Genomic DNA, 115,343 nt, shown 5'->3' with positions numbered 1-115,343 from the left:
AGCGCGGCTGTAGGCGCCATCAGGGCGGGCCTGCTTGCCGCCGATGTACAGCTTGGCCGTGCGGTCGATGGCGAACGCGCCACCCGCTGCGGCGGGCGCGGCCTTGGCTTTGGCCTTCGGCTCGATCACCGGCGCGGCGGGACGCGCGTCCTCCGCCTTGGCGGTCAGATATTCGTACATGCCTTCGCGGCCGCCTTCACGGCCGTAGCCGGATTCGCGGTAGCCGCCGAAGCCGCAAGCGGCGTCGAACTGGTTGGCGGTGTTGATCCACACCACGCCGGCCTTGATCGCCGGGGCGACGTCCAGCGCCAGCGAGATATTCTCGGTCCACACGCACGCGGCCAGGCCGTACACGGTATTGTTCGCCAGTTGCACGGCTTCCGGCGGGGTGCGGAAGCTCATCGCCACCAGCACCGGTCCGAAGATCTCGGCCTGCGCCACGGCGGCGGCGGTCGACGCGCCGGTGATCAGGGTTGGCGGGAACCACGAGCCGTCGGCCGGCAGTTCGCACGCTGGCTGGTACACGGTGCAGCCTTCGTCACGCGCCGATTGCACCAAGCCTTCGATGCGCTGCTTCTGCACCGGATCGACCAGCGCGCCGATGTCCATCGACTTGTCCAGCGGCGAGCCGAGGGTCAGCTTGTCCATGCGGGCGCGCAGCTTGGCCAGGAATTTCTCCTGCACCGATTCCTGCACCAGCAGGCGCGAACCAGCGCAACACACCTGCCCCTGGTTGAACCAGATCGAATCGACCAGGCCTTCGACGGCGGCGTCCAGGTCCGCATCTTCAAATACGATGAACGGCGATTTGCCGCCCAGTTCCAGCGACAACTTCTTGCCGCTGCCGGCGGTGGCTTCGCGAATCAGGCGGCCCACTTCGGTCGAACCGGTGAAGGCCAGCTTGTCGATGCCCTCATGCTTGACGATGGCTTCGCCCACGCGGCCATCGCCGGTGACGATGTTGACCACGCCCGCAGGCACACCAGCCTGCACGCAGATGTCGGCGAACAGCATCGCGCTCAGCGAGGTGAATTCGGCCGGTTTGAAGACGACGGTGTTACCGGCGGCCAGCGCCGGCGCGATTTTCCACGCCAACATCAGCAGCGGGAAGTTCCACGGCACGATCTGGCCGACCACGCCCACGGCGCGGTAATCGGCAAATTCTTCGGCTTGCAGTTGCGCCCAGCCGGCGTGGTAGTAGAAGTGACGCGCCACCAGCGGCAGGTCGACGTCGCGGGTTTCGCGGATGGTCTTGCCGTTGTCCAGCGTTTCCAGCACGGCGAACAGGCGCGCGTGTTTTTGCATCAGGCGCGCGATCGAATACAGCACCTTGGCGCGGCCATGGCCGCCCAGTGCCTGCCAGGCCGGTTGCGCGGCGCGCGCGGCGGCGACGGCGCGGTCGACGTCAGCGGCGGTGCCCTGGGTCAGGTCGGCCAGCTTGGCGCCATCGGCCGGATTGATGGAAGCGAACAGCTCACCGGCCTCGCTCCACTCGTTGTTGATGAACAGGCCGAACTGGCGGCCACGCTGCTCCAGCCACGCTTGCGCTTCTTTGGTGCTTTCCGGTGCTGGGCCGTATTCCATGGTGTTGAGGATCTCTTTGATGGTTGGCATGACGGTGTCCGTAATTAGGGTTGCGCGTGGCGGTGAGCGGCCGAGTAATTGCCGGTCACGTAGTGTTCCAGCTGGCGTTCGATGTCGGTCAGCAGGCTCGATGCGCCGATGCGGAACAGGTGCGGCTCCAGCCACTCGTTGCCCAGTTCTTCCTTCATCAGGGTCAGGTACTGCAGCGCGGCCTTGGCCGTGCCGACGCCACCGGCCGGCTTGTAGCCGATCTTGAAGCCGGTCTGCTCGTGGTAGTCGCGGATCGCGCGCACCATGGTCAGCGACACCGGAATGGTGGCGTTGACCGGTTCCTTGCCGGTCGAGGTCTTGATGAAGTCCGCGCCGGCCATCATGCACACCCACGATGCCTTGGCCACGTTTTCCAGCGTGACCAGTTCACCGGTGGCCAGAATCGCTTTCACGTGCGCTTCGCCGCACGCCTTGCGGTAGGCCAGCATCTCGTCGTACAGCGCTTGCCAGTTGCCGGTCAGGACGTGCTGGCGGGTGATGACGATGTCGATCTCGGTGGCGCCGGCTGCGACCGACAGTTCGATCTCGCGCACCTTGGTTTCCATGCTGGTCAGGCCGGCCGGGAAGCCGGTCGACACGGCGGCGATCGGCAGGCGGCCCTGCAGCACTTCCACCGCCGGCTTGATCATCTCGTGGTACACGCACACCGCGCCGGTGGCCAGCTTGTAGTCCTGCAGGCCCATGGCCTCCACCAGATCCGCGCGCAGCGGACGCAGCGCCTTGCGGCACAGGCGTTCCACGCGGCCCGGCGTGTCGTCGCCCGACAGCGTGGTCAGGTCGATCAGGCCGATGGCCTTGATCAGCCACGCGGCCTGGTACTCCTTCTTCACCGTGCGGCGGTTGGCCAGGCTGGCGGCGCGGCGGTCGGCGGCGGACTTGTTCACCTTGATGTGGTTGATCCAGCCCAGGTCCAGTGGGACCGCTTCGTTGCGTTTGAAGTCGCTCATAACAGATTGTTTCCGTTCGAAAGTGGCTTGACGCCAAGGTGATGGGCCAGGGTCTGGCCGATGTCGGAGAAGGTTTCGGAAATGCCCAGCGATTGCGCTTTCACCTTCGGCCCGAAGAAGATCATCGGGATATGTTCACGCGTGTGGTCGGAGCCCGGCCAGGTCGGATCGCAGCCATGGTCGGCGGTGATCACCACCAGATCGTCTTCCTTCAATTTGGCGATGAACTCCGGCAGGCGCGCATCCATCTCGTGCAGCGCGTTGGAGTAGCCATTGACGTCGCGGCGGTGGCCGAAGGCCTGGTCGAAGTCGACGAAATTCACGAAGGTCAGCGACTTGTCGCCGGCTTCGTCCTGCACTTTCAGCAGCGCGTCGAACAGCGCCATATTGTCCTTGCCCTTCACCACGCGCGACACGCCTTGCGCCGCGAAGATGTCGCTGATCTTGCCCAGCGCGATGACTTCGCCGCCATCGTTCTTGACGTGGTCCAGCAGCGTCGGCGCCGGCGGCGCGACCGCGTAGTCGTGGCGGTTGGTGGTGCGGGTGTAATTGCCGTTCGCGCCCAGGAAAGGACGGGCGATCACGCGGCCGATGTTGTAAGGCTCCACCAGCTTGAAGGCGATCTCGCACACTTCGTACAGGCGCTCAAGGCCGAACGATTCCTCGTGCGCGGCGATCTGCATTACCGAGTCGGCCGAGGTGTAGATAATCGGCTTGCCGCTGGCGACGTGTTCATCGCCAAAGCGGTTGATGATTTCCGTGCCCGATGCATGGCAGTCGCCCAGGAAGCCCGGCACGCCGGTCAGTTCCTGCAGCTTTTGCGTCAGCTCGGCCGGGAACGACGGCACGGTTTTCGGGAAGTAGCCCCAGTCGAATTCCACCGGCACGCCGGCGATTTCCCAGTGGCCGGACTGGGTGTCCTTGCCGGTCGAGCGTTCACGCGCGGCGCCGTAGGCGGCGGTGAAGCCTTCGCGCTGGGTGAAGCCGGCGGCCCATTCGCCGCTGGCCAGATGCGCGGCGGCGGTCAGGCCGAGTTTTTCCATGGTCGGCAGCGACATCGGCTTGCCGCTTTTGGCGACTTGCTCCGCGATGTGGCCGAAGGTGTTGGCGCCGGCGTCGTTGTACTTCGCCGCATCGGGCGTGGCGCCCAGGCCAAACGAATCGAGCAGCAGGATAAATGCGCGTTTCATAACGAGACTCCATTTCCGCCCCGCGCGTCATTCCGGCGAAAGCCGGAATCCATGCAACGCCTGCCAGCAAGCGAAGCATGGATCCCGGCGTACGCCGGGATGACGGGGGCTAACAAAAAAGGGCGGCATCGCCGCCCCTCGAACATATTACGCCTGCGGCGTTTTCGCCACGTTGCCCAGGAAGCCCAGAATCACTTCCACCAGCGAGGTCGCCGCCACGGCAGCGTACTTCAGGGTCTGCTCGTGCGACAGCGGGAACGGCGACAGGCCCTCGGCCAGGTTGGTGATGGCCGACACGCCCACCACCTTCAAACCGCAATGACGGGCCGACACCACCTCCGGCACCACAGACATGCCCACCACGTCCGCGCCCAGCGTCTTGAACGCGCGGATTTCCGCCGGCGTTTCAAAGTTAGGACCGGCGTAAGCGATATACACGCCCTCGTGCAGCGTCACGTTCTTTTCCTTGGCCGAGGTATGCAGCAGCGCGCGCAGCTCGGCGTCGTAAGCGTTGGCCATGCTGAAGAAACGCGGGCCGAAGCGCTCGTCGTTCGGGCCCATCATCGGGGTGCCCGGCAGGAAGTTGATATGGTCGGTCAGCGCCACCAGCGAACCGGCGTCCACTTCCGTGCGCAGCGAACCGGCAGCGTTGGTCACGAACAGCATCTCGCAGCCCAGCAGCTTCATGGTGCGTATGGCGCTGGTCATCACGCCCAGGCCGTAGCCTTCATAGACGTGGCCGCGGCCCTTCATGCACACCACCTGCACGCCCGCCAGCGTGCCGATCACCAGCTCGCCGGCGTGGCCGTGCACGGTGGAGATCGGGAAGCCCGGCAGCTGGTCGTAGCTGATGGTGACGGCGTCGGTCATTTGTTCCGCCAGCACGCCCAGGCCCGAACCGAGAATCATCGCCACGCGCGGCTTGAAATCGGCCGGCAGGCGGGAGCGAATAATGTCAGCGGCCTGGAATGGGGAATTATTAGACATGGAATCCTCTGATTTTTTGATGTGGCTGGGGAAGCTGACACTATGCATCATCGTTCATATGTATGGCAAATACCATTTTTCTTAGCCATTTATACTAAAGTAATATAAATCAGGAGTATTATAAATCAAGGCAAACTGAGCCGCCGCCGCGCCATTGACGCGCACCGAACAAAAGTCTACCATGAAGAACAATTGTTTAACGAGGCCACGAGCGTGACCGATTCCTCCAAAAAGGAACAGCTCTACCAGCTGATCCGCGCCAACCCCTTCATCTCCCAGCAGGACCTGGCGGTCGAGCTGCGCCTGTCGCGTTCGGCCGTGGCCGGCCACATCGCCGGCCTGATCCGCGAACGCCGCCTGCTCGGCCGCGCCTACGTGCTGCCGGACAAGCGCCCGGTGCTGTGCCTGGGCGCCGCCAACCTCGACCGCAAGCTGCGCACCATCGCCGCCATGCAGCTGGGCACCTCCAACCCGGCCACCGCCGAGGAGGTCTACGGCGGCGTGGCGCGCAACATCGCCGAGAACCTGGCCCGGCTGAACCTGCCCACCGCCCTGCTGACCGCGCTGGGCGACGACGCCGCCGGCCGCGGCCTGCAGGAGCACGCCGAGCGCGCCGGCATCGACACGCGCGGCAGCCTCAAGCTGCAGGACGCGGCCACCGGCACCTACACCGCCATCCTCGACGACAAGGGCGAGCTGGTGGTGGCGCTGGCGGACATGGCGCTGTACGACCGCATCACGCCCGACTTCCTGGCCAGCCGCCAGCCGCAGCGCGCGGCCGCCGCCATGACCGTGGCCGACCTCAACCTGCCGGCCGACAGCATCGCCGTGCTGCTGGACAGCGCGCGCCAGGACAACGTGCCGCTGGTGATCGTGGCCGTGTCGCAGCCCAAGATGGCGCGCCTGCCGCAGGACCTGCGCGGCCTGCGCCTGCTGATCCTCAACCGCGGCGAGCTGGAAACCCGCGCGGGCCGCGCCCTGCCCACCGAGGCCGACGTGCGCGCCGCCTGCCGCGAGGTGCAGGCGCAGGGCGCGCGCGACGTGATCGTCACCTGCGGCGGCCAGGGCGTGTACCACACGCGCGATGGCGAACTGGTGTGGCTGGCCGCGCACCAGGTCGAGGTGGTTGACGTGACCGGCGCCGGCGACGCCTTCTCGGCCGCCGTCTGCTGGTCGCTGTACCAGGGCAGCGCCGACCTGACGCTGGCCTGCCGCCGCGGCCTGAAGGTGGCGGCGATGACCCTGGAAAGCCCGGAAACGGTGTCGCCGCTGCTGGCCGCCGACGTGCTCGACGAGATACACGACTTTGACATGACGCAGCCATTCCATGTGCCGCTGTTCCCCAATAAAGGATAAAACCATGCACCAATACCTGCTGTTCTCGCCGGAAGTGGCCGCAGCCCGCGCCGCCGGCAAACCGATCGTCGCGCTGGAGTCGACCATCATCTCGCACGGCATGCCGTATCCGCAGAACGTGCGCATGGCGCGCGAGGTGGAACAAATCATCCGCGACGGCGGCGCCGTGCCGGCCACCATCGCCATCATCGGCGGCAAGATCTGCATAGGCCTGTCCGACGAGCAGCTGGAACTGCTGGGCACCTCGACCGACGCCATCAAGGTGAGCCGCCGCGACCTGCCTTATGTGCTGTCGCAGAACAAGCTGGGCGCGACCACCGTGGCAGCCACCATGATCTGCGCCGAGCTGGCCGGCATCCAGGTGTTCGTCACCGGCGGCATCGGCGGCGTGCACCGCGGCGCCGAGACCAGCTTCGACATCTCGGCCGACCTGCAGGAACTGGCGCAGACCTCGGTGGCGGTGGTGTGCGCCGGCGTGAAATCCATCCTCGATATCGGCCTGACGCTGGAATACCTGGAAACCCATGGCGTGCCGGTGGTGAGCGTCGGCCAGCGCGGCTTCCCGGCCTTCTTCACGCGCGAGAGCGGCTTCAACGCCGACTTCCAGCTGGACACGCCGGCCGAGCAGGCGGCCTTCATCCACACCAAGTGGCAGCTGGGCTTGAAAGGCGGCGTGGTGGTCAGCAATCCGGTGCCGGCCGCCGAGGCCATGCCGAAGGAGGAGATCGACCGCATCACCGAACAGGCATTGCGGGAAGCGGACCAGCAAGGCGTCACCGGCAAGGATGTCACGCCGTTCCTGCTGGCGCGCATCAAGGCGCTGACCGAGGGCCGCAGCCTGGCGACCAACATCGCGCTGGTGAAGAACAACGCCCGCTGCGGCGCCGCGCTGGCGGTGGCCATGCAACGCACCTGACCGTCATTCCGGCGAAAGCCGGAATGACGGGGCTCACTTTCGAGGCCTGTCATGTCCATCGACCTGAAACAACTCAAGTACTTCCTGGCCGTGGCCGAAGAAAAAAGTTTCAGCCGCGCCGCCGAGCGTCTGCATATTTCGCAGCCGCCGCTCAGCCAGCAAATCATGAAACTGGAGAGCGAGCTGGGCGTCAAACTGTTCGCGCGCACCACCCGCACCTTCGAGCTGACCGTGGCCGGCAAGGCGCTGATGAACGAGGCCTCCGACCTGCTGGCCAAGATGCGCATGACCATCGACACCATCCGCCAGATCGACCGCGGCGAGGTCGGCCGCCTGCGCGTGGGCATCGTCGGCTCGGCCATGTGGGGGCCGATTCCCAGCCTGCTGGAGGAATTCCAGACCAAGTTCCCGCGCGTGACCTGGACCATCCACGAACTCGGCCCAACCTTGCAGTATGAAGCCTTGCGCGCCAAGCAGATCGACGTCGGCTTCTGGCGCGAGCCCAAGCTCAACGAAGACGATCTCAAGAACGACAACCTGCGCCAGGAACTATGCTTCCGCGAAGACGTGTGCGTGGCCATCAACGAGCACCACCCGCTGGCCAAGCAGGACGCCATCGAGCTGATCGACATCGCCAACGAGCCGATGCTGACGCTGGCGCTCGACAAGTCCTCCTTCCCGCGCTACCTGATCCAGTGCTGCGTCAACGCCGGCTTCCAGCCGGCCATCTTCCAGGAAGCGTCCGAGCCGCAAACCCTGCTGGCGATGGTGGGCGCGGGCCTGGGCGTGACCCTGATCCCGGAAACCACCGGCCGCATCGGCTGGCCCGGCGTGGTGTTCCTGCCAATCCGCACCAACCCGCCGTCGGCCAACCTGTACATCAGCTACGCCACCACCGATGACGCGCCGGTGGTGCGGGCCTTCCTCAATATCCTCAACCCGAGCGGCTAGCAAAAAGTTAGCAAACTCAATAACTATTTTTTGCAATTTGAGTTTACGTGTGGCAACATGCTCCCATATTCTTAACCAGGAGTTTTTGCATGCCGTCGACCAGCACTCAGAACCGCTTGACCTTCACTGGCCAGTCCGAACCGAACGCATGGATCACCCTGTATGATGGTGATGACATGGTCGGCATGGCCATCACCGACGCCAACGGCAACTGGCGCGTCACCAGCGACAAGCTGGCCAACGGCTTGCATGCGTTCTCGGTCACAGCCACCGATGTGGCTGGCAATGTCTCCGATCGTTCGCCGAGCACCTACGTCAACGTCGCAGCGCCGGCCGACACCCCGCCCAAAACACAAACCAAGGCGCCGGCCGAAGTGCAACTGGATTTCGAAAGCGACAGTGGCGCCTCCAGCACCGACCACATCACCAACGTCACCCTGCCCGTGTATGTCGGCAAGGCCAAGCCAGGCTCGTTTGTGGAACTGGTCATCGACGGCGTCAAGGGCAAGTTCGCCGTACCGGTCGATGCCAACGGCAACTGGCAAGCGAGCGGTGAAACCTTGACCGATGGCGTGCACACCATCAGCGTGATCGAACACGACAGCAACGGCGATACCTCGACGCCCTCCTCGCCGCTCCAGCTCACCATCGACACCACCGCACCGATTTCCACCATGGCCCTGGTGCCGGAGGAGATCAACGGCGACCAGACCACCATCCATACTACCACCGCCAACTTCACCGGCACCGCCGAAGCCGGCACCCGCGTTGACATCTACGAGTCGGACTACTTCGGCGTCACCAAGATCGGCAGCGTGGTGGCCGGCCAGGACGGCACCTGGTCCTTCACCGCGGCGGCGCTGGTCGACGGCTGGCACACCATGCTGGCGCAGGTACAGGACCTTGCCGGCAATATCACGGATTCGGATGTGGTGGGATTTTTCGTCGACACCAACGCGCCGCTGCTGCAGTCGGATACCGGCATCTCCGGCGATCGAATGACCAACCTGTCCACCCCGATCATCGCCAACTTTGCCGATCCCGGCACCAGGGTGGTGCTGTACGAGGGGAACAAAATAATTGGCACCGGCGTAGCTGACACACAGGGTATCTGGCGCATCACCACCACACCGCTAGCCGACGGCAAGCACAGCCTGGTGGCCCACTCCACCGACAAGGATGGCAACGCCCTGCCCGTCTCCGGCACGCTGGTCCTGACGGTGGATACCCAGGGACCGCAGACGATCTCGACCAGGCCGCTGCTGGATTCACGCGATGACCACGGCAGCTCGTCCAGCGACCAGATTACCAATGTCAGTACCCTGGTGGTATACGGCACGACCGAGGCCGACAACCACGCCTCGGTCAGGGTATATGTGGACGGCGTTGAACAATACCTGAAGGCTGGGGTCTCCGATACCGGCGCATGGTATTCGGTGCTGTACGGGCTCAGCGACGGCGCGCACCGCATCCGCGTGACCACCACCGACCAGGCCGGCAATGTCGGCGCGCTCTCGACCGAGTCCGTCATCATCGTTGACACCAAGGCGCCCGATGCCCCGGACGTGCCGGTGCTGGCCTCGCTACCCACCAGCGCCACGCCGCGCCTGACCGGCGTCACCGAGGCCGGCGCCACCGTCACCCTGTACGACGGCGCCAAGCGCATCGGCAGCGCCGTGGCCGACGACCAGGGCGCGTGGAATATCACCGCCAGCACGCTGGCCGACGGCGCGCATAGCCTGACCATCACCGTCACCGACGTCGCCGGCAATACCTCGGCGGCCTCGGCCGCGCTCAGCGTGACCGTCGCCGCCGCGACAGCGCCCACCGCGCCTGATCTGCTGGCCGCCTCCGATAAAGGCGCGTCCAGCAGCGACAACCTCACCAGCCTGGCCACGCCGACCATCACCGGTAAGGCGGCGGCCGGCACTACCGTGCTGCTGTTCGACGGCGCCACGCAAATCGGTACGGCGGTGGCCAGTGCAAATGGCGTGTGGAGCGTCACCACCGGCAAGCTGGCGGAGGGCAAGCATTACCTGAGCGCCGTTACCCAGGACAGCGGCGGCCTGTTGTCGGCGCCATCTTCACAACTGCTGGTCACCATCGACACCGGGACCAGCGTCAGCGCTCCGGTGCTTGCAGCGCTATCCGATACTGGCCGCTCGCAAAGCGATGGCATTACCAATGTCACGACGCCGAAAGTCAGCGGCACCGCGGAAGCCGGTGCTACCGTGACCTTGTACGACGGCAGCACCGTGGTCGGTACCGCGGTGGCCGATGACAAGGGCGCGTGGAGCATCACCAGCAAAGCGCTGGCGGCCGGCGCGCACAGCCTCACCGCCAAGGCCACCGACACCGCCGGCAACGTGTCGACCGCGCCGGCAGCGCTGGCGGTGACGATCGACGTCAAAGCACCCTCCGCGCCGACCGCGCTGGATCTGGCCGTCAGTGCCGATAACGGCGCGTCGAATAGCGACAACCTCACCAGCATCACCGCGCCGGTCGTCTCCGGCAAGGCCGAGGCCAACGCCATCGTCGCGCTGTACGACGGCGACACCTTGCTGGGCACGGCCCTGGCCGACAAGAACGGCGCCTGGAGCATCACCTCCAGCGTCACGCTGGCCGACGGCGTGCACAGCCTGACCGCCAAGGCGACCGATGTGGCAGGTAATGTATCGCTGGCGTCGCCGGCGTTCAAGCTCACCGTTGATACGGCGACCGCCGCACCGACCTTGCTGGACCTGGCCACCGCGTCTGACAAGGGCGCGTCTACCAGCGACAACATCACCAACTTGACCACGCCGGTCATCACCGGCAAGGCTGAAGCCGGCGCCACCGTGGTGCTGTTCGACGGCGCAAAGCAAGTCGGCAAGGCCACCGCAGACAACAAAGGCGTATGGAGCATCACCAGCACCAAGCTGGCCGATGGCGAACACCACCTGACGGCTGCCGCGACCGACGCGGCGGGCAATGTATCGCTGGCGTCGGCGGAACTGGTACTCACGGTCGATACCAGGGCGGTGCTGGTAGCGAGCGCGCCGCTGCTCGATACGCTGTCCGACAGCGGCCGCTCGCAAAGCGATGGCATCACCAACGTCACCACGCCGAAAGTCAGCGGCGTGACCGAGGCCGGCGCCAGCGTGGCGCTGTACGACGGCAACACGCTGGTCGGCACCGCGCTGGCCGGCGACGACGGCAACTGGAGCATCACCTCCAAGGCGTTGCCGGGCGGAGCCCACAAGCTGACCATCAAGGTGACCGACATTGCGGGCAACGTCTCCAGCGCTTCGCCTGTCCTCGCGCTGACGCTCGACAACAAGGCGCCCGCTGTGCCGACCGCGCTGGACCTGCCGGCCATCTACGATAGCGGCGCCGCCGGCAGCGACAACAAGACCGCCATCAGCACGCCGGTCATCAGCGGCAAGGCCGAAGCCGACGCCATCGTCACCTTGTACGATGGCGACACGCTGCTGGGCAGCGCGCTGGCCGACCACAAGGGCGCCTGGAGCATCGCCACCACGGCGCCACTGGCCACCGGCGCGCACAGCCTGACGGCCAAGGCCACCGATATCGCCGGCAACGTATCAGCAGCATCGGCCAAGCTGAACCTGATCATCGATCCAGGCGCCACCGGCCTGACATTGGCCGGCACCAGCGCGGCCGACAGCTTTGTGCTGAACAGCGAGGCCGGCGCGATCAAGGTGAGCGGGTTCTCGGCCGCCGGCGGCGACCACCTGCTGCTGGGGCACGACTACAACGGCCTGCCGCTGAACAGCGCAGCCGACGTGCTGGCGCTTGGCCATGTCGATGGGAAGAACTTCGTGATCAACCTCGGCGCCGGTCACGAGGTAACGCTGGTGGGCGTCGCCTCGCTGGCCGAGTCGGCGATCCTGTTGACCTAGTGAGTCAGACCGCCCGCCTCGCGCATGTCGACGGTGTGGGCGAGCGTGGTGCGGACGGCGATGCGCAAGCCCTCCACCACGTCCGCCAGCTGCATGCTGGCGGCGCCGGGGTGCTTGGCCGCCTGCCGCGGCAGATAGGGGATGTGGATGAAGCCGGCGCGCATGGTGGTGCCCCACTCGTGCGCCTGGTGCATGAGGCCGTAGAACACGTGGTTGCACACGAAGGTGCCGGCCGTCTGCGACACCGAGGCCGGCAGCCCCGCCTCGCGCAGCTCGTGCACGATGGCCTTGATCGGCAAGGTGGAGAAGTAGGCGGCCGGGCCGCCGTTGACGATAGGCTGGTCCACCAGCTGGCGTTGCTGGTTGTCGGGGATGGGGGCGTCGTCTATGTTGATGGCCACGCGCTCGATCGACAGGTCGACCCGGCCGCCGGCTTGGCCCACCGCGATCACGATGCTGGGCTGCAGCTCCTCCACCGCCTGGTGCACCACCTTGAGCGCATGCCCGAACACGCACGGCAGCTGCCGCGCGTGGACCACGAATTCGCCCTCGTGCCAGCCATCGAGCTGGCGCACGGCTTCCCACGAGGGATTGATGGTCTCCTTGTTAAACGGTTCGAAGCCCGTTAACAATATTATCTTTTTCATCTCGACTGCTCCGCGGTGATGCTTTAGTGCGAAAGCGTCTCATAGATTCATTAAAAAATAAAGCAAAGTAATATTTACTAACAATAGCGGCAAGGCGGTTGGCACCTGCATTTTCACCACCGCGTTCTTGTCCGGCAGTTCCAGCAGCGCGGCCGGCACGATGTTGAAGTTGGCCGCCATCGGCGTCATCAGGGTGCCGCAGTAGGCGCTGAACATGCCGATGGCCGCCATCATCGCCGGGTTGGCGTGGTACACGCCCACCAGCACCGGGATGCCGACCCCGCCGGCCATCACCGGGAACGCGGCAAACCCGTTGCCCATGATGATGGTGAACAGCGCCATGCCGATGCAGTACACCGCCACCGCCACCAGCCGGATGTCCATGTTGATGTAGGAGGTGACCACGTGCGCCACCGCCTTGCCCATGCCGGCTTCGGTGAACAGCAGACCCAGTACCGCCAGCATGTGCGGCAGCACCACCGCCCAGCCCAGATGGTCGATCAGGCGGCGCGATTCGCGCATCGCTTGCGCCGGTGTCGAGCGCGTCAGCCAGCAGGCGGTGGCGACCGCGAACAGCGAGCCGCAACCGAGGCTGACCAGGGTGAGGTTTTTCGGATCGAGCAGGAACAGGCCATCCCACTTGACGTCCTTGAACAGGGTTGACCCGATCACGGTGGTGATGGGGATCATCAGCGCCGGGATCAGCAGTTTGTGGCCGAGGCGCTGCGCGCTGCCGCGCCGCTCGTCCGCCGTGCGGTCGCCGTAGCGGCCCAGCGCCACGCCGCCGAAGCCGGCGATCAGCGCCATCGCCACCATCAGCACGCCGGCCGCCACCGGCGGCAGCTGCTCGCCGGCCAGGTAGACCACGGCGTACAAGGCCCAGAACAAGGCGCTGCTGTAACGCTTGGGGTTGTGCCGGTCGCGCAGCGCCATCCACGCCACCATCAGCAGCATGGCGCCCAGCACGTAGTAGAAATAATCGAGCTTGAGGATCATTTCACGCTCCGGGCAATCTGCGCGTCAAGCCGGTACAGGCGCCAGGAGTGGATGATGAAGGCGCACACCGCGGTCGGTATGCCCCACAGCGCCATGTGCAGCGGATCGACGTCCAGCCCCTCGCCGTGCAAAATGGTTTGCATCAGCACGATGGCGCCGAAAGCCACGAAGATATCTTCGCCGAAGAACAGGCCGACGTTGTCGGTGGCGGCGGCCATGGCGCGGATGCGGTGGCGCATCTCCAGCGGCACGTTGGGGTAGCGCACCTCGGCCGCGCCCTCGGCCATCGGCGCGATCAGCGGCCGCACCATGTTCGGGTGGCCGCCGATGCTGGTCAGGCCGAAGGCGGCGCTCACTTCGCGGATGGCCAGATAGACGATCAGCAGGCGCCCGGTGGTGGCCGAGCGGATGCGCGCGATCGAGGCCTGCGCATGCTCCTTCAGGCCATGCCGCTCCAGCAAGCCGATGGCGGCGATCGGCAGCAGCAATATCAGCGGCAGGTTGCGGGTCTTGACGAAGGCCGCGCCCAGCGTGGCCAGCAGCTGCTCCATGGGCATGGCCGCGGTCAGGCCGGTGACCACGCAGGCGGCGATCACCACCAGCACGGGATGGGCCCGCAAGGCAAAACCAAGAATGATGACGGCCACGCCCAGCAGCGGCCAAAGGTTCACAACGGTCTGGTCCAAATCCGACTCCTGAAAGAAAAATCCCCGCACGTGGCGGGGATTTTAACCTTAGAAGTTGACCTTGAAGGTCGCGCCCCAGGTGCGTGGCTCGTTCAACATACCGGTCAGGTTGTCGAAGTCGATGGCGCCGATGATGACTTGCTTGTCGGTGATGTTGCGGCCGAAGGCGGCCACTTCATACTTGCCGTCGCCCCACTTGTAGCCCAGGCGCACGCCGCCTTCGGTGAGCGGCTTGGCCTTGTACTCAGGCGCTTCGTACAGGAAGAAGTTGTAGCTGCTGCGGTAGGTCCAGTCGGTGTAGGCGTAGAACTCGCCGTTGCCTACATCGGTGCTGTACTTGAGCGTGAAGTTGGCCTGCGACTTCGGCGCGCGCGGCAGCGGGTTGCCGTTGATCAGCGAGGTACCCGGCACGGCCGCGTTCATATTGGACGGGGTGCAACCGCTGGCGTGGGTCGGGTTGTTGCCGTAGTTGCCGCAGTACTGCACGAACAGGCTCGGGTCCTTGATCTCGGTGTCGTTGTAGCTGTAACCCAGCGAACCACTGAAGCCACCTCCCAGGTTGGCCTGGAAGTCCAGCTCGACGCCTTGGCCGGTCACCTTCTCGGCGTTGATCAGCTGGTTCATATTGATCGAACCGCTGCCGGCGGTCAGCTGCTTGTCCTTCACGCGGTACTGGAACACGGCCGCGCTCAGGCGTGCGCGCTTGTCGAACAGGTCTTGCTTGACGCCGGCTTCAAACGACAGCGCCTTTTCGGCATCGGCCTGCGATGGCTTGTCGCCCAAGCCGTTCAGGCGGCCCTGCATCGACGGCGCGCGGTAGCCGGTGGCCACGCGGGCGAACAGGTTGGTATTCTTGTCCAGCTCGTAGGTGCCGCTCAGGTCCCAGCTCAGGTTGTTCGACTTGCTGTGCAGTTCGTGCCCAACGGTGACCAGCTTGTTGGTGGCGTCATAGTCGGTGCGCGCGGCCGAGAAGTCCTTCTTGTCGTCCGTGTAGCGCAAGCCGGCACGCACCTTGAACTTGTCGTTGACGGTGTAGTTCAGGGAGCCGAAGGCCGCCCACGATTTCGACTTCTGGTACTGGATCGCGTACGGCACGTTTTGCGGATTGCCGGGCGCGAAGGAGTTGAAGCTGATACTGTCGATCTGAATATTCTCGTCGAAGAAGTACAGGCCGCCGATCCACTGCAGCGGGCCGGTGTAGTTGGACTCGGCGCGGAACTCCTGCGAGAACTGCTTGTGGTTAGGCAGCAGGTCGGCGGTCTCGACCGGGAACGGGATGTAGCCAGGGCCCGATGGCGGCGCGAACACGGCGCCGTAACCGCCGTCGACGTCGGCGCGGCTGTTGAACTTCAGGGTTTCGTAGCCGGTGATCGAGTGCAGCGTGATGTCGCTCAGGTTGTACTTCAGGCGGATGTTGCCGCCCTTGGTCTCCAGCTTCTGGTAGTTGACGCCGTCGGTCGGGTAGGAGCCGTAGTCGAAGCCGTCCACCAGGTCGTTGGTGCCCTTCTTGATGATGTTGGCGCGGAACAAGGTGGCCGAGCCGTGGTAGTCGCGCTCATGGTAGTTGAACAGCGCGCTGAAGTCCTTGTTCGGCTGCACCAGGGCCTGCAGGCGGAAGGCGTTGTCGCCGTAGCCCTCGAAGTCCTGGGTGGCGGTGTTCTTGTTCGGGTTGGTGTTGTGCACGCGGTCGTCGCGGTGCTGGCTGGTGCCCGAGAAGCGCAACGCCACGGTGTCGCTGACCGGAATGTTGAACATGCCTTCCACGGTCTTGGCCGAATAGTTGCCCACGCCCAGTTGCAGGTAGCCCTCGGTCTTGAACACCGGCTTGGCCGAGTCGAACTTGATCACGCCGGCCGGCGAGTTACGGCCGAACAGCGTGCCCTGCGGGCCGCGCAGCACCTCGACCTGGTCGACGTCAAATACAGGGAAGCCCTTCAGCATGGCGTTTTCCTGGACGATGTCGTCCATCACCAGGCCAACCGGCTGCGACGCGTTCAGGTCGAAGTCGGTGTTGCCCAGGCCGCGGATGTAGAAACGCGGGAAGGTACGGCCGTAGTCCGACTCCACGTTGACCGACGGCGAACGGCCGGCCAGGAAGCGGATGTCGGCGGCGCCCGAGGTCAGCACGTCCAGCTTGTCGCCCTTCAGGGTGGCGATGGACATCGGCACGTCCTTGATGTTTTCCGCGCGGCGCTGGGCCGTCACGATCACGGTTTCCAGCTGGTCCTTGCTGGCGGCCGGGGTGTCCTGTGCCTCCGCTTCGGCTGCCCATGCCGAATGCAGCGGGAAAGCGCTGGCGACGGCCAGGGCGATCAACGATCGCACTGCGTAACTACGTTGCTTGCTCATATGTCCTGCTCCCTTAGATTGTGTAGTCGGTGTTTTTTCTTATCAAATGTGTATCGAGCCTGAACGATTCCGCATATCGATATACAAATTACCAATCATGCTAGCACGGAAAAATTTGGCTTTGATTCATATCGATTTTATATAAATACCTAAGAAAAAACGAATTTGTCGTACATATCAGCGCTGGGGCATAGTGATGGATCGCCCGTGTGGCGGGGCATGGCGCGGCTTGCTCTATGAAACTGGAGCAAGGGCGGCAGAATGGCGGCAGCGGAATTTTGTCCAAACGGACAAAAAAGCAACATGAGAAAAATATTTAATTCGGCGCAAGCTGTTGTTGCGGTGCGACATGAGGGCCCCAAAACAGGAATTACATGTTACGGCCAATAAAAATATACAATATCGATCTTCCAGGAGCCTATTCATGAAACTTTCACAACTTAGTTTGACGGTTGCAGCGCTGTTTATCGCTGCCAGCGCGTCCGCGGCTGACCCTAAGCTGGGCATCGTGTATGACGCGGGCGGCAAGTTCGACAAGTCGTTTAACCAGTCCGCTTTTGAAGGCGCCACGCGCTTCAAGAAGGAAACCAACATCAATTTCATCGAGGTGCAAGCCTCCAGCGACACCCAGGCCGAACAGGTGCTGCGCGGCCTCGCCCGCAAAAACCTGGACCTGATCGCCTCCGTCGGCTTCGCCCAGCAGGCCGCCGTGCAGAAGGTCGCCAAGGAATTCCCGAAAGTCCGCTTCGTGCTGATCGACGGCGTGGCGCAAGGCGCCAACGTCAACTCCATCACCTTCAAGGAAGAGGAAGGCTCCTACCTGGTGGGTGTGGCCGCCGCCATGGCGTCCAAGTCCAAGAAGATCGGCTTCATCGGCGGTGTCGACATCCCGCTGATCCGCACCTTCGCCTGCGGCTACGCGCAGGGCGCGAAGGCGGTCAACCCGAAAGTGGAAGTGACCTCCAACATGGTCGGCACCACCTCCGACTCGTGGAACAACCCGGCCAAGGGCGGTGAGCTGGCGCGCTCGCAGTTCGACCGCGGCGTCGACGTGGTGTTTGCCGTGGCCGGCGGTTCGGGCCTGGGCACGCTGCAGACCGCCAAGGAAAAAGGCAAGCTGGCCATCGGCGTCGACTCCAACCAGAATCACCTGTACCCCGGCAGCGTGCTGACCTCGATGGTCAAGCGCGTCGACAACGCCGTGTACGACTCCTTCATGCAGATGAAGAACGGCACCTGGAAGGCCGGCGTCACCGCCAAGGGCCTGAAGGAAGGCGGCGTCGATTGGGCGCTGGACGAGAACAACCGCAAGCTGATCACGCCGGAAATCGAAAAGCGTGTGACCGGCGCGCGCAAGGACATTATCGACGGCAAGGTCAAGGTCATCGATATTCGCTCGGGCGCGGCCTGCCCGGTCTAAATCCTGCTTGAACACAGAGCGCGCCGCCCGGGTATTTCCCGTGCGGCGCGTTTTAGCATTTTAATTAACCGCATTCGAAAACGATCCTATGCAGCCAGCAGTAGAATTTCGCGGCATCTCCAAGCATTTCGGAGCTGTGAAAGCGAACACGGACGTCAGCTTCAGCATCGCCAAGGGGTCCATCCATGGCCTGGTGGGCGAGAACGGCGCCGGCAAGTCGACCCTGATGAGCATCCTGTACGGGTACTACCGCGCCGACGGCGGGGAAATCCTGCTCGATGGCCAGGCGCGCCGCATCCACAACAGCCAGGAGGCGATCGCGCTCGGCATCGGCATGGTGCACCAGCACTTCATGCTGGTCGAGAACATGACCGTGCTCGATAACGTCATGCTGGGCAGCGAGGGCGGCTTCAAGCTGAAGGCCAACCGCGCGCGCGTGGAGCAGGAGTTGCGCGAGATCTGCGCGCGCTACCGTCTGGAGGTCGATCCGCTGGCCACCATCCACGACCTGTCGGTGGGCGCGCAGCAGCGGGTGGAGATCCTCAAGCAGATCTACCGCAGCGCCAACATCCTGATCCTGGACGAGCCGACCGCCGTGCTGACCGCGCAGGAAACCGAATCGCTGTTCGAGATCCTGCGGCTGTTCAAGGAACAGGGCAAGACCATCATCCTGATCACCCACAAGCTGCAGGAGATCCTCGACATCACCGACACCGTCACCGTGATGCGCGGCGGCCGCGTGATCGGCGCTGTGCCGACCGCCGGCACCACCAAGGAGGAACTGGCCAACATGATGGTCGGCCGTCCGATCGAGAACAACCTGCCGCGCGCGCCCTACAATCCGGGCGCGCCGGTGCTGCAGGTCGAAGGGCTGCAACTGCTGGACGACCAGGGCGTCAAACTGCTGGCCGATATCGGCTTCACGCTGCGCGCCGGCGAGATCGTGGCGATCGCCGGCGTCTCCGGCAATGGCCAGAGCGAATTGATGGAGATTTTGTCGGGCATGCGCCTGCCGTCGTCCGGCAAGCTGGATTTCCTCGGCAAGGCGCTGCCGTTCGAGGGCCGCTCGGACGCCGACGGCCTGCCGCGCACCTTCCGCGAACTGGGCATCGGCCACGTGCCGGAAGACCGCCTGCGCGACGGCGTGATCAAGGCCTTCTCGGTCATGCACAACACCATCTTCGGCTACCAGGACAAGCTGAAAAACAAATGGGGCTTGCTGGACTTCAAGGCCATCGCCGCCCGCTGCGCGGACCTGATGCGCAATTTCGACGTGCGTCCGAACAATCACGATCTGCGTATCGGCCTGCTCTCGGGCGGCAACCAGCAGAAGGTGGTGATCGCGCGCGAAGTGCTGGCGCGGCCCAAGCTGATGCTGGTCGGCCAGCCGACGCGCGGGGTCGACATCGGCACCATCGAGAGCATCCACACCCAGCTGCTCAAGCTGCGCGATGAAGGCGTCGCGATCCTGCTGGTCTCCGTGGAGCTGGAAGAAGTGCGCGCGCTGGCGGACCGCATCCTGGTCATGTGCGGCGGCCGCATCACCGGCGAACTGAAAATTGAAGAATTCGACACCACCCGTATCGGCCTGCTGATGGGGGGCATGCATAAATCATGAATAAAGACTTGCCACGCTGGGCCACTGCGTTTGTCATGCCCGTACTGAACCTGCTGTCCGCCATGCTGGTGACGGCGCTGGTGATCCACCTGCTGGGCGAAAGCCCGACCGAATCGCTGGCCATCCTGGTCAACAGCGCGGTGGTCAATCCGGAAGGCCTGAGCTACACGCTGTTCTACGCCTCCACCTTCATCTTCACCGGGTTGGCGGTGTCGATCGCCATGCAGGCCGGCCTGTTCAACATCGGCGCCGAAGGCCAGATGTATGTGGGCGGCCTTGGCCTGACGCTGGTGATGCTGGGCTTCGACAGCTCGCTGCCTTCATGGCTGCTGATTCCTGCCGGCGTGATCGGCGCCGCCGTATTCGGAGCGCTGTGGTCCTTCCTGCCCGGCTACCTGCAGGCGAAACGCGGCAGCCATGTGGTGGTGACCACCATCATGTTCAACTTCATCGCCGCCTCGCTGATGAACTTCGTGATCGTGAAGTACATGATCCCGGCCGGCGAACAGAATCCGGCCAGCCGCGCGTTCGCCGCCGCCGCCGAGATGCCACGCCTGAACCAGTGGCTGCCGGTGCTGGGCGAGACGCCGCTCAACATCAGCTTCTTCCTGGCGCTGATCGCGCTGGTGATCTACGGCGTGGTCGTGTCGCGTTCGGCGTGGGGCTTCAAGCTGCGCGCCACCGGCTTGAACCAGCACGCGGCGCACTACGCCGGCATCCGCATCAGCAAGATGATCATCATCGTCATGCTGATCTCGGGCGCGCTGGCGGGCCTGGGTTCGGTCAACTCCATCATGGGCTCGACCCACTACCTGTCGCTCAACTTCGTCGGTGGCGCGGGCTTCATCGGCATCGCGATCGCGCTGATGGGCCGCCAGCATCCGGTCGGCATCTTCCTGTCCGCCGTGCTGTTTGGCGCGCTGACGCAAGGTGGTTTCGACCTGTCGCTGGAAAAGCAGAACATCCCGCCGGAGATGGTGATCCTGGTGCAGGGCCTGATCATCCTGTTCTGCGGCGCGATGGAAAACCTGTACGCGCCGGCCATCGCCAAAGCGCTCAAATTCAAGAAGTGAGAACGATATGACTTTTGACGATCTCCATATCGGCAGCATCCTGGTATCGACCGTGCGCAACGCGCCGGTGCTGATTTTCGCTGGCATGGCCGGCCTGTTCGCGGAACGCTCGGGCGTGATCGACATCGGCCTGGAAGGCAAGATCCTGGCCTCGGCGTTTGTGTCGGCGGCGGTGGCCTTCACCACCCAGAATCCGTGGTACGGCGTGATGGCGGGCATGCTGGTGTCGGTGCTGCTGGCCACCCTGCAGGCCTACGTCGCCATTTCGCAGAAAGGCAATCAGCTGGTGGCCGGCATCGCCATCAACATCGCCATGAGCGGCCTGACCTTCGTGGTGGCGCAATACATCTTCCAGCAGGGCGGCCGCACGCCGGACCTGGGCGCGGCGCGCCTGTTCGACGTGGTGCTGCCTGGCTCCGCCGCGGTTGAAAACATCCCCTTCATTGGCTGGCTGTACGCGCATTTGATCGGCGGCCATTCGGTGCTGGTGTACGTGGCCTTCCTGCTGGTGCCGCTGGTGCATTGGATCGTCTACCACAGCCGCTTCGGCCTGCGCCTGCGCGCCTGCGGCGAGAACCCGCACGCGGCCGACGCGGCCGGCGTCAACGTCGAGCGCCAGCGTTACTTCGCCATGCTGATCGCCGGCGCACTGTGCTCGCTGTCCGGCGCTTATCTGGCGATCGTGCAGAGCGGCTTCTTCCTGCGCGACATGTCGGCCGGCGCCGGCTACCTGGCGCTGACCGCCATGGTGTTCGGTAACTGGCGTCCGCTGCACACCTTCCTCGGCTGCCTGATGTTCGGCTTCTTCGCCGCCGTGCAGATCCAGATCGAAGGCGTCGAGCTGCCGGTGGTGGGCCGCCTGCCGGGCGCGCTGATCCAGATGGTGCCTTACGTGCTGACCGTGATCGTGCTGGCCGGCCTGATGGCCAAGTCGGTGGCGCCGAAAGCGCTCGGCACGCCGTTCGTGAAGTCGCGCTAAAACGTCTTCATATAGGACAGCAGGTCGGCGACCTGCTGTTCATCCTTGATCCCCCAGAAGCGCATGGTCGTACCGGGCACCACGTCATGTGGCGCGCGCAGGTAGGCCGCCAGCGTTTTCTCGTCCCACGTCAATCCCGATTTCTTCATCGCCTCGGAATACTTGTAGTCCCTGGTGGATGCCGCGCGCCGTCCGATGATGCCGTTCAGCTGCGGCCCGTAACCGGCGCTCGCATACGGCCCCACCGCGTGGCAGGAGGCGCAGCGGCGGAACAGCAAGGCGCCGTTCTTCGGATCGCCAACGGCGCCGGCCTGTCCGGCCAACAGCAGAAGTACCAGCAGACAATTTTTCATAGCAGGTGCAGCGCGGCGTATTGCAGCAGCATGATGGTCTTGCCGTCGGCGATGCGGCCGTCGGCCATCATCCGCATGGCCTCGTCGATGTGCAGCTCCAGCACTTCGATATCCTCGCCCTCCTCCGCCACGCCACCGCCGGCGCCAACGCGCGCGGCCGGATCATATTCCGCCACAAAGAAGTACAGGCGTTCCGTCACCGAGCCTGGGCTCATGAAGGCCTCGAACACCTTGCGCACCTCGCCCACGCGGTAGCCGGTTTCCTCCTCCACTTCGGCCTTGATGCGGTCCTCCGGCGAGGCCTGGTCCAGCAAACCGGCGGCGGTCTCGATCAGGAAGCCGTCATGACCGTTGCCGTAGGTCGGAAAGCGGAACTGCCGCACCAGCAGCACCGTGCGCAGGGCGCGGTTGTACAGCAGGATGGTGGCGCCGTTGCCGCGATCATAGGTTTCGCGGGTCTGGCGCTGCCAGGTGCCGTCGCCGCGGCGGTAATCAAAGGTGGTTTTCTGCAGCAAAAACCAGTCGTCGGATAACACTTCTACTTTGTGAATGCGGATACGGTCTTCGGGCATGGCGATCTCCTATTGCGTTTATCTACAATATCATGCAATATCGTGCAATATCAAGAAAATTCATGCATATGCTGACACGCCAACGCAAAGAACTGCTGCTGGCCCGCCTGCACCAGGACGGGCAAATCGTCGCCAGGTCCCTCAGCGAGGAACTGGGCCTGTCCGAGGACACCATCCGCCGCGACCTGCGCGAACTGGCCAGCGAAGGTTTGCTGAAGCGCGTCCATGGCGGCGCCCTGCCCACCTCGCCGGCGCTGGGCAACTTCGCCGAGCGCCAGCGGATTTCCAGCGACGCCAAGCCCGCCATCGCGCGCGCGGCCGCAGCCATGATCGCGCCGGGACAAGTGGTGTTCATCGACGGCGGCACCACCGCCGTGCAACTGGCGCGCGCCCTGCCGTCCGACTTGCGCTGCACGGTGGTCACGCACAGCCCTTCGGTGGCGGTGGAGCTGACGCAGCACGCGCACGTTGAGGTGATCCTGATCGGCGGCCGCCTGTTCAAGCACTCCATCGTGGCCATGGGTCCCGGCGCGCTGGAAGCCATCGCGCAGATCCGCACCGACATCTACTTCATGGGCGTGTGCAGCCTGCATCCGGAAACCGGCATCAGCACCGGCGACTTCGACGAGGCCGGCGTCAAGCGCGCCATCAGCAACATGGCACAGCGCACCGTGGTACTGGCCTCGCCCGAAAAACTCAACACCGCCTCGCCCTACCAGATCGCCCCATTGTCGCAGGTGAGCGCCATCGTGGTGAACGCGGATATTCCGGAATCGCTGATCGCGCCCTATCGCGACATGGGGATCGCCATCACTAGGGCTTAGGCGCTGGATGTGGCAAACTAGCCGGATGACGACATTGGATGTATTTAGCGCGCGCACCGCATGCCGCATGCTGCTGACCGCAATGTGCCTGGCGGCCGCCTGTTATGCCGGCGCGACCACGCGCGTGGTCTACCCGCTCACCAGCCTCGATGACGTGGACAGCCGCTACGAGTACGACTGGGCGGTGCTGCGCGTGGCGCTGCAGAAGACCGAGCCGCGTTACGGTCCGTTCGAGTTGCACCAGTCCACCCACCCCATGTCCTCGCAGCGCGTGGCGCAGGAATTGCTGATGCCGGGCGGCCGCATCAACGTGTTCGCCCGCGCCACCTCGGTGGAACTGGAGCGGCAATTCGTTCCGGTGCGCGTGCCGATCGACCGCGGCTTGCTGGGCTACCGCCTGTTCCTGGTGCGCGATGCCGACCTGCCGCGCTTTGCCGCCGTGCGCAAGCTCGATGACCTGCGCAAGCTGCGTGTCGGCCAAGGCAAGGACTGGATCGATGTGCCCATCCTGAACAATGCAGGCATCGAGGTCATCGAAGGCACCAGCTACCCTGGCCTGTTCGCGATGCTGGAGGCCGGACGCTTCGATTTCTTCTCGCGCGGGATCGACGAGGCGCAGCGCGAATTCCGCGAGCGCCGCAAAGCCTATCCGCACATGGTGATCGAACCGACCTTGCTGCTGCATTATCCGCTGCCGCTGTACTTCTTCACGCGGCGCGACCCGGAGGGCAAGCTGCTGGCGCGGCGCATCGCGGATGGCATGGAGATCATGATCAGGGACGGCTCGCTGAACGCCCTGTTCCAGCAGTACAAGGGCGAAAGCATCAAGGCCGGCGCGTTGCAGAACCGGCGCGTGCTGCGGATCGAGAATCCTCACCTGACGCCAGAGACGCCACTGTCGCGCAGCGAACTCTGGTTCAATCCTTTGACCGGGAAATAGCGCGGCGGGTTACGGCCAGATCGCCTGCAGCACCGCCGCCAGGCGATAGCCGCCGGTGGTCAGCTGCGCCTTGGCGGCGGCCGACGATGGCACCGGATAATCGTCCGGCACGGTGAGCGGCCACACGTTGTACAACTCGCCGGTGGTCTTGCTGGTCTGCTGCCCCATCTTGCCGGGCACCGCGTCGGCATAGGCCAGCTTGGCCACCGTCAGGGTCTGATCGGCCCACTGATACGGCCAGGTGAGCGGATCGCCGCTGCTGGCGGCCACGATCGGATGCTCCGCGATCACCATCTGCGCGAACTGCTCCGGCGTGCGCGCGCCGATGCGGCGGAAGGCGTAGTTCACCACCGTGGTGTCCCAGTACGAATGGAAGGCGCGCGTGGCTTGTGGCGTGGCTGGCTTGTCGTCGGCCGGGATCAGGCGCGAGCTGCTGGCCACCAGTTTGGCATCGTCCAGCAGCAGGTTGTTGCCGCCCTGCGTGGCAAAGGCTTCCTTGTCGTCCAGCTGCCGCTGCGTTGGCACCACAAAGCCACCACGCTTGCCGACGTAGCCTTCGCCCACGTGCAGCGGCTGTGCGATGTCGCCGCTCAGGTGCGTCAGTATCAACAACGCCTGGCGCGGCGTGAAGTTGTGCGGGTTGGTGCGCGCGTCGCCCTTCCCTTGCAGCACGGCGATGCATTGCTTGAGCGTCTGCACGATATCGTGATCGGTGGTGCCGACGCCGTGGTCTTCGTAATGCGGCAACTGGTACGGCACGTCGGTGTAGTGGTACTCGGCGTGCAGCGGATTGGCGGTGGTGTAGGCCACCATCTCCTCGGTTTGCGGACCGCAGTAAGTGCCTTTCACGCAGTCCGCCCAGGTGGCGATCCTGGCCAGGTTCTCGCCCGGCAGCAGCAAGGCTTGCACCTGCTTCTCGGCGTTGCTGCCCTTGATCAGTTGATCGGCGATCGCGCCCACCGCCCGGTGGCCGTCGTTGCCCCATGCGTGGGCGTTCAGCGATACGAAGGCGCTGCCCAGCGCCAGGATGCATGCGAGTTTCTTCATTCGGGACTGCCTTTCGACGGCTTGGGATATTGCTTGTTGATGTCGAGGACTTGCGCGTACGACGAGCGCCACGTCTGCTCCTGCAAGGCCGCGAGGCGCTGCGCCATTTTCTCGTTGCGCATCACCACTTCCAGGTTGCGCGACAGGTCGAAGTAGCCGCCGCTCCAGTTGCTGGTGCCGACCCACGCGATCTGGTTGTCGATCACCATGGTCTTGCTGTGGATGACGCGCGCGAACGGAATGAAGCCGCTCGAGGCCACCGGCAGCGTCACCACGCGGATCTCCACGTTGGGCAGCACGGCCAGGCTTTTCAGGTAGGCCTGCGCTGGTTGCTCAAGGTTCCAGTTGGAGACCATCAGCTTGATCTTCACGCCACGCTGGGCCGCCGCGCGCACCGCGTTGTCGATCACGGCGTAGTAAGGTCGGGTGCCTTTCGGCCCGTAGCTCAGCGGCGCGTAGTCGAGCAGCTGGATACGGACCTCGCTCCGGGCTTCCGCCAGCAGCGCCGGCAGGCCGGTTTCCGAATCGCCGACGCCGGCCGGGTTGTACTGGTTGGGGCTGGACAGCAGGAAGGCGTCTTGATGAATGTCCGCCAGCGCGGTGCGCGCGTTCAGCACCGGTGCGATCTGGCCCTGCGAGGTCAGGGCCTGCGCGCGCCAGTCCTGGTTGAAGATGGCCAGCACCTGCGCCACCACTTTCGGATCGGTGATGCGCAAGCCGGTTTCGTGGATGTGTTCAAACGAGCGCCAGTCGAAGTTCTGGCTGCCGACGTAGGCGGTCGCGCCATCCACCACCAGGTACTTGGCGTGGATGATGCCGTTGCCGGTCAGCTTGTTGAAATCCAAAACGCGCAATTCCAGATTCGGAATCGCCTTCAGGCGATCGAGGGTCGGCTGCTCCGACAGGCCCACGCCTTTCTGGTCGAGCAGGAAGCGGATCTTCACGCCACGCTTGCCGGCGGCCTCCAGCCGCTCCACCACCTTTTCAAACACGCTGCCCGGCTTGACCACGGCGTAGAACTGGCCGATGACGATTTCGCTTTTGGCGTTGTCGAACAACTCGGACCACACCTGCGCGGCGCTGCGCAGGTCATCGCTGTGCAGCGGCGTTTCGACCGGCGCGGTCTGCACCAGCTCATAGCCGGGAATCGAAAACTCGGCGCGCGCCGGCGCCGCCAGCACGGCCGCCGCGACCAGGGCGGAAAGTAATATCTTACGCATGAAGACTCCTTGGTTTATTCCACGCGCTGGTAACGCGTCCCAGGCGCGGCCGCGCCGGCGGGACGTTGTTCCTGTTCGCGCTTAATCAGGTAATTGGTCAGCGCGTCGATATCGCGCACGTTGGTCGGCGCGCGGCCGCTGCCCTTGGTGAAGGTCGGGAAGCCATCGCCGCCCTCGGCCAGGAAGTTGTTCGTGACCACGCGGTACGAGCTGTCCATTTGCAGCGGCGTGCCATTCAGCTTGACGCTGCCCGGCACGATCCTGCGGCCTTCGGGCCGGCTCGCGTCCCACGCGTAGCTGAAGCCCTCCGACACCTGCAGCAAGCCACGCTTGACATCGCGCCCGCCCAGCCATTGTTCTTCCAGCAGTTCGACGATCTGCGCGCCGCGCAGATTCATCACCACCAGCGCATTCCCGAACGGCAGAACGGCCATGGCGTGGCCCAGCGTGACGCGGTTGCCCGGGCCGGATTCCAGGTCCTGGCGGATGCCGCCCGCATTCTGCAGCGCGATCTGCGCTCCGTAGGCGCGGCCCGCGTACAGCATGGAATCGGCCACCAGATCGCCCAGCGCCGATTCGCGCGCGTGGTCCGCTTCGCGCTTCACGCTGGGCACGGCCAGCGCGGCGATCGGTTGCGCCAGCGCGGCGGTACTGCGCGCGCGCGCCTGCTTCAGATAGGCTTCCAGCGCAGGATCGGCCGGCCAGGCGCCGGGCATCATGACCTCCTGCCGCGCGGCGACGTCGCGCACGCTGTTGGTGTTGTTGTCGACCGTCAGGCGGATGCGGCTCATCACGTGGCCGCCCATGTCGGCCTGCGTGACCAGCCGCCCGTCGACCTTGCACAGATAGCCCTGGTGCGAGTGGCCGCTGATCACCAGTTTGATCGCCGGATCGAGGCGCTTGACCACGTCCACGATCGGGCCTTTGAGGTTGGCGCAATCCTGCTGGTCGAATTTATCGGTGGTGCGGCCGCCCTGGTGGATCAGCACCACGAACACGCCCACGCCCTGCTGGCGCAGTTCCGGCAGCTGGCGGTTGATGGCGTCCGCCTCATCGACAAATTCCAGGCCGGCGATGCCGGAGGCCAGCGCCGATTCGGCGGTCTCGCGCAGCACGGTGCCGATCAGGCCTACCTTCACGCCATGCGCGGTTTCGATCTTATACGCGGGCAGCACCGGCTTGCGCGTCACCATGTCAATCACGTTGGCGGCCAGGTACTGGAACTGCGCGCCTTCATAGGTGCCGGCGAACTTGCAGGCCTTGTCGGCGCGCGGCGAGACGCAGCCGCCCTTCTGCTGGCGCAGCAGTTCCATGCGGCCCTGGTCGAATTCATGATTGCCGACCGAGGTGGCGCGCAAGCCAAGCAGGTTCATGGCGCCGATGGTCGGTTCGTCGGCCCACATGGCCGAGATGGCGGGACTGGCGCCGATCAGATCACCGGCGCCGACCAGCAGCAGTTCCGGGTCCTGCTTGCGCCAGGCCTGCAGCGCCGCGCCCAACGTGTCGATGCCGCCGGCCCGGATCACGCGTTCGCCGCCGCCGGCGGCGCTGTCCAGCGTGTACTTGCTGGCCTCCAGATTGCCGTGGAAATCGTTCAACGCGACCAACTGGATTTCGGTCACGTCCTGTGGGGGCAAGGGTTGCCGCGATGCGCAGCCGGCCAGCGCCGCCACCACCACCAGGCTCAGGTATTTATTCATAGTCGCGTATTGTACAAATAAAAAAACGGCTGATGTTGCCACCAGCCGTTTTGAATCACTACGTTACAGACGCGCTTAGAATTCGTACTTGACGGTCGCCTGCACTGCCCACTGCGATTCGCCCTTGACCTGGCGCACATCCAGCGCTTCCACAGCATCGCGCACCTTGTAGATGTACTTGCCGCTAGCATCCAGACCAACGTAATCAACGAAGCTGCGTGCCTGGGCGCCAGCTGCCTGGAAGCCCACTTCGTTGATACGGCCCCACTTCTTGTTCAGCAGGTTGCCGAAGTTGAAGATATCCAGGGTGAACGAAGCCTTATGACCTTTGAAGATGCCAGGAATTTCCTGGGACAGGCGCAGGTCGAAGGTGTTGGTCCATGGCGAGAAGTCGGTGTTGCGACCCACCACGCCGCCAGCGGCTTTCTTCAGCGCTGGGTTGGCGTTGACGATGGACCAGAACTTGTCTTCGTTGGCGTGGTTGGTGGCGGTGTCGCCGGCGAACACCACCTGGCCCGAACCTGGCGCCGAAGGGATGTACATCAGGTCATTGCCGGACAGCGAGTCGCCGTTCAAGTCATTGTTGATGGTCCAGCTGTACGGCTTGCCGGTACGGCCTTCGTAGAACATGCCGAAGGTGGTTTTGTACGAACCGAAGAAACGCTTCTGGAAGTTCACCAGCGCGCTGACACGGTCTTTCACCAGGTAGCTCGAGTTGGCGCTCACTTCCTCGTTCGGGTTGAATACCGAACGGCCCGAGAAGTTCGAGCTCGAAGTCGACGAGGTCAGTGGCGACACTTCGCGCGCTTCGGTGTAGGTGTACGCCACCGACCATTGCAGGCCGTTGGTCATTGGACGGCTCAGCGAGGCGGTAAGCTGCTTGCTGCCGCCCAGCTTGGTGCCGGTAGCCACCAGCACGTTGTTGTAGGCGGCGTTGCTGCCGGCCTTGTTACGTGCAGGCGTGGTGCCGGTGCTGCCGCAGGTGGCGCCGGTGGTCACGAACGAGCCGGTCGACGACCAGCAAGCGGTGTTGTAGCCGCCCGAGGTGTAGTACAGCTCACGACCGTCGGAACCGATCTTGGTTGGCTTGCCCAGGTTCAGGTTGCGGTAGTAGATGCCGTCCTTGACGTCGGTCTTCAGCGCTTCCAGGCCCAGTACGATGCCGTACCATGGCAGTTCCGCGTCCAGCGCAATGTTCGACTTCCAGACCGATGGCTGCTTCAGGCCAGGGGCCAGGGCGTCGACGTTGATCTGCGCCGCGCTGGTGCCGCCGCTCAGCACGGTAGGCTGCTTGTTGATGTCAGGCGTGAAGGTGCCGCCAACCGATGGGCAGGCACGGGTCGACGAGTTGCAGCTGATGCTCGAAGTGGCCACGCCAGGGTTAGAGAACGGGTTGGACAGCCACACGGTCGCTGCCGCGCCCTGGAACAGGCCGGCGCCGCCGCGGATCTGGGTTGGCAGTGCGCGGTCCAGCTTGTAGTTGAAGCCGGCACGCGGCTGCCAGACGTTCTGGCCGTCGAAGGTGACGGTGTTGTCGATGCCGAAGCCGCCGGTCTGGCGGCCGTTGACGTCAGGACCCACCGGGTTGGCCACACCGGCGTTACGCAGCGGACGGTCGCCCATGCGGGTGGCGTCCAGGCGCACGCCATAGCTCACGGTCAGGTTGTTGTTGACGGTCCAGGTATCCTGCACGAAGGCGCCCAGATTCTTCATGCTGAAGGTCGATACCGCCTGGTCCAGCGAGTAGCCTGCATTCGGGATCTGCACGGTGTACGACGATGGACGGCCGATGCGGAAGTTTTCCAGCACGGCAGCCTGCATGTCGGCGTTGCTCAGCTTGCCGCAATCGGCCAGCGGGGCGTTATTCAGGAAGGCGTAGTTCCAGCCGTTGACGCACGAGAAGGTGTAGTTGCCCCAGATGTTTTGCAGGAAGGCGTTGTACACATCGTTCTTGCTGTAGTCGCCGCCGAACTTGATTTCGTGGTCACCCACGGCCCAGTTGGCGCCCAGGTAGGCGTCCTTGGTCTTGGTGCCCAGGATGTTGCGGTGACGGCTGTTATCGGTGCCGAAGAACAGGCTGCGCGCGGTGGTCGGCACGGCGGCCGGGGTGCCCGGGGCGTTGGCGCCGGTGAACGACAGCGCGATCAGCGGCAGGTTGGAATTGAGGGTCGGCACGCTGTCATAGTCGCGCGACGACACCTTGAACTCGGTCGAGAAGGTCGGGGTCCAGTCGGCGGTCCACTGGCCCACCAGGGTCTCGATGGTCTTGCCCTGCGAGTACCACTCGGAGTTCAGCGACAGGCCGGTCGCGCTCATGCCGCTGAATTGCGGTTCGGCTTGCTTGGTCTTCGAGTAGCGCACCATGGCGCGGTGGTTTTCGTTGATGTTCCAGTCCAGTTTGACCAGGCTGTCATCCACCACCAGCTGCGAACCGGCGGTCAGGCTGGAGTCGCCGATGTTGATGCCATAGGTGTTCTTGGCGATATCCTGGGCGGCGGTGATGGCCGACTGGTTGATGCCGACGTTGGTGAACGGGCTGCCGATCGGGCCGAACGACGGCGCGTTACGGGTCGATTCCAGTTTTTCGTACGCGGCGAAGATGAACAGCTTGTCTTCGATCAGCGGGCCGCCAACGGTGGCGCCCTTGGTGGTTTCCTTGAACGGCGCCGGTGCGCTGTAGGTGTCGGTGGTGGCGTTGTAACGGTCGCCGGCCAGCTTGTCGTTACGGAACACGTAATAGACGCTGCCCTTGACCTTGTTGGTGCCCGACTTGGTGACGGCGTTGATGTTGCCGCCGGTATAGCCCTTCTGGGTGACGTCGTAGTTGGCCACGTTGACCTGCACCGACTGGATCGCCTCGATCGAGATCGGCTGCTTGGCGGTCGGGCTGCCGTTCGACTCCAGGCCGAAGGTGTCATTCACGGCCACGCCGTCGATGGTCAGCGAGTTGTAGCGCGAGTTCTGGCCGGCCACCGACATCTCGCCGCGTTCCTTGTCGGTCTGGGACACGCGCGGGTCGGCGCGGGCATAGTCTTGCAGGTTGCGGTTGATCGAACCCTGGATGGCCAGCTCGGTGGCGGTGATGCTGGTGCCGGCGCCCATGTTGGACTTGGAGAAGCGCTCCGAACGGCCGCCAGCGGTGCCGGTCACCGTCACCGACTGCATGGCAGGGCCGAGGGTGGCATCGACGTTGGCGGTTTCCGCCAGCTGGATGTAGACGTTTTCGCGTTTCTCGGTAATGCCGTCTTTGGTGATCGTGATCGTGTACGGACCACCGGTGCGCAAACCGCGCTGAACATAACGACCTTCGGCGTCGGTGACGACGTTGCTGACGGTGCCCGATTCCACGTGGGTGATGGTCACGGTGGCGCCGGCGGCTGGCTTGCCGTCGGTGGCCGAGATGCGGCCGCCAATTGCCGAGGTGGTGTTCTGTGCGAAGGCCGGTGCGGTCGCTAGCGCGATCGACAGGCTGAGCGCGATTTGCGTCAGCTTGAGCCGTTTATGATTGATCATTGTATAACCTCAAAAAAGACTAATAGTTATATGGAACCCCGCTGGTGGCGGGTATTTCCCTCTTTTACTTATGCTGCAACTGGTCTGGGCGTCCAATCCCGGCGTGCCAAGGGCAGCGGGTGAGTGTAACGACCTAATATGTCAGGGCCATGACGTGTTTATGACAACTGCGTGACATCAACAAGGGCATCGGGAAGGCGAAAATCTTGCCTTTTTGGATCATTTCTGTGAACTATGAAGCAAGGAAAAATACGTGACAAATACGATTTAATTTATACATTAAGACGATAAACGTATAAATAAGTCATAAGCAGGTCACAAAAACATGACTCACATATCAGGCTGACAACAGGCGGGCCAAATTATAAGCCACCGTTGCCAGTATGAAATCCATTCATTAACAAATACACAAAAAGACTGAGCGGCGGCTCTGATTTATGTCGCGGGGAGGCTACACAATTATCAGAAAAAGACTTGCTTTTGATAATTATTGTGTTTTATGACAGCACGTAGGATAGCGCTGGAAGGGAAATGAGTTTGTAACAAACGGGGCGTTTGTGGATTGCACGCCACAAACGCCCCGTTTTTCAGCGCCCGGCCCGGGTCTGGGCGGCCGCGATCTCGGCTTCGAATTTGGCGAACTTGCCGTCCAATGCCTTCAAAAGACGCTGCTTGTCGGGGTCGGCCAGGAAGGAATAGCGGATGCTGTCATATGACAGTTTTTTGACTTCGGCGTAATCGGGCTGGTAGCGCGCCGCGTACAGCACGTACTCGCCGGACAGATTATTACGCGAGACGCCGGCGTCGTCGGTCGACAGCACGTACGGCACGCCATACTTGCGGTACAGGGTGACCGGGTGGGCCTGCTCCTTGATCCCCAGGATAAAGTCGTTACTGCTGAGGTTTACCTCGACCGGAATCCTCGCATCACGCATTTTTTTCATGATGGCCAGCGGGTTGCTCTCGTGGGCGATGTCCATGCCGTGGCCGATGCGGCTGGCGCCGGCCACGTCGATCGCATCCTTGATGTGGAAGGTCAGGCCTTCCGGCGGCACCATGCCCAGCGACAGCTCGCCGGCGTGCAGCGCCAGTTTCACGCTCGGATACTTTGACTTCAGGAACTTAAACATTTGCATGTGCAACGCGTAGTCGCGCATGGAGACGTTCACGCTCTCCTGCCCGACGATGTTGACGCCGACGATCTTCGGATGGCTGGAGGCCAGCTTGAAGCTCGACACGATCTGCGAATACACCTGCGACGGCGACAGGAAACGCAGCGCGAACGGCTGGTAGCGCAGCGTGAACTGTTCGTCGTCGATGCCGGCGCCGGACTTGTTGACGTTGTCGATATAGCTGGCGATCCAACCCTGGAACGCCTGGTCCTTTTCCAGCTTGGCGCTGAGCGCGGCGAAGTCCGCCTCGGTCACGCCGCCGGCCAGCGCCTTCTTGTCGAAGTCCTCGTCCTTGGCGATCGGCGCGATCTCGAAGATGGTTTCGATGTAGCTCAGGTTTTCCTGGATGGCGCGTTGCTTCAGGCGCTGCAGGCCGTCGGCGGTGTTGGTCGAGGAGACCGGGTTAAAGTAGGCAAAGGTGTCGAAGAACTGACGGTCCGGCGGCGACTGGACGGCGCCGTGATTGTAGAAATCCTTGTCCGACCAGCGCTGCAGCAGGTTGGCCAGCAGCGTGTTGTCGTTCATGACGTCCTGGCCGGACACGCATGCGCCGGCAGGCTTGCTCTTTTCGATGGTGTAGGTGGTCTTGTTCACGCACAGACCCTCCTTGTCCACCCATTCCAGATACTGCTCGGCGTAGATCGCGCCCGAGTAGTGGTGATGCAGGTCGCCGCCCTTGGGCATCATGGTGAAGAACATCGTCAGCTCGGCCAGTTTCGGCGCCTTGCCCGGCGCGACCAGCGACGCGAAGTGGCGTTTGGTGGCTTCCTCGTTGGCGTTGGCGTCGCGTGCCTGCGCCGATGGCAGTGCGCACAGCACGGCGGCGGCCAGGGCGATGGCGGTGAGGTTGTTCTTCATGCGTGGTTCCTTATCAAGTCGTTTCGCGGACATGCACCTGCTGGCCGGCGGCATAGGTGGCGGCGATGGCGCGGTCGTCACCCAGCAGGGCCAGTGCGAACAGCAGTTCCTCCAGGCTGCCGCTGCGCGCGGTGCGGCGTTGCAGCAGCGGCGTGGCTTGCGGATCAATGACGATGAAGTCCGCCTCCGCGCCCTGCGCGAAATTGCCGATCGTGCCTTCCAGCTGCATGCTGCGCGCGGCGCCCAGCGTGGCGAGATAAAACATCCGCAGCGCCGGCAGGTAACTGCCCTTCAAGCGCGCTACTTTATAGGCTTCATTCATCGTTTGCAACATGGAGAAGGAAGTACCGCCGCCGACGTCGGTGGCCAGCGAAAGCAGCACACCCGCTTCGTCGGCGCGTTCGAAGTCGAACAGGCCGCTGCCGAGGAACAGGTTGGAGGTCGGGCAGATGGCGGCGGCCGACTGGGTTTCGGCCATGCGCTGGCGGTCGCGCTCATCGAGCCAGATGCAGTGGCCGTACATCGCGCGCGGGCGCATCATGCCGTAGCTGTCGTAGACGTCAATGTAGCTGCGCGACTTGGGAAACAGCTCGCGCACCCATGCGCATTCGGCCTCGTTTTCCGAAACGTGGGTCTGGATGAAGGTGTCCGGATAGGCGCGCGCCAGTTCGCCGGCCAGCCGCAGCTGCTCCTCGGTCGAGGTGGGGGCGAAGCGCGGCGTGATGGCGTACAGCGAGCGGCCGCGCTTGTGCCAGCGCTGGATCAGGGCTTCGGTGTCACGCGCGCTGGATTCGGCGGTGTCACGCAGGAAGTCGGGGCAGTTCCGGTCCATCATCACCTTGCCGGCGACCATGCGCAGGCCGCGCTGCTCGCTGGCGGCGAAGAAGGCATCCACCGATTGCGGGTGCACGGTGCAGTAGACCATGGCGGTGGTGGTGCCGCAGCGTAGCAGCTCATCGAGGAAGAAGTCGGCAACGTTGGCGGCGTAACCGCTGTCCTCGAACTGGCGCTCGGAGGGAAAGGTGTAAGTCTCCAGCCAAGGCAGCAGACCTTCCGACGGCGATGCGATCATGTCGGTCTGCGGATAGTGCAGATGGGTGTCGATAAAGCCGGGCATCAGCAGTTTGCCGCTGTAGTCGTGCACCACGGCGCCGGGTGGCAGCGTGGCATGCAGCGCGGTGTAGTCGCCGGCCGCTTTTACCTTGCCGTCTTCGATGATCAGCAGGCCGTCCTCGTGCCAGTCGTGCGCGTTGTCGTTGAACGCTGGATCGGCGAGAAAGTGCAGCAAGCTGCCACGGTAGGCTTGCAAGTTGGAGGTCATGATGGGTCTTTCTTAAATCGGAGTTCTAAACTGGTCTTCCCAGACCATCAGCAATTGCGCGCACACGGAAGCGGCGATGGCGGCCGGCAGCTTGCTGCGGATACCCGGCAGGCCGATGGGGCAAACCATTTGTTCGATGCGCTCTTGCGGCAGGCCGCGCGCGGCCATGCGGCGCTCGAATTGTACGCGCTTGGTGTCGGAGCCTATCAGGCCGAACCAGCCGACGTCCGCGCGCGCGAGGATGGCCTCGCACAGGCGCTGGTCCAGCGCGTGACTGTGGGTCATCACGAGATAGCTGGCGTTTGGCGGCGCGGCGGCGACGCAGGCCTCCGGCATGTCGGTCGCTTCGATGGTGACGTTGGCCGGCACCTCCGCGGGGAACATGTCCTCGCGCTCATCCACCCAGGTGACGGTACAAGGCAGCTCGCCCAGCGTGCGCACAAGCGCCGCGCCGACGTGACCGGCGCCGAACAGCACCAGATGCGCGCGCGGCGCGAGGCAGGGATCGACCAGCCAGGACCGCCCCGCTTGGTCGCGCATGACGTGCGTGCCGCGCTCCCGGTCGCACTCCGGCGGATTCCCCGGCGTACCGGCGACGGCCGCACCATCGGCATCGAGCAGCACCGCACACGGCGGCCCGTCGATGGCGCTGAGCCGCCAGTTGTCCTCACGCCGGCGCGCGCGCAAGGCCTCCAGCACGTCGGCAAGCGACGCGTCCACCAGCTCAAACGCCAGATGCACCACGCCGCCGCAGCACTGGCCCAGCGTCGGCCCGAGGGCGTAGCGCTCCAGCCGGGGCGACGCGACGGCGCCGCTGGCGGCGCTTTTCAGCATCGCCCGCGAGACCTCGACGGCGCACATCTCAAGATGGCCGCCGCCTATCGTGTCATGCTGGCCGCGCGCCGTCACCAGCATCCTGGCGCCGGGCTCGCGGGGACCGGAGCCCTCCACGATCGCCACCGTCACCAGGACCGCCGGTTCGGAAACCCGCGCTGTCAGCCACGCATCCATCACGCCGCCATTTCCACGGCGGACACCGCCCGCAAGATCTCTTCACTGGTGGCCGGCGCGTTCAGCGGCGGGTTGACGCGATGGCCGCCCACCGACGAAATCGCATCACGGATCGCGAAGAACACCGAGAACGGCAGCAACAACGGCGGCTCGCCCACCGCCTTGGAGCGGTGGATACTATCCTCCACATTCCCGTTATCAAACAGCTTGACACGGAAATCCTCCGGGCAATCCGAGATTCCCGGAATCTTGTACGTGGACGGCGCATGCGTCATCAGCTTGCCGGCCGCGTTCCACCACAGCTGCTCCGTGGTCAGCCAGCCCATGCCCTGAATGAACGCGCCCTCCACCTGGCCGATGTCGATGGCGGGATTCAGCGAACGCCCCGCGTCATACAAGGCGTCCGCGCGCAGCAGCTTCCATTCTCCGGTCAGCGTGTCCACCACCACCTCGGAAACGGCCGCGCCATAGGCGTAGTACGAGAACGGGTGCCCGTTCATCGTCTTCGGATCCCAGTGCAGCCCCGGCGTGGCGTAAAAGCCATCGGACCACAACTGCACCCGCGCCAGATACGCCTTCTGCACCAGCTCAGGGAAAGCCACCTTGTGGCCGTTCACATGCACGTGATTATCGGAGAAGCGCACCGGCTGTCCATCCTCGTCGCCGTACAGCTTGACCGCATATGCCGCCAGCCGCTCACGAATCTGTCGTGCCGCATCCTGCGCCGCCTTGCCGTTCAAATCCGCCCCGGTGGACGCTGCCGTGGCGGAGGTGTTCGCCACCTTGCTGGTATCGGTCGCCGTCACGCGGACATGCGACAGGTCCACGCCCAGTTCATGCGCGACCACCTGCATCACCTTGGTGTTGATACCCTGCCCCATCTCAGTGCCGCCGTGATTGACCAGCACCGAACCATCGACATACACATGCACCAGCGCACCGGCCTGATTCAGGTGGGTGACGTTGAAGGCGATCCCGAACTTGAGCGGCGTGAACGCAATGCCCTTCTTCAGCACTGGGCTGGACGCGTTGAACGCCTCAATCGCCTTGCGACGCGCGCGGTACTCGCTGGTCTGCTCCAGCTCCGCCGTCAGCGCCTCGATCACGTTATCGACAATCTCCTGTCCATACGGCGTCACGTTCCGTTCCGTCTTGCCATAGAAGTTGAGGCGGCGGATATCGAGCGCATCACGTCCCAGATTACGCGCGATCTCGTCGATGATGTACTCGATCGCTATCGCACCCTGCGGGCCGCCAAAGCCCCGGAACGCCGTATTCGACTGCGTATTGGTCTTGCCGCAACCGGCGCGGATATCCACGTCCGACAGGTAGTAAGCGTTATCGAAGTGGCAGACCGCCCGCGTCGCCACAGGGCCGGACAAGTCGGCCGAGAAGCCGGCGCGCAAGGTCATGTCGACGCGCGCGGCCAGAATCTTGCCGTTGTCGTCGTAACCCACCTCGTATTCATAATAGAAGCAGTGGCGCTTGCCGGTGACGAGCATGTCGTCATCGCGGTCCGCGCGCAGCTTGACCGGGCGGCGCAACTTGGCCGCCGCGATGCCGGCCGATGCGGCCCACAAGGCCGACTGCGACTCCTTGCCGCCAAAGCCGCCGCCCATGCGGCGGCATTCCACCTGCACCTTGTGCGAATGCACGCCGATGGCATGCGCCACCACGTGCTGCATCTCGCTCGGGTGCTGCGTGGAACACTGCACCAGCAGGCTGTTGTCTTCCTTCGGAATCGCGTAGGCGATCTGCCCCTCAAGGTAGAACTGTTCCTGACCGCCGACGAACAACTGCCCCCTCACCACGCGTGGCGCCATGTCAAACGCCGTCTGGTAGTCGCCGCGCTTGAGCTGCATCGGCGGCAGCACGTACGAGTTGGCCGCCTTGGCTTCCTGCGGCGTGAAGATGGCCGGCAATTCCTCGTAAGCCACCACCGCCTTGCGCGCGGCGCGGCGCGCATTGTCATGCGTATCCGCCACCACCATGAATGTCGGCTGGCCGACGTACATCACCTCCTCCACCGCCCAGATAGGATCGTCGTGGATGATGGGACCGCAATCGTTGGTGCCGACGATATCGGCGGCGGTGTACACCGCCACCACGCCCGGCGCGGCGCGCACCGGCGCCAGATCCATCGAGACGATGCGCGCATGCGCCTTGGACGACAAGCCCAGCGCCGCGTGCAGCGTGCCTTGCAGCTCGGGGATATCGTCGGTGTAAGTGGCCTGGCCCAGCACGTGCAGCTCGGCCGATTCGTGCGGGCGGGCGACGCCCACCGCTTTCCAGTCGGTCGCGGTGATCGCGGATGGAGCAACGGGTTGATTCATGATGGCTCCTTTCAGGCGCGGCAAGCGAAGGCGTTGACGGCATCGGCCGCAAGCGGCGCGTCGGCGCGCGTCTCCAGCCAGAAGCGGCGCAGCAGGTTCTGCGCCGTCTGCATGCGGTAACTGCTCGATGCGCGCATGTCCGACAGCGGCGCAAAGTCCTGCCGCAGCATATCCATCGCCACGCGCAAATTGGTTTCATTCCAGCGCAAGCCGGTCAGCGCGGCCTCCGCGCGCGGCGCCCGGCGTGGCGTGGCCGCCATGCCGCCGAAGGCGATGCGGGCATCGACAACCTGGTCGCCATCCAGCGTGAACGCGAACGCCGCGCACACCGCCGAGATATCCTGGTCGAAGCGCTTGGCCAGCTTGTAGGTGCGGAACCGTACGTCCGCGCGCGGCAGCGGTACACGCATGGCGGCGACGAATTCGTCGGCCTGCAGATCCTTCTTCTGATAATCGAGGTAGAAGGCTTCCAGCGCCAGCACGCGCTGGCCGGAAGGGCCTTGCAGCACCACCTCGCTGCCCAGCGCGATCATCCAGGGCATGGAATCGCCGATCGGCGAACCGTTGGCGACGTTGCCGCCCAGCGTACCGGCGTTACGGATCGGCAGCGAGGCAAAGCGCTGCCACAACTCGCCCAGCTCCGCCGGATACAGCTTGCACAGGGCCTCATACGCATCGTTCAGCGACACGCCAGCGCCAATCTCCAACATGCCGTCCTTCTGCCGCACGGACTGCAGCGCGCTCACATGGCCGAGATAAATGATGTCGCCCAGTTCGCGCATCTGCTTGGTCACCCACAGGCCGATGTCGGTGGAGCCGGCCAGCAGTGTGGCTTTCGGATGCGCGGCGCGCAGCGCCACCAACTCCTCCAGCGTGCGCGGCGCATGGAAGGCTTGCCCCTGCGCGGTGTAGGTCGAACCGGCCTCGCGTTGCAAGGCTTGCAGTTGCCGCGTCAGCGCGGCGCGGTCGAACGATACTTTCGGCAGCTCGGTCATGCGATGGGCGGCGTCGATAATCGGGCGGTAGCCGGTGCAGCGGCACAGGTTACCGGACAGGCAATCGTCAATCTCCTTGCGCTGCGCGGGCTGGCCATCCTTGTCGAGATACATGCCCCACAAGGACATCACGAAACCCGGCGTGCAGAAGCCGCATTGCGAACCGTGGCATTCCACCATCGCCTGCTGCACCGGATGCAGCGTGCCATCCGGCTGCTGCACGTCTTCGACCGTGAACAGGGCCTTGCCATCGAGCGTGGGCGCGAACTGGATGCAGGAATTCACCGCCTTCATCTCCAGCTGCCCTTGCGCGTTCAGACTGCCCACCACCACCGTGCAGGCGCCGCAATCGCCCTCGGCGCAACCTTCCTTGGTGCCGGTGCAATGCAGATCTTCGCGCAAATGCTGAAGCACGGTGCGGGTTGGTGCGGCGTCGTGGATTTCCTGGACGGCGCCACGGTAGTAAAAGCGTATCGGTTCAGACATCACAATCTCATTCTGCAAAAGGGTGCGTGTTGCGCCAGTGTTCCGCGATATCGATGCGGCGCGTGATCCAGACGTTGTCGTGCTTCTGCACATAATCGAGGAAGCGCGCCATCGAGGCGGCGCGCGCCGGACGGCCGATCAGGCGGCAGTGCAGGCCGATATTCAGCATCTTCGGCCGGTTCAGGCCATGCGGATCGCCCTCGGCATACAGCACGTCAAACGCGTCCTTCAGGTAATCGAAGAACTGGGTGCCGGAGTTGAAGCCTTGCGCGGCAGCGAAGCGCATGTCGTTGGTGTCCAGCGTGTACGGAACGATCAACTGCGGCTCGCTCACCGCCTGGCCTTGCGCGTTGGTGAAATCCACCTTCTGCCAGAACGGCAGGTCGTCGCCGTAGTAGTCCGAGTCGTAGCGGAAGCCGCCATGCTCCATCACCAACCTGCGGGTCTGCGGCGAATCGCGGCCGGTGTACCAGCCTTGCGGCGCGCTGCCGGTCAGTTCGCGGATGATATCGACCGCTTCCTTCATGTGCGCGCGCTCGGTGGCTTCATCCATATTCTGATACGAGATCCAGCGCAGGCCGTGGCAGGCGATTTCGTGGCCCAACTCCTTGAACGCCGCCACCGCTTCCGGATGACGCTTCAAGGCCATCGACACACCAAAGATCGTCAGCGGCAGCTTGCGTTCCTCGAACATGCGCAGCACGCGCCACAGGCCCGCGCGCGAACCATACTCGTACAACGACTCCATGCTCATATGGCGGTTGCTGAACGAGGCCGCGCCGATGATCTCGGACAGGAAGGTCTCGGAGCCGGCGTCGCCATGCAGCACGCTGTTTTCGGCGCCCTCCTCGTAATTCAGCACGAATTGCAGGGCGATGCGGGCCTTGTTCGGCCACTGGGCATGCGGCGGCCGGGGGCCGTAGCCGATCAGGTCGCGCGGGTAGTTGTCGTAAGTGGTCATGGCGCTGGCAAGTCTATGGGTAATATATCTCCAATCATATATGCCTACGTCCATGGCAGTATATGATTTCGACAATAGATACCTGTCACAAGCAAATATAGGACCAATCATGGGCAAACTCAGTACGCACGTTCTCGACATCACGCAAGGCAGGCCGGGCGCCGGCGTCAAAGTGGCTTTGTATGCGGTGGACGCGCAGGGCCGCACCCTGTTGAAAACCGACGTCACCAACGCCGACGGCCGCTGCTCCAGCCCCCTGCTCGAGGGCGACGCACTGAAACAGGGCAAATATGAGCTGGTGTTCAGCGCCGGCGACTATTTCGCCGCGCAGGGCGTGGCGCTGCCGGAGCCGCGCTTCATCGACGAGGTGACGCTGGCGTTTGGCGTGGCGCACGCGGACCAGAACTACCACGTGCCGCTGGTGGTGTCGCCTTGGGCCTATTCCACCTATCGCGGCAGCTGATTTGATAAGATGCGGCCTATGACTGAATCATTGGCCGCATCCTTACTTCAACAAGCCGTCGAGCTGCACCAGCAGGGGCGTCTGGAACCGGCGCAGGCGCTATACCGGCAGGTGCTGGAACTCGATCCGCGCCAGTTCGATGCGCTGCATCTGCTGGGGGTCATCGCGCGCCAGCAAGGCGACACCGACGGCGCCATCGACCTGATCTCGCGCGCGCTGGAGATCGACAACGCGCAGGCCAACGCGCACTGCAACCTCGGCGTCGCCTTGCTGGACGCCGGCCGCGCCGACGAGGCGCTGGCCAGCCATGAGCGCGCGCTGGCGCTGAATCCGTCCTATGCGCTGGCGTGGAGCAATCGCGGCAACGCGCTGCGGCGGCTGCGGCGTCCCGATGAAGCGCTGGACAGCTACCAGCGCGCCTTGCAATTCAAGCCCGACTACGCGGAAGCGCACTGCAACCGCGCCATCGTCTTGCAGGATCTGGGCCGCTATCCCGACGCGCTGGGCGCGGCCGAGGATGCGCTCAACATCAAGGACCGTTACGCCGACGCCTGGCTGGCGCGCGGCAACGCGCTGCACTGCCTGCGCTACCTGCCGGAAGCGGTGGAAAGCTTCGACCGCGCCATTCACCTGCGTCCCGACTGGGCGGAGGCATACTGCGCACAGGGCATGTCGCTGCACCGGCTGGGCGAGTTTGGTGCGGCAGTGGACAGCTATGACCAGGCGCTGAAGCACCGTCCCGATTACGCGCTGGCCCACTACCATCGCGGCAACGCCCTGCGCGCGCTGGACCGGCGCGAAGAAGCCATCGCCGCCTACCGCGCCGCGCTGGCGCATGGCGACAATCCGGAGACCATCGCCTTCGCGCTGGCCTCGGTGGGCGCAGGCGAAACGCCGGCCGCACTACCGAACGACTACGTTCGCTCGCTGTTCGACCAATACGCCAACCACTTCGACCAGCACCTGACCGAAGTCCTGGGCTACAAAACGCCGGCCGTACTGGACGCGCTGCTGCGGCATGTGGCGCCATCGAGCGAGCTATCGACCGTGGACCTGGGCTGCGGCACCGGCTTGTGCGCTCCCTACCTGCGCGCGTACTCGCGCAAACTGGTTGGCGTCGACCTGTCGCAACAAATGCTGGACAAGGCCGCCGAACGAAAGCTGTACGACAAACTGGCCTGCGACGACCTGACTGGCTATCTGAATGGCCACGAGGCCTCGTTCGATTTGGCGGTGGCGGCCGACGTCTTCGTCTACATAGGCGACTTGGCGCCGGTGTTCCGCGCCGTGCACGCGGCGCTGCGTCCGGGCAGCCGGTTCTGCTTCTCGGTGGAGGCCGGCGACGGCGCCGATTACGTGCTGCGCCCCTCCAACCGCTACGCCCACACGCTGGAGTACTTGCAGCGACTGGCCGCTGCGACCGGCTTTACCATCCTCGCATCGCAAGCCATGGAGGCGCGCCAGGAGAACGGCGTCCCCATCGCCGCGCATGCACTCATCATGACGAAATAATATGCAAGCAATCAAACGGTTTATTGGCGACGCTGCCTTGCAGCGCGATGAAATTGGTGAATCACCATGCACGGTGCACAGCTTCCGGCGCGGGAAAGAACTTTATTTTCTCAAGACCTCGCCGGCGATCTACGCCGATACCACTTACAGCGTGCTGCGCGAAGCCGCCGTGCTGCAATGGTTGTCAGGCAAAGTGAACGTGCCGGAAGTGGTGCTGACCGCGCAGGACGCGCAGCAGGAATACATGATCACCCGCGCCGTGCCAGGCCTGCCGCTGGCCGCGCATCTGGAAGACCGGCAGCGCGCGCTGGCGGTATTCAAGGAAGCGTTGCGGCAAATGCAATCGATCCCCATTGCCGATTGCCCGTTCGACTCCAGCGCCGCCGTGCGCCTGCGCGAACTGGCATTCCTGATCAGCCAGGGCCTGATCGACGAAGACTACGACCTCGACGCCTGGCCCGACCTCGCCACGCCGCAGGACCTGCTGGCGCGGCTGCATGCCACCATGCCGCAAGAAGACCTGGTCTTCTCGCACGGCGACCTTGGCGACAGCAACATCTTCGTCACCGACAAGGACGAACTCCACTTCATCGACCTTGGCCGAGGCGGCAAGGCCGACCGCTGGCTGGACATCGCCTTCGCCCACCGCAACGTGCGCGAAGAGCTCTCCGCCGACCTCGCCGCCCAACTGCTCGCCACCGACCAACCCGCCAAACGCGCATTCTTCGAACAACTCGACGAGTTGTTTTAAATTCGGGGTCAGCTCTGACATTCGGACAGCTAACGCTAACGTTTGAGCTATATCAATACGCAAAAATGCTTGAATTTGCGTATTGATCCACATCAAAGATTATGCGCGCGTGTCCGAATGTCAGAGCTGACCCCGAATCTGGGTGGGCAAACTTGCACACATCACATCATTCCCTTAGAATCGGAACCATTGCCCATTCCTCTATCCCCCTTGGATACCGTGCCCTTTTGGGTGCAATTTCTTGCACTCTTCCTCCTGATTCTCTGCTCGGCCTTCTTCGCGATGGCGGAGACCGCTTTGATGGCGGCCAATCGCTATCGCCTGCGCCATGAGGCCAAACGCGGCAGCCGCAGGGCCATCACCACGCTGTGGCTGCTCGAACGCACCGACAAGCTGCTGTCGCTGGTGCTGATCGCTAACACCCTGTTCAACGCCGCCGCCACCGCGCTCGTCACCTCGATCGCCATCCAGGCCTTCGGCCACGACGATAACGTCATCACCCTGTCCACCGGCGGCGTGGCTTTCCTGCTGATTGTGTTCGCGGAAATTTCGCCCAAGGTGATCGGCGCCACCTTCCCGGAGAAGATCGCCCTGCCCACCAGCATGGTGCTCAAGCCGCTGATGTCGCTCTCCAAGCCGATGATCTGGTTCGTCAATCTGTTCGTGTCGCAGCTGCTGAGGGTGTTCGGCATCAAGGCCGGCTCGCACGCGCACGATACCCGCCTGTCGCCCGAGGAGCTGCGCTCGATCGTGTTGGAAGGCGGCAATTTCATTCCGCAAAAGCACAAGAGCATTCTGCTCAATCTGTTCGACCTGGAGACCATCTCGGTCGAGGACATCATGACCCCGCGCTCGCAGATCGAGGCGCTGGACCTGGAAATGCCGGTGGAAGAGATCATGCGCGAACTCACCACCTGCTATCACAACAAGCTGCCCGTCTATGAAGGCGAGATCAACCGCATCGTCGGCATCCTCCACGTGCGCAAGGCGGTGGCCCTGCTGAACCAGGAGGACGAGCTGACCGCCGATCACCTGCGCGCCCTGCTCACCACGCCCTATTTCATTCCGCAGGACACGCGCCTGTTCACCCAGCTCCAGTACTTCCAGGAGAACAAGGAACGCCTTGGCATCATCGTCGATGAGTACGGCGAGGTGCAGGGCCTGGTCACGCTGGACGATATCATCGAGGAGATGATCGGCGAGTTCACCACCTCCACCCCGAGCGCCGCCAAGGCCGACAGCTTCGGCTGGGACGCCCACGGCGTATGCCTGCTGGACGGCGCCACCCCGCTGCGCGACGTCAACAAGCGCCTCGGCCTCAACTTCCGGCTCGACGGCCCCAAGACCCTGAACGGCATGCTGCTGGAATTGTTGCAAGAAATTCCAGACGCGCCCATCAGCATCAAGGTCGACCAGTGCATCGTCGAGGTGGTGCAGGTCCACGACCAGGCCATCAAAGTCGTCAAATTGCGACGCCCCGCCGCCCGCTGAGCGCTGTAAAAGCAGGCAAACGCGTGGGCGCACGCAACAGAGCGGAGTAAAATTGTTGCACGGGCTTTACAAAAATAATGCCTGAGAGCATCATCGCTTGATCGCCCTCCTCCAACCTGACAGACGCGACTATGGCAGCAGTCCTACCCAACGCAGCGCCAGGCGCCCCGATGCCGGGGCTGGCGAGGGCTTTGATGCAGGCCGGCCGCCTGTCCGCCGCGCAGGCGGAGAGCCTGCAAAAAAAGTCGGTGGCGGAGAAGCTGGCCTTCATCGATGTGCTGCTGTCCAGCGGCACGATTGAATCGAAGGCGCTGGCCGCCTTCTGCGCCGAGACCTTCGCCTATCCGCTGCTCGACGTCGGCGCCCTCAACATCGAGGCGCTGCCGCCCAAGATCATCGACAACAAGCTGATGCAGACCCAGCGCGTGCTCGCGCTGGCCAAGCGCGGCAACAAGATGTCGGTGGCGATCTCCGACCCCACCAACACGCAGGCGCTGGACCAGATCAAGTTCCAGACCGAGTCCACGGTCGAGCCGGTGATCGTGGCGCACGACGCGCTGCTGCAGTTGCTGGCCCGCCTCAACAAGAGCAGCGAGCAAAGCATCGCCGACCTGGCCGGCGACGAGGCGGACATTCAGTTTGCCGAGGAGGAGGAACCCAGCGCCGCCGCCGTCAACGCAGCCGAGGCCGCCGCCAACGAGGTGGAGGACGCGCCGGTGGTGCGCTTCCTTAACAAGATGCTGATGGACGCCGTCAACATGGGCGCCTCGGACTTGCACTTCGAGCCGTTCGAGAAGTTTTACCGCATCCGCTTCCGCGTCGACGGCGTGCTGATCGAACATGCCCAGCCGCCCATCTCGATCAAGGAGAAGCTGGTCTCGCGCATCAAGGTGCTGGCCAAGCTGGACATCTCGGAAAAGCGCGTGCCGCAGGACGGCCGCATGCGCCTGATCGTCTCGCCCACCAAGACCATCGACCTGCGCATCTCCACCCTGCCCACGCTGTTCGGCGAGAAGACGGTGATGCGTATCCTGGACGCCACCCAGGCGCAGATGGGCATCGACTCGCTCGGCTACGATCCCGACCAGAAGGAGTTGCTGCTGGACGCCATCCAGCGCCCCTACGGCATGGTGCTGGTGACCGGCCCGACCGGTTCCGGCAAGACGGTGTCGCTGTACACCTGCCTGAACATCCTCAACAAGCCCGGCATCAACATCTCCACCGCCGAGGACCCGGCCGAGATCAACCTGCCGGGCGTGAACCAGGTCAACGTCAACGACAAGGCCGGCCTGACCTTCCCGGTGGCGCTCAAGTCCTTCCTGCGCCAGGATCCGGACATCATCATGGTGGGCGAGATCCGCGACCTGGAAACCGCCGACATCGCCATCAAGGCGGCGCAGACCGGCCACATGGTGTTTTCCACGCTGCACACCAACGACGCGCCCTCGACGCTCACGCGCCTGATGAACATGGGCGTGGCGCCGTTCAACATCGCCTCGTCCGTGATCCTGATCACCGCCCAGCGCCTGGCGCGCCGCCTGTGCGCCTGCAAGCAGCCGGTCGACATCGCGCCGGACCTGCTGCTCAAGGCCGGCTTCAAGCCGGAGGAGCTGGACGGCACATGGAAGCCCTACGGCCCGGTCGGCTGCGAGCGCTGCAACGGCGGCGGCTACAAGGGCCGGGTCGGCATTTACCAGATCATGCCGATCACGCCGGCCATCGAAACCCTGATCCTGGCCCACGGCAACGCGATGCAGATCGCCGCCCAGTCCGAGGCGGAGGGCGTGAAGTCGCTGCGCCAGTCGGGGCTGGTCAAGGTCAAGGCGGGCCTGACCAGCCTGGAGGAAGTGCTGGGCTGCACCAACGAATAGGACGGCGATCATGGCAATCTCTCGAAACGCGGGCAACCAGGTCAAGGAATCGGTCTTCGCCTGGGAGGGCAAGGATAAAACCGGCAAGACCGTGCGCGGCGAGCTGCGCGCCGGCGGCGAGGCGGTGGTCAACGTCACCCTGCGCCGCCAGGGCATCATGGTCACCAAGGTCAAGAAGAAGGCCTACCGCTCGGGCAAGAAGGTCACCGACAAGGACATCACCCTGTTCACCCGCCAGCTGGCCACCATGATGAAGGCCGGCGTGCCGCTGCTGCAGTCGTTCGACATCGTCGGCAAGGGCCACGCCAACCCGTCGGTCTCCAAGCTGGTGATGGACTTGCGCGCCGATATCGAGACCGGCACCAGCCTCAACCAGGCGTTCCGCAAGTTCCCGCTGTATTTCGATCCGCTGTTCTGCAACCTGGTCGGCGCCGGCGAGCAGGCCGGCATCCTGGAGGACCTGCTGACCCGGCTGGCCATCTACAAGGAAAAGACGCTGGCCATGAAGGCCAAGATCAAGTCGGCGCTGATGTATCCGGTGTCGATCCTGGCGGTGGCCTTCATCGTCACGGCGGTGATCATGATCTGGGTGGTGCCGGCCTTCAAGGAGGTGTTCACCAGCTTTGGCGCCAACCTGCCGGCGCCCACGCTGTTCGTGATGGCGCTGTCGGAGTTCTTCGTGCAGTGGTGGTATCTGATTTTCGGCAGCCTGTTCGCGTCGATTTATTTCTTCTTCCGCGCCTGGCAGCGCTCGCTGCAAATGCAACGCTTCATGGACCGGCTGCTGCTCAAGCTGCCCGTGTTTGGCGAGGTGATCCGCAAAGCCACGGTGGCGCGCTGGACCCGCACGCTGTCGACCATGTTCGCGGCCGGCGTGCCGCTGGTGGAGTCGCTCGACTCGGTGGGCGGCGCGGCCGGCAACGCGGTCTACCTCGACGCCACGCGCAAGATCCAGACCGAGGTCAGCACCGGCACCAGCCTGACGGTGGCCATGCAGAACGCCGAGGTGTTCCCCAACATGGTCACGCAGATGGTGTCCATCGGCGAGGAGTCCGGCTCGCTGGACGCCATGCTGGGCAAGGTGGCCGATTTCTACGAGGAGGAGGTGGACGAGGCGGTGGCCTCGCTGTCCAGCCTGATGGAGCCGGCCATCATGGTGATCCTCGGCGTGCTGATCGGCGGCCTGGTGGTGGCCATGTACTTGCCGATATTCAAGCTCGGTTCGGTGGTCTAACCCCACGGGGTTATAGCCAGGCTGTCACGCCTGTGGCACTGTCATGCTTTCCATCCCTTTTGGGTGACAACCTTATGGCCCAGCTTCCAATCACCGTGATGACGGCGGACGACCACCCGGTGTTCCGCCAGGGCGTCGCCAGCGTGCTGGCCAGCGACGCCGGCTTCCAGCTGGTGGCGGAAGCGGCAGGCGGCCGCGAGGCGATCGCGCACTACCGCAGCCTGCGTCCCGACCTGGTGCTGATGGACATCCAGATGCCCGACCTCGACGGCGTCGAGGCCACCCAGATCATCCGCAACGAGTACCCGCGGGCCGCCATCGTGGTGCTGACCACCTACGAGGGCGACGCGCTGGTGATGCGCGCCATGAAGGCCGGCGCCGCCGGTTATCTGCTGAAGAGCGCGGCCCGGCGCGAGATGCTGGACACCCTGCGCGCCATCCACGCCGGCCAGCGCCATGTGCCGCCGCTGCTGGTCCGGGCGGTGGCGCGCCAGCTGCCGGGCGACACGCTGACGCCGCGCGAGATCCAGGTGCTGGAACTGGCCGCGCTGGGCAAGAGCAACCGCCTGATCGGCCGCCAGCTGTGCATCGCCGAGGAAACCGTCAAGGTGCACATGAAGAACCTGATGTCCAAGCTGCAGGCCAACGACCGCACCCACGCGGTGCTGATCGCGCTCGGACGCGGCATCATCGGCATGCGCACGCGGCCGCGGCCGCTGGCTGGTTAACCGAGGGTGTCGGTGCGGCCCAGCCACGCCATCAGGCAGTGCCGCCAGCCGCGCGGACGCGGCGCCTGGTAGCAGCTCGCCCCCGGCACCTTGAGGATCACCTCCGTGCCCCGCTCCGGCAGGCTCAGCACCTCCAGCGTGCCGTCCAGGCGGGCGGCGCGCGCGCGCATGGCGGCCAGCCCGTTCGGCGGCCGCGCCATGCCCTTGCCGTCGTCGCGCACATAGACCACGAAATATTCGCAGCCATACACCAGCTCCAGCTCGACGTTGCCGGCCCGCGCGTGCTGGAAGGCGTTGTACAGCGCCTCGCGCGCGAGGCCGTAGATTTCCTCGCCGCTGTCGCCGCTGACCAAGGTGGGCCTGCCGCTGACGACCATGCGGAACGGCGTGTTGAAATTCTCCTGCAGCGACTGGCCGATGGCGGCCAACGCCTGGCTCAGGTTGTCGCCGTACACCACCGGCATGCGCAGCGCCAGGATCTGGTGCCGGCCCTCGGCCAGCACCTCGTCGGCCTGGTCGAGGATGCGCTCGATGGTGACGCGTTCCGGATGGTCCGCCGCCAGCCGGTGGCTGACGCCCTGGAAGCGCAGGATCATGCCCTGCATGCTTTGCAACAGGGTGTCGTGCAGGCTGGCGGCCACGCGCTCCCGCTCGGCCAGCAGGCGCATGCGCGCCTCGTAGCCGCGCCGCAAGCGGCGCACGCAGATCAGAAACGCGGCCAGGAACGCCGCACATGCCAGCAATAGCCCGAGCAGCAGGAATAACGGTGTCGACGACAAGGAGTGCTCCGAGCGGGAATACAGATCAGCCACCTTGCCATTGTTCCAATGTTTTTGCTATCTCCCCGAGGGTATAGGGCATCTGGAAAAAGCGTCCGCAATGTTGCTGTAATGCTTTAATATGGGCCTGTGACGATTAACGATTATTGACGCCCATGCTGCAATCGACCCTGCTGTTCGCCCCCGCCGGCGACCTCGCCATCAGCCTGATTGCGGGCCTGTTCGGGCTGCTGTTCGGCAGTTTCCTGAACGTGGTGATCCACCGCCTGCCGATCATGATGCAGCGCGAGTCGGACAATTATGTCGCTGCCGAAAGCGGCAAGCCGCTCCCGCACACGGAACGCTACAACCTGGTGGTGCCGCGCTCGGCCTGTCCGCACTGCAAGCACCAGATCACGGCCGCCGAAAACATCCCGGTGATCAGCTGGCTGGCGTTGCGCGGCAAGTGCAGCAATTGCAAGGCGCCGATCTCGGCCCGCTATCCGGCGGTGGAACTGCTGACCGGCGCGCTGTCGGCGCTGGTGGTGTGGAAGCTGGGCAGCGGCTGGGCCGGGCTGTCGGCGCTGCTCTTCCTGTACTCGCTGATCGCCATGACCTTCATCGACGCCGACACCCAATTGCTGCCGGACGACCTGACCTTCCCGCTGCTGTGGGCCGGCCTGCTGGTCAACGTCAACGCCACCTTCGTACCGCTGCAGGACGCGGTGATCGGCGCGGCGGCCGGCTACCTGGCGCTGTGGTCGATCTACTGGCTGTTCAAGCTGGCCACCGGCAAGGAGGGCATGGGCTATGGCGACTTCAAGCTGCTGGCCGCGCTGGGCGCGTGGATGGGCTGGGCCATGCTGCCCACCATCATCCTGCTGTCCTCGGTGGTGGGCGCGGTGGTCGGCATCGCCCTGATCGTGTTCGCCAAGCGCGGCCGCAACAACCCGATCCCCTTCGGCCCCTACCTGGCTGCGGCCGGCCTGATCGCCCTGCTGTACGGCGGCCCGCTGTCGGCCTTCACCATGAGCGTGGTCCATCCATGAGCCGGCCACCGTTCGCCATCGGCCTGACCGGCGGCATCGGCAGCGGCAAGAGCACGGTGGCCGACATGTTCGCCGCGCGCGGCGCCACCATCGTCGACACCGACCTGATCGCCCACAGCATGACCGCGCCGCACGGCCCCGCCATGCCGGCCATCCTCAGCGAATTCGGCCCCGAGTTCATCAACGACAGCGGCGCCATGGACCGCGCGCGCATGCGCCAGCTGGTGTTCGCCGACGCCGGCGCCAAGGCGAGGCTGGAAGCCATCCTCCATCCGCGCATCCGCGACGCCGCCCTGGCGGCCGGGGCCGCCGCCAGCGGCGCCTATGTGATCTACGCCGTGCCGCTGTTGATCGAGTCCGGAACGTGGCGTGCACGGGTCACGCGCCTGTTGGCGGTAGACTGTCCGGAAGAAGTGCAAATCGCCCGCGTGATGGCGCGTAACAATTTGCCGGAGGCGCAGGTGCGCGCCATCATGGCGGCCCAGGTGAGCCGGGCCGAACGGCTGGCGGCGGCCGACGACGTCATTGTCAATAATGCAGGAATCGACGCTCTGGAGGCGCAAGTCGCCCGTTTGCACGCTTTATATCTGCAAATTCGCTGGTAATTTGGCGCGGAACGGCAATAATGCCTTCGCAACGTTTGTAATTTTGCTTGGCTTGCTTCAAAATCACGAGAATTCTTTGCAGGTCCATCTATAGAGGGATGTTATTTTGATCGTCTACGAATATCCTTTCAACGAGCGCATACGCACGTTGTTGCGCCTGGAGGATTTGTACGAGAAATTCAAGTTCTTTGTGCATCAAGAACATCCGATGCAGCATCACGTCGCGCTGGCCACCATCTTCGACATGCTGGAAGTCGCCGGCCGCGCCGACCTCAAATCCGACCTGCTGCAAGAACTGGAGCGCCAGCGCCAGACGCTGCTGGGCTACCGCATGAACCCCAATGTCCAGGCTGAAACGCTGGACGCTATTCTCAACGAAGTCGACGGCGTCAGCAGCGCCTTGGTGGCCGCGCAAGGCAAGACCGGCCAGAACGTGCGCGACAACGAATGGCTGATGAGCATCCGCGGCCGCACCATCATTCCGGGCGGCGCCTGCGAGTTTGATTTGCCGTCCTACTACGCCTGGCAGCAGCGTCCGGCCGAGCAGCGCTTCAACGACATCATCACCTGGTTCGCGCCGCTGGCGCCGCTGTTCGATGCGCTGGGCCTGGTGCTGCGGCTGCTGCGCGACTCGGGCGGCCCGGTCAAGATGATCGCGGTGGCCGGCAGCTATCAGCAGATGTTGCAGGGGAAGGTGTATCAGATGCTGCGCCTGACGCTGGATGAGTCGCAGGGGGCGATTCCGGAGATTTCGGCCAACAAGTACATGCTGTGGGTGCGCTTCACCTCGCAGGGCGGCGACCTGAAACCCAAGCCGCTGGAAGATGATGTACCATTCGAGCTTACCCTCTGTAACTTCTGAAGATTCAAATGGTCACTGTTGTTGAATGTCCGACCTGCTCCGCCAAGGTGGAGTGGAAGCCGGAAAACAAGTTCCGCCCGTTCTGCTCGGAGCGCTGCAAGAAAATCGACCTGGGCGCCTGGGCCGAGGAAAAATACGTCATCCCGGTAGCGCCGCCCAAGGACGCCCACGACGAGGAATAGCACGTCGTCCCGGCGCAGGCCGGGACCCATGGAACGCTTGCGCTAACGCAGCGCATATTCAGCATGGATTCCGGCCTTCGCCGGAATGACGGTGTCGGCTGATCAGGCGTGGCGGACTTGCTCCAGCCACTCCAGCAACGGTATCGTGGCCGGCAGCAGCGGCTCCCCCCCACCGACCCCTGCCAAGCGAACGCCTGCCCCCTCCGGAACGCTGCAAGAAAATCGACCTGGGCGCCTGGGCGGAAGAGAAATACGTCATCCCCGTGGTGGCGCCCAAGGACGCGCACGACGAGGAGTAGCACGTCGTCCCGGCGCAGGCCGGGACCCATGGAACGCTCGCGCTAACACAGCGCGTATTCAGCATGGATTCCGGCCTTCGCCGGAATGACGATGTCGGCTGATCAGGCGTGGCGGACTTGCTCCAGCCACTCCAGCAACGGTATCGTGGCCGGCAGCAGCGGCTCCACGCCTACCGTCCCCTGCCACGCGAACGCCTGCCCCTCCAGGCTCTGCGGCTCGCCGCTCCAGTCGCGGCTGATGAAGAAATGCAGCCGCACATGCGCGTGCGGATACACGTACTCCACGCCACACCACTCTTCCGCGCTGTGGATGGTCAGGCCCAACTCCTCCACAAACTCGCGCTTCAAGGCTTCCAGGATGGTCTCGCCAGGATCGACTTTACCACCCGGGAATTCCCAGTAACCTTCATACGGCTTGCCGGCCGGGCGCTGGCCCAGCAGCAGGTCGCCGTTCGGCTTGATCAGCACGCCGACCGCCACATCCACAGGCTTCTGGGTCATACCAGCTTCCCCGCATAGTCCTTGGCGAACTGCCACGCCACCCGGCCCGAACGCGAACCGCGCTGCAAGGCCCAGCGCAGGGCATCGCCGCGCGCGTCCGCAATCTGCTGCTCGCTGCAGCCCAGCGACGACAGCCAGTGGCCGACAATCGCCAGGTAATCATCCTGCTTGAACGGGTAAAAAGTCAGCCACAGGCCAAAGCGCTCGGACAGCGAAATCTTCTCTTCCACCGTCTCGCCCGGATGCAGGTCGCCATCCTCGTCATGCTTGTAGCTCATGTTGTCGGACATGCGTTCCGGCAGCAGGTGGCGGCGGTTCGAGGTCGCGTAGATCAGCACATTGTCGGACTGCGCCGAAATGCTGCCATCCAGCGCCACCTTCAGCGCCTTGTAGCCGCTCTCGCCTTCCTCAAACGACAGGTCGTCGCAGAAGATGATGAAGCGCTCCGGCCGCTCGGCCACCAGGTCGACGATATCGGGCAGCTCGGCCAGATCCGACTTGTCCACCTCGATCAAACGCAGACCGTCCCTGGCAAACTGGTTCAGGCACGCCTTGATCAACGACGACTTGCCGGTGCCGCGCGCGCCGGTCAGCAGCACGTTGTTGGCCGGCTTGCCCGCCACGAACTGGCGCGTGTTCTGCTCGATCTGCTCTTTCTGCGGGGCGATATGCTGCAAGTCGTCCAGCGCGATGTTCGACACATGCGCCACCGCCTGCAGATAGCTCGGGCCGTTGGCGCGCTTGCGCCAACGGAACGCGAAGCCGCGATCCCACTCGGTCCGCGGCGCGGCCGGCGGCAGGATGGCCTCCACGCGCGCCAGCAGCGCCTCGGCGCGCGCGAGGAATTGTTCGAGGGCCGCCGACATCTTACGAGCGGTAGTCGGCGTTGATCGACACGTAATCGTGCGACAGGTCGCAGGTGTACACGGTGGCAGCGGCGGTGCCGCGCGCCAGTTTCACGCGCACCACGATCTCGCTCTTCTGCATCACGCGCTGGCCGTCCTCTTCCTTGTAGTCCGGATTGCGGCCGCCGTTCTTGGCCACCCACACGTCGTCGAGGTACAGGTTCAGTTTCGACACGTCCAGATCGTCGACGCCGGCGTAGCCGATCGCGGCCAGAATGCGGCCCAGGTTGGGGTCGGACGCGAAGAAGGCGGTCTTCACCAGCGGCGAGTGGCCGATCGAGTAGGCGATCTTGCGGCACTCTTCCACGCTGGCGCCCTCTTCCACGATGATGCTCATGAACTTGGTGGCGCCCTCGCCATCGCGCACGATGGCTTGCGCCAGGAACAGCGACAGTTCGGTCACGGCGTCGCGCAGCTGCGCGTATTCCGGCTGTTCGACCGAGGTGATTTCCAGCGAACCGGCGCCGGTGGCGATCAGCATGAAGGAATCGTTGGTCGAGGTGTCGCCGTCGATGGTGATGCAGTTGAACGAATGGTTGGCGGCGTGCTTGACCAGCTGGTCCAGCACCGGCTGCGCCACCTTGGCGTCCAGCGCCAGATAGCCCAGCATGGTCGCCATGTTCGGCTTGATCATGCCGGCGCCCTTCGAGATGCCGGTCATGGTCACCGCGTGGCCGCCGATGGTGACGGTGCGCGAGCCGGCTTTCGGCTGGGTGTCGGTGGTCATGATGGCTTCGGCGGCGTTGTACCAGTTGTCGGCCTTGAGGCCGGCGATGGCTTGCGGCAGGCCGGCGATCACTTTGGCGGCCGGCAGCGGCTCCAGGATCACGCCGGTCGAGAACGGCAGGATCTGCGCCGCGTCCACGCCCAGCTGCGCGGCCAGCGCCACGCAGGTTTCATTGGCCAGCGACAGGCCCAGCTCGCCGGTGCCGGCGTTGGCGTTGCCGGTGTTGACCAGCAGCGCGGCGATCGGCTTGCCGCTGGTCCTGGCGGCTTCCAGATGGGCCTTGGCGATCTGCACCGGCGCGGCGCAGAAGCGGTTCAGCGTGAACACGCCGGCCACCGTGGCGGTCGGCGCCAGCTTCATCACCAGCACATCCTTGCGATTCGGCTTCTTGATGCCGGCTTCGGCAAAGCCGATCTCGACGCCGGCGACAGGCTTCAGTTCGGAGGCAATGGGCAGGGGGGAATTGACGGCCATATTCGTGATCTCGTGGGTGGAAAAGGGAGCCGCTATTGTAATGCCTCGCGACCACGAGCGCGCGGCTGACAGAACAGCAAATTTATTAAAAATTTACTGGAGAGATATCGTACAACCTACTGTTTTTGCGGGATTTTTTGTATAAAAACCACAAATATTAGTACAGTCGTTCGGTTTAGCGTTTTTTCTATTCCATGCTCTCAGGAAATTAGTCTACAGTCGCACCTGAATGCCCTACCCCCGCATTGGCAAGACCTCACACCGACGGCCACGCCGTCACACGACAATAACTCCAAGGATTGAACACATGAAAAAGCAACTGTTAGTCGCTGCCGTCATCGCCGCCACCGCCGCCCTGCGGGCGCAAGCTGGCGCGCTCGACGATGGCAACCTGAGCATCAGTGGTTTCGGCACGCTGGGCGTGGCCAAGAGCAATACCGATGAAGTCAAGTTCGCGCGTTACAATCAAGCCGACGGCGTGGGCGACAGCGCCCGCCTCGGCCTCGACACCAACCTCGGCCTGCAAGCCACCTACAAGATCAACGACTGGCTGTCCGGCACCGCGCAGGTGCTGACCCGCAAGGCCACCGAGCGCACCTTCACCACCGACCTGACCTGGGCCTTCCTGAAAGCCCGCATCAACGATGAAGTCTCGGTGCGCGTGGGCCGCGTGGTGGTGCCGACCTTCCTGATCTCCGACTACCAGAACGTCGGCTACGCCAACACCATGATGCGTCCGCCGATCGAGATGTACGGCCAGGCCCCGATCGAGAACTCGGACGGCGCCGACATCAACTACCAGCACGCCATCGGCGACCTGAACGTGACCGCGCAAGCGTTCGCCGGCGTCAGCCGCGGCAAGCTGTTCGTGTCCTCCGGCGCCGGCTCGACCGCCACCTACCGCGCGCCGGCCGCCGGCTTCAGCGTGGCCGGCGAATACGGCCCCTTCCTGCTGCGCTTCGCCCACGCGCGCGCCGACATGAAGATCAACGACATCCAGCCGATCAACGCGCTGACCACCACCCTGGCCGGCGCCGGCTTCAGCCAGCTGGCCGCCGACATCACCTTCAAGACCGGCAAGAAGATCGCCTTCACCTCGATCGGCGGCACCATGGACTGGAACAACGTCGTCGGCCAGGCCGAGTACGCCCAGCGCCGCGCCAAGGAGACGGTCTACCTGCCGGACACCAACGCCTGGTACGCCATGCTCGGCTACCGCTTCGGCAAGGTGCTGCCGTACTACGCGCACGCCTCGGCCAAGGGCGCCGGCAGCTCGGTCACCCCGCCGGCCGCGCTGGCCAAGGTGCCGCCGCTGAACGCCGCCGTCACCGGCCTGCTGGCCTCCGCCGAGCAGACCTCCGACATCGTCGGCGTGCGCTGGGACTTCGCCAAGCAACTGGCGCTGAAAGTCCAGGTGGACCGCGTCAAGCCGGGCGCCAAGTCGGGCCTGCTCATCAACGTGCCGGCCGCCGGCTACAACAAGAACGTCAACGTGGTCGCCGCCGGCCTGGACTTCGTATTCTGATCGGGAGACTACAAAATGAACAAGGTATTGAGCGCTCTCGTGCTGGCCGCGCTGGCCGCGCAAGCTTCGGCGGCGGAAATCGTCGTCATCGTCAGCAAGCAGAACCCGGCCACCCGCATGTTCTCGGAACAAGCCTCGCAATTCTTCCTCGGCAAGTCCAACCTGTTCACGCCGGTGGACCAGGCCGACGGCTCGGCCATCCGCAACGAGTTCTACCAGAAGGTGGCGGACAAGGACGCGGCGCAGGTAAAGGCCCTGTGGTCCAAGCTGGTGTTCACCGGCAAGGCCACGCCGCCGAAGGAGTATTCGAACAGCGCCGAGGTGAAGAAAGCAGTTGCTGCCGATCCGAAAGCAATCGGGTATATTGATAAAGCGGCGGTTGACGATACGGTGAAAGTGATCCTGACCCTGCCTTAACCCAGGTCGCCCTGCCAGCCCGCCGCGTCCTCCGCGCGGCGGGCGCGTGCGCTCCTGGCCCCGCCATACAAGGAGTGAACGTCTTGAGTCTTTCGTTACGCGCGCAGTTCCTGATGCTCAGCGCCGTCATCCAGGCGCTGGTGGTCGGGGTGCTGATCTGGAACAGCCAGCGCCTGATGAACCACGCGGTGAACACCAACGCCGAACGGGTCGCGCAGGAATACGCGGTGACGCTCAACCTCTCCCTCAGTCCCTACGCCGTGCGCGGGCGCCTGCCCGAGCTGAACAGCTATCTGGCCGAAATGCTGTCCGATCCGGACGACAGCTTCCTGCGCTACATCACCATCCTCGACGAACACGAACAACCGATCATCGCCGCCGGCAAGCGCGAGGCGCCATTGCCCGCGATCCTGCGCCAGGGCGGCGGCGCCAGCTTCAAGGGCGTGCGCACCCTGATCAGCGACACCACCCTGCACGCGCGCTCGCCGCTGCTGCTCAAGGACAACCGCATCGGCAGCATCAACTTCGGCCTCAGCACCAGGGATTTGCAACAGGCGCGCGACGAGGTGCTGATTCAGGGCGGGCTGATCTCGCTGATCGGCTTCGCGGTCGGCATGCTGATGTTCTACGTCTTCACGCAAGGCATAGGCCGCCGGCTGGCGGCGCTGACCGGCGATTCGCAGCAGATCGCCCAGGGCGACTACAGCAAGGCGCTGCCGGTGCATGGTGACGACGAGATCGCCGTATTCACGCGCACCCTGAACGCCATCAGCGCGGCCCTGCGCGAGCGCATCGCGCAGCTGGAGCACTCGCAGCGGCGCCTGTCGGAATCGGAGGCGCGCTTCAAGACCCTGTTCGACATGGCGCCGCTGCCGCTGACCGTGTCCGACCGCGACGGCCGCATCATGGCCGCCAACCGCGCGCTGGTGCAGACCTTCGGCCCCGCCGCCACCGAGCTGGTGGGCAAGCGCAGCGACGAGGTGACGTTCTGGGCCAGCCCGATCGAACGCGAACGCATCTGGCAGATGTACCGCGACCAGGGCGCCGTGCATGGCGCCATCGCCGGCGTGCTGCTGCCGGACGGCAGCGTCGGCAGCGTGGCGATCTGGTCGTCCTCGCTGACGCTGGACGGCAACGGCGCCATCATCTGGGCGCTGCTGGACCTGACCGAGGAGCTGAACGCCAAGCGCGAACTGAAGGACCTCAACATCTCGCTGGAAAGCCGGGTGCGCGAACGCTCGGCCGCGCTGGAACGCGCCAACGCCGACCTGAGCGCGGCGCTGCAAACGCTGCAGCACACGCAGGACGAACTGCTGGCGTCGGAAAAAATGGCGTCTTTGGGCTCGCTGGTGGCCGGCATCGCGCACGAGCTGAACACGCCGATCGGCAACAGCCTGCTGGCCTCCACCGCGCTGCGCGACCGCGTGCAGGAATTTGAAGCCCACGTGGCCGCCGGCGCGCTGCGCCGTTCCGAGCTGACCGCCCACCTGGAGGAGGTGCGCCTGGCCAGCGAGCTGATCTCCGGCTCGCTGCACAAGGCGGCCGAGCTGATCTCATCGTTCAAGCAGATCGCGGTCGACCAGACCAACGACCAGCGGCGCAGCTTCGACCTGCTGGCGGCGGTGCAGGATACCATCGCCACCTACATGCCGCGCCTGCGCCGCGCGCCATGCGAGGTGGTGCTGCAAATCCCGGAAGGCATGGTGTTCGATTCCTATCCGGGCGCGCTATACCAGATCCTGAACAACCTGATCAACAACGCCCTCAACCACGCGTTTGAAAGCGGCGGCGGCACCATCACCGTGCGCGCCGAGGCGGTGGAGGACGACATCGTCGAACTGGTGTTCACCGACAACGGCCGCGGCATGTCCGAGGATGTGCTCAAGCGCGTGTTCGATCCCTTCTTCACCACCAAGATGGGCCAGGGCGGCACCGGGCTCGGCATGAACATCGTCTACAACATCGTGACCGGCATCCTGGGCGGACGCATCAGCATCGATTCGGCGCCCGGCGTCGGCACCGCTGTGCGCATGCTGCTGCCGCGCACCGCGCCGCAACGTTAGTTCTTGCGCGCCAGGTAGCCGTGCATGGCCAGCCAGCGCGTGCAGGCGTCGAACCAGCCGGTGCTGGTGGTGGTCTTCGGATACATGCCGAAGCCGTGGCCGCCCTGCTCGAACAAGTGGAACTCCACCGGCCGCTTGGCGGCGCGCCAGCTGTCGATCAGGCCATAGCCGCCGCTGCCGAAGAATGGATCGTCGGCGGCCAGCGCCACGAACAGCGGCGGCGCGTCAGGCGGAGGTGTCATGCCGGCCAGCGGGCCGTAGATGTTGGCGATGAAGGCCGGCCTGGCGTCCTGCCCATGCAGCGTGGTGGCCATGGTCAGCATGGCGCCGGCCGAAAAGCCGATCATGCCGATGCGGTCCGGGTCCACACGCCATTCTTGCGCACGCGCCCGCACCAGCGCGAAGGCGGCACGGGCATCGGCGATTTGCGGCGCGAACGTGACCGCCGGGTCTTGCTGGCCCGCCGTGTTGGCCACGCGCGGGCCAGCGGAGAACAGCTTGGTCATCTCGCGGTTGAAGCCCTCCATGTCGGCCGGCGTTTGCACCAGCCGGTATTTCAGCACGAAGGCCGCCACGCCCTGTTTGGCGAGCGCGGTGGCCACGTCCCAGCCCTCGTTGTTCATCGACAACGTGCGGAAGCCACCGCCGGGCGCGACGATCACCGCCGCGCCGCTGCCCTTGCCGGCCTCCGGCAGGAAGGGTGTCAGCGTGGCCACCGTGACATTGCGCGCGAACATGCTGCCGTATTGACGATGCCAGCTTTCCGCCACGCTGGCGCCCGGCAGCGGGCCGGTGTTCAGCGTGATGGCGTTGGGTTGCGCCGGCGCCGCGATCGGCGTCATCTTGTCATCCTGCGCCATCGCTGGCGCCGCCAGCGCGCCGGCCAGCGCCAGAATGGTTGCGATCTTCTTCATCATGGTCCGTCTCCTTTTTATTTATCGAGTACCACCGCGTGGTTCAGCACCAGCGCGACCTCCTGCCCCGCCACGCCGGCCGCCGGTTGTCCCGAGCCGACGTGCAGCTTGTACTGGCCGGGCATCAATTGCCGCGTGCCGTCGCGCGTGACGAAGCTGAGGTCGCGCGGCGACAGGCGGAAACTGATCTGGCGGCGCTCGCCCGGCTTCAGCGACACGCGCTGGAAGCCGCGCAGCGCCAGCCTGGGCGCGCCCTCGAAGCCCGGCGGTGTCAGGTAGAGCTGCGCCACCTCGTCGCCGGCGCGCTGGCCGGTGTTGCGGATCTCGGTGGTGACCAGCACGCCGTTCTCGGCCGCGCCATCCACCGGCGTGACCCGCAGGGGCTGATAACTGAAGCTCGTGTAGCTGAGGCCGGCGCCGAAGGCGTACACCGGCGTGCCCGCGTAATAGCGGTAGGTGCGGCCCTGCATGGCGTAGTTGTCGAACGGCGGCAGGTCGTCGAGGTTGCGGTAGAAAGTCAGCGGCAAGCGCCCGCCCGGATCGGCGCGGCCGGTCAGCACGTTGGCCACGGCCAGGCCGCCGGACTGGCCCGGATACCACGCTTCCAGGATGGCGGCGGCGTTGTCCTTGGCCCACGACAGGTCGATCGCGCTGCCGTTCATCAGCACCACCACCAGCGGCTTGCCCAGCGCCTTGGCTTGCGCCAGCAGCCGGCGCTGGCCGGCCGGCAGGTCGAGCGAGGTCTTGTCACCGCCCGAAAAGCCTTCGACCTTGAGCGCCATTTCCTCGCCTTCGAGGTCGGAGGTCAGCCCCACCACGGCGACGATCACGTCGGCGTCGGCCGTGCCGGCTTTCAGGTCGGCTTCGGCGTCGTCCGAAATGCGTTTCCAGAACAGGCCCGGCACGCCGCTGCCGCCGCCGGTTTCGGTATGGAACCGCAGCGGATAGCGCTGGCCCTTCTCCAGCTTTACCTCGCGCAACTGCAATGGTTCGGCCCATTGCGAATAGACGGTGGCTTCCACGGCCGGCTTGCCGTCCACCGTCAGCGTGCCCTTGACGCCGCTGACGCCGAGGCGATAGGTGCCAGTCTCCGGCGCCACCAGGTAGCCGCTCCATTGCACCTTGTGCTGATCGGCCACCGCCTTGATCTGCAGCGCGTGCGATTCCAGCCCCGGCTCGACGCGGGTGGCGGCCGGCGCCTGGTCATACTGGCCGTCCTTGCGGTTGAAGTATTCGACGCGCAAGCCCGGCTTGCCGTCCGGCGTGCGCAGCGCCGAGGCGGGCACGGGATCGCCATCGGTGATCGAGGCGCCGGCCGGCACCAGCTTGATCTGTGCCTTCGGCAGCACGCGTCGCAAGCCTTCCACCACCGACACCGGCGGCGCCGATTGCGTCGACGAATAATTCCCGCGCAGCACGCGCGTGGCGTCGCCCAGCGGACCGATCACCGCCAGCTTGAGGCCGGGCTTGAGCGGCAGCACGCCATCGTTCTTCAACAGTACCAGGCTTTTGGTGGCCGCCTCCAGCGCCAGCTCCTGATGCGCGGGCGTGTTGATGGCGCTGACCGGCACCGGCTTGCCGCCCGCGCGTTGTGGCAAGCCGGCCAGGTCGCCGTTGCGGTAGCGCGCCGAGAACAGGCGCACCAGCGCCTGGTCGATGTCGGCCATGCTGATCAAGCCGCGCTGCCACGCTTCGCGGTAGCGCGCGCCGAGGTTGGGCGTGTCGCCCAGTGTCTTGGTGTTGCACTCGTTGTCGGTGCCGGCCTTGAGCGCCACCGCCACGGCGGCGGCCGGGTCGGTCGCGTACTTGTGCTGCTCGGAGATATCGGTGACGGCGTCGCAGTCGGACACCACGTAACCCTTGAAGCCCCACGCGCCGCGCAGGTGCTGCTTCATCAGCAAATCGCTGCCGCAGGCCGGCTGGCCGTTGATGCGGTTGTAGGCGCACATGATGGAGCCGGCCTTGGCGTCCACGATGGCGGCGCGGAACGCCGGCAGGTAGGTGTCCTCCAGGTCATGGGCCGAGACGGTGACGTCGGCGAAGTGACGCGTCGACTCCGGCCCGCTGTGCACCGCGAAATGCTTGGGCGTGGCGATCACGTCCGGCAGGTCCGGATTGGCGCCCTGCATGCCTTGAATGAAGGCCACGCCCAGTTCCGCCGCCAGCTTCGGATCTTCGCCGTACGTCTCCTGCCCGCGTCCCCAGCGCGGATCGCGGAAGATGTTGATATTGGGCGACCATGTGTTGAGGCCGGTTCCGATGCGACCAAGGTGGCCGGTCTCGCGGCCCAGCGTGTGCAGCGCGCGCACCTCGACGCTGATGGCGGCCGCCACCTGCCGCACCAGCGGCGCATCGAAGCTGGCGGCCAGGCCGATGGGCTCCGGGAAGTTGGTGGTCGGCAGCGGGCCAAGCGCGCCGTGCAGCGACTCTGTCCACCAGTTGTACGCGGGGACGGCAAGACGCGGAATCGCCGGCGCTACGTTCAACAGCTGGTCGATCTTCTCGTCCATCGTCATTTGCGTGACGAGCTTGCGGGCCAGCGCGTCGGCATCGGCACGCGGATCGGCGTGCGCCAGCAACGGCATCAGCGCGGCCAGCAGCCATACGCCGCGCGTGGTTTTATGGTTCGCCATGTTAGTCTCCATGTTAGCGATATTAAAATTGTTTGCGCTAACATTACTCTCGGACTTACATGAAAACCAATAACTTTTTCAGCTGAATCGATATCGAATTTGATATCGGTTAGGACAGGCCAAGCGGCACATGCAGGCCCACTTTCACACAGCTTAGCGCTACCGACGTGCGGTAGCGGCGCACGTTCGGATCGTCGCCAAACAGGCGCGCCGTCAGCGCCTCGAAATCCGCCATGGTGGCGGCGGTGACGATCAACAGGAAGTCCGCTTCGCCGGTGATCATGTAGCACTGCTGCACCGCCGGCTCGGCCTTGATGCGTTCGCGCAGGCCGATGCTGCGGTCCGGATGATCCTCGTGCAAATGCACTTCCACGGTCAGGGTCAAGGGCCGCCCCAGCATGCTGGCGTCCAGCACGGCCATCTCGCCTCGTATCACGCCGGACTCCCGCAAGCGCTGGATGCGCCGCTGCACCGCCGGCGCCGACAAATGCACGCGCCGCGCGATCTCGCGCTGCGACGTGGTGTTGTCGCGCTGGAGCATGTCGAGGATCGCCAAGTCAAAGTGATCGAGATTCATAGTGAGTGAAAGTTGCGTGAGCGTGGCAAAAATCGAGTCCAAATAACCGCATCCACACAATAAACTCTCACCACCTTGAATTCAACCAGCATTTCATCATGACCACCACACGCGGCGCTTTTATTCCCTTCCTCGCCATTTTGGGCGCTGTCACCTGTCTGGGCATCGGCACGTCGTGGGCCAAGCACACCCTTTTCCCGCTGGTGGGTGCGGAAGGAACGACGGCGGTGCGGGTTGGATTTTCCGCCTTGCTACTGCTGCTGTGCCGGCCTTGGCGCCACCGCCTGACGCGCGCCGACGCGGGCACGGTGGCCTTGTACGGACTGGCGCTCGGCGCGATGAACCTGTGCTTCTATCTGGCCTTGCGCACGATACCGTTCGGGATCGCGGTGGCGATTGAGTTTGCCGGGCCGCTGACCGTGGCGCTGCTATCGTCGCGCCGCGCGATCGACTTCCTGTGGGTGGCGCTGGCCGCGTCCGGCCTCGGTTTGATGCTGCCGCTGGTACCGGGCGCGGGAGCGCTCGATCCGATAGGCCTGATGTATGCGGTGGTCGCCGCCGTTTGCTGGGGAACCTATATCGTCTTCGGCAAGCGCACCAGCCATTTGCCAAGCGCGCTGTCGGTGCCGCTGGGCCTGATGGTGGCGGCCATGCTGGTGGTGCCGGTCGGCGTGGCGCAGGCGGGGAGCGCGTTGCTGTCGCCATACGTGCTGGTGACCGGCATCGGCGTGGCGCTGCTGTCCAGCGCCATTCCCATCTCGCTGGAGATGGTGGCGCTCAAACGTTTGTCGCCGCAATCGTTCGGCATCATGATCAGCCTGGAACCCGTCGTGGCCGCCCTGCTCGCTCTGATGCTGCTGGACGAACATCTGAGCGCGCCGCAGTGGCTGGCGATCGCGCTGATCATCGCGGCCTCGATGGGCAGCGCCCGACGCGGCTGAGCCGCGAAAAAAAAACGGAGCCCGAGGCTCCGTCTTGTGTTACGCCAGCTTGCCGTGGCAGGCCTTGTACTTCTTGCCGCTGCCGCATGGGCATGGATCGTTGCGGCCGACTTTCAGGCCCAGCTCCATCAGCTGCTCGCCCGTGAGGTTGGCCAGTTCCGGCGGCAGGCCGCTGAATTGCGGCGGCGCCAGCAGGTCTTCCGGTGCGGCGTTCGGGTTGAAGTCGGCGTGCTGGTAGCTGACGTTTTCCACGTGCGACTGCTGCAGCGCCGCTTCCGCCGCGTCGATCTCTTCACGCGACTGGATGCGCACGGTCATGATCAGCTTGACGACTTCGTTCTTGATCATGTCCAGCATCTGGCCGAACAGTTCGAACGCCTCGCGCTTGTATTCCTGCTTCGGATTCTTCTGCGCGTAGCCGCGCAGGTGGATGCCCTGACGCAGGTGGTCCAGCGCCGCCAGGTGCTCGCGCCAGTGCGAGTCCACCGATTGCAGCATGACGTTGCGCTCGAAGCCGCCAAACGCTTCCTTGCCGACGATGTCGACTTTCGACTTGTACAGCGCGTCGGCCGCGGCCAGCACGCGTTCCAGGATTTCCTCGTCGTTCAGGTCCGGCTCTTTTTCCAGCATGGCGCTGAGCGGCACGTCGATCTGCCACTCGGCGGCCAGCGCGGCTTCCAGGCCCTTGATGTTCCACTGTTCTTCCACCGATTCGGCCGGCACGTATTCGCGCACCAGGTCGGTGAAGGCGCCGTGGCGCAGCGACTCGATCAGTTCCGAGATATCGGTCGCTTCCAGCAGCTCGTTACGCTGCTGGTAGATGACCTTACGCTGGTCGTTGGCGACGTCGTCGTATTCCAGCAGCTGCTTGCGGATGTCGAAGTTGCGCGCCTCGACCTTGCGCTGCGCCGACTCGATCGAGCGCGACACGATGCCCGCTTCGATCGGTTCGCCTTCCGGCATTTTCAGGCGGTCCATCACGGCGCGCACGCGGTCGCCGGCGAAGATGCGCAGCAGCGGATCGTCCAGCGACAGGAAGAAGCGCGACATGCCCGGGTCACCCTGGCGCGCGGCGCGGCCACGCAGCTGGTTGTCCACGCGGCGCGATTCGTGGCGCTCGGTGCCGACGATGTGCAGGCCGCCGGCGGCCACCACTTGCTCGTGCAGCGCCTGCCAGCCGTCGCGCAGCGCCTTGGCCTGCTTGGCCTTTTCCTCGTCGCTCAGGTCCGGATTGGCTTCGATGAACTGGATTTGTTTTTCCACGTTACCGCCCAACACGATGTCGGTACCGCGACCGGCCATGTTGGTGGCGATGGTGATGGCTTTCGGCGAACCGGCCTGGGCGATGATTTCCGCCTCGCGCGCGTGCTGTTTCGCGTTCAGCACGTTGTGCGGCAGGCCGGCCTTGGTCAGGATGCCCGACAGCAGCTCGGAGTTCTCAATCGAGGTGGTACCCACCAGCACCGGCTGGCCGCGCTCGTAGCACTCGCGGATCTCCAGCATCATGGCGTTGTACTTTTCCTGCGCCGACTTGTACACCTGGTCCTGGCGGTCCTTGCGCTGCGATGGACGGTTCGGCGGGATCACCACGGTTTCCAGACCGTAGATTTCCTGGAATTCGTAGGCTTCGGTATCGGCCGTGCCGGTCATGCCGGCCAGCTTGGAGTACATGCGGAAGTAGTTCTGGAAGGTGATCGAGGCCAGCGTCTGGTTCTCGTTCTGGATCTTCACGCCCTCTTTCGCCTCGACCGCCTGGTGCAGGCCGTCCGACCAGCGGCGGCCCGTCATCAGGCGGCCGGTGAATTCGTCGACGATCACCACTTCATTGTTCTGCACCACGTAGTGCTGATCCTTGAAGTACAGCGCGTGCGCGCGCAGCGCCGCGTACAGGTGGTGCACCAGCGTGATGTTAGCCGAGTCGTACAGCGAGGCGCCTTCCGGCAGCAGGCCCATCTTGGTCAGGATGGCCTCGGCTTTCTCGTGGCCGGCCTCGGTCAGCAGCACCTGGTGCGATTTCTCGTCCTTGGTGTAGTCGCCCGGCACTTCGATCTTGCCCTTGCCGTCCGAGGTTTCCTCGCCGATCTGCAGCGTCAGCAGGCGGGGCACTTCGTTGATCTTGTAGTACAGGTCGGTGTGGTTCTCGGCCTGGCCGGAGATGATCAGCGGGGTGCGGGCTTCGTCGATCAGGATCGAGTCGACTTCATCGACGATACCGAAGTTCAGCACGCGCTGCACGCGGTCCTTGGCGTCGAACACCATGTTGTCGCGCAGGTAGTCGAAGCCGAATTCGTTGTTGGTGCCGTAGGTGATGTCCGAGGCGTAGGCCTGCTGCTTGTCGGCGTGCGGCATCTGCGACAGGTTGATGCCGGTGCTCAGGCCCAGCCAGCCGTACAGCTTGGACATGGTCTCGGCGTCGCGCTGGGCCAGGTAGTCGTTGACCGTGACGATGTGCACGCCCTTGCCCGACAGCGCGTTCAGGTAGGCCGGCAGGGTCGCGGTCAGGGTTTTGCCCTCGCCGGTGCCCATTTCAGCGATTTTGCCGTAGTGCAGAACCATGCCGCCGATCAGCTGGACGTCGAAGTGGCGCATCTTCATGACGCGCTTCGAGGCTTCACGGCAGACCGCGAACGCTTCCGGCAGGATCTGATCCAGGGTCTCGCCATTGGCGATGCGTTCCTTGAAAGCCGGGGTCTTGGCTTGCAGCTCGGCATCCGACAGTTTTTCCATGGCCGGTTCGAGCGCATTGATCTCGCGTACCGTTTTTTGGTATTGCTTGAGCAGGCGCTGATTGCGGCTGCCGAAAATCTTGGTCAGAAAAGACATGCTTAATATGGCCGTTAAAGGGTTCGACTACGACAAAAGACGGTGATTTTATCACGCGTCCGGAGCTACATTGGGTTATTGGCCGATATAACAATAGCCCAACCGGACACAATGTCACAAAATCAATCGATTTTAACCGGTGGTGACGATTTTGGGGCGCTGTGATATGTTTCGCCGCATGCGATTCAATTCATCCAATCTCTCGCTCACGCGCCGCACGGCGGTGGAGGCGACCGACTTCCTGCGCCGCCACGACCGCATGGCCTCGCTGCTGCCGGCGGTCGAGCGCATGGCGCGCCTGCAGAAGGACTGCGCCCAGTGCCTGCCGGCCATGTTCAAGCACTGCGAGATCCTGGCCTTCGAGGATGGCCAGCTGGTGCTGTCGCTGCCGACCACCGCGCTGGCGGCCAAGCTCAAGCAACAATTGCCTAAATTACAAGAAACACTGGCGCAGCGCGGCTGGCAGGTGCAGGGCGTGAAGCTCAAGGTGCAGATGACCAAGCCGGCCCAGATCAAGGAGAAGATGCGCGCGCTGGAGCTGCCGCCGGCGGCCGTCGAGGCCTTCGACCAGCTCGGCGCCTCGCTCGAGGCGAGCAAGCAGAACAGCGCGCTGATCGACGCGGTCAAGGCCATGGTGGCCCGCCGCCGCGCCGGGGGCGGCTAAGTTAAGTTAGCGCCCACTCACGCGCCATCTGGCGCACATACGATTGCGGCGCCGCGTCGTTGCTGTCGAAGGTGACGATTTCGTAGGCGTCCGGGTGCTTGAGCAGTTCCAGCAGCAGCTGGTTGTTCAGCGCGTGGCCGGACTTGTGCGCCTCGTAGCTGGCCAGCAGCGGGTGGCCGACCAGGTAGAGGTCGCCGATGGCGTCGAGGATCTTGTGGCGCACGAACTCGTCCTCGTAGCGCAGGCCGTCCGAATTGAGGATGCGGTACTCGTCCATCACGATGGCGTTTTCCAGCGAGCCGCCGCGCGCCAGGCCGATGCCGCGCAACATTTCCACGTCCTGCATGAAGCCGAAGGTGCGCGCGCGCGCCACGTCGTGCACGTAGGAGACGTCGCCGAAATCGACGTGGGCGCGCTGCTGCGTGCCGTCCACCGCCGGATGGTTGAATTCGATGAAGAAGTCGAGCTTGAAGCCGTCATGCGGCAGCAGGCGCGCCCATTTTTCCTTGTCGCCGGTACCCTCGCGGATCTCGACCGGCTTCAGCACGCGGATGAACTTCTTGGCGGCCGGCTGCTCCAGCACGCCCGCCTGTTGCAACAAGAACACGAAGGACGAGGCCGAGCCATCCATGATGGGGATTTCCTCGGCGCTGACCTCAATGTACAGATTGTCAATGCCGAGGCCGGCGCAGGCCGACATCAGGTGTTCGACGGTCGACACGCGCGCGCCATCCTTGACCAGCACCGAGGCCATGCGGGTGTCGCCCACGGCCATGGCGCTGGAGGGAAACTCCACCATGGGATCGAGGTCGACGCGGCGGAACACGATGCCGGTGTCCGGCGCGGCCGGGCGCAAGGTCAGCTCGACCTTGGTGCCGGAGTGCAGGCCGACACCGGTGGTGCGGACCAGTTCTTTGATAGTGCGTTGTTTTAACATCCGATGATTATAGCGAACTGCGCTCAAGGGTGCTCGGCTTCGGCATGCACCGTTTCGCGCCGCACCAGATAGATGCCGCTGGCGATGATGATGCCGGCGCCCAGCAGGGTGTAACCGTCCGGCAGGGTCTGCCACAACACCCAGTCGATCGCCACGCCCCAGGCCAGCGCCGAATACTCGAACGGCGCCACGACCGAGGCCTTGCCGGTGCTGAACGCGCGCGTGATGGCCAGCTGGCCGAAGAAGCCGGACAGCGCCAGCGCCAGCAGCACCCAGCCGTCCTGCGCGCGCAGCGGCACCCAGTGCTGCACCGACATCGCCAGGCCGCCCAGCGCCATCAGGATCAGATACCAGAACATCATGGACTCGTTGGAATCGCTGCGCGCCAGCACGCGGCTGACGACGGCGGCGATGGCATAGCAGGCCGCCGCCCCCAGGATGGCCAGGCCGCCGATCGACAGGAAGCCCGTCCCTTCCGGCCGCAGCACCACCAGCACGCCGATCAGGCCAACCACGATCGCCACCCACTGCCCCACGCCGACCTTTTCCTTCAGCACCACCACCGACAGCGCGGTAATCAGCGCCGGCGCGATGAAGAAGATCGAATACGCCTCGGCCAGCGACAGCATGCTGAGGCCGAACGCGAACATGGTCAGCATGCCGATGCCCAGCGCGCTGCGCAGCAAGTGCATGGGCCAGCGCACCCGCGTGATGCCCTTGAACGCGCCGCGATACAGCATGTAGGCGCACAGCAGCGGCAGCGAGCTGAGCGCGCGCAGCGCCGTGACCTGGCGGGCGGGATAGTGTTCGGACAGCAGCTTCATGCTGGTGTCCATGAGGGAGAACATGGCGACGGCGATCAGCATCGCGTAAATCGCGTGCAGGTTTTCTTTACGGCTGGACAGGGGAAGCTCCTTGAGCGGAGAACGTCATCATGGCGACGTCGGAGCCAGGACGGCGCGGCTGGCGCGGTCCCCGACATTATAGCCCGGCCGGCGGAGATCAAATCGTGTCCAACAAAAGCGGCGTAGCATGAATGAATCCTGAGTTACGTGACCCGCCGTATCGCGTCAAAATAATGGTTGTCCCCTTCATCGACGTGGATATCCTCAAGATGCATTCCCGCGCACGCCAATTGCGATTGATACTCCACCTCGCCCAGTGATATTGACGGCTGACCGGTTTGAAGGTCGGTCCACACACATCGGGCACGAGGCGCGCTAAACAGGAAGCGGCCTCCCGGACGAAGCGCGTGTCCGACCTTCTCGATCAACTTACGTTGGTCTCCCTCCGGCAGTAAAAACAGCAGTCCCACCGCCACCGCGCCGTCAAACTTTTGGCCAAAAAAATTGCTGCTCTGTACCGTCTCGCAACGCGCGGGCGCCTCGCGAAAGCGGCGGCTGAACAGCGATAAAAGTGTTGGCGATGCATCAATGCCGAAAACCGCGAAGCCCGCCTCGACCAATATCTGAGAAACCGGTACGCCCGCCCCGCAACCGATATCAAGCACCTCGCCGCCTCGCCGCAGATGCTTGGTCCATTGCCTGACCACGCCGCTCCCGATGTCGGAGCGCGCCGCAACGAAGTCCTCGGCAATCGCCTCCCAGCTCCTGGACCAGTCCTCCATTGATGATTCCCCCAAATCCATCACGGCAGCAGCATCACCAGCTTGAGGTCCTGGCGCTGGGCCAGGCGCAGGGTGACCTGATTGAAGCTCAGCTCGCCCGCGCGCGGATGGTGGAAGCGGCGCTGGCCGCCTTCGCGGCTGACCACGTCCTGCGAATGCCACAAGGCCTTGAACTCGGCGCTGTCCCGCGACAGTTCGGCGATCAGCGCGGCCAGCGCCGGGTCGCCGGCGTGCCTGCCGATGTCGGCGCGGAACTCGGCCACGAGGCGGTGCGCGCGGTTTTCCCAATCGACGATCAGGCCGCGCGCGGCGGGGCTGCGGAACATGAAGCGCAACAGGTTGGGCCTGGCCGGCGCGGCCGCTTCCACGTCCAGCCAGCCACCGAACAGGGCCAGCGCATGTTCGTTCCAGGCCACCGCGTCCCATTGACGGTCCAGCATGTAAGCCGGGGCGTCGATGGCGGCGACGATGGCCTCCAGCGGCTCGCCGGCCTCGCCCTCGTCCCCGCCGTGTTGCGGATCGAGGCGTTCCGCCAGGCTGAACATGTAACTGCGTTCGGCGGCGGTGAGGTGCAGCACGTCCGCCATGCGCGCCAGCAGCTTGCCGGAGGCGGACACTCCCCTGCCCTGTTCCAGCCACGTCAGCCAGGTCGGGCTGACATCGCACAGCTGCGCCAGCTCCTCACGGCGCAGGCCGGGCGTGCGGCGGCGTCCACCACCGGGCAGGCCGACGCTGTCCGGCGCGGTGCGCTCACGGTGGGTGCGGATGAATTCGCCCAGGGTAGTAGTACTCATACCAGAATAAGTCCTTGTCTTGTTACAGGATAAAAGTCCTTCTATTCTGCCCTGACTTACCCATTTTTTGGAGAAATCATCATGCAACAGCCAGCCGTCGTCGCCCAGCAGTTCGGCAATACCGCCAGCGCCTATCTCACCAGCGCCGTCCACGCGCAAGGGGCCGACCTGGTCAAGCTGCGCGAGATCGCGGCCGACTTGCCCAGGCGGCCGGTGGTGCTGGACCTCGGCTGCGGCGCCGGCCACGCTAGCTTCGCGGTGGCGCCGGTAGCGGAATCGGTGACGGCGTTTGACTTGGCGCCAGAAATGCTGGCGGTGGTGGCGGGCGCGGCGCGCGAGCGCGGGCTGGACAACATCAGCACCCAACAAGGCAACGTCGCCAGCCTGCCGTTCATCGACGCGTCCTTCTGCATGGTGGTGACGCGTTTCTCGGCCCACCACTGGCTCGATGTGCCGGCCGCGTTGCGTGAAGTGCGGCGCGTGCTGAAACCGAAAGGCGTGCTGGTCATCATCGACATCACGGCGCCGGAGTCGCCGCTGCACGACACCACCTTGCAGGCGGTGGAACTGCTGCGCGACGGCTCGCACGTGCGCGACTATCGCCCTTCGGAATGGCTGCGCATGTTGAACGAAGCTGGCTTCCCGGCCGAGCGCGTCGACGACTGGAAACTGGAAATGAAATTCAACGACTGGACCGCGCGCATGCGCACACCGGCCGAACGCGTGACCGCCATCCGCAGCCTGCTGCGCGGCGCGCCCGAGGAAACGCGCGGCTATTTTTCAGTGCGGGACGACGGCTCCTTCAGCATCGACTCCACCCTGTTTATCGCCAAGCCTGCCGAGAGCTACTGAGGCTTGCGTTCCTTCTCCGCGCCGTCGTCCGGCTTGCCGGCCGGCGCCGTCGGTGCGTGGCCGACGCGGCGGGCCTGGTCGGATTGCTGATCCAGGTTAACCTCTTCCGCTACCTCATCTTCTGCAGGCAGCAGGCCTTCCGACCGCTGCGGCGTTTTCTGATCTGCCATGACGTTTCTCCTTAAGTTTTCGCGGCGCGCGTTCCTACAAGCGCGCGGCGTGTTGAGCGCTGCGTGCGCTCCGCAGCACGCCTTATGCTGGGTGCTGACTTGGGGAGAGGCTAACATGGAAACCACGAACGAGGCGCTACGTCCGACCGCCAGGGAGGCGCAAGCGGGCTTCGCGCACGCGCAAGAACATCACACGCCGCACGGCTGGCGGCGCTGGCTGTACGCCACCAATCACAAGGACATCGGCACACTCTACCTGTGGTTCTCGCTGATCATGCTGATGAGCGGCGGCGCGTTGGCCATGCTGATCCGGCTGGAGCTGTTCCATCCCGGCCTGCAGTTCTTCCAGCCCGAGGTATTCAACCAGTTCGTCAGCATGCACGGCCTGATCATGATTTTCGGCGCCATCATGCCGGCCTTCGTCGGCTTTGCAAACTGGATGATTCCGCTGCAGGTGGGCGCGTCCGACATGGCGTTCGCGCGCATGAACAATTTCTCGTTCTGGCTGCTGCCGCCGGCCGCGCTGATGCTGATCGCCTCCTTCTTCAGCGCCGGCGGCGCCACGGCGGCCGGCTGGACCATGTACCCGCCGCTGTCCACCCAGATGGGCGTGGGCATGGACCTGGCCATCTTCGCCATCCACCTGATGGGCATCTCCTCCATCATGGGCGCGATCAACATCATCACCACCATCCTCAACCTGCGCGCCAGCGGCATGACGCTGATGAAGATGCCGATGTTCTGCTGGACCTGGCTGATCACCGCCTATCTGCTGATCGCCGTGATGCCGGTGCTGGCCGCCGCCGTCACCATGATGCTGACCGACCGCCACTTCGGCACCACCTTCTTCAACGCCGCCGGCGCCGGCGATCCGGTGATGTACCAGCATGTGTTCTGGTTCTTCGGCCACCCGGAGGTGTACATCATGATCCTGCCGGCGTTCGGCATCATCTCCGAAATCGTGCCGGCGTTCTCGCGCAAGCGGCTGTTCGGCTACGCCTCGATGGTGTACGCGGCGGCATCGATCGCCATCATCTCCTTCATCGTCTGGGCCCACCATATGTTCGCCACCGGCATGCCGGTGACGGGGCAACTGTTCTTCATGTACGCGACCATGCTGGTGGCGGTGCCCACCGGGGTCAAGGTGTTCAACTGGGTGGCGACCATGTGGCGCGGCGCGCTGACGTTCGAGGCGCCGATGCTGTTCGCGATTGGCTTCATCTGGGTGTTCACGCTGGGTGGCTTCACCGGCCTGATACTGGCGGTGACGCCGATCGACATCCAGGTGCACGACACCTATTACGTGGTGGCGCACTTCCACTACGTGCTGGTGGCGGGCTCGCTGTTCGCGCTGTTCGCCGGTTTCTATTACTGGGTGCCGAAATGGACCGGCCATATGTACAGCGAGCGCCGCGCGGCCTTCCACTTCTGGAACACGCTGATCTGGTTCAACGTGGCCTTCTTCCCGATGCACTTCCTCGGCCTGGCAGGTATGCCGCGCCGGTACGCGGACTATTCGGTGCAGTTCACCGACTTCAACCAGGTGGCCTCGGTGGGCGCCTTCTTGTTTGGGCTGACGCAGGTATACTTCGTGTTTGGGGTGGTCCTGCCTACCATCCGTGGCGGCAAGCCGGCGGCGGCCAAACCATGGGAAGGAGCGAATGGTCTGGAATGGACCGTTCCCAGTCCAGCGCCGCACCACACCTTCGAACAACCGCCGCAAGTGGTCTGAGAGGAGAACACCATGCCGCGCGATGCGTCATCGGAGCATCACAGCTGGCTGCTGCAACGGCACAGCACCCTGAGCTGGCGTCAGTTACGCCTGCTGTTCGCCGGCCTGTGCGGCCCGGCGCTGCTGCTGGCGTTGGTGTTTCTGTGGTGGGGCTATTGGTACATGCTGGCCTACGCGCTGCTGGAGATGGCCGCGGTGGCCGCGTGCCTGCGTCACCATGCCCGTCACGCGGCCGACTACGACCGCATCGACATCACGCCCGCCGCCATCATCATCGAACAGCGCCGCGCCAGACGCCTGCGCCGCCATACACTGAATCCATCGACCACGCGCCTGCTGACCTCACCATTACGCCTGGCATCTCGCGATGCCGAAGTAACGCTGGCCGAATTCCTGCCACCATCCCAACGTCAACGACTGGCTGCAGATATTGCGAGCTATCTACGCTAGCGGCTGTGATCTGCGAAAAACTGCCAAATGATTTCGTTGGCGTCAATGTCACGGGTGGTTTTGCCGATGGGGAGGCCGACGTTGAACGGATCGGCGCCAGGCCAGGTGTGGCCGCCATCTTTGACGGTCAATAACGCCACGCGTTGCTTGCCATTGCCCTGCTCCTGCAACGTGACGTCGGCGCCGCCGATAACGCGCTGGCTGACGGCGGCCGCAGCGAGCTCGTTTCGCTTTACCCAATAGCTGTAACTGTCCTGCGCCGACAGGTAGCCTCCTGGCTTGCCGTCGTAAGCCACCACCTGATCGGCCGTTCCGTGGATCAGAAGTACGCCAACCTTGCCCGGCTTGGTGTGGTGCCGCACTACCGGCTCTGGCATGGGCGCGCCCACCGATGCCACCGCCGCGAACAGCTGCGGCAACTCGGCCGCGATGCGCAGGGCGAAGAAACCACCACGCGACAGTCCGGTGGCATATACGCGCTGGCCGTCCACGCGGTAATCCTGCTTGAGCTTTGCCAGCAGTGCTTCGGTAAAGCCGATATCGTCCGTTCCGTCAAGGTAGGACATGCCAAAGCCAACGTTCCAGTCGTGCTTGACGCCCAAGGGATAGACGACGATGAACTGGTGACGATCCGCCGCCCGGTTCATCTGTGTGTACAGCATCTGCTCGGCCATGGTCATGCCGCTGCCGTGAAAATTGAAGACGATCGGAAAAACCTTATCGGGCTGGCTTTCATACGATGCCGGCGTGTAGACCAGATAGCGCCGCTTTTCGTCCTTGTGCACCAGCGATTTGACCTGCGCGTAAGCCGGCAGCAGTGTGCAGGACAGGAAAATCAACGCAAAAAAAGCTTTCATGATATGTACCCCAAATAGTGAAGGAGCACACAGCATAAAAAACCGCAGGTGAAACTAAGGTGAAATCGGCGGGCGGATTGGCGTTATTTCGACACGGTAGGTTGCCCCACCTGCATGGAAGCTGATCCGCCAGTCCATGGCTTCCGCAATGCGCCTCAGAAGATGCTGGCCATGCTGAAAGCCTTGCGTCGTCGCAGGCCGTGACGGATCGACAGTGTTCTCCATCCCCAGCACGCCGTCCGCAAACGATAGCAACAGGCGCGAGCCCGCACCGCCATGAAACAACGCGTTGCTCACGCAGTTATTTATCAGCAGCATAGACAGGTGCCGATTGCCCACCACCTCCAGCCGATCCGGCAGGCGCAACGCCAACCGGTCCTCGTCGGAGTCGCCGTCCAGCAGACGCAGCAAACTCTCCTCGATACAGCCGCGCAGATCGAAAGTCTCGCTGGCGATATGTCCGGCGCGCGCCAACGCGAACAGCAGGTTGACTGTGTTGCCCATCTCCGCCACGCCGGCCTGCAGCTGCCGTAGTTCCTGCGCCGTCAGCGGGCGCGATGCCGCCTGCGACAACGTGTTGTTCATGACCGTCAGCGGCGTGCGCAATTCGTGGCTGACGTCGCGCGTGAACGCATGCTCGCGATCCAATGAGGCGTGCAAATCGGCGAGGGTGGCGCCCAGCTTCCGCGCCAGGTAGCCGATTTCGTCGCGCCGCTGCGCCGCGCTGAACGCAACCGCACTTCGCGGCGCAAGATTACGTACTTCACGCGCCAGCACCTGCAGCGGCGCAACCAGCCGCCGCGACAGCCAGTAAGCCAGCAACAGCGCCAGCGCGACAAGGCCCAGCGCAACCGACGCCAGAAAGCCGCCCACCTCCTGGAACAATTTGGACACCACCAGCAGCGGACGTACATCGGCCAGCAGGTAGACCCGCCGCACGCCGGGCAGGTCGAGCGCGCGCAGGTGGTAATGCGGGCCGGTATCCGTGGAAATCTCGGCGCGTTCGCTGCCATCGGCAACCCGTGCCCGCACTTCCGGCGGCAACGATGCGGCGTCGCGATGGATGCGAATCAGTTCGTCACGTGGTGCGGGCAGTTCGCCGTGCTGGCCGAAATGCGTCGCCACCGCCACGGCTTCGCGCTCCAGCAAGCGATCCACCAGCATGTCTTCCGTCACGTACGAGATCACCAGCGCCAGGCCGGTGTAGCACAGGCAAATCAGCACGGTGAATCCCGCCAGCGCGGCAAACAAGCCTTGCCGGATCGAGCTAAACATCGAGCGAAAGCCGGTAACCCAGCTGCGGTATCGTCACAATCGCCTTCGGCGCGCCGGCCGATTCCAGCTGTTTGCGCAGCGCGTAGATATGCGACTTGAGCGCGTCGCTGTCCGGCGGATCGGCGCCCCACAGCGCATGCATCAACGTGGAGCGCGACACCGCATGCGGATAGCCGCTGCAGATTGCCTGCAGCAGCTTGAAGCCGGCGTGGGTCAGCGCCAGCGGCACGCCCTGGTATAGCGCACGCCTTTCGCGCAGCAGCAACGTCAGCGCACCGACGCGCATCTCCTGGTCGAGATGCAGCTGCCCGCGCCGCGCCAGTGCTTCACAGCGCAGCGCCAGCTCACGCAGGTCAAATGGTTTGGTGAGATAGTCGTCGGCGCCTTCGCTGAAGCCACGCGCCTTGTCCTCGAAGGCGTCGCGCGCGGTCAGCATCAGCACCGGTACATTGCGCGGTGCGCGCGTCTTGATGGCCCGGCATACCTCCAGCCCATCGATATCGGGAAGATTCAGGTCGAGCAGCACCACGTCATAGTTTTCGCGCGTGGCCAGCTCGATGGCCAGCGCACCGCTGGCCGCATGGTCGGACTGCCACTGCATGCCATCCAGGAAATCCACGACCTGGCGGGCAATGGTGGGATGATCTTCCACAACGAGGATGGTCAGCGGGCTGCGGTTCATCGTGCGCCAGAAAAAAACGGCGCCGTGGCGCCGTCCTGTGATTACAGCTGACCCAGCAGGGTTTCAGCGTTGGAGACTTCGAACTTGCCCCCCTGCTCGATGTTCAGCTGGGTGACCACGCCGTCCACCGCCAGCAGCGAGTAGCGCTGCGAGCGGGTGCCCATGCCGAATTTGCTGAAGTCGGCGTCCAGGCCCAGTGCCTTCGAGTAAGCGGCGTTGCCGTCGGCCATCATGCGCACGATGCCGGTGGCTTTCTGGTCGCGGCCCCACGCGCCCATCACGAAGGCGTCGTTGACCGAGATGCACCAGATCTCATCCACGCCCTTGGCTTTCAGCTCGGCGGCGTGCTTGACGTAGCCCGGCACGTGCTGCGCCGAGCAGGTCGGGGTGTAGGCGCCCGGCAGGCCGAAGATGGCGATCTTCTTGCCCTTGACCAGGTCTTGTACGTTGAAGGTGTTCGGGCCCAGCGAGCAGCCTTCGGTTTCGGTTTCGATGAATTCGGACAGGGTGCCTTCCGGCAGCTTGTCACCAATCTTGATGGTCATGGATAAACTCCTTTATAAATATAAAAAAGCCGCACCAGGGTGCGGCTCTTCCCTCGGACAGAACCCGAAGTATGCCTTAATCGGCCTGTTTGCGCAGGAAGGCTGGAATGTCGTAGGTTTCCATGCCGTTCTTCTCCATCGCGCGCACCTGCTCCGATGCCGACTCGCGGCGCCACACAGCAGGCGCCTTCATGCCGTCGAAGGCTGGCGACGCGCCGCCGGCCGCGCCCATCGACAGGCCTTGCGCGGCAGCGGCGCCACCCATGGCGGCCGATGGCATCATCGGGCTGTTGTGGGTGCCGGTGCGCAGCATCTGCTGCGGAACCAGCTGCACGTGCTTCTTGGCTTTGCCCAGGCCGGTGGCCACCACGGTCACGCGGATGTTGTCGCCCATGTCGTCGTCGTAGGCGATGCCTTGTGCGATCGACGCATCCGGCGCCGCGAACGCGCGCACGGCGGCCATGACTTCCTTGATCTCCTTGCCTTTCAGGCCGCGCGACGCGGTGACGTTCACCAGCACGCCGCGTGCGCCCGACAGGTCGACGCCATCCAGCAGCGGCGAGGCCACGGCCTGCTCGGCGGCGATGCGCGCGCGGTCCACGCCGGAGGCGGTGGCGGTGCCCATCATGGCCTTGCCCTGCTCGCCCATGATGGTCTTGACGTCGTTGAAGTCGACGTTGATGTGGCCCGGCACGTTGATGATCTCGGCGATACCGGCAACGGCGTTGTTCAGCACATCGTCGGCGTGCTGCAGCCATTCGATCAGCGATTCGTCCTCGTAGATCTCTTCCAGCTTCTCGTTCAGGATCACGATCAGCGAGTCGACGTTGGCCGACAACTGCTCCAGGCCTTCGTCGGCGATGTCCATGCACTTCTGGCCTTCGTGCGAGAAAGGCTTCGACACCACGGCCACGGTCAGCGCGCCTTGTGCCTTGGCCACTTCCGCCACGATCGGGGCGGCGCCGGTGCCGGTGCCGCCGCCCATGCCGGCGGCGATGAAGACCATGTGCGCGCCGCGCAGCGCGTCTTCGATGCGCTGGCGCGATTCTTCCGCCAGCTTGCGGCCGACGTCAGGCTTCATGCCGGCGCCCAGGCCGGTGTCGCCGATCTGGATGATGTTGTCGGCCTTGGACGTGGCCAGTGCCTGCGCGTCGGTGTTCGCGGCGATGAACTCCACGCCCGACATGCCCTTGTTGATCATGTGCTGCACCGCATTGCCACCCGCACCGCCGACGCCGACGACCTTGATGACAGTACCCAAAGCTGCGTTATCGACCATATCGAACTCCATGATGTAACTCCCTATCAGAATGCGGTTTTCAAGCGCCAGTCCTCATAATTGTAGGAGAACTGGGGATTGAAAACTGCGGTTTAATATAAAAAATTTAGTTGTTTCGTACTTGTTTCGTTCCGACCTCAGAAATTCCCGAGGAACCATTCCTTCATGCGCTGCCAAACTGCCTTAACCGATCCATCCTGCCGCGTGACGATGTGGCCACGCAGGTACTGCTTTTTCGCTTCCAACAGCAGGCCAAGCACGGTCGCGTAGCGCGGGCTGCGCACCACGTCGGCCAGCTGGCCACGGTAGTCCGGCGTGCCCAGGCGCGCCGGCTTGAGGAAGATGTCTTCCGCCATTTCGACCATGCCCGGCATGATCGCGGTGCCGCCGGTCAGCACGATGCCCGAGGACAGCACGCCTTCGTAACCCGACTCGCGCACCACCTGATGCACCATCGCGAACAGCTCCTCCACGCGCGGCTCGATCACGGCGGCCAGCGCCTGGCGCGACAGGTTGCGCGGGCCGCGGTCGCCCAGGCCCGGCACCTCCAGCGATTCGCCCGGATCGGCCAGCACCTGCTTGGCCACGCCATAGCGGATCTTGATCTCTTCCGCTTCCGTGGTCGGGGTGCGCAGCGCCATGGCGATGTCGTTGGTGATCTGGTCGCCGGCGATCGGGATCACGGCGGTGTGGCGGATCGCGCCATCCGAGAACACGGCAACGTCGGTCGTGCCGCCGCCGATATCGATCAGCACCACGCCCAGTTCCTTCTCGTCGCCGGTCAGCACCGCGTCGGCGGAGGCCATCGGCTGCAGGATCAGGTCCGACACTTCCAGGCCGCAGCGGCGCACGCACTTGACGATGTTCTGCACCGCCGACACCGCGCCGGTCACGATGTGCACCTTCACCTCCAGGCGGATGCCGCTCATGCCGATCGGCTCGCGCACATCCTCCTGGCTGTCGACGATGAACTCTTGCGGCACCGTGTGCAGCAATTGCTGATCGGTCGGAATGTTAACCGCCTTTGCCGTTTCAATGACGCGCGCCACGTCGGTCGCCGTCACTTCCTTGTCCTTGATCGCCACCATGCCGCTGGAATTGAAGCTGCGGATATGGCTGCCGGCGATGCCCGCGTACACATTGCGGATCTTGCAGTCGGCCATCAGCTCCGCTTCCTCCAGCGCGCGCTGGATCGATTCCACGGTCGCCTCGATGTTGACCACCACGCCCTTCTTCAGGCCTCGCGATTCGTGCTGGCCCAGGCCGATCACTTCGTGGCGTCCATCGCCCATCACCTCGGCCACCACGGCCACCACCTTGGAGGTGCCGATATCGAGGCCGACGATCAGGTTTTTCGCGTCTTTAGTCATTTCTTTTCTGCCTGCTAGTTGTGCTTTGGTGCCGGTTTTTTTGGTTTAGGTTTCGCGCCCTCCGCAGGAATCTTCAACCCCTGCGCGCTGAGCGCCAAACCGTTCTGGTACCGCATATCTATCGTGTCTATGTTTGGCAGGTGTTCCACCAGCTGCGGATAAATCCCGACCAGGCGGTCCACCCTCTCCTTCAACGTGGTGCTGGTCTGTTCCCGTCCCAGCGCCACGCTCATTCCGTTGTTCAGCTTCACCGTCCACGCGTAGCGGCTGGACAGCGACAGTGCTTCAGGCACCAGCTTGAGCGGCGCGAACCACGCGCGCAGCTCGTCGTAACGCGACAGCACTTCCTTTTCGCTGCCGTCCGGCCCATCGAACTCCGGCAGCGTGTGATCCTCCTCCGCCTCGGCCAGGTTGGCGGTGAACACATCGCCCTTGGTCGACAACAGGCGGCCATCCTCGCCCCACGTACCCAGCGCCTCATGCTCCTCCAGCGCCACAATCAACTGGTCCGGCCATTCGCGCCGCACCGTCGCCCGGCGCACCCACGGCACCGACTCGAACGCCTGGCGCACCGCGTCCAGGTTGGTGGTGAAGAAGTTGCCCTTGATCCGGCCCAGCGCGTTGTTCCGCAGCGTCAGGTGGTTCACGTGCTTCAGCTCCTCATCACCGCTCATCGTCTCGATACGTATCGTGCGCAGGGTGAACATCGGACGCTGCGACACCCACCACACGCCGGATGCTATGCATGCCAACACGGTCAGCGCGAACAAGCCGCTGGCGGTCGCATTCAAAGCCTTCACGTCATGCCACATCTACCGCTTATCCCTTCATCTTCAGACGCGCGCCGCGCAGAATCTCAACGCACAGGTCTTCGTAACTGATGCCTTCCGCGCGCGCCGCCATCGGCACCAGCGAGTGGCTGGTCATGCCCGGCGAGGTGTTCACCTCCAGCAGGAAAGGCTTCTGGTCACGCTCGCGCAGCAGCACGTCGACGCGTCCCCAGCCTTCGCAGCCAAGCGCGCGGTAAGCTTGCACGGCGATGCTTTGCATCTCCGCCGCCAGCGCGTCTGGCAGCGCGGCCGGGCAGAAATACTTGGTGTCGTCCGTGAAGTACTTGTTCTGGTAGTCGTAGTTCCCTTCCGGCGCCACGATCTCCACGATCGGCAGCGCGCGCGCGCTGGCGCCGCTGCCCAGGATGGCGACCGTGAATTCGCGGCCGGTGACAAATTCCTCCGCCAGCACCGAATCGTCCAGCGCGGCGGCCTTGTCGTAGGCGGCCTGGAAGCCTGCGGCTTCGGTCACCTTGGTGATGCCGATGGTCGAACCCTCATGCGGCGGCTTGACGATCAGCGGCAGGCCCAGGTCGGCGGCGACGGCGGCCAGATCGGATTGCGCGTTCAACACCGCGTAGCGCGGGGTTGGCAGGCCGTGATGCAGCCACACGATCTTGGTGGTGATCTTGTCCATGCCCACCGAGCTGGCGGTGACGCCGCTGCCGGTGTATGGAATGCCCAGCAATTCCAGCGCGCCTTGCAGGCTGCCGTCCTCGCCGAAGCGGCCGTGCAGCGCGATGAACACGCGGTCGAATTTTTCCGCCGCCAGTTCGGCCAGCGAGCGTTGGCCCGGATCGAAGGCGTGGGCGTCGATGCCCTTGCTTTGCAACGCGGCCAGCACGCCACTGCCGGACATGTTCGACACTTCGCGCTCGGCGGAGCGGCCGCCGAACAGCACGCCGACCTTGCCGAATGCTTTTGCGTCTTGTGGATTAATGTTGCTCATCTCAGACTTTCGGGTAATTAGTCAGTTTGGCCGGGACGCCGCTGATCGAGCCTGCGCCCATGGTCATCACGACGTCGCCGTCGCGCACCACGCCCATGATGGTCTCCGGCATGTCGCCGATGGCCTCAACAAAAATTGGTTCGGTCTTGCCGCGCGCGCGCAGCGCATGCGCCAACGCGCGGCCGTCGGCGGCCACAATCGGCGCCTCTCCGGCGGCGTACACTTCGCCCAGCACCAGCACGTCCGGCGTGCCGAGGACTTTGACGAAATCTTCAAACAGGTCGCGCGTGCGGCTGAAGCGGTGCGGCTGGAACGCCAGCACCAGCCGGCGGCCCGGATACGCGGCGCGCGCCGCGGCCATGGTCACTTCCATCTCCAGCGGGTGATGGCCGAAGTCGTCCACCAGCGTGAAGTTGCCGCCGCCCGGAATCGCCACGTCGCCGTATTTGGTGAAGCGGCGGCCCACGCCCGCGAAGCCTGCCAGGCCGGCCTGCGTGGCGCTGTCCTCAATGCCGATCTCGCGCGCGATGGCGACGGCGGAACAGGCGTTCTGCACGTTGTGCAGGCCTGGCTGGTTCAGCACCACGTCCAGGTCGGGATAGCCTTCCTGCTTGACGGTGAAGTGCATTTCCACGCCCACGGCGCGCGCGTTCACGGCGCGCACTTCGGCATCCTCGGCGAAACCGTAGGTGGTGACCGGCTTGGTCACGTGCGGCAGGATCGAGCGCACATGCGGATCGTCGATGCACAGCATGGCGCGGCCGTAGAACGGCAGGCGGTGCGTGAAGTGGACGAAAGCCTGCTTGAGCTTTTCGAAATCGTGCTCGTAGGTTTCCATGTGATCGGCGTCGATGTTGGTGATGACTTCGATCATCGGCGTCAGGTTCAGGAACGAGGCGTCCGACTCGTCGGCTTCCGCCACCAGGTATTCGCCGGTGCCCAGCTTGGCGTTGGCGCCGGCGGCGGTCAGGCGGCCGCCGATGACGAAGGTCGGATCGAGGCCGCCCTGCGCCAGCACCGAGGCCACCAGGCTGGTGGTGGTGGTCTTGCCGTGGGTGCCGGCGATGGCGATGCCGCGCTTCAGGCGCATCAACTCGCCCAGCATCACCGCGCGCGGGACGATAGGAATCTTGCGGCTGCGCGCCGCCACCACTTCAGGGTTGTCCTGCTGTACAGCGGTCGAGGTCACGACGGCATCGGCCTTGCCGATGTTTTCCGCCGCGTGGCCCTGATACACGGTCGCGCCCATGTCGGCCAGGCGCTGGGTGACAGCGTTGCTGCCCAGGTCCGAGCCGGACACGGTATAGCCCAGCGTGAGCAGCACTTCCGCGATGCCGCTCATGCCGCTGCCGCCGATGCCGACGAAGTGTATGTTCTGTACTTTGTGTTTCATACCAACTGCTCCAATACTTGCGCGATCGCGTCATTCGCATCGCGCTTGCCGACTTCGCGCGCCGCCGTGGCCATGGCCAGGCAGGATGCGCGGGTCAGCGTTTCCAACAGCGTCGCAACCGATTGCGCGCTCAATTCCGTTTGCGGCATATGGATCGCCGCTTTCTGTTTCGCCATCCACTGCGCGTTGTCGCGCTGGTGGCTGGTGGTCGACGCCACGAACGGCACCAGCACGCTGGCCACGCCCGCCGCCGTCAGCTCGGACACGGTGATGGCGCCGGCGCGGCAGATCACCAGATCGGCGGCGCTGTATGCAGCCGCCATGTCGTCGATGAAGTCCACCACATTGGCCGTCACGCCAGCCTGCTGATACGCCGCACGCAGCGCATCGATATTCTTCTTGCCCGACTGGTGGGTCACCAGCGGCCGCTGTGCTTCCGGGATCAACGCCAGCGCCGCCGGCAGCGCATCGTTCAGCGCCTTGGCGCCAAGGCTGCCGCCCACCACCAGGATGCGCAGCGGGCCTTCGCGGCCGGCGAAACGCTGTGCCGGCGGCGCCATGTCCAGGATCTCCTTGCGCACCGGGTTGCCCGTGACGACCGCCTTGCCGGCCGCGCTGCCGAAGTTGGCCGGGAAGCCGAAGCACACGCGCGAGGCCGCCGGCACCAGCGTCTTGTTCGACAGCAGCAGCGCCGCGTCGGCGTTCACCAGCACCAGCGGCGCGCCGCGCAGGCGGGCCATGAAGCCGCCCGGCACCGTCACGTAGCCGCCCATGCCCATCACCACGTCCGGCTTGCGGCGGCCGATGAAGCCGAAGCAGTCGGCGAACGCCTTCACCATTTTCAGGGCGCCGCTCACGGTATGCTTCAGGCCTTTGCCGCGCATGCCGGTGAAGTTGATGCTGTCCATCGTGATGCCGCTTTTCGGCACCAGATCCTGCTCCATGCCGGTGGAGGTGCCCAGCCAGCTCACTTCCCAGCCGCGCGCGCGCATGGTTTGCGCGATCGCCAGGCCGGGGAAAATATGACCGCCCGTACCGGCCGCCATAATCATTAATCGTTTCATAGTCTGCCACCACGCATCAGGACCCGGTTCTCGTAATCGATCCGGAGCAGGATCGCGAGTCCGATGCAGTTAATTACAACGCCCGTGCCGCCATAGCTCATCAGCGGCAGGGTCAAGCCCTTGGTTGGCAGTAAGCCCAGGTTCACACCCATATTGATAAACGTCTGCACGCCAATCCAGATGCCGATGCCCTTGGCGGTGAGGCCGGCAAAGGTCTGGTCGATGGCGATGGCCTGGCGGCCGATGTCGAAGGCGCGCTTGATGATCCAGTAGAACAGCGCGATCACCACCAGCACGCCGGCCAAGCCCAGTTCCTCGCCGATCACCGCCAGCAGGAAGTCGGTATGCGCTTCCGGCAGGTAGTGCAGTTTTTCCACGCTGCCGCCCAGCCCGACGCCAAAAATCTCGCCGCGCCCGAAAGCGATCAGCGAGTGGGTCAGCTGGTAAGCCTTGTTCAGCGCATTGTCTTCTTCCCACGGATTCAGGTAAGCGAAATAGCGTTCGCGGCGGAACTTGGACAGCGCGATGATGGAGCCGAAGATCACCACCAGCACCGCGCCGATGCCGCCGAACCAGATGGCGTTGATCCCACCCAGGAACAGGATGCCCATGGCGATACAGACGATCACGCCGAAGGCGCCAAGGTCCGGCTCCAGCAGCAGCAACAGGCCGACGAAGCCGACCGCCGCCGCCATCGGCATGAAGCCCTTGGTCAGCTTGTGCATGTATTCCTGCTTGCGCACGGTGTAGTCGGCGGCGTACAGCACCGCCACCACCTTCATCAGCTCCGACGGCTGCACGTTAAACACCTTGAGCGACAGCCAGCGGCGGCCGCCGTTGACCACCACGCCGACGCCGGGGATCAGCACCAGCACCAGCAGCACCAGCGTGCCGATGAACAGATACGGCGCGGCCTTCTGCAAGTCCGCGACGCGGATGCGGAATACAAACAGGCCGACAACCAGCGAAACGGCGATGAACATCATCTGCCGTTGCAGGAAGTAGGTGTTCTGCCAGCGCGCATAGTTGGCGAACTTCGGCGAGTCGGGCAGCGAGATCGAGGCCGAGTACACCATCACCATCCCGAGCAGCATGAGCAGCAGGGTGACCCAGACCAGCGGCTGGTCGTACTCCATCATCTTCGACTGCCGCGCGCGGCTCTCCATCGGCGTTTCGGCCGACTTGGAACCAAAGCGGAATGGCAGCTGGAGAGCCATGTTCAGAGCTCCTGGCCGGCGTCGAGCGCGATGTCGCGGACGGTGTCGATGAACACCTGGGCGCGATGCGCGTAGTTCTTGAACATGTCCATGCTGGCGCACGCGGGCGACAACAGCACGGCGTCTCCGGCTTGCGCAAGTTCGCTGGCGCGCTTGACGGCTTGCGGCAGGTCGGTGCCGCAGTCTTCGATCACATACGGCAGCTCGGCGCCTTGATCGCGCGCGGATTGCTCCAGCGCGGCGCGGATCCGCGGCGCGTCGCGGCCGATCAGCAGCACCGCGCGGGCATGGCGCGCGGTCGGTTCTGCCAACGGCGCGAAGTCCTGGCCTTTGCCGTCGCCGCCCATGATGACCAGCAGACGCTGGTTGTCGCCGGTGAAGGCCTTGCCCAGGCCATTCAACGCCGCCACGGTGGCGCCGACGTTGGTGCCTTTGCTGTCGTCGTAGTATTCAACATCGTTGATGGCGCTGACCAGTTCCACGCGGTGCGGCTGGCCGCGATATTCGCGCAGGCCGTGCAGCAGCGGCGCCAGCGGCAGATCAATCGCGCGGCACAAGGCCAGTGCGGCCAGCGCGTTGGCGGCGTTGTGGACGCCGCGAATTTGCAGCGCGTCGGCAGGCATCAGGTTCTTGACGATGCACTCTACCGGCGGTGGCGGCGGATCGTTTTTCTTGCGTTTCTTCGGCTCGCCCTCTTCCTCGGCCGGGATGGCGGTGGCCAGCCACAGCACGCCGCGCTCGTTGTTCAGGCCAAGGTCATCGCGCAGGGTTGGCGCGTTGGTGCCGAAGGTGACGTTATGGCCGGTGGCGCTGGCCATGCGCATGGTGGTGGCGTCGTCGCGGTTCAACACGCGCACGGTGTTGGCGGCGAAGATGCGGTGCTTGGCGGCGGCGTACGATGGCATGTCGCCGTGCCAGTCCAGGTGATCCTGCGTCACGTTCAGCACAGTCGCCGCGTCGGCTTCCAGCGTGAAGGTGGTCTGCAATTGGAAGGACGACAATTCGAGCACCCAGACTTCCGGCAAGGTTTCGTTATCCAGCACTTCGCGCAGCACGTCCAGCGCGGCCGGGCTGATATTGCCGGCCACACGCACGGTCTTGCCGGCGCGTTCGCACAGTTGGCCGACCAGGGTGGTGACAGTGGTTTTGCCGTTGGTGCCGGTGATGGCGATGACTTTCGGCGCGTAGCCGCGCGACTCCTTCAGCCACTCCAGCGCCTGCGCGAACAGTTCGATCTCGCCCCACACCTCGATGCCGGCGGCAGCGGCGGCCGGAGCGATCTCTTTCAGCTCGCGGCCCGGCGCCAGGCCAGGACTGACGGCGACGAAGTCCACGCCTTCCAGCAGCGACGCGCCAAACGGGCCGGCGACGAATTCCGCCGACGGCACGGCCGCCTGCAACGCTGGCAGACGATCCGGCGACTCGCGCGTATCGGCTACGCGCACGCGCGCGCCGCCGCGGGCGAGCCACAGCGCCATCGCCAGGCCGGATTCTCCCAGCCCTAATACCAGTGCGTTTTTGCCTTCGTAAATCATCAGCGCAGTTTCAACGTCGAGAGTCCAACCAGCACCAGAATCATCGTGATAATCCAGAAGCGCACGACGACCTGGGTCTCTTTCCAACCTTTTTGTTCAAAGTGGTGATGCAGCGGCGCCATCAGGAACACGCGACGGCCGGTGCCATAGCGCTTCTTGGTGTACTTGAACCAGCTCACCTGAATCATCACCGACACGGTCTCCGCGACGAAGATGCCGCCCATGATGAACAACACAATCTCTTGACGCACAATCACCGCGATAGTTCCCAGCGCGCCGCCCAGCGCCAGCGCGCCAACGTCACCCATGAACACCTGCGCCGGGTGCGTGTTAAACCACAGGAAGGCCAGGCCCGCGCCGGCCAGCGCGCCGCAGAAGATGATCAATTCGCCCGCGCCAGGAATGTGCGGAATGAACAAATACTTCGAATACGTGGCGCTACCGGTCAGGTAAGCGAACAGGCCCAGGGCCGAACCCACCATAATCGTCGGCATGATGGCCAGGCCATCCAGGCCGTCGGTGAAGTTAACGGCGTTGGACGAGCCGACGATGACACAGTAGGTCAGCGCGATGAAACCCCACACACCCAGCGGATAGCTGATGGTCTTGAAGAACGGCACAATCAAGTCCGCCTTCGGCGGCAGATCCATCTCGAAGCCCGAACGCACCCAGGCGAAGAACAGCTCGAACACCTGCGCCGTGCTGGTGGCCGACACCGAGAACCCCAGGTACAGCGCGGCGGCGATGCCGACCAGCGACTGCCAGAAATACTTCTCGCGCGAGCGCATGCCTTCCGGGTCCTGGTACACCACCTTGCGGTAGTCATCCACCCAGCCCACCGCGCCAAAGCCCAGCGTCACGATCAGCACCGGCCAGATCAAACGGTTCGACAGGTCGCACCACAGCAGCGTGGCAATGGCGATCGAAATGAGGATCAGCACACCGCCCATTGTTGGGGTGCCGTGTTTTTTCAGGTGGGTCTGCGGACCATCGGTGCGCACGGCCTGGCCGTACTTCATCGCGGTCAGCTTGCGGATCACGAACGGACCTGCGGCCAGGCCGATGAACAGCGCGGTCGCGGTGGCGAACACCGCGCGGAACGTGATGAAGTTGAAGACGCGGAGTACCCCGACGTCCTGCTGGAAAAATTGCGCGAGCCAGAGCAGCATGATTAGTGACCTTCCTTGTTAGCTTGTTGCGACCCAATCAAATGCTGCACGACCCGCTCCATCTTCATGAAACGGGAGCCCTTGATTAATACAGTTGCATCAGGCGACACCGCCGCGTCCACCGCGGACAGCAAATCGCCAAAGTTTTCAAAATGACGAACGTTGGCGCCAACAATGTGGGCAGCCAGTTCGCCTGTTACCAGCACCGTTTCGATGCCCTTGTCCTGCGCGTAAGCGCCGATCTCTTCGTGGAACTCGCGGCCCTGCGTGCCGACTTCGCCCATGTCGCCCAGCACCAGCACGCGCGGCGCGGCGGCTTTCGACAGCACGTCGATGGCGGCGCGCACGGAATCCGGATTGGCGTTGTAACTATCGTCGATCACCACGGCGCCGTTGACCGCCTGCTTCTTCTGCAGACGGCCGCTGACCGGCGCAAAGGTATCGAGTCCCAGCTTGATTTGCTCCAGCGGCACCCCGGCGGCATAAGTGCACGCCACGGCGGCCAGCGCATTGCGCACATTGTGTTCACCGGCCGCCTGCAGGCGCACGAAGAACTGGCGCGTGTCGGCCTCGCTCTCGCAGATGGTGATGAACATCTCGCTTTCGAAATCGCTGGCGCGGAAAGTGCAGCTGACTTCAGCGTCCTTGGTGAAGCCGAAACGCAGCAGGCGGCGGCCTGCCGACAGCTCCTCCCAGATCTGAGTGAACTCGTCGCCATACGGGAACACGGCCACGCCGTCGGTCGGCAGCGTGGACAACACCGATCCGTTCTCGCGCGCCACCGCCTCCACCGTGTGCATGAATTCCTGATGCTCGCGCTGGGCGTTGTTGACCATCGCGATATTCGCGCCGGCGATGGCGGCCAGGCGGCCGATTTCGCCTGGATGGTTCATGCCCATCTCGATCACGGCCGCCTGCTGTTGCGCGTTCATGCGGAACAGCGTGAGCGGCACGCCGATTTCGTTATTCAGATTGCCGCGCGTGGCGAGGCGGCCTTCGTCGCCATAGGCGGCGGCCAGGATCGCGGAGATCATCTCCTTGACCGTGGTCTTGCCGTTGCTGCCGGTGACGCCGATGACCGGCACGTTGAACTGCTTGCGCCACCAATTGGCGATCTGGCCCAAGGCCACCAAGGTATTCGGCACAACGATGGCCGGCAGCGTGAAGCCTTCCGGCACCTCTTCCACCACAACCGCGGCGACGCCCTTGCCTGCCACGTCGGACAGGAAGTTGTGGGCATCGAACACCTCGCCGCGCAAGGCGACGAACAAAGCACCTGCGGCGACACTACGGCTGTCGGTTGACACGCCGTCGAATACAACATCGCCGGCGTTCACTAAGCGTGCGCCGGTCAGAGAAGGCAGAATTTGTGCGACTGCTGCGCGCATTAATTCGTCCTCATCATGGTTAAGCGGGCCGACAGCGCCAGTTGCGCGTGATCGGCGTCGGAGAATGGCAGCTTCTTGCCCTTGATTTCCTGGTACGGCTCGTGGCCCTTCCCGGCCAGCAGAATCACATCCGGCTTGGCCGCGTGCTTGATGGCCGACAGGATGGCGGCGGCGCGGTCGTCCAGCGCCTGCACCGTCGATGCCGGATTGTTCTGGTCCATGCCGGCCAAAATCTGCTCGATGATCGAATGCGGATCCTCACTGCGCGGATTGTCGCTGGTGACCAGCACATGGTCCGCCGCCTGGGCGATCCTGCCCATCTGCGGACGCTTGCCTGGATCGCGATCGCCGCCGCAACCGAACACGCACCACAACTGGCCGCCACGGTCATTCGCCACCGGACGCAAGGCGGCCAGGGTTTTTTCCAGCGCGTCCGGCGTATGCGCGTAGTCGATCACGATCAGCGGCGCATCCTGGCCGCCGACTTGCTGCATGCGGCCCGGCGCGGGCTCAAGCCCTTCCACCGCGTCGATGGCGGCGCGCAGGCCGAGGCCCTTGGCGATCACCGCGCCCATCACGCCCAGCGCATTGCTGATATTGAAGGCGCCGACCAAATGCGTGCGCACCTGCGCCACGCCCAGCAGGCAGTCCAGATGGAACTCGGTGCCGCCGCTACGGCCCGCGCGCAGCTGGCTGGCGCGCAGCATCATCACGCCGTCGATGTCCGGTTGCTCGGCGGCGTCCCGCAGCGTGTAACCGATCAGCGGAATATTGCCGCCCAGCGGAGCGCGCGATTTCAGATGCGTGATCAGGCGCAGGCCGGCCGGATCGTCCAGATTAATCACCGCCGTTTTCAGGCCCGGCCACTCGAACAGCTTGACCTTGGCCGCCTCGTAGGCTTCCATGGTGCCGTGGTAGTCCAGGTGATCGCGGGTCAGGTTGGTGAACAGCGCCACGTCGAAGTGCATGCCCGACACACGGCCCTGATCCAGGCCGATGGAGGACACCTCGATCGCCAGCGAGGCCGCGCCCTGCTCGCGCAGATCGGCCAGCGTACGCGCCAGCAGCACCGCATCCGGCGTGGTGTAGCCGGTGACGTCGTACTCGACATCGCCGCGCGGGCGGAACACACCCACGCCCAGCGTGCCCACCACCGCCGCCGGTTCGCCGGCGCGCGACAGCGCATGGCCCAGCCACACGGCGCTGGAGGTCTTGCCATTGGTGCCGGTGACGCCGACGGTGAACATGCCGGCATCGGGCTGCTGGTAAAACGCGTGGGCGATCACGCCGGCGTTCTGCTTCAGATTCTCGACCGTCAGGTAAGGCACGGTCCACTTGTCGTTCCAGGTAAAGCCGTTCGGGTCGAGCACGATCAACGCCGCGCCCTGCTCGATGGCGCTTTCAATATAACTACGGCCATCGCCGGCGTCGCCGGGATAGGCAAAGAACACATCGCCCAGCTTGACGCGGCGCGAGTCCGAAGCCAGGTTCGCCGTAGGCGCCAGCTTGCGGATCGCGTTCGCGATAGCCATCGGGTCGAAAGTAGAAGTCGTCACATGTTCCCCTGTGCTGCAGATTCAGGAATGATGATATGGGTCAGGTCCGAGTCCGGCGCCACGTTCTTGGCGCGCAGCGCCTGCGCCGCCAGGGCCGAGAACACCGGACCCGCGACGTCGCCGCCGTAGGTCAACGGGCCGACCGGCTCGTCGATCATGACGGCGATGATGAAGCGTGGGTCCGACATCGGCGCCATGCCGACGAAGTTGCCGATATATTTGGTGTGCGAGTAACGGCCGCCGATAAACTTCTGCGCCGTGCCGGTCTTGCCGCCGACCCGATAGCCCGGCACCTGCGCCTTGACGGCCGAACCGCCGGGCAGCGTCACCATCTCCAGCATCTCGCGCATCTCGGCGGCGGTCTTGGGGCTGATGACCTGGGTGCCGTGTGGCGCTTCATGCACCTTCTGGAACGACAGCGGAATGATGTCGCCATTCCGTGCCAGCACCATGTAGGCGCGCGCCAGCTGGATCAGCGAGACCGAGATACCCTGGCCGAAGCTCATGTTGGCGTGTTCGATCGGACGCCACGATTTATACGGACGCACGCGGCCCGCCACGGCGCCGGGGAAGCCCCACTTGGGCTGCTGGCCGAAACCGAGCTTGGTGAACATCTCCCACAGGTCCTGCGCCGGCATGCCGAAGGCGATCTTGGTGGTGCCGATGTTGGACGACTTCTGGATGATGGTCTGCACGTCGATCATGTAGTGCGGATGCGTGTCGTGGATCACGCGGTCGCCGATCACCATCGAGCCGTTGCCAGTGTCGAACATGGTGTGCGGCGTGATCTTCTTCGCGTCCAGCGCCATGGCGACCGGGAACGGCTTCATCGACGATCCCGGCTCGAAGGTGTCGGTCATCACGCGGTTGCGCAGCTGCTCGCCGGTCAGCTTGGAGCGGTCGTTCGGGTTGTAGCTCGGCCAGTTGGCCAGCGCCAGCACCTCGCCGGTGTGCACGTCCAGCACCACGGCGGCGCCAGCCTTGGCCTTGAACTTCTCGACCGCGTCCTTGATCTGCGTGAAGGCGATGTACTGGATCTTGCTGTCGATCGACAGCGTCAGATCCTTGCCGTCATGCGGCTCGCGCACCGACTCGATATCCTCGACGATGCGGCCCAGGCGGTCCTTGATCACGCGGCGGCTGCCCGGCACGCCCTGCAGGGTTTTCTGCTGCGCCAGTTCCATCGCCTCCTGGCCCTGGTCCTCGACGTTGGTGAAGCCCACCACGTGGGTCGCCACCTCGCCCTGCGGATAGAAGCGCTTGTACTCCTTGCGGGTCTGGATGCCTTCGATACCCAGCTTGGTGATCTGGTCGGCCACGTCCTGCTCCACCTGGCGTTTCAGGTAGACGAAGTTGCGGTCGGAGTCCAGCTTCTTCTGCAGTTCGGCGTCGCTCATGTCGAGCAGCCTGGCCAGCTGTTTCAGCTTGGCCGGCGGCGCTTCCTGGACGTCGTCCGGAATCGCCCAGATGGCCTTCACTGGAATCGACGATGCCAGCACCTGGCCATCGCGGTCGGTGATTTTGCCGCGTGTGGCCGGCAATTCCAGCGTGCGCGCGTAGCGGATCTCGCCCTGCTTCTGCAGGAACTGGGTCGACAAGCCTTGCAGCCACAGGGCGCGCCCGGCCAACGCGGCGAAGGCGGCGAACAATACGAACAGCACCACGCGCGAGCGCCAGGTTGGCAGACGCACCGCCAGCACCGGGCTGCGCGAGAAGGCCACGCCCTTGGAGGCGGCCACGCGTGAGGTGTTCACATTGCTGCCGCGGCTCATTTGGAGGCCTCCGGCGTCAGGTACTGCGTGCGCGCCGCGGTCAGCGGCGTCATGTTCAAATCGCGGCGCGCGATCTCCTCGATGCGCGCGTGCTTGCCCAGCGTGGATTGATCCAGCTGCAGCTGCGCCCATTCGATATCCAGCTGGCGCGCCTGCGACTGGGCGCGTTCCAGCTCGATGAACAGATGGCGCGCCTGATATTGGGCGTTAACCAGCGACAGGCCGCAAGCGACCAGCAATATCGTCAGCACCAGGTTGATCTTGCCGCTCATGCGCCCTCCTGCAGCGAAGGGATGGGCAGGCGGCGCGCGACGCGCATCACCGCCGAGCGCGCGCGCGGGTTCTCGTCGACCTCGCGGTCGGAAGGCTTCATCTTGGACAGCAGCTTGAGTTCCGGCTGCGGCAGATCGACCGCGCGGATCGGCAGGCGGCGGTCCGGCTGTTCGACGTTGGCCTTGGACGCGAAGAAGCGCTTCACCATGCGGTCTTCCAGCGAGTGGAAGCTGATGATGGCGAGGATGCCGCCCGGCGCCAGGCTGTCGTAGGCGTGGTTCAAACCGACTTCAAGGTCTTCAAGCTCTTTATTGATGAAAATCCGGATAGCCTGAAATGTGCGGGTGGCCGGGTCCTTGCCCTTCTCCCGAGTCTTGACCGCGCCTGCCACGATGCCGGCAAGCTGTCGTGTGGTTGAAATTGGTTCGACTGCCCGGCGAGCAACAATCGCCTTTGCAATCTGAAAAGCAAACCGTTCTTCCCCATATTCTTTTATCACCTTTTCCAGTGTCTGTTCGGTTTCAGTGGCGAGCCACTGCGCCGCCGACATGCCGCGCGTGGTGTCCATGCGCATGTCGAGCGGGCCGTCGTTGCGGAAGCTGAAGCCGCGCGCGGCGTCGTCCACCTGCGGCGAGGAGATGCCAAGGTCGAGCAGGATGCCGTCCACCTTGTTCAGGCCGCGCTCGGCCAGCGCCTCGCGCATGGTGGCGAAGCTGTCGTGCACGATGGTGAAGCGCGGGTCCGTGATCTGGCCGGCGGTGGCGATGGCTTGCGGATCCTTGTCGAAAGCGATCAGGCGGGCGTCCGGGCCCAGCTTCGACAGGATCAGGCGCGAATGGCCGCCGCGGCCGAAGGTGCCGTCGACGAACACGCCGTTGGCGCGCGCGCCATCGAGCGCCAGCGCATCAACCGCTTCGTCTAAGAGCACCGTGCGATGCTGGAATTCAGGCACCGTTGTCGTGGTCATGATGGTGGGGCCTTAGAAGGAAAAATTGGCGAGTACATCGGGGGTGCCGGCTTCCATGGCCTGCTGCTCTTTTTCCGCCATCTTGGCGGCGTCCCAGATCTCGAAGTGCGAGCCCATGCCCATCATCATGACCTCCTTGTCCAGGCCGACGGCGGCGCGGAGTTCGGGCGAGATCAGGATGCGGCCGGCGCTGTCCATTTCCACGTCGGTGGCGTAACCGAGGAAAATGCGCTGCCAGGCGCGCGCTTGCATGGGCCAGGCGGCGATCTGTTGACGGTGTTGTTCCCACACGGGACGGGGGAACAGCATGACGCAGCCGTCGGGGTGGCGCGTCAGGGTGAGGCGGCCTTCGCACTGGATCGAAAGCGCGTCACGATGCTTGGCGGGGATGGACATCCTGCCTTTGGCATCGAGATTGATTGCGGACGCGCCTTGAAACACGTGGTTACCTTTTACCTCTGTATGGTTAGCGGAGCATAAAAAACTGGCTAGTTGTATTCATCTTCCCTGTCCGCTAAGTCAGGCAAAATTTCCCACAAAAAGACACTTTTTCACACAGATGCCCACTTTAGAGGAAGCAAGAATAGTGGTCAAGCGGTTTCAGCCAATCGAAACGCGGATTTTAGTAATGAAATTAAGGACTTAGCGCGATTCCTTGAAGCCAGCTAGAAACAAAATAGCCCAATAAATTAAGTACTTATGAAAGGTTGTGAAGGTGTAACCTCAGTTGTACCCATGTGTTTGGCCGCGTGAATACCCAGATAAAAAAATTGAATGAAAAGCATAAAGTTGCAAATGACCAACATTGCAGTATCAAATAGACAACAGCGGAAAATGGGTGGAAAACGCGGGTAATCGAGAGGAGAAAATGCCAGATGGCGCACCAGCAGCGCGCTCAAGAGGAATGCGGAACCTTCACAAAACAGCCACAACGAACTTCAACGTTTACTTCAACACCAGGCCCGCCGCGCAACTTGTCTATACAATCTGCATCACCCCGCGCCGAGCTTTCGCCGCCATTATACGCCCCCCCCAAGTTCGGGGTCAGCTCTGGCAAATGGACACGTGAACCTACTTTTTGATGCAGCTCAATACGCAAAATCCCCCGAAATCGCGTCTTGAGGCAGATCAAATAACCGCACTCCGTGTCCGAATGCCAGAGCTGACCCCGAATTGGGGCGAAGTTGCGGTTTTATTCGGCTGAGGCCGCCCAGGCCTTGGCGCGCGCGATGGCGCGTGACCATTGGGCAAGCAGTGCGCAGCGGCGGTCGGCCGACATGACAGGGTCGAAACGGCGCTCGCACGTCCATTGGGCGGCAATTTCTTCCTGGCTGTCCCAGAAGCCCACGGCCAGGCCGGCCAGGTAGGCGGCGCCCAAGGCCGTGGTTTCGGTCACCTTAGGCCGCACGACAGGCACGCCCAGCAGGTCGGCCTGGAATTGCATCAGCAGGTCGTTGCGGGCGGCGCCGCCGTCGGCACGGACTTCGACCAGCGGCGTGGACGCGTCTTTTTGCATCGCCGTCATCAGTTCGGCGCTTTGGTAGGCGATGGCTTCCAGCGCGGCGCGGGCGATGTGGGCGCGCGTGCTGCCCCGGCTCAGCCCGAACAGCGCGCCGCGCGCGTAGGCGTCCCAGTGCGGCGCCCCCAGGCCGACGAAGGCCGGCACCATGAATACGCCGTCGCTGTCCGGCACGCTGGCCGCCAAGGCCTCCACTTCGGACGAGGATTGGATGATGCCCAGGCCGTCACGCAGCCATTGCACCGTGGCGCCGCCCATGAAGACGCTGCCCTCCAGCAGGTAGTCGGTCTCGCCGTCGACGCGCCAGCCGACCGTGGTCAGCAGCCGGTTGTGCGAGGCCACCGGATGGCGGCCCAGGTGCATCAGCATGAAGCAGCCGGTACCGTAGGTGTTCTTGACCATGCCCGGCTGGTGGCAGGCCTGGCCAAACGTGGCCGCCTGCTGGTCGCCGGCGATGCCGGCCAACGGGATCGCCGCGCCGAACAGGCTGTGGTGGGTGGTGCCCACCTCCTCGCTCGACGACACGATCTGCGGCAGCATCGCTTCCGGAATGCCGAACAGGTGCAGCAGGTCGGAATCCCAGCGCATCAGGTGGATATTGAACAGCATGGTGCGGGCGGCGTTGCTGACGTCGGTCACGTGCTGGCCGGTCAGCTTGTACACCAGCCAGCTGTCTACCGTGCCGAACGCCAGCCCGCCCCGCTCCGCCTTTTCGCGCGCGCCCGGCACGTTGTCGAGCAGCCATTTCAGCTTGGTGGCGGAGAAATAGGCGTCCAGCTCCAGCCCGGAGATGTCGGTGATCTTTTTGGCCTTGCCGTCGGCGCGCAGGGCGTCGCACAGGTCGGCGGTGCGGCGGTCCTGCCAGACGATGGCCGGGGCGACCGGCTCGCCGGTCTTGCGGTCCCACACCACGGTGGTCTCGCGCTGGTTGGTGACGCCGATGGCCAGCACCTGACGCGGATCGATGTGGTTGTCGTGTAAAACCTTGCGCGCGACGTTGAGCTGGCTGTGCCAGATATCCATCGGGTCGTGCTCGACCCAGCCGGGATGGGGAAAATGCTGGGGAAACTCCTGCGCCGCGCAGCCACAGATCTGGCCTTGATGGTCAAACAGGATGGCGCGCGAACTGGTCGTGCCCTGGTCCAGGGCGAGAATGAATGTTTTCATCTCGTGTAATTAGTTGAAGCAAGCCGATAGGCCGGATTTTGTTACGGCACAGGCGAACCCGCGCTATGACAGCCATTCCTCTAGGCGCTGGATTGCTCCAGCGCTCAAGCTTCCTACCCGCACGCTCCGCGAGCAACATCATCGCGTGCCTATTTGGAATTGCACCAGGTGGAGGTTACCGCGTTTCACCGTAACTTAATACGCTCGTCTCTGTGGCCCTATTCCTCGCCTTATACCCCGGGGGGCTTTCGGCGGACGGCCGTTAACCGTCACCCCGCTCTATGGAGTCCGGACCTTCCTCCCGTCAGGCATTACGCGCTGACCAGCGGCTGTCTGGCTTGCATCGGGCGCTATTGTACCAGCCCGCGCCTCCAAATCTGAAATTTGGTGTCGCCATTCCAAAAGCCGCCCTCCCCGCGCCGCCGTAGAATGCTTGGATAATTCACCCACGAGGCCCACAATAATGACGCAACCATCCCGCACCGGCGGCCAGATCCTGGTCGACGCCCTGAAGATCCATGGCGTGGAGACCGCTTTCGGCGTACCCGGCGAAAGCTATCTGGACGTGCTCGACGCGCTGCACGATTCCGATATCCGCTTCATCATCAACCGCCAGGAGGGCGGCGCCGCGTTCATGGCCGACGCCTACGGCAAAATGACCGGCAAGCCGGGCATCTGCTTCGTCACCCGCGGCCCGGGCGCCACCAATGCCTCGATCGGCGTGCACACCGCGTTCCAGGATTCCACCCCGATGATCCTGTTCATCGGCCAGGTCGGCGGCGACTTTATCGACCGCGAGGCCTTCCAGGAAATCGACTACCGCCGCATGTACGGCCAGATGGCCAAGTGGGTGACGCAGATCGACCGCGCCGACCGCATTCCCGAATACATCGCGCGCGCCTTCCAGATCGCTACCAGCGGCCGCCCGGGCCCGGTGGTGCTGGCGCTGCCGGAGGATATGCTGATCACCAAGGCCAGCGTGGCCGACACGCGCGGCTATCAACCGGTGCAGGCGTCGCCGTCGGCGGCCCAGATCGACACCGTGCGCGCGATGCTGGCCGCCGCCAAAAAACCGCTGGTGCTGCTAGGCGGCGGCGGCTGGAACACGCAAGCCTGCGCCGATATCCAGCGCTTTGCCGAGGCCAACCATCTGCCGGTCTCGTGCGCCTTCCGCTTCCAGGATCTGCTGGACAACGCCCACCCCAATTACGTGGGCGACGTCGGCATCGGCATCAACCCGAAACTGGCGGCGCGCGTGCGCGAGGCCGACGTCATCCTGGCCATCGGCCCGCGCCTGGGCGAGATGACCACCAGCGGCTACGCCCTGCTGCAGGCGCCGGTGCCGGCGCAGCGCCTGATCCATGTGCACGCCGACGCCGAGGAGCTGGGCAGCGTCTATCAGGCGGAATTGATGATCAACAGCGGCATGCCGCAAGTGGCCGCCATGCTGGCCGCCATGGCGCCGGTCGACGCGTCGGCGTGGCAAGGCAGCGTGGCCGAGGCGCGCGCCGATTACGCGGCCTGGCAACAGCAGCCGGCCATCTTCAAGGACGGCAAAGCGCCGCTCGACCTGTGGCAGGTGGTTCAACAGATCGACAAGCTGGCGCCGCACGACGTCATCATCACCAACGGCGCCGGCAATTACGCCACCTGGGCGCACCGCTTCCACAGCTACGGCGGCATGCGCACCCAGCTGGCGCCAACCAGCGGCGCCATGGGCTACAGCGTGCCGGCCGGCGTGGCCGCCAAGATCATCGATCCGGCCCGCACCGTGATCACCTTCGCCGGCGACGGCGAATATATGATGAACGGACAGGAGCTGGCGACCGCCGTGCAGTACCGGGCCGGTGTGATCATCATCGTGTTCAACAACGCCATGTTCGGCACCATCCGCATGCACCAGGAGCGCGAGTATCCGGGCCGCGTGTCCGGCACCACGCTGCACAACCCGGACTTTGCCGCGCTGGCCGTGGCCTACGGCGGCGCCGGCGAGGTGGTGGATAAAACCGAAGAGTTCGCGCCGGCGCTGGAGCGCGCGCTGGCCTTCACGCGCGACAGGCAGCTGCCGGCCGTGATCGAGCTGCGCTACGACGGCAACCTGATCACCCCGGGCGCGACGCTGGAAACCATCCGCAAGACCGCCGAGGCCGCGAAGGCCGCCAGGTAATTACAGCGCGGCCGTGGTGGTGGAGCCGGTGTCGATCACCGGCTTTTCTTCTTCCCGCTCTTTCTTCATTTTCGGCGCGGGGCAGGCGCGGCAGGTGCCGGCCTTGCGGCTGAAATCGGTCACCAGCGGCAGCCGCATCGGCACCGACTGGTCGTCGCAATACCCGCCCTCCAGCACCAGCGTCTTGCCGTTGTCGGCCAGTTTGCCGCTGATGGTGCGCTCGTCCTCGTCGGGCGGCTGCACTGTGAAGTAAAACTGCTGGCCGCGCGGATCGATGGTCACGTCGCTGGCCACCACCGGCCAGCTCAGGCCGCCGGCGGTATATTCGTACAGCACCGTATCGACTTCGGCAAAGCGCTGCAGGGTGATGCGCTGGCCGCCGAACTCGCCGCTGTCGGGATGGATGCACAAATCCGAAAACACCAGCATGCCGTAGCGCGGCAGCACGCCCGGTTTGACCGGCTTCTTGGGCGCGGCCAGCACCGCGCAGGAGGCCAGCAGGATGGCGCCGGCAACAAGGACACGTCGGGACATGATCGCTTTCAGAAAAGAACAACGGCTGCACAAGGCAGCCGTTGTTGATTCTAAACCTGATTAAATCAGATTAGAACGAGTGTTTCAGACCCAGGTTGAAGGCTTTGTCGCCCGAACCGGCTTCGGTGTTGTTACCAACGGTGTAGCCTGCGCCGTTTTTGTTCTTGATCTTAGCGTAAGCAACGTAGGTGCTGGTGCGCTTCGACAGAGCGTAGTTGTAGCCGATTGCCCACTGGTCAGCGTCGCGGTTAGCAACTTCTTTGTCGTTCTTGCGGATGAACGAAGCCATCACGGTGCCCGATTCCGACACTGGCGCGGTCAGACCGATCAGAGCGTCGGTGCTGTCTTGCGACGCGCCGAAGGTGTAGCCGTAGGCGGTAGCCGAACCGTTCAGAGGAGCGCTGTTCAGGCCCTTGTCTTTCGAGTAGGCGGCGAACACTTTCACAACTTGGAAGTTGTAGTTGGCAGCGATCAGGGCGTTGTGGCCCACGCCGGCGGTTTTCACGGTCGCGGTGTCGTTGTTTTTGCTGTTGTAAGCAACGGCAACGTTCAGAGGACCGTTGGCGTAGCCCAGCGAGCCGCCAACTTGACGGGTGGCCGATGCGTCGCCGGCAACTTCGCCCAGGCTGTACGACACGGAACCGGTGAAGCCTTCCAGGTTCGGGGTTTTGTACACAACGGCGTTCGAGTTGCGGGTCATGAAGCTGGCAACTGGGAACAGGTTTTTCGCGGTACCAGCGTAGCCCATGGCGAATGGATCGCCAACGTCACGCAGGGTTTCGTAGTACGGGGTGTACTGACGGCCCAGGGTCAGGGTGCCGGCGGTTTTCGACGACAGGCCAACGTAGGCTTCACGGTTGAACAGGGTGCTGGTGGTGTTGTCCAGGGTGCCGTCGTCAACGCGCACGCCGGTTTCCAGTTTGAAGATCGCGCTCAGACCGCCACCCAGATCTTCGGTGCCTTTGAAGCCGATACGCGAGGCCGAAGCGGCGCCGCTGGTGACTTTGCTGACGCTGCCAGCCGCGCCACCGCGTTCAGCGGTGATGCCTGCATCCACGATACCGTAGATGGTGACGTTCGATTGAGCGAATGCTGCGGAGCTGGTAGCTGCCAGTACGGCGATAGCGATAAGGGATTTTTTCATTACGTGTTTCCTTCAGTTGTGTTGCTGTAAAAATTAAGCCAGTAAGTAGATACGGCGTGTTCGGTGCTGCTCGGCGTAAGCCTGTTGTGCGTGAGGGCAAACTCCCCAGCTGCCACTGTGCACCCCGGTTGAGCTGGGATGCGTTCACTGTCATGCGGCCGATCAATCTACGCCGGCGTTGTCGCGACACTCTCGTGGAGCGCCGGAGGCGGCACTATACTGATGCTTAGAAACTTCAACAAGTGTAAAACTATTCATAGTGAACAGGTTTTCATCTTGTCGTTTTCGAAAGCAGCGGTATTTTACCGCATCGCAATATTTCCTGCCGATCAAGCGAACGAGCCGGGATTCCGCACGTCGAACACGGTGGATGTACCACTTCTTCGTCGGACCAAGTAAAAATAGCCACATTGCTATTTCTGACGCTATTTTATACTGAACGCCCCGCGCGCCCTCCTCTACCGAATGGTAATAAGCTAACAACTCCGGAGTTTGTTCGGCGCTTTTATCCCGCCAAATAGCCCTAAAACCAACTTTGCTCCTAGTATTACAGCTTTAGTTGTGTAGTAAATTTTGTCAAAGCGGCACAAAGTTGCATGAGGTTACCGAATTGTAAGAAATTGCTACCTGTTGTATTGAGGAGACAAATTAGTGCACTTTCTTGCTAAGACGCACCCGTTTGGTGCATGAAATCGGCTCATTTTTTAACGATTGGCCCGCCGTTTGAGCCATCTCATCACGCCGCCGACCAGCGGCAGCTTCTCGTAAAGCTCCTCGGCCGCGTCCCAGTAGTCGCGATGTTCGACCACCAGGCCGGCGCCGTCGAAGCGTACGTGGGTGGCGCCGCGTATCACCTGCGGCACGCCCGGCCAGCGCCGGAAGCGGAACCGCATCTCCCAGGTCAGGAAGGCCTGGCCGCCATGCGCCACGCGCTCGAACACCACGAAACGCGGCTCCAGCAACTGCGTATACATGTGCTCGAACACGCGCGTGATGGCGGCGTGGCCCTGGATGTCATTGAAGGGATCCTTGAAACGGGCGTCGGCCGCGTAGATGTGGGCGATCTGGCCGAGCGTGGCTGGCGTCAGCGTTTCGTAGAAGGCGATCAGGCGCGCCAGCGCCGCCGCCGTGGTCATGGGCGCGCCGGCGATGGCTCATCGCGCTTGTTGAAGGCTACCGTCAGGCTGCCCAGGCCGAAGCCGAATTTACTCATGGTGGCGCGGTTCAGCATAACGCGGTCATCGATCAGGTAGAGCCAATCGTCAAAGTTAACGTTGTAGATTTTACCGTCCGACGGCACCTCCAGCACATATCGCAGGCGCATGGCGTTGCCCGCCACCTCCACGCTGGCCTCGCCCACCACGTCCGGCGCGGTGCCGGTGTAGCGGCCGGGCGCGGTGCGGCGCAAGGTCCACACGCGGCGCTGCTTGCTGCCGTCGGCGTAGCTGAAATCCTCTTCCAGCGTGCCGACGCCGTCATTCCAGTGGCAACGCATCAGCACCGTGAAACGTTTTTGCACGGTGCCGGCACGGTCCTGGTACATGCCGTGCACGTCCAGCGTGCCGTTGAAATAGCGCTCGATATCGAGCTTGGGCGTTTGCTGGGCGTAGTGGTCGGGCGTCACCGGCGCCGAGCATCCGGACAGCAGCGCGGCGCCGGCCAGCATGAGGGCGGCGGTACAAACACGGACGGGCTTCATGGGGTTCTCCTTTCAATCATCGTGCAAGGGGGCGCGCCACAACATGGCGGCGGCCAGCAATTTCAAGCCACAGGGCAGCAAGGCGTAGGCGAACGACAGCGCCGCCAGTCCCTGCTGTGTATTCGGGCGGTAGCCCAGCCACTCCAGCGCCGGCAGGGCCACGCCGGCGGCCAGCGCCAGCGTCATCTGCACGCCCCAGTTCCACACGCCGACGTAGGCCGCTTCGCGCCGGCCGCTATGGCCGGCCCGGGCGATGGTGGCGGCCAGCAGCGCCGGTGGTAATGCCAAGTCGGCGCCCAGCGCCAGCCCGGACAAGGCGCAGATGCAGGCGTAGGAGACGCTGTCGCCGGCGCCCAGGCCGTATGCCCAGACGAACACGGCGGCGGTCGTCAGCATGCTGGCCATCCACGCGCGCGCCTCCCCGATGCGCGCGGCGATCGCCGGCCATACGGCCATGGAGGCGGCGGCGCTGGCGAAGTACAGCAGCAGGAACAGGCCGGCGCTGGCGCCCAGCCGCAGACGGTCTTCGGCAAAGAACAGGAACAGCGTGGCGGGAATCGACGCCGCCACGCCGTTCACCAGCAGCACCGCGAACAGCCAGCGGAAGCGCGCCTGGCGGAATGGCAACAGCACCGAGTCCGCTCCCATGGCGGCGTCGCCGGCGGCCGGCAAGACCGTGCCCGGACGCGGCGCCTTGCGCAGCAGGACGGCGGCGGCCAGCAGCAGGATGACGGCAAAGCTGACGCTGAGCGCAGCGTAGCCAGCCAGCGCCGGCACGGCGGCCGCCGTCATCACGCCCAGCAAGCCGCAGCCTTCACGCACGGCCGCCAGCCGCGCGCGTTCACCCGGCCTTTGCGTCAGCGCCGCGCCCCAGCTTTGGTGTGCGATTGTGGCCATGCCAAAGCCCAGGTACACCAGCATCAGCGCGCCGAGAAACCAGGCCAGGCCGCCGCCTTGCGCCGGTGGATGGAACAGCGCGCCATAGCCAAGCAGCAGCAAGGGCAAGGCCAGCGCCACGAAGCGCGCGTAGGCGCCGCCGGAACGCGCGATCCACCAGCCCAGCAGCGGGTCGATGAAGGCCGCGGCCGTGCGCGCCGCCAGCAGCGCGCTGCCGATCACCGCCAGCGTCAGGCTGCCGCGCTGCGCATAAAACTGCGGCACGTAAACATAGATGGGCAAGGCCAGCATCGCCAGCGGCATGCCGAACAGGCCGTAGAACAGCAGGCCGCGCGGCGTCACGGCCTGGCCGCCGCGTCGCGCAGCAAGGCGGTGCGCAGCTTGGGCGCGCTGGTGGCGGGATCGAGCCAGATGCCAAAGAAGGCGCGCGCGAACGCCGGATCCGGCACGGTGGCCAGCGGCTTGCCGTCACGGTAAAAACGCACGCCTTGTCCCGGCAGCAGCACGCCGCCGAGCCGCGTGCCATCCTGCACGTCGGGGAAGATGGCCTTCATCCGCTCCAGCCAGGCGGCGCGCTGCGCCTCGCTGCCAGCCTGGATGTGCGCCATCTGCTCCACGCTGGCTTCGGCGATCTTGCGGCCGTCGAGCGAACGCGCGTAACGCAGCTCCAGCACGAATGGCGCGGCGTCGCCGGCATAGCCTTGCGGTCCCACCCACAGCTCGGCGCTGTAGATTTTCAAGCCAAACCAGGTGTAGCCGCCCTGTCCGCTCAGGCGCGGCGTGGTCAATTCCTGCGCAACATACGCCGGCGCCTCCGCCGCGTACAAGGAGGCGCATAATAAAACCGTGAGCACGCCACTAATTGCAACAGTTGGTTTCATTATTTTTTCACCTGGCTGAAATATTTTGTCCTAGACAAACAAGGGGTAAAGACGATATTCAGGTAAATAGTTCTGGATGTCAACTGTGTGTCGTGGACAAGGTCTGAGCTGAAACTTTTGCTGATAAAAACGCAATCTGGATGCGGTGTTTTCATACGAAAAACGCAGGTAGAATGCAGGGCGATTCACTGTGCACCCAAACCCTGTGCCAACCCTTGCGACCGCCAAAAACAGCGGCCGCTGAAGATCCTGATGACAAACAAAGTTCCCTCACAAACAGTTCCTAGCACGATCAGCGACGTTGAGCGCGATACCGGCGTGGCTAAGGAAACCCTGCGCGTGTGGGAACGCCGATACGACTTCCCGCAGCCCTTGCGCGACCCCAACGGCGAGCGCGTGTACCCGATCGAGCAGGTGCACAAGCTGCGGCTGGTGAAGCGCCTGATCGACCTCGGCTTCCGTCCCGGCAAGGTGATTCAATACAGCACCGACGAATTGCAGGCGCTGACCGGCAAGGCCACCGGCAAGGACAGCACGCTGGCGCCGGCGCCGGAGCTGCAAACCTATCTCGATTTGTGCAAGAGCCATCAAATGGAAGCGCTGCGCCGCAAGCTGTCGCAAGCGCTGCTGATGATGGGCCTGAAGAGTTTCGTGATCGAGCTGGTGGCGCCGCTCACCACCCTGATCGGCGAAGCGTGGGCCTCCGGCCAGCTGGCCACCTTCGAGGAACACCTGTACACCGAGTCGCTGACGGTGGTGATGCGCAGCGCGATATTCGCCATGCCGCAAGCCAACGCCAGCAACATCGGCACGCCGCGCATTTTGCTGACCACCCTGCCGCAGGAACGCCATGGGCTGGGCCTGCTGATGGCCGAGGCCATGTGCGTGGCCGAGGGCGCGCAGTGCATCTCGCTGGGCGTGCAAACGCCGCTGCTCGATATTGTCGAGGCGGCGCGCGTGCAGCGGGTGGACATCATCGCGCTGTCGTTCTCGGTGGCGATGAATCCGCGCCAGGCACTGGACGGGCTGGCCGAGCTGCACATGCGCCTGGCCGGTTGCGCCGAGCTGTGGGCCGGCGGCAGCAACGCCGCGCTCAAGCGCCGCCGCCCGCCATACGTGCGCGTGTTCGAACTGGCCGAACTGGCCGGCGCCATCGGCGAATGGCGCGCGCGCAACGCCGTGCTGTCGGCCGGCTGAGAGCTGGGCGCGACTGCGCTCTGGTAAAATAAGCAAAGTTTGTGCTGGCCAGCACCCCCACTTACACATCATGTTCAGTTTCTTCAAGAAAAAACCTGTCGCTCCCGAAGCGCCTGCGGCGCCTGTCGTCGCCCCTGCTCCCATCGCCCCCGCGCCCGTTGAGGCCGCCAGCCTGCCCGACCTGCTGCCGATCGAAGAACCGGCGCAGAAGCAATCGTGGATGTCGCGCCTGAAGGCCGGCCTGTCCAAGACCTCCAGCAACCTGTCCGTGCTGTTCGTCGGCGCCAGGATCGACGACGACCTGTACGACGAGCTGGAAGCGGCGCTGCTGATGTCCGACGCCGGCGTCGACGCCACCACCTATCTGCTGGACGCGCTCAAGCGCAAGGTCAAGGAAGACAAGCTGCTGGACGCCGCCGCCGTCAAGGCCGCGCTCAAGCAACTGCTGATCGAACTGCTGACCCCGCTGCAGCGCCCGTTCGAGCTGGGCCGTCACACCCCGACCGTGATGATGATTTCCGGCGTCAACGGCGCCGGCAAGACCACCACCATCGGCAAGCTGGCCAAGCACATGCAGACCCACGGCCAGTCGGTGCTGCTGGCCGCCGGCGACACCTTCCGCGCCGCCGCCCGCGAGCAGCTGATGGTCTGGGGCCAGCGCAACAACATCACCGTGATTTCGCAAGCCTCGGGCGATCCGGCCGCCGTCTCGTTTGACGCCGTGCAGTCGGGCAAGGCCAAGGGCGTGGACGTGGTCATGGTCGACACCGCCGGCCGCCTGCCGACCCAGCTGCACCTGATGGAGGAATTGAAAAAAGTCCAGCGCGTGATCGGCAAGGGCATGGAGGGCGCACCGCACGAAACTCTGCTGGTGATCGACGGCAATACCGGGCAAAATGCGCTGGCGCAAGTGAAGGCCTTCGACGACGCCCTCAAGCTGACCGGCCTGGTCATCACCAAGCTGGACGGCACCGCCAAGGGCGGCGTGCTGGCCGCCATCGCGCGCGTGCGGCCGGTGCCGGTGTACTTCATCGGCGTGGGCGAAAAGATTGAAGACCTGCAGCCCTTCGTGGCTGCCGAATTTGTCGAAGCACTGCTTGGATAATCAGACCTCTATGATCGAATTCCGGAACGTCTCCAAACAATACTCTTCCGATGTGACGGCGCTGCGCGACGTGTCGTTGACCGTCAATAAAGGCGAACTGGTCTTCCTCGCCGGCCCCTCGGGCGCCGGCAAATCCACCCTGATGAAAATGATCGCCGCCATGGAGCGCCCCAGCTCGGGCCAGGTGATCGTCAACGGCCAGGACATCAGCCGCATCAAGCCGGTGGCCGTGCCCTTCCTGCGCCGCAACCTCGGTCTGATCTTCCAGCAGCAGCGCCTGCTGACCGACCGCACGGTGCTGGCCAACGTCATGCTGCCGCTGCTGGTGACCGGCGCCTCGCACGGCCAGGCCGAGCAGCGCGCCCGCGCCGCCCTCGACAAGGTCGGGCTGGGCGACCGCGCCGACGCCCAGCCGCTGGCCCTGTCGGGCGGCGAGCAGCAGCGCGTGTCGATCGCGCGCGCCATCGTCAACCGGCCGCAGGTGATCCTGGCCGACGAGCCGACCGCCAACCTCGACCGCGCCAGCGCCAACAAGGTGTTGGACGCGCTGAAAGCCTTCAACTCGGTCGGCGTGACCTGCCTGATCTCCAGCCACGACGAGGTGATGCTGGACGCCGCCGCGCGCGTCATCCATCTCAACCAGGGCCAGGTGGAGGTGGCGGCATGACTTACTGGTTCCGCCAACACCGCTACGCGCTGGCCGCCGCGCTGGTGCACCTGCGCCGCTCGCCCGGTGGTTTCCTGTTCAATATATTAGTGGTGGCGATCGCGCTCGCGTTGCCGTTCATGGGCGTGACCCTGCTCGACAATGTGCGCCCCATGTCGGAAACGCTGTCGGTCGATCCGGAAATCAGCGTGTTCCTGAAGCAGGACACGCCGCGCGAGCAGGCCGAGGGCCTGGCCGTGCTGCTGCGCCAGACGGTCAAGGACAAGCAGGCCAAGATCATCTTCACCCCGCGCGAGAAGGCGCTGGACAACCTGAAGGACAAGAACGGCCTGGCCGACGTGCTGGCCACGCTGGGCGACAACCCGCTGCCGGACAGCTACGTGCTGAAGCTGGACGCCTTCCGCAACGCCCAGGCCGGCGGCGACGTCGACGCGCTGGCCGACCAGATCCGCCAGCTGCCGGGCGTCGACACGGTGCAGGTCGATTCGGCCTGGGTCAAGCGCCTGGCCGCCCTGCTCAACATCCTGCGCCTGGCGCTGCTGCTGCTGGCGGCCACGCTGGGCACGGTGGTGGTGGCGGTGATCTTCAACACCATTCGCCTGCAGGTGATGACGCAGCGCGAGGAAATCCTGGTATCCAAGCTGATCGGCGCCACCGACAGCTTCATCCACCGCCCGTTCTATTACACCGGCGCCCTGCTGGGCCTGTGCGCGGGCGGCGTCGCCCTCGGCGCGGTGACGCTGGCGCTGCGCCCGCTGAACACCGCGATCGCCGAATTTGCCAGGTTGTACGCATCGGAATTCCAGCTGGCGCCGCTGCAGCCGCTGGCCATGGCCGGCCTGCTGGCCCTGTCGGCCGGCCTCGGCCTGATCGGCGCCCGCCTCTCGGTCAAGCGCCACACCGCCCGCCTGAACTAATCCCCTCGCCCAATCCGTGCGTCCGCGCACGGATTGGCGCTTCCGCCCGGCTTACGATGAACTCTCCTTGATTAAGCCCGCCCTAAGATCCATCGCGCATTCTAACTACAACAGAAATCTTCATAGTATTTTTACTATGGAGCCCATAGAAATCGGATGATTGGCACTCATCGACAGAGAGTGCTAATATATGTTCGACAGAGTGCATAAGTGCTCACAAGCAATCTCAAGCGAAGGAAACGAAAATGACGATGATGTCCGTGGTACCTGCAAAAAACAGTGCTCTGGGACTCGGGTTTACTGGCAACCTGGGCAACCTGGATGCCTACATTTCGGCCGTAAATCGCCTGCCGATGCTTACGCACGAAGAAGAAATCTCGCTGGCCAAGCGCCTCAAGGAACACGCCGACCTGGGCGCCGCCCAGCAGCTGGTGATGTCCCACCTGCGCCTGGTGGTGTCGATCGCGCGCGGCTATCTGGGCTACGGCCTGCCGCACGGCGACCTGATCCAGGAAGGCAATATCGGCCTGATGAAGGCGGTCAAGCGTTTCGACCCGGACCAGGGCGTGCGCCTGGTGTCCTACGCCATGCATTGGATCAAGGCCGAGATGCATGAATACATCCTGAAGAACTGGCGCCTGGTCAAAGTGGCCACCACCAAGGCCCAGCGCAAGCTGTTCTTCAACCTGCGCAGCCACAAGCAAGGCCTGGACGCGATGACGCCGGCCCAGATCGACCAGCTGGCCAAGACGCTGGACGTCAAGCGCGAGGAAGTGATCGAGATGGAAACGCGCCTGAGCGGCCGCGACATCGCGCTGGAATCGCCGACCGATGACGAAGACGACAAGTTCGCGCCGATCGCCTACCTGTCGTCGGAAGCGTCCGAGCCGACCCGCGTGCTGGAAGCCGAACAGGTGACCCGCCTGCAGTCGGAAGGTCTGGAGGAAGCCCTGGGCAAGCTGGACGCCCGCTCGCGCCGCATCATCGAAGCGCGCTGGCTGGCCAACGACGACGGCTCGGGCGCCACGCTGCACACGCTGGCCGACGAGTTCGGCGTATCGGCCGAGCGCATCCGCCAGATCGAGGCCGCCGCGCTGAAGAAAATGAAAGGCGCGCTGGCCGCCTACGTGTAAGCCATCACCGCTCTCCCCGGAATGCCGCCGGCGCCCGCGCCGGCGGCATTTTTTTTCGCCCATCCTTTGACATGGCGCTGATGGCGTGCCGTTCGTGCGCCATCTTCGTGGTCTTTTTGTTAAGCTTGCTTGCAAAGGATGCAGGAGTCCCCCATGAAAACAACGATCTTGCGGCAGCTCATCGTGCTACCCCTGCTGGCGGCCGTCATGGCCGCGCTGCACGCCTGTGGCAGCACCAGCGGCGTCGCCGGCGTCAAGCGCGACAGCGCGCCGGCCCCGTTCACCCAGACCTATGTGCTGCGGCAAGGCGGCAGCGTGGTCATCGCGCCGGCCGCCACCGCCGCCGGCGCCAGCGTGGCCCGGGCGGCGCCGGTGCTGCGGCTGGAGCGCGTCAACGACAGCCGTTGCCGCGCGGGCGCGGTGTGCGTCTGGGCCGGCTACATCAGCTTCAGCTTCGCGCTGCGGCACCCGGACGGCAGCGCCAGCAACTTCGTCCTGTCGGACAACATGCCCAACGGCACGCCCAGCGTCACGCGCAACGGCCTCAGCTTCACGCTGGCCGGCTTCACGCCGCAGGAGGTGCCGGGGAAAAATGAAGCCGCGCCCGATTATCAGGTAAGCTTAAAGGTGAGCAACATTAACTCACCTTAAACTTGCCCACATGACCACCTCGACGCTCCGTCCCGCCCGCACCATCCTCGTCTCCTCCATCCTGATCGCGCTGGTGCTGCCGGCCATGGCCAAGACCCCGGTCGCCACCGGCACTGGCGGCGCCGTGGCCACCATTAGCGAACCGGCCTCGCAAGCGGCCATCGCCATCCTCAACAAGGGCGGCAACGCGGTCGATGCCGCCGTGGCGGCGGCCGCCACGCTGGGGGTCACCGACCCGTTCAGCTGCGGCATCGGCGGCGGCGGTTTCATGGTGATCTACCTGGCCAAGGAAAAGCGCGTGATCACCATCGACCACCGCGAAACCGCCCCGGCCAGCTTTACGCCGACGGTGTTCCTGAAGGACGGCAAGGAGCTCGATTTCGAGCAGGTGGTCGCCAGCGGCCGCTCAGTCGGCGTGCCGGGCACGGTGCGTGGCTGGCACGAGGCGCTGGACCGCTATGGTTCGATGTCGTTCAAGCAGGTGCTGGCGCCGGCCATCAGCGTCGCCACGCAAGGCTTCAAGGTCAACGAAAACTTCGCGCGCCTGGTGCAGGGCAACGAAGCCAAATTCGCCAAATTCCCCGCCACGGCGGCGCTGTATCTACGGAACGGCAAGGCCATCCCGGCCGGCGTCACCTTGCGCAACCAGGACCTCGCCAAGGCCTACCGCGAACTGGCGGCCGGCGGCGTCAAGGTCTTCTACACCGGCAAAATGGCGCGCGCCGTGGCCGACGCGGTCAACGCCAACGGCGGCAACATGTCGCTGGCCGATTTGTCCAACTACGAAGCGCGCCTGCGCCAGCCGGTGCACAGCACGTATCGCGGCTATGATTTGTACGGCATGCCACTGCCGAGCAGCGGCGGCGTGGCGGTGGCCGAGGCGCTGAACATCCTGGAAGGCTACGACCTCAAGTCGCTACCGCGCGCCAAGGCCGAACACCTGTATCTTGAAGCGAGCCGCCTCGCCTTCGCCGACCGCAACGCCTATCTGGCCGATCCGGAATACGTCGACGCTCCGGTGGCCGGCCTGCTGAGCAAGGATTACGCGGCGCGCCGCCGTGAGCTGATCAATCCGGAGCAGGCCAGCGTGCAGGCGCCGGCCGGCGATCCGTATCCGTTCCAGAACGACGTGAGCGTGCCGCTGCGCCCCAACGCCAACAAACTGCTGGCCGAAGGCGCGCACACCACCCACCTCACAGTGTCCGACAAGGATGGCAACATCGTCTCCTACACCTACACCATCGAATCGTGGGGCGGCAGCGGCATCGTGGTGCCGGGTTATGGTTTCCTGCTGAACAACGAGATGACCGACTTCGACTTCTCCGGCCCGGCGCCCAACGTGCCGGAGGCCGGCAAGCGCCCGCGCAGCAGCATGTCGCCCACCATCGCCTTCAAGGATGGCAAGCCGGCGTTCTCGATCGGCAGCCCGGGCGGCGCCACCATCATCACCACCGTGCTGCAGACCATCTTCAACTACGTGGATCTTGGCATGTCGATGCCGGATGCGGTGAACGCGCCACGCCTGTCAGAGCGCAACGGCATGGCCACCGACGTCGAGCCAGGCTTCGCCGGCAGCGCGCAGGCGCAGGCGCTGGAAAAAACCGGCCAGCACTGGAGCAACACGCCGGAGGAAATCGGCGCCGCCAATGCGCTGGTGTTCAACCCCGATGGCACCGTGACGGCGGTGAGCGAAGGCCGCCGCCACGGCGTCGGCAGCGCGCTGGTGCGGAAAAGCGCGCACTAGATGAATTGCGGGACGCGCAGGCTGGACGAGGCGCGGTAGGTCCACCTCAGCGTCTGCAACCACGCCTGCAACGACGGGCCTTGCCATTGATCGCGGATGGCGCTCAGCATGCCCTGCAAGGCGCCCGCCGCCAGCGCGCGGGCCAGCGTGTGGTGGACGCAGTCGGCAATGCCGAAGCCCAGGCCATAACCGCCACAGCCGCCGCGCGCATCGCGGCTGGCGGCGGCCAGCAGCAGCACGATCTTCTGCCCCGCTTTCAATGACACGCCACCGATTTCGCAATCGCGCGTCACCATGCGCCGCGCATTCTGCACCGGCGGATCCAAGCGGCTGACGGCGCATACCAGCGCTTCCATGTCCTCGATGCAGCAGCGTTCCTCTTCCGGCTCGCGCAGCAGCGCCAGCACGCTATTACCGATCAGTCCCGCGGCCGCCTCGTAGGCCAGCGCGGGCAAATGCGCGCCGCCGCTGGCGCCGGCCATCGCCAGCTCCGGCACGCAGGTCATCCACTGCGACAGTTTGTCGGCGCGCCACAGGCGGCGGCCGATCAAGCGCGCGCAGTCGCGCGCCGCGCGTGGATCGGTGCCTACGATGGCGGCAGGCGCCGGCGCCGCGCAGTCGGGATGCGCCATCACCTCATCCACACGCGCGGCGCTGGCCGCGACCCACATCTCCAGACAGGGATCGAAATGCCAGCCTTGCGTGGCCGCCAGCGCGTCGTAATATGGATAAGGGTTGGCGTGCGTGACTGCCGCGAGCGCGTGAGGGAATGGCAGATCGTTGGGTCTCATAATCGCTCCGGCAGCTAAGCCATGATTAAGAATCTGGCCACAATATTAGCGCTGGTTCTATTGACTCGCCATCAACCACTTGGGAGAAGACATGAAAAACTGGGTGCGCGCCAACAAGGGCTTTGTGCTGTTCCTGATGCTGTTCGGGATCTTCCGCACCGCCATCGCCGACTGGAATCCGATTCCGTCCGCGTCCATGCATCCCAACCTGCTGGAAGGGGACGTGGTGTTCGTCAACCGCCTGGCCTACAACGTCAAGGTGCCCCTGACCGACATCGTGATCAGCCCCACCGGCGAACCGCGGCGTGGCGACATCGTCACCTTCTCCTCGCCGCTCAACGGCACGCGCCTGATCAAGCGCGTGATCGCCCTGCCCGGCGACCGCGTTGAGATGCGCAACGAACAGCTCATCATCAACGGCCAAGCGGCCAGCTACAGCACCATCGACCACGGCATCGAAAACATCAAGGGCGTGGGCGACCTGGCCGCCGTGCGCGTCGACGAATCGCTGGGACAGCACAGCCACGCCATCCAGTTTCTCCCGCAGATCCAGGCGCGCCGCGATTTCGACACCATCGTCGTCCCGCCCGGGCAGTACATGATGTTGGGCGATAACCGCGACAACAGCGAAGACTCGCGCTACATCGGCCTGGTGCCGCGCGCCCTGCTGATCGGCCGCGCCGAGCGCGTGCTGGCCTCGGCCGACATCACCGGCAACTGGATGCCGCGCACCGAGCGTTTTGGCATGAGCCTCTATCCAAAGCAGTAGCCCGCCGCGCTGGCGGTGTTATGATGGCGTAGTAAATTCATAACATTGCTGGTGCCCCCCATGATCGAGTTCCAAGGCCTGTCCAAAGTCTACGGCGGCTTCACCGCCGTCAAGCCGTTGTCGCTGACGGTGCAACGCGGCGAAGTGTTCGGCTTCCTCGGTCCCAACGGCGCAGGCAAGACCACCACCATCCGCATGATGATGGGCATCCTGGTGCCCAGCGGCGGCCATGTGCTGATCGACGGCCTCGATTGCCACGCCGAGCCGGCCGAGGTGAAGCGCCGCGTCGGCTACCTGCCCGACACCCCCATCTTCTACGACTACCTGCGCGGGCGCGAGATCCTGCAATTCGTCGGCGAAATGCACGGCTTCCCGCGCGCCGAGGCGGCCGAACGCGGCGCGCGCCTGCTGGCGGAATTCGGCCTGCAGGAGGCTGGTGAAGATTACGCCGTCAACTACTCGCTCGGCATGAAAAAACGCCTCGGCCTGGCCTGCGCGCTGATCCACGATCCGGCGGTGCTCATCCTCGACGAACCGATCAACGGCCTCGATCCGCGCGCCTCGCGCGAGGTGCAGGAACGCCTGCTGGCGGCCGCCGCGCGCGGCGTCACCATCTTTGTCTCCACCCACTTGCTGGACATGGCGGAAAAGCTGTGCGACCGCGTAGGGATCATCCATCGCGGCGAACTGGTGGCCACCGGCACACTGGACGAGATCCGCGCCGAGTCCTCGGCCAGCGGCTCGCTGGAGGACGTATTCCTGAAGATCACCGACGAAGCAGCGGAAGAGACGGCGCAATGACCGCGCTGCAAACCATCTGGCTGATGACCAGGATGCGCCTGATCCGTCAGCGCAATATGCTGTTCAACAACCTGTTCCGCTTCAAGAAGAAAAGCCCGCGCGACGGCATCGCGGCCAAGCGCGGCAACCTGTGGATACTGACGGCGCTGACCATGGTCTTCATGACCTTCTCGTTCGTCAGCATGTCCAACAACGTGGTGGTCAACATGCAGTGCCACCTCGATCCGGCCAGCGAATGCCGCTACGTCGACAAGGAAGGCGACGCCCACGTCGATCACGACACCGCCGCCGAGGAACTGGCCACCGCACCATTCTCCGCGCCGCTGCTGCACGGCCTGACGATGGAGGTCACCATCCTGTTCTTCATCGCCGTGCTTATGCCGCTTGGGAACAAGGAAATGGCGCAGCCGGACTGGGATCTGGAATGGCTGGTGACCATGCCGGTGGAACGCGGCACGCTGTTGTGGGGCCGCGTGCTGGAACGCAGCGCCAGCAACATCGCCGGCTGGTTCGCCTTGCTGCCGGCCTTCGGCGTGATCGCCTGGCACTCGGGCCACACGTGGAGCGTGCCGCCGGTTGCGCTGCTGGCCAGCGCCACCCTGCTGCCGCTGGCCGCCATGCTGCACACCCTGGCCGACACCGGCCTGCGCATGTGGCTCCCCGCCGCGCAACTGCGCAACATGCAGGCGGTGACAGGCTTGTTCAATCTGCCGCTGATCTACTTCGTCATGGCGCTTGGTATGCCACAGGCGAACGGCTTCGCCATGGACTGGGCGCGCGAGTTTCCGGCCTGGGCCAGCTGGACGCCGCCCGGCCTGATACTGCAAGCGATCCAGGCGAGGAGCGCGGCGCAACTGGCCGCATTCATCGCGCTGCTGCTGGCGCAAACCGCGCTGCTGATGTGGGCCGGCATGGCGCTGCTGCGCCATCAACTGCGTCACGGCGTGGTC

The 115,343-nt window shown here is 64.3% G+C and carries 101 protein-coding genes and 1 other RNA gene (2 of these 102 only partly in view); 41 read left to right on the top strand and 61 right to left on the bottom strand.

Annotated elements, in window-relative coordinates; genetic code table 11:
- The 4 genes from FHW83_RS10390 to xapA all read right to left on the bottom strand — a co-directional run.
- On the bottom strand, positions 1 to 1,614 hold the 5' portion of the coding sequence (locus tag FHW83_RS10390; RefSeq protein ID WP_373997193.1) for an aldehyde dehydrogenase family protein. Its footprint begins 771 nt before the window's first position; 1,614 of the gene's 2,385 nt are visible here — the first part of the coding sequence; its start codon is at positions 1,612 to 1,614; its stop codon lies beyond the left edge, outside the window.
- A gap of 14 nt (positions 1,615 to 1,628) precedes the next feature.
- Positions 1,629 to 2,582, bottom strand: a complete 954-nt coding sequence (gene deoC / locus FHW83_RS10385; protein ID WP_176646286.1) for a deoxyribose-phosphate aldolase — start codon at positions 2,580 to 2,582, stop codon at positions 1,629 to 1,631.
- Complete coding sequence (locus FHW83_RS10380; RefSeq protein WP_176646285.1) at positions 2,579 to 3,772, bottom strand: phosphopentomutase; 1,194 nt, start codon at positions 3,770 to 3,772, stop codon at positions 2,579 to 2,581. Before FHW83_RS10380 ends, deoC begins: the two co-directional genes overlap by 4 nt.
- Positions 3,773 to 3,919: 147 nt before the next feature.
- Positions 3,920 to 4,759, bottom strand: a complete 840-nt coding sequence (gene xapA, locus FHW83_RS10375; protein WP_176646284.1) for a xanthosine phosphorylase — start codon at positions 4,757 to 4,759, stop codon at positions 3,920 to 3,922.
- A 213-nt stretch (positions 4,760 to 4,972) separates the two neighbouring features.
- On the opposite strand from xapA, the gene FHW83_RS10370 reads away from it, so the two are divergent.
- The 4 genes from FHW83_RS10370 to FHW83_RS10355 all read left to right on the top strand — a co-directional run bounded on the left by FHW83_RS10370 (position 4,973) and on the right by FHW83_RS10355 (position 11,884).
- Entirely contained in the window at positions 4,973 to 6,115 is a 1,143-nt protein-coding gene (locus FHW83_RS10370) for a carbohydrate kinase (RefSeq protein ID WP_176646283.1), read from the top strand.
- 4 nt (positions 6,116 to 6,119) lie between these two features.
- Entirely contained in the window at positions 6,120 to 7,031 is a 912-nt protein-coding gene (locus FHW83_RS10365) for a pseudouridine-5'-phosphate glycosidase (RefSeq protein WP_176646282.1), read from the top strand.
- A 51-nt stretch (positions 7,032 to 7,082) separates the two neighbouring features.
- Positions 7,083 to 7,982 carry a LysR family transcriptional regulator gene (locus FHW83_RS10360; RefSeq protein WP_176646281.1) on the top strand — a complete coding sequence of 300 codons (900 nt, stop codon included), beginning with the start codon at positions 7,083 to 7,085 and terminating at the stop codon, positions 7,980 to 7,982.
- Positions 7,983 to 8,071: 89 nt separating this feature from the next.
- On the top strand, positions 8,072 to 11,884 hold the full coding sequence (locus FHW83_RS10355) for an Ig-like domain-containing protein (protein WP_176646280.1): 3,813 nt from the start codon (positions 8,072 to 8,074) through the stop codon (positions 11,882 to 11,884).
- Here the strand turns inward: FHW83_RS10355 and pcp are convergent.
- Genes pcp through FHW83_RS10335 form a run of 4 tightly spaced genes read right to left on the bottom strand, consistent with a single transcriptional unit; the run spans position 11,881 to position 16,562 of the window.
- Positions 11,881 to 12,531 (bottom strand): pyroglutamyl-peptidase I, encoded by a 651-nt coding sequence (gene pcp, locus FHW83_RS10350; protein ID WP_176646279.1) that lies wholly within the window; start codon positions 12,529 to 12,531, stop codon positions 11,881 to 11,883. The genes FHW83_RS10355 and pcp overlap by 4 nt on opposite strands.
- Positions 12,532 to 12,570: 39 nt before the next feature.
- A complete protein-coding gene (locus tag FHW83_RS10345) occupies positions 12,571 to 13,527 on the bottom strand; it encodes a DUF979 domain-containing protein (RefSeq protein WP_176646278.1) in 957 nt (318 codons plus the stop codon).
- The gene (locus FHW83_RS10340) at positions 13,524 to 14,213 is read right to left on the bottom strand and encodes a DUF969 domain-containing protein (RefSeq protein WP_176646277.1); all 690 of its coding nucleotides are present in this window, start codon (positions 14,211 to 14,213) and stop codon (positions 13,524 to 13,526) included. The genes FHW83_RS10345 and FHW83_RS10340 overlap by 4 nt, the downstream gene beginning before the upstream one ends.
- Before the next feature lie 48 nt (positions 14,214 to 14,261).
- Positions 14,262 to 16,562, bottom strand: coding sequence for a TonB-dependent receptor (locus FHW83_RS10335; RefSeq protein WP_176646276.1), 2,301 nt, complete (start codon positions 16,560 to 16,562; stop codon positions 14,262 to 14,264).
- Positions 16,563 to 16,986: 424 nt separating this feature from the next.
- Between FHW83_RS10335 and FHW83_RS10330 the strand changes: the two genes are divergently transcribed.
- From FHW83_RS10330 to FHW83_RS10315, 4 genes are all read left to right on the top strand, one after another.
- Complete coding sequence (locus tag FHW83_RS10330; protein WP_176646275.1) at positions 16,987 to 17,982, top strand: BMP family protein; 996 nt, start codon at positions 16,987 to 16,989, stop codon at positions 17,980 to 17,982.
- A gap of 88 nt (positions 17,983 to 18,070) precedes the next feature.
- Complete coding sequence (locus tag FHW83_RS10325; protein ID WP_176646274.1) at positions 18,071 to 19,600, top strand: ABC transporter ATP-binding protein; 1,530 nt, start codon at positions 18,071 to 18,073, stop codon at positions 19,598 to 19,600.
- On the top strand, positions 19,597 to 20,673 hold the full coding sequence (locus tag FHW83_RS10320; RefSeq protein ID WP_218106236.1) for an ABC transporter permease: 1,077 nt from the start codon (positions 19,597 to 19,599) through the stop codon (positions 20,671 to 20,673). The genes FHW83_RS10325 and FHW83_RS10320 overlap by 4 nt, the downstream gene beginning before the upstream one ends.
- 7 nt (positions 20,674 to 20,680) lie before the next feature.
- Complete coding sequence (locus FHW83_RS10315) at positions 20,681 to 21,652, top strand: ABC transporter permease (RefSeq protein WP_176646273.1); 972 nt, start codon at positions 20,681 to 20,683, stop codon at positions 21,650 to 21,652.
- Here FHW83_RS10315 and FHW83_RS10310 read toward each other — a convergent pair.
- A complete protein-coding gene (locus FHW83_RS10310) occupies positions 21,649 to 22,005 on the bottom strand; it encodes a cytochrome c family protein (RefSeq protein WP_176646272.1) in 357 nt (118 codons plus the stop codon). The two genes, FHW83_RS10315 and FHW83_RS10310, sit on opposite strands and share 4 nt — an antisense overlap.
- Positions 22,002 to 22,577: an NUDIX domain-containing protein gene (locus FHW83_RS10305; protein ID WP_176646271.1), complete on the bottom strand. Its 576-nt coding sequence runs from the start codon at positions 22,575 to 22,577 to the stop codon at positions 22,002 to 22,004. Before FHW83_RS10305 ends, FHW83_RS10310 begins: the two co-directional genes overlap by 4 nt.
- A gap of 68 nt (positions 22,578 to 22,645) precedes the next feature.
- Between FHW83_RS10305 and FHW83_RS10300 the strand changes: the two genes are divergently transcribed.
- On the top strand, positions 22,646 to 23,401 hold the full coding sequence (locus tag FHW83_RS10300; RefSeq protein ID WP_176646592.1) for a DeoR/GlpR family DNA-binding transcription regulator: 756 nt from the start codon (positions 22,646 to 22,648) through the stop codon (positions 23,399 to 23,401).
- Positions 23,402 to 23,468: 67 nt separating this feature from the next.
- A complete protein-coding gene (locus FHW83_RS10295) occupies positions 23,469 to 24,341 on the top strand; it encodes an ABC transporter substrate-binding protein (RefSeq protein WP_176646270.1) in 873 nt (290 codons plus the stop codon).
- Between the two features lie 9 nt (positions 24,342 to 24,350).
- Here FHW83_RS10295 and FHW83_RS10290 read toward each other — a convergent pair whose 3' ends face one another.
- The 10 genes from FHW83_RS10290 to puuE all read right to left on the bottom strand — a co-directional run bounded on the left by FHW83_RS10290 (position 24,351) and on the right by puuE (position 40,958).
- Positions 24,351 to 25,388 (bottom strand): S1/P1 nuclease, encoded by a 1,038-nt coding sequence (locus tag FHW83_RS10290; protein ID WP_176646269.1) that lies wholly within the window; start codon positions 25,386 to 25,388, stop codon positions 24,351 to 24,353.
- Positions 25,385 to 26,608: a phospholipase D-like domain-containing protein gene (locus tag FHW83_RS10285; protein ID WP_176646268.1), complete on the bottom strand. Its 1,224-nt coding sequence runs from the start codon at positions 26,606 to 26,608 to the stop codon at positions 25,385 to 25,387. The genes FHW83_RS10290 and FHW83_RS10285 overlap by 4 nt, the downstream gene beginning before the upstream one ends.
- A 14-nt stretch (positions 26,609 to 26,622) precedes the next feature.
- Entirely contained in the window at positions 26,623 to 28,308 is a 1,686-nt protein-coding gene (locus tag FHW83_RS10280) for a bifunctional UDP-sugar hydrolase/5'-nucleotidase (protein ID WP_176646267.1), read from the bottom strand.
- Positions 28,309 to 28,383: 75 nt separating this feature from the next.
- Positions 28,384 to 31,821: a TonB-dependent receptor gene (locus FHW83_RS10275; RefSeq protein WP_176646266.1), complete on the bottom strand. Its 3,438-nt coding sequence runs from the start codon at positions 31,819 to 31,821 to the stop codon at positions 28,384 to 28,386.
- 587 nt (positions 31,822 to 32,408) lie between these two features.
- The gene (locus FHW83_RS10270; protein WP_176646265.1) at positions 32,409 to 33,851 is read right to left on the bottom strand and encodes an adenosine deaminase; all 1,443 of its coding nucleotides are present in this window, start codon (positions 33,849 to 33,851) and stop codon (positions 32,409 to 32,411) included.
- 13 nt (positions 33,852 to 33,864) lie between these two features.
- Positions 33,865 to 35,172 carry a guanine deaminase gene (guaD, locus tag FHW83_RS10265; protein ID WP_176646264.1) on the bottom strand — a complete coding sequence of 436 codons (1,308 nt, stop codon included), beginning with the start codon at positions 35,170 to 35,172 and terminating at the stop codon, positions 33,865 to 33,867.
- A gap of 12 nt (positions 35,173 to 35,184) precedes the next feature.
- The gene (xdhC, locus tag FHW83_RS10260; protein WP_176646263.1) at positions 35,185 to 36,183 is read right to left on the bottom strand and encodes a xanthine dehydrogenase accessory protein XdhC; all 999 of its coding nucleotides are present in this window, start codon (positions 36,181 to 36,183) and stop codon (positions 35,185 to 35,187) included.
- Positions 36,183 to 38,516 carry a xanthine dehydrogenase molybdopterin binding subunit gene (xdhB, locus tag FHW83_RS10255; RefSeq protein WP_176646262.1) on the bottom strand — a complete coding sequence of 778 codons (2,334 nt, stop codon included), beginning with the start codon at positions 38,514 to 38,516 and terminating at the stop codon, positions 36,183 to 36,185. Before xdhB ends, xdhC begins: the two co-directional genes overlap by 1 nt.
- Before the next feature lie 11 nt (positions 38,517 to 38,527).
- The gene (gene xdhA, locus FHW83_RS10250; RefSeq protein WP_176646261.1) at positions 38,528 to 39,997 is read right to left on the bottom strand and encodes a xanthine dehydrogenase small subunit; all 1,470 of its coding nucleotides are present in this window, start codon (positions 39,995 to 39,997) and stop codon (positions 38,528 to 38,530) included.
- Between the two features lie 7 nt (positions 39,998 to 40,004).
- Positions 40,005 to 40,958 (bottom strand): allantoinase PuuE, encoded by a 954-nt coding sequence (gene puuE / locus FHW83_RS10245; protein ID WP_176646260.1) that lies wholly within the window; start codon positions 40,956 to 40,958, stop codon positions 40,005 to 40,007.
- 109 nt (positions 40,959 to 41,067) lie between these two features.
- Between puuE and uraH the strand changes: the two genes are divergently transcribed.
- The 7 genes from uraH to FHW83_RS10210 all read left to right on the top strand — a co-directional run bounded on the left by uraH (position 41,068) and on the right by FHW83_RS10210 (position 49,008).
- Entirely contained in the window at positions 41,068 to 41,421 is a 354-nt protein-coding gene (gene uraH / locus FHW83_RS10240) for a hydroxyisourate hydrolase (protein WP_176646259.1), read from the top strand.
- 18 nt (positions 41,422 to 41,439) lie between these two features.
- Positions 41,440 to 42,933, top strand: a complete 1,494-nt coding sequence (locus FHW83_RS10235; protein ID WP_229224119.1) for a tetratricopeptide repeat protein — start codon at positions 41,440 to 41,442, stop codon at positions 42,931 to 42,933.
- A gap of 1 nt (position 42,934) precedes the next feature.
- The gene (locus FHW83_RS10230; protein ID WP_176646257.1) at positions 42,935 to 43,684 is read left to right on the top strand and encodes an APH(3') family aminoglycoside O-phosphotransferase; all 750 of its coding nucleotides are present in this window, start codon (positions 42,935 to 42,937) and stop codon (positions 43,682 to 43,684) included.
- A gap of 210 nt (positions 43,685 to 43,894) precedes the next feature.
- Complete coding sequence (locus tag FHW83_RS10225; RefSeq protein WP_176646256.1) at positions 43,895 to 45,175, top strand: HlyC/CorC family transporter; 1,281 nt, start codon at positions 43,895 to 43,897, stop codon at positions 45,173 to 45,175.
- A 131-nt stretch (positions 45,176 to 45,306) separates the two neighbouring features.
- On the top strand, positions 45,307 to 47,046 hold the full coding sequence (gene pilB / locus FHW83_RS10220) for a type IV-A pilus assembly ATPase PilB (RefSeq protein WP_176646255.1): 1,740 nt from the start codon (positions 45,307 to 45,309) through the stop codon (positions 47,044 to 47,046).
- A 10-nt stretch (positions 47,047 to 47,056) separates the two neighbouring features.
- Positions 47,057 to 48,280 carry a type II secretion system F family protein gene (locus FHW83_RS10215; RefSeq protein WP_176646254.1) on the top strand — a complete coding sequence of 408 codons (1,224 nt, stop codon included), beginning with the start codon at positions 47,057 to 47,059 and terminating at the stop codon, positions 48,278 to 48,280.
- 74 nt (positions 48,281 to 48,354) lie between these two features.
- Positions 48,355 to 49,008, top strand: a complete 654-nt coding sequence (locus tag FHW83_RS10210; protein ID WP_176646253.1) for a response regulator transcription factor — start codon at positions 48,355 to 48,357, stop codon at positions 49,006 to 49,008.
- Here FHW83_RS10210 and FHW83_RS10205 read toward each other — a convergent pair.
- A complete protein-coding gene (locus FHW83_RS10205; protein ID WP_176646252.1) occupies positions 49,005 to 49,787 on the bottom strand; it encodes a sensor histidine kinase in 783 nt (260 codons plus the stop codon). The two genes, FHW83_RS10210 and FHW83_RS10205, sit on opposite strands and share 4 nt — an antisense overlap.
- A 155-nt stretch (positions 49,788 to 49,942) precedes the next feature.
- Between FHW83_RS10205 and FHW83_RS10200 the strand changes: the two genes are divergently transcribed.
- The 5 genes from FHW83_RS10200 to yacG all read left to right on the top strand — a co-directional run bounded on the left by FHW83_RS10200 (position 49,943) and on the right by yacG (position 52,763).
- Positions 49,943 to 50,815, top strand: coding sequence for an A24 family peptidase (locus FHW83_RS10200; RefSeq protein ID WP_176646251.1), 873 nt, complete (start codon positions 49,943 to 49,945; stop codon positions 50,813 to 50,815).
- Positions 50,812 to 51,420 (top strand): dephospho-CoA kinase, encoded by a 609-nt coding sequence (gene coaE, locus FHW83_RS10195; protein ID WP_176646250.1) that lies wholly within the window; start codon positions 50,812 to 50,814, stop codon positions 51,418 to 51,420. The genes FHW83_RS10200 and coaE overlap by 4 nt, the downstream gene beginning before the upstream one ends.
- Positions 51,421 to 51,526: 106 nt before the next feature.
- Positions 51,527 to 52,282 carry a cell division protein ZapD gene (gene zapD, locus FHW83_RS10190; RefSeq protein ID WP_176646249.1) on the top strand — a complete coding sequence of 252 codons (756 nt, stop codon included), beginning with the start codon at positions 51,527 to 51,529 and terminating at the stop codon, positions 52,280 to 52,282.
- Positions 52,283 to 52,290: 8 nt separating this feature from the next.
- Positions 52,291 to 52,464, top strand: a complete 174-nt coding sequence (locus FHW83_RS10185; protein WP_176646248.1) for a DNA gyrase inhibitor YacG — start codon at positions 52,291 to 52,293, stop codon at positions 52,462 to 52,464.
- Between the two features lie 179 nt (positions 52,465 to 52,643).
- The gene (yacG, locus tag FHW83_RS10180) at positions 52,644 to 52,763 is read left to right on the top strand and encodes a DNA gyrase inhibitor YacG (RefSeq protein ID WP_176646591.1); all 120 of its coding nucleotides are present in this window, start codon (positions 52,644 to 52,646) and stop codon (positions 52,761 to 52,763) included.
- A 102-nt stretch (positions 52,764 to 52,865) separates the two neighbouring features.
- Here the strand turns inward: yacG and FHW83_RS10175 are convergent, their stop codons facing one another.
- The 3 genes from FHW83_RS10175 to argJ are packed head-to-tail and all read right to left on the bottom strand — an operon-like array spanning position 52,866 to position 55,370.
- Complete coding sequence (locus tag FHW83_RS10175; RefSeq protein ID WP_176646247.1) at positions 52,866 to 53,264, bottom strand: NUDIX domain-containing protein; 399 nt, start codon at positions 53,262 to 53,264, stop codon at positions 52,866 to 52,868.
- Complete coding sequence (locus FHW83_RS10170) at positions 53,261 to 54,130, bottom strand: ATP-binding protein (protein ID WP_176646246.1); 870 nt, start codon at positions 54,128 to 54,130, stop codon at positions 53,261 to 53,263. The genes FHW83_RS10175 and FHW83_RS10170 overlap by 4 nt, the downstream gene beginning before the upstream one ends.
- A gap of 1 nt (position 54,131) precedes the next feature.
- Positions 54,132 to 55,370, bottom strand: coding sequence for a bifunctional glutamate N-acetyltransferase/amino-acid acetyltransferase ArgJ (gene argJ, locus FHW83_RS10165; protein ID WP_176646245.1), 1,239 nt, complete (start codon positions 55,368 to 55,370; stop codon positions 54,132 to 54,134).
- Between the two features lie 307 nt (positions 55,371 to 55,677).
- Here argJ and FHW83_RS10160 point away from each other — a divergent pair, with 307 nt between their 5' ends.
- From FHW83_RS10160 to FHW83_RS10150, 3 genes are all read left to right on the top strand, one after another.
- A complete protein-coding gene (locus FHW83_RS10160; protein ID WP_176646244.1) occupies positions 55,678 to 56,895 on the top strand; it encodes a porin in 1,218 nt (405 codons plus the stop codon).
- A 15-nt stretch (positions 56,896 to 56,910) separates the two neighbouring features.
- On the top strand, positions 56,911 to 57,312 hold the full coding sequence (locus tag FHW83_RS10155) for a hypothetical protein (RefSeq protein ID WP_176646243.1): 402 nt from the start codon (positions 56,911 to 56,913) through the stop codon (positions 57,310 to 57,312).
- Between the two features lie 74 nt (positions 57,313 to 57,386).
- Positions 57,387 to 59,375, top strand: a complete 1,989-nt coding sequence (locus tag FHW83_RS10150; protein ID WP_373997192.1) for an ATP-binding protein — start codon at positions 57,387 to 57,389, stop codon at positions 59,373 to 59,375.
- On the opposite strand, the gene FHW83_RS10145 is transcribed toward FHW83_RS10150, so the two are convergent.
- The 3 genes from FHW83_RS10145 to FHW83_RS10135 form a co-directional block, all read right to left on the bottom strand.
- Positions 59,372 to 60,292, bottom strand: coding sequence for an alpha/beta hydrolase (locus tag FHW83_RS10145; protein WP_176646241.1), 921 nt, complete (start codon positions 60,290 to 60,292; stop codon positions 59,372 to 59,374). The genes FHW83_RS10150 and FHW83_RS10145 overlap by 4 nt on opposite strands.
- Before the next feature lie 14 nt (positions 60,293 to 60,306).
- Complete coding sequence (locus tag FHW83_RS10140; RefSeq protein ID WP_176646240.1) at positions 60,307 to 62,922, bottom strand: glycoside hydrolase family 3 C-terminal domain-containing protein; 2,616 nt, start codon at positions 62,920 to 62,922, stop codon at positions 60,307 to 60,309.
- Between the two features lie 109 nt (positions 62,923 to 63,031).
- On the bottom strand, positions 63,032 to 63,499 hold the full coding sequence (locus FHW83_RS10135; RefSeq protein ID WP_176646239.1) for an Lrp/AsnC family transcriptional regulator: 468 nt from the start codon (positions 63,497 to 63,499) through the stop codon (positions 63,032 to 63,034).
- A 98-nt stretch (positions 63,500 to 63,597) separates the two neighbouring features.
- Between FHW83_RS10135 and FHW83_RS10130 the strand changes: the two genes are divergently transcribed.
- Positions 63,598 to 64,440: a DMT family transporter gene (locus FHW83_RS10130; protein WP_176646238.1), complete on the top strand. Its 843-nt coding sequence runs from the start codon at positions 63,598 to 63,600 to the stop codon at positions 64,438 to 64,440.
- Between the two features lie 39 nt (positions 64,441 to 64,479).
- On the opposite strand, the gene secA is transcribed toward FHW83_RS10130, so the two are convergent.
- Positions 64,480 to 67,263, bottom strand: a complete 2,784-nt coding sequence (secA, locus tag FHW83_RS10125; protein WP_176646237.1) for a preprotein translocase subunit SecA — start codon at positions 67,261 to 67,263, stop codon at positions 64,480 to 64,482.
- A gap of 178 nt (positions 67,264 to 67,441) precedes the next feature.
- On the opposite strand from secA, the gene FHW83_RS10120 reads away from it, so the two are divergent.
- A complete protein-coding gene (locus FHW83_RS10120) occupies positions 67,442 to 67,927 on the top strand; it encodes a DciA family protein (RefSeq protein WP_229224118.1) in 486 nt (161 codons plus the stop codon).
- 1 nt (position 67,928) lies between these two features.
- Here the strand turns inward: FHW83_RS10120 and lpxC are convergent, their stop codons facing one another.
- The 4 genes from lpxC to FHW83_RS10100 form a co-directional block, all read right to left on the bottom strand.
- On the bottom strand, positions 67,929 to 68,864 hold the full coding sequence (gene lpxC / locus FHW83_RS10115; RefSeq protein ID WP_176646235.1) for a UDP-3-O-acyl-N-acetylglucosamine deacetylase: 936 nt from the start codon (positions 68,862 to 68,864) through the stop codon (positions 67,929 to 67,931).
- A gap of 23 nt (positions 68,865 to 68,887) precedes the next feature.
- Entirely contained in the window at positions 68,888 to 69,730 is an 843-nt protein-coding gene (locus FHW83_RS10110) for a DMT family transporter (protein WP_176646234.1), read from the bottom strand.
- 182 nt (positions 69,731 to 69,912) lie between these two features.
- Complete coding sequence (locus FHW83_RS10105; protein WP_176646233.1) at positions 69,913 to 70,491, bottom strand: bifunctional 2-polyprenyl-6-hydroxyphenol methylase/3-demethylubiquinol 3-O-methyltransferase UbiG; 579 nt, start codon at positions 70,489 to 70,491, stop codon at positions 69,913 to 69,915.
- A gap of 20 nt (positions 70,492 to 70,511) precedes the next feature.
- Positions 70,512 to 71,285 carry a helix-turn-helix transcriptional regulator gene (locus FHW83_RS10100; RefSeq protein WP_176646232.1) on the bottom strand — a complete coding sequence of 258 codons (774 nt, stop codon included), beginning with the start codon at positions 71,283 to 71,285 and terminating at the stop codon, positions 70,512 to 70,514.
- Between the two features lie 81 nt (positions 71,286 to 71,366).
- Between FHW83_RS10100 and FHW83_RS10095 the strand changes: the two genes are divergently transcribed.
- Complete coding sequence (locus FHW83_RS10095; RefSeq protein ID WP_176646231.1) at positions 71,367 to 72,137, top strand: class I SAM-dependent methyltransferase; 771 nt, start codon at positions 71,367 to 71,369, stop codon at positions 72,135 to 72,137.
- On the opposite strand, the gene FHW83_RS10090 is transcribed toward FHW83_RS10095, so the two are convergent.
- Entirely contained in the window at positions 72,131 to 72,307 is a 177-nt protein-coding gene (locus tag FHW83_RS10090; RefSeq protein WP_176646230.1) for a hypothetical protein, read from the bottom strand. The genes FHW83_RS10095 and FHW83_RS10090 overlap by 7 nt on opposite strands.
- A gap of 115 nt (positions 72,308 to 72,422) precedes the next feature.
- Between FHW83_RS10090 and ctaD the strand changes: the two genes are divergently transcribed.
- A complete protein-coding gene (gene ctaD / locus FHW83_RS10085) occupies positions 72,423 to 74,039 on the top strand; it encodes a cytochrome c oxidase subunit I (protein WP_176646229.1) in 1,617 nt (538 codons plus the stop codon).
- 12 nt (positions 74,040 to 74,051) lie between these two features.
- The gene (locus FHW83_RS10080) at positions 74,052 to 74,489 is read left to right on the top strand and encodes a DUF2244 domain-containing protein (protein ID WP_176646228.1); all 438 of its coding nucleotides are present in this window, start codon (positions 74,052 to 74,054) and stop codon (positions 74,487 to 74,489) included.
- Here FHW83_RS10080 and FHW83_RS10075 read toward each other — a convergent pair.
- From FHW83_RS10075 to rnpB, 21 genes are all read right to left on the bottom strand, one after another.
- A complete protein-coding gene (locus FHW83_RS10075) occupies positions 74,486 to 75,346 on the bottom strand; it encodes a PHB depolymerase family esterase (protein ID WP_176646227.1) in 861 nt (286 codons plus the stop codon). The genes FHW83_RS10080 and FHW83_RS10075 overlap by 4 nt on opposite strands.
- A gap of 54 nt (positions 75,347 to 75,400) precedes the next feature.
- Complete coding sequence (locus tag FHW83_RS10070) at positions 75,401 to 76,621, bottom strand: HAMP domain-containing sensor histidine kinase (RefSeq protein ID WP_176646226.1); 1,221 nt, start codon at positions 76,619 to 76,621, stop codon at positions 75,401 to 75,403.
- Positions 76,614 to 77,303 carry a response regulator transcription factor gene (locus FHW83_RS10065; RefSeq protein ID WP_176646225.1) on the bottom strand — a complete coding sequence of 230 codons (690 nt, stop codon included), beginning with the start codon at positions 77,301 to 77,303 and terminating at the stop codon, positions 76,614 to 76,616. The genes FHW83_RS10070 and FHW83_RS10065 overlap by 8 nt, the downstream gene beginning before the upstream one ends.
- 41 nt (positions 77,304 to 77,344) lie before the next feature.
- Positions 77,345 to 77,848 (bottom strand): peroxiredoxin, encoded by a 504-nt coding sequence (locus FHW83_RS10060; protein WP_176646224.1) that lies wholly within the window; start codon positions 77,846 to 77,848, stop codon positions 77,345 to 77,347.
- A gap of 76 nt (positions 77,849 to 77,924) precedes the next feature.
- A complete protein-coding gene (gene ftsZ, locus FHW83_RS10055; protein ID WP_176646223.1) occupies positions 77,925 to 79,139 on the bottom strand; it encodes a cell division protein FtsZ in 1,215 nt (404 codons plus the stop codon).
- 125 nt (positions 79,140 to 79,264) lie between these two features.
- Positions 79,265 to 80,497: a cell division protein FtsA gene (gene ftsA / locus FHW83_RS10050; protein WP_155462700.1), complete on the bottom strand. Its 1,233-nt coding sequence runs from the start codon at positions 80,495 to 80,497 to the stop codon at positions 79,265 to 79,267.
- 14 nt (positions 80,498 to 80,511) lie between these two features.
- Entirely contained in the window at positions 80,512 to 81,309 is a 798-nt protein-coding gene (locus FHW83_RS10045) for a cell division protein FtsQ/DivIB (RefSeq protein WP_176646222.1), read from the bottom strand.
- Positions 81,310 to 81,316: 7 nt separating this feature from the next.
- A complete protein-coding gene (locus FHW83_RS10040) occupies positions 81,317 to 82,276 on the bottom strand; it encodes a D-alanine--D-alanine ligase (RefSeq protein ID WP_176646221.1) in 960 nt (319 codons plus the stop codon).
- 1 nt (position 82,277) lies between these two features.
- Positions 82,278 to 83,669 carry a UDP-N-acetylmuramate--L-alanine ligase gene (murC, locus tag FHW83_RS10035; RefSeq protein WP_176646220.1) on the bottom strand — a complete coding sequence of 464 codons (1,392 nt, stop codon included), beginning with the start codon at positions 83,667 to 83,669 and terminating at the stop codon, positions 82,278 to 82,280.
- The gene (murG, locus tag FHW83_RS10030; protein WP_176646219.1) at positions 83,666 to 84,733 is read right to left on the bottom strand and encodes an undecaprenyldiphospho-muramoylpentapeptide beta-N-acetylglucosaminyltransferase; all 1,068 of its coding nucleotides are present in this window, start codon (positions 84,731 to 84,733) and stop codon (positions 83,666 to 83,668) included. Before murG ends, murC begins: the two co-directional genes overlap by 4 nt.
- Positions 84,730 to 85,950 carry a putative lipid II flippase FtsW gene (gene ftsW / locus FHW83_RS10025; protein ID WP_176646218.1) on the bottom strand — a complete coding sequence of 407 codons (1,221 nt, stop codon included), beginning with the start codon at positions 85,948 to 85,950 and terminating at the stop codon, positions 84,730 to 84,732. The genes murG and ftsW overlap by 4 nt, the downstream gene beginning before the upstream one ends.
- A 2-nt stretch (positions 85,951 to 85,952) precedes the next feature.
- Entirely contained in the window at positions 85,953 to 87,485 is a 1,533-nt protein-coding gene (gene murD, locus FHW83_RS10020) for a UDP-N-acetylmuramoyl-L-alanine--D-glutamate ligase (RefSeq protein ID WP_176646217.1), read from the bottom strand.
- The gene (mraY, locus tag FHW83_RS10015; protein ID WP_176646216.1) at positions 87,485 to 88,654 is read right to left on the bottom strand and encodes a phospho-N-acetylmuramoyl-pentapeptide-transferase; all 1,170 of its coding nucleotides are present in this window, start codon (positions 88,652 to 88,654) and stop codon (positions 87,485 to 87,487) included. Before mraY ends, murD begins: the two co-directional genes overlap by 1 nt.
- A gap of 2 nt (positions 88,655 to 88,656) precedes the next feature.
- Complete coding sequence (gene murF, locus FHW83_RS10010) at positions 88,657 to 90,042, bottom strand: UDP-N-acetylmuramoyl-tripeptide--D-alanyl-D-alanine ligase (RefSeq protein WP_176646215.1); 1,386 nt, start codon at positions 90,040 to 90,042, stop codon at positions 88,657 to 88,659.
- Positions 90,042 to 91,574, bottom strand: coding sequence for a UDP-N-acetylmuramoyl-L-alanyl-D-glutamate--2,6-diaminopimelate ligase (locus FHW83_RS10005; protein WP_176646590.1), 1,533 nt, complete (start codon positions 91,572 to 91,574; stop codon positions 90,042 to 90,044). The genes murF and FHW83_RS10005 overlap by 1 nt, the downstream gene beginning before the upstream one ends.
- Before the next feature lie 20 nt (positions 91,575 to 91,594).
- On the bottom strand, positions 91,595 to 93,370 hold the full coding sequence (locus tag FHW83_RS10000; protein ID WP_176646214.1) for a penicillin-binding protein 2: 1,776 nt from the start codon (positions 93,368 to 93,370) through the stop codon (positions 91,595 to 91,597).
- Entirely contained in the window at positions 93,367 to 93,642 is a 276-nt protein-coding gene (ftsL, locus tag FHW83_RS09995; RefSeq protein ID WP_176646213.1) for a cell division protein FtsL, read from the bottom strand. The genes FHW83_RS10000 and ftsL overlap by 4 nt, the downstream gene beginning before the upstream one ends.
- Positions 93,639 to 94,610 carry a 16S rRNA (cytosine(1402)-N(4))-methyltransferase RsmH gene (gene rsmH / locus FHW83_RS09990; RefSeq protein WP_176646212.1) on the bottom strand — a complete coding sequence of 324 codons (972 nt, stop codon included), beginning with the start codon at positions 94,608 to 94,610 and terminating at the stop codon, positions 93,639 to 93,641. The genes ftsL and rsmH overlap by 4 nt, the downstream gene beginning before the upstream one ends.
- 12 nt (positions 94,611 to 94,622) lie before the next feature.
- Positions 94,623 to 95,051: a division/cell wall cluster transcriptional repressor MraZ gene (gene mraZ, locus FHW83_RS09985; protein WP_176646211.1), complete on the bottom strand. Its 429-nt coding sequence runs from the start codon at positions 95,049 to 95,051 to the stop codon at positions 94,623 to 94,625.
- 751 nt (positions 95,052 to 95,802) lie between these two features.
- Positions 95,803 to 97,296, bottom strand: coding sequence for a glycerol kinase GlpK (gene glpK, locus FHW83_RS09980; protein ID WP_176646210.1), 1,494 nt, complete (start codon positions 97,294 to 97,296; stop codon positions 95,803 to 95,805).
- Positions 97,297 to 97,307: 11 nt separating this feature from the next.
- An RNA gene (gene rnpB / locus FHW83_RS09975) (RNase P RNA component class A) lies at positions 97,308 to 97,641 on the bottom strand.
- Positions 97,642 to 97,759: 118 nt separating this feature from the next.
- Here rnpB and FHW83_RS09970 point away from each other — a divergent pair.
- Complete coding sequence (locus FHW83_RS09970) at positions 97,760 to 99,463, top strand: thiamine pyrophosphate-binding protein (RefSeq protein WP_176646209.1); 1,704 nt, start codon at positions 97,760 to 97,762, stop codon at positions 99,461 to 99,463.
- On the opposite strand, the gene FHW83_RS09965 is transcribed toward FHW83_RS09970, so the two are convergent.
- The 6 genes from FHW83_RS09965 to FHW83_RS09940 all read right to left on the bottom strand — a co-directional run bounded on the left by FHW83_RS09965 (position 99,464) and on the right by FHW83_RS09940 (position 104,618).
- Complete coding sequence (locus tag FHW83_RS09965; protein WP_176646208.1) at positions 99,464 to 99,997, bottom strand: hypothetical protein; 534 nt, start codon at positions 99,995 to 99,997, stop codon at positions 99,464 to 99,466. It lies immediately after the preceding gene.
- Positions 99,998 to 100,067: 70 nt separating this feature from the next.
- Positions 100,068 to 101,141: a porin gene (locus FHW83_RS09960; RefSeq protein ID WP_176646207.1), complete on the bottom strand. Its 1,074-nt coding sequence runs from the start codon at positions 101,139 to 101,141 to the stop codon at positions 100,068 to 100,070.
- Between the two features lie 704 nt (positions 101,142 to 101,845).
- Positions 101,846 to 102,277: a nuclear transport factor 2 family protein gene (locus tag FHW83_RS09955; protein WP_176646206.1), complete on the bottom strand. Its 432-nt coding sequence runs from the start codon at positions 102,275 to 102,277 to the stop codon at positions 101,846 to 101,848.
- Entirely contained in the window at positions 102,274 to 102,840 is a 567-nt protein-coding gene (locus FHW83_RS09950) for a DUF3833 domain-containing protein (RefSeq protein ID WP_176646205.1), read from the bottom strand. Before FHW83_RS09950 ends, FHW83_RS09955 begins: the two co-directional genes overlap by 4 nt.
- Before the next feature lie 12 nt (positions 102,841 to 102,852).
- Positions 102,853 to 104,079, bottom strand: coding sequence for an MFS transporter (locus FHW83_RS09945; protein ID WP_373997191.1), 1,227 nt, complete (start codon positions 104,077 to 104,079; stop codon positions 102,853 to 102,855).
- Positions 104,076 to 104,618: a chalcone isomerase family protein gene (locus FHW83_RS09940; RefSeq protein WP_176646204.1), complete on the bottom strand. Its 543-nt coding sequence runs from the start codon at positions 104,616 to 104,618 to the stop codon at positions 104,076 to 104,078. The genes FHW83_RS09945 and FHW83_RS09940 overlap by 4 nt, the downstream gene beginning before the upstream one ends.
- A 252-nt stretch (positions 104,619 to 104,870) precedes the next feature.
- On the opposite strand from FHW83_RS09940, the gene FHW83_RS09935 reads away from it, so the two are divergent.
- The 7 genes from FHW83_RS09935 (at position 104,871) to ggt (ending at position 112,032) form a co-directional block, all read left to right on the top strand.
- Positions 104,871 to 105,815, top strand: a complete 945-nt coding sequence (locus tag FHW83_RS09935) for a MerR family transcriptional regulator (protein WP_176646203.1) — start codon at positions 104,871 to 104,873, stop codon at positions 105,813 to 105,815.
- Between the two features lie 70 nt (positions 105,816 to 105,885).
- A complete protein-coding gene (ftsY, locus tag FHW83_RS09930; RefSeq protein WP_176646202.1) occupies positions 105,886 to 106,920 on the top strand; it encodes a signal recognition particle-docking protein FtsY in 1,035 nt (344 codons plus the stop codon).
- Between the two features lie 10 nt (positions 106,921 to 106,930).
- Positions 106,931 to 107,587: a cell division ATP-binding protein FtsE gene (locus FHW83_RS09925; protein WP_176646201.1), complete on the top strand. Its 657-nt coding sequence runs from the start codon at positions 106,931 to 106,933 to the stop codon at positions 107,585 to 107,587.
- Entirely contained in the window at positions 107,584 to 108,504 is a 921-nt protein-coding gene (ftsX, locus tag FHW83_RS09920) for a permease-like cell division protein FtsX (RefSeq protein ID WP_176646200.1), read from the top strand. Before FHW83_RS09925 ends, ftsX begins: the two co-directional genes overlap by 4 nt.
- Before the next feature lie 245 nt (positions 108,505 to 108,749).
- On the top strand, positions 108,750 to 109,637 hold the full coding sequence (rpoH, locus tag FHW83_RS09915) for an RNA polymerase sigma factor RpoH (RefSeq protein WP_373997190.1): 888 nt from the start codon (positions 108,750 to 108,752) through the stop codon (positions 109,635 to 109,637).
- Positions 109,638 to 109,790: 153 nt separating this feature from the next.
- Positions 109,791 to 110,288: a hypothetical protein gene (locus FHW83_RS09910; RefSeq protein WP_176646199.1), complete on the top strand. Its 498-nt coding sequence runs from the start codon at positions 109,791 to 109,793 to the stop codon at positions 110,286 to 110,288.
- A gap of 10 nt (positions 110,289 to 110,298) precedes the next feature.
- Complete coding sequence (gene ggt / locus FHW83_RS09905) at positions 110,299 to 112,032, top strand: gamma-glutamyltransferase (RefSeq protein WP_176646198.1); 1,734 nt, start codon at positions 110,299 to 110,301, stop codon at positions 112,030 to 112,032.
- Here the strand turns inward: ggt and FHW83_RS09900 are convergent.
- Positions 112,029 to 112,823: a hypothetical protein gene (locus FHW83_RS09900; RefSeq protein WP_176646197.1), complete on the bottom strand. Its 795-nt coding sequence runs from the start codon at positions 112,821 to 112,823 to the stop codon at positions 112,029 to 112,031. The genes ggt and FHW83_RS09900 overlap by 4 nt on opposite strands.
- Positions 112,824 to 112,914: 91 nt before the next feature.
- Here FHW83_RS09900 and lepB point away from each other — a divergent pair, with 91 nt between their 5' ends.
- The 3 genes in view from lepB to FHW83_RS09885 are tightly spaced (at most 60 nt apart) and all read left to right on the top strand, a layout consistent with a single transcriptional unit that may run on beyond the window.
- Positions 112,915 to 113,592 (top strand): signal peptidase I, encoded by a 678-nt coding sequence (gene lepB, locus FHW83_RS09895; RefSeq protein WP_176646196.1) that lies wholly within the window; start codon positions 112,915 to 112,917, stop codon positions 113,590 to 113,592.
- A 60-nt stretch (positions 113,593 to 113,652) separates the two neighbouring features.
- Entirely contained in the window at positions 113,653 to 114,393 is a 741-nt protein-coding gene (locus tag FHW83_RS09890; protein WP_176646195.1) for an ABC transporter ATP-binding protein, read from the top strand.
- Positions 114,390 to 115,343, top strand: the 5' portion of a protein-coding gene (locus FHW83_RS09885) for a CPBP family intramembrane glutamic endopeptidase (protein WP_176646194.1). It continues 1,401 nt past the right edge of the window; only the first 954 of its 2,355 coding nucleotides appear in the window; the start codon lies at positions 114,390 to 114,392; the stop codon falls past the right edge of the window. The genes FHW83_RS09890 and FHW83_RS09885 overlap by 4 nt, the downstream gene beginning before the upstream one ends.

Origin of the sequence: Duganella sp. SG902 (genome assembly GCF_013376005.1) — a bacterium.
Taxonomy (GTDB): domain Bacteria; phylum Pseudomonadota; class Gammaproteobacteria; order Burkholderiales; family Burkholderiaceae_D; genus Rugamonas.
The sequence above is the reverse complement of the archived record's forward strand: the minus strand, read 5'-3'. Positions and strand labels throughout refer to the sequence as shown.

Coding starts and splice junctions, on each gene's coding strand:
- puuE (WP_176646260.1), bottom strand. CDS start 40,958: ATGACCACTTACGACAACTACCCGCGCGACCTGATCGGCTACGGCCCC.
- FHW83_RS10280 (WP_176646267.1), bottom strand. CDS start 28,308: ATGAATAAATACCTGAGCCTGGTGGTGGTGGCGGCGCTGGCCGGCTGC.
- FHW83_RS10235 (WP_229224119.1), top strand. CDS start 41,440: ATGACTGAATCATTGGCCGCATCCTTACTTCAACAAGCCGTCGAGCTG.
- FHW83_RS10230 (WP_176646257.1), top strand. CDS start 42,935: ATGCAAGCAATCAAACGGTTTATTGGCGACGCTGCCTTGCAGCGCGAT.
- ftsX (WP_176646200.1), top strand. CDS start 107,584: ATGACTTACTGGTTCCGCCAACACCGCTACGCGCTGGCCGCCGCGCTG.
- FHW83_RS10095 (WP_176646231.1), top strand. CDS start 71,367: ATGCAACAGCCAGCCGTCGTCGCCCAGCAGTTCGGCAATACCGCCAGC.
- FHW83_RS10285 (WP_176646268.1), bottom strand. CDS start 26,608: ATGCGTAAGATATTACTTTCCGCCCTGGTCGCGGCGGCCGTGCTGGCG.
- FHW83_RS10175 (WP_176646247.1), bottom strand. CDS start 53,264: ATGACCCAGAAGCCTGTGGATGTGGCGGTCGGCGTGCTGATCAAGCCG.
- FHW83_RS10065 (WP_176646225.1), bottom strand. CDS start 77,303: ATGAACCGCAGCCCGCTGACCATCCTCGTTGTGGAAGATCATCCCACC.
- FHW83_RS09950 (WP_176646205.1), bottom strand. CDS start 102,840: ATGAAGCCCGTCCGTGTTTGTACCGCCGCCCTCATGCTGGCCGGCGCC.
- FHW83_RS09925 (WP_176646201.1), top strand. CDS start 106,931: ATGATCGAATTCCGGAACGTCTCCAAACAATACTCTTCCGATGTGACG.
- FHW83_RS10330 (WP_176646275.1), top strand. CDS start 16,987: ATGAAACTTTCACAACTTAGTTTGACGGTTGCAGCGCTGTTTATCGCT.
- FHW83_RS10215 (WP_176646254.1), top strand. CDS start 47,057: ATGGCAATCTCTCGAAACGCGGGCAACCAGGTCAAGGAATCGGTCTTC.
- mraY (WP_176646216.1), bottom strand. CDS start 88,654: ATGCTGCTCTGGCTCGCGCAATTTTTCCAGCAGGACGTCGGGGTACTC.
- FHW83_RS10060 (WP_176646224.1), bottom strand. CDS start 77,848: ATGACCATCAAGATTGGTGACAAGCTGCCGGAAGGCACCCTGTCCGAA.
- murF (WP_176646215.1), bottom strand. CDS start 90,042: ATGCGCGCAGCAGTCGCACAAATTCTGCCTTCTCTGACCGGCGCACGC.
- FHW83_RS10090 (WP_176646230.1), bottom strand. CDS start 72,307: ATGGCAGATCAGAAAACGCCGCAGCGGTCGGAAGGCCTGCTGCCTGCA.
- FHW83_RS10210 (WP_176646253.1), top strand. CDS start 48,355: ATGGCCCAGCTTCCAATCACCGTGATGACGGCGGACGACCACCCGGTG.
- FHW83_RS10270 (WP_176646265.1), bottom strand. CDS start 33,851: ATGAAGAACAACCTCACCGCCATCGCCCTGGCCGCCGCCGTGCTGTGC.
- ctaD (WP_176646229.1), top strand. CDS start 72,423: ATGGAAACCACGAACGAGGCGCTACGTCCGACCGCCAGGGAGGCGCAA.
- ftsY (WP_176646202.1), top strand. CDS start 105,886: ATGTTCAGTTTCTTCAAGAAAAAACCTGTCGCTCCCGAAGCGCCTGCG.
- FHW83_RS10080 (WP_176646228.1), top strand. CDS start 74,052: ATGCCGCGCGATGCGTCATCGGAGCATCACAGCTGGCTGCTGCAACGG.
- glpK (WP_176646210.1), bottom strand. CDS start 97,296: ATGAAAACATTCATTCTCGCCCTGGACCAGGGCACGACCAGTTCGCGC.
- FHW83_RS10380 (WP_176646285.1), bottom strand. CDS start 3,772: ATGAAACGCGCATTTATCCTGCTGCTCGATTCGTTTGGCCTGGGCGCC.
- FHW83_RS10120 (WP_229224118.1), top strand. CDS start 67,442: ATGCGATTCAATTCATCCAATCTCTCGCTCACGCGCCGCACGGCGGTG.
- xdhB (WP_176646262.1), bottom strand. CDS start 38,516: ATGAATCAACCCGTTGCTCCATCCGCGATCACCGCGACCGACTGGAAA.
- FHW83_RS10345 (WP_176646278.1), bottom strand. CDS start 13,527: ATGATCCTCAAGCTCGATTATTTCTACTACGTGCTGGGCGCCATGCTG.
- FHW83_RS10040 (WP_176646221.1), bottom strand. CDS start 82,276: ATGAGCAACATTAATCCACAAGACGCAAAAGCATTCGGCAAGGTCGGC.
- FHW83_RS10005 (WP_176646590.1), bottom strand. CDS start 91,574: ATGGCTATCGCGAACGCGATCCGCAAGCTGGCGCCTACGGCGAACCTG.
- rpoH (WP_373997190.1), top strand. CDS start 108,750: ATGACGATGATGTCCGTGGTACCTGCAAAAAACAGTGCTCTGGGACTC.
- deoC (WP_176646286.1), bottom strand. CDS start 2,582: ATGAGCGACTTCAAACGCAACGAAGCGGTCCCACTGGACCTGGGCTGG.
- ftsL (WP_176646213.1), bottom strand. CDS start 93,642: ATGAGCGGCAAGATCAACCTGGTGCTGACGATATTGCTGGTCGCTTGC.
- lepB (WP_176646196.1), top strand. CDS start 112,915: ATGAAAAACTGGGTGCGCGCCAACAAGGGCTTTGTGCTGTTCCTGATG.
- FHW83_RS10075 (WP_176646227.1), bottom strand. CDS start 75,346: ATGAAAGCTTTTTTTGCGTTGATTTTCCTGTCCTGCACACTGCTGCCG.
- guaD (WP_176646264.1), bottom strand. CDS start 35,172: ATGACCTCCAACTTGCAAGCCTACCGTGGCAGCTTGCTGCACTTTCTC.
- FHW83_RS10155 (WP_176646243.1), top strand. CDS start 56,911: ATGAACAAGGTATTGAGCGCTCTCGTGCTGGCCGCGCTGGCCGCGCAA.
- FHW83_RS10130 (WP_176646238.1), top strand. CDS start 63,598: ATGACCACCACACGCGGCGCTTTTATTCCCTTCCTCGCCATTTTGGGC.
- xdhA (WP_176646261.1), bottom strand. CDS start 39,997: ATGTCTGAACCGATACGCTTTTACTACCGTGGCGCCGTCCAGGAAATC.
- xdhC (WP_176646263.1), bottom strand. CDS start 36,183: ATGGATGCGTGGCTGACAGCGCGGGTTTCCGAACCGGCGGTCCTGGTG.
- murC (WP_176646220.1), bottom strand. CDS start 83,669: ATGAAACACAAAGTACAGAACATACACTTCGTCGGCATCGGCGGCAGC.
- pilB (WP_176646255.1), top strand. CDS start 45,307: ATGGCAGCAGTCCTACCCAACGCAGCGCCAGGCGCCCCGATGCCGGGG.
- murD (WP_176646217.1), bottom strand. CDS start 87,485: ATGATTTACGAAGGCAAAAACGCACTGGTATTAGGGCTGGGAGAATCC.
- FHW83_RS10100 (WP_176646232.1), bottom strand. CDS start 71,285: ATGAGTACTACTACCCTGGGCGAATTCATCCGCACCCACCGTGAGCGC.
- FHW83_RS10160 (WP_176646244.1), top strand. CDS start 55,678: ATGAAAAAGCAACTGTTAGTCGCTGCCGTCATCGCCGCCACCGCCGCC.
- FHW83_RS10105 (WP_176646233.1), bottom strand. CDS start 70,491: ATGGAGGACTGGTCCAGGAGCTGGGAGGCGATTGCCGAGGACTTCGTT.
- xapA (WP_176646284.1), bottom strand. CDS start 4,759: ATGTCTAATAATTCCCCATTCCAGGCCGCTGACATTATTCGCTCCCGC.
- FHW83_RS09910 (WP_176646199.1), top strand. CDS start 109,791: ATGAAAACAACGATCTTGCGGCAGCTCATCGTGCTACCCCTGCTGGCG.
- ftsZ (WP_176646223.1), bottom strand. CDS start 79,139: ATGGAGTTCGATATGGTCGATAACGCAGCTTTGGGTACTGTCATCAAG.
- FHW83_RS10170 (WP_176646246.1), bottom strand. CDS start 54,130: ATGTCGGCGGCCCTCGAACAATTCCTCGCGCGCGCCGAGGCGCTGCTG.
- secA (WP_176646237.1), bottom strand. CDS start 67,263: ATGTCTTTTCTGACCAAGATTTTCGGCAGCCGCAATCAGCGCCTGCTC.
- FHW83_RS10325 (WP_176646274.1), top strand. CDS start 18,071: ATGCAGCCAGCAGTAGAATTTCGCGGCATCTCCAAGCATTTCGGAGCT.
- FHW83_RS09970 (WP_176646209.1), top strand. CDS start 97,760: ATGACGCAACCATCCCGCACCGGCGGCCAGATCCTGGTCGACGCCCTG.
- FHW83_RS09890 (WP_176646195.1), top strand. CDS start 113,653: ATGATCGAGTTCCAAGGCCTGTCCAAAGTCTACGGCGGCTTCACCGCC.
- FHW83_RS09935 (WP_176646203.1), top strand. CDS start 104,871: ATGACAAACAAAGTTCCCTCACAAACAGTTCCTAGCACGATCAGCGAC.
- ftsW (WP_176646218.1), bottom strand. CDS start 85,950: ATGGCTCTCCAGCTGCCATTCCGCTTTGGTTCCAAGTCGGCCGAAACG.
- FHW83_RS10355 (WP_176646280.1), top strand. CDS start 8,072: ATGCCGTCGACCAGCACTCAGAACCGCTTGACCTTCACTGGCCAGTCC.
- FHW83_RS10140 (WP_176646240.1), bottom strand. CDS start 62,922: ATGGCGAACCATAAAACCACGCGCGGCGTATGGCTGCTGGCCGCGCTG.
- lpxC (WP_176646235.1), bottom strand. CDS start 68,864: ATGTTAAAACAACGCACTATCAAAGAACTGGTCCGCACCACCGGTGTC.
- argJ (WP_176646245.1), bottom strand. CDS start 55,370: ATGGCCGTCAATTCCCCCCTGCCCATTGCCTCCGAACTGAAGCCTGTC.
- FHW83_RS09900 (WP_176646197.1), bottom strand. CDS start 112,823: ATGAGACCCAACGATCTGCCATTCCCTCACGCGCTCGCGGCAGTCACG.
- FHW83_RS10365 (WP_176646282.1), top strand. CDS start 6,120: ATGCACCAATACCTGCTGTTCTCGCCGGAAGTGGCCGCAGCCCGCGCC.
- FHW83_RS10000 (WP_176646214.1), bottom strand. CDS start 93,370: ATGAGCCGCGGCAGCAATGTGAACACCTCACGCGTGGCCGCCTCCAAG.
- FHW83_RS09965 (WP_176646208.1), bottom strand. CDS start 99,997: ATGTCCCGACGTGTCCTTGTTGCCGGCGCCATCCTGCTGGCCTCCTGC.
- FHW83_RS10300 (WP_176646592.1), top strand. CDS start 22,646: ATGCTGACACGCCAACGCAAAGAACTGCTGCTGGCCCGCCTGCACCAG.
- FHW83_RS10335 (WP_176646276.1), bottom strand. CDS start 16,562: ATGAGCAAGCAACGTAGTTACGCAGTGCGATCGTTGATCGCCCTGGCC.
- FHW83_RS10110 (WP_176646234.1), bottom strand. CDS start 69,730: ATGCTGATCGCCGTCGCCATGTTCTCCCTCATGGACACCAGCATGAAG.
- FHW83_RS10145 (WP_176646241.1), bottom strand. CDS start 60,292: ATGATGAAGAAGATCGCAACCATTCTGGCGCTGGCCGGCGCGCTGGCG.
- FHW83_RS09955 (WP_176646206.1), bottom strand. CDS start 102,277: ATGACCACGGCGGCGGCGCTGGCGCGCCTGATCGCCTTCTACGAAACG.
- FHW83_RS09960 (WP_176646207.1), bottom strand. CDS start 101,141: ATGAAAAAATCCCTTATCGCTATCGCCGTACTGGCAGCTACCAGCTCC.
- ftsA (WP_155462700.1), bottom strand. CDS start 80,497: ATGACTAAAGACGCGAAAAACCTGATCGTCGGCCTCGATATCGGCACC.
- FHW83_RS10045 (WP_176646222.1), bottom strand. CDS start 81,309: ATGTGGCATGACGTGAAGGCTTTGAATGCGACCGCCAGCGGCTTGTTC.
- coaE (WP_176646250.1), top strand. CDS start 50,812: ATGAGCCGGCCACCGTTCGCCATCGGCCTGACCGGCGGCATCGGCAGC.
- FHW83_RS10185 (WP_176646248.1), top strand. CDS start 52,291: ATGGTCACTGTTGTTGAATGTCCGACCTGCTCCGCCAAGGTGGAGTGG.
- FHW83_RS09940 (WP_176646204.1), bottom strand. CDS start 104,618: ATGAAACCAACTGTTGCAATTAGTGGCGTGCTCACGGTTTTATTATGC.
- FHW83_RS10290 (WP_176646269.1), bottom strand. CDS start 25,388: ATGAAGAAACTCGCATGCATCCTGGCGCTGGGCAGCGCCTTCGTATCG.
- FHW83_RS10275 (WP_176646266.1), bottom strand. CDS start 31,821: ATGATCAATCATAAACGGCTCAAGCTGACGCAAATCGCGCTCAGCCTG.
- uraH (WP_176646259.1), top strand. CDS start 41,068: ATGGGCAAACTCAGTACGCACGTTCTCGACATCACGCAAGGCAGGCCG.
- FHW83_RS10135 (WP_176646239.1), bottom strand. CDS start 63,499: ATGAATCTCGATCACTTTGACTTGGCGATCCTCGACATGCTCCAGCGC.
- FHW83_RS10310 (WP_176646272.1), bottom strand. CDS start 22,005: ATGAAAAATTGTCTGCTGGTACTTCTGCTGTTGGCCGGACAGGCCGGC.
- FHW83_RS10315 (WP_176646273.1), top strand. CDS start 20,681: ATGACTTTTGACGATCTCCATATCGGCAGCATCCTGGTATCGACCGTG.
- murG (WP_176646219.1), bottom strand. CDS start 84,733: ATGAAACGATTAATGATTATGGCGGCCGGTACGGGCGGTCATATTTTC.
- FHW83_RS10320 (WP_218106236.1), top strand. CDS start 19,597: ATGAATAAAGACTTGCCACGCTGGGCCACTGCGTTTGTCATGCCCGTA.
- FHW83_RS10200 (WP_176646251.1), top strand. CDS start 49,943: ATGCTGCAATCGACCCTGCTGTTCGCCCCCGCCGGCGACCTCGCCATC.
- rsmH (WP_176646212.1), bottom strand. CDS start 94,610: ATGACCACGACAACGGTGCCTGAATTCCAGCATCGCACGGTGCTCTTA.
- pcp (WP_176646279.1), bottom strand. CDS start 12,531: ATGAAAAAGATAATATTGTTAACGGGCTTCGAACCGTTTAACAAGGAG.
- ggt (WP_176646198.1), top strand. CDS start 110,299: ATGACCACCTCGACGCTCCGTCCCGCCCGCACCATCCTCGTCTCCTCC.
- FHW83_RS10305 (WP_176646271.1), bottom strand. CDS start 22,577: ATGCCCGAAGACCGTATCCGCATTCACAAAGTAGAAGTGTTATCCGAC.
- FHW83_RS10360 (WP_176646281.1), top strand. CDS start 7,083: ATGTCCATCGACCTGAAACAACTCAAGTACTTCCTGGCCGTGGCCGAA.
- FHW83_RS10070 (WP_176646226.1), bottom strand. CDS start 76,621: ATGTTTAGCTCGATCCGGCAAGGCTTGTTTGCCGCGCTGGCGGGATTC.
- FHW83_RS10295 (WP_176646270.1), top strand. CDS start 23,469: ATGCTGCTGACCGCAATGTGCCTGGCGGCCGCCTGTTATGCCGGCGCG.